The sequence below is a fragment of the Stieleria mannarensis genome, assembly GCF_014154935.1.
Lineage (GTDB): Bacteria > Planctomycetota > Planctomycetia > Pirellulales > Pirellulaceae > Stieleria > Stieleria mannarensis.
In genome coordinates, this window is the sequence record NZ_JACEHH010000021.1 from 1 (window position 1) to 115,343 (window position 115,343).

The window sequence follows — 115,343 nt, forward strand, 5'->3', positions numbered from 1 at the left end:
TCTGAAACGCATCACGTCGCACGCGTTTCGTCACAGTTTCGCGACTCACCTACTGAAAGACAACACGGACATTCGCGACGTGCAAGAATTGCTGGGGCACAAGGATATTTCAACGACGATGATCTATCTGCATTGCCTGAATGATGCGTAGAAGGAAGTTGTTAGCCCGCTCGATCGGCTGCAGGAGAGGCAAGAAACGAGCAGCGATACGGCGAAAATGGAAGCAATCGATCCTCCGAACGCTGAGCCGCCTCGGGCCGGCGATGTGGAGCCATCAAGACCGGACGATTCGGTGGGCTGCGAGACGCATGAGGGAGGCTCGGTGGGAAACGTTGCGTCATTGTTTCTACCTGAAAATGAGCCGCCCGGTGAGCGAACGGGGAATGTTTCAGGTGGGGCGCGAGCGATGATTGGAGCGATCCGGGCGTCCTTGCGCAGGATGCTTCACCGGCCCCGAGGTCACAGATTCTTCGCGCGGCTTGTCAAGCATTGACGTGATCGTCGGCGTGAGAGGCGTGGTGGGTGCGGCAGACGATGACGAGAAGGTGGGCAGAATGATTCGGGGCAGAATGATGGGTGGGCGACCGGGGGATGATGGGGTTGGTTGGCCGGCGGTGGGGAGTTTTGGCAGAGGACCGCGTGGCGGTCCGGGCGAACAGTTGGGACAACGGTTCTACATTGAACACAACAGTGTAGAACCATTGTCTCAATTGTTCCCCCCTCAGCCGACTCGGCTGAGGGGATCGCAGCGGGTGGCCGCGGTGCGGCCACGGGGAACAGTTGGGGACAACGGTTCTACATTGACCACAGTAGTGTAGAACCATTGTCTCAATGGTTCCCCCCTCAGCCGTCTCGGCGGAGAGGAACGCTGCGGGTGGCCGCGGTGCGGCCACGGCGAACAGTTGGGGACAACGGTTCTACACTGACCACAGTAGTGTAGAACCATTGTCTCAATTGTTCCCCCTCAGCCGACTCGGCTGAGGGGATCGCGGCGGGTGGCCGCGGTGCGGCCACGGCGAACAGTTGGGGACAACGGTTCTACATTGACCACAGTAGTGTAGAACCATTGTCTCAATTGTTCCCCCTCAGCCGACTCGGCTGAGGGGATCGCGGCGGGTGGCCGCGGTGCGGCCACGGGGAACAGTTGGGGACAACGGTTCTACATTGGACAACGGTTCTACGGTGATCGGCGGTGGGTCCAGAGGTACTTGGCGAGGGAACTGAGGCCGGCGAATTTGTAGCTCGGGTCGACGTAGTGCTCGATGACGTAGAACGCGAAGTAGTAGGCGCGGCAGAATGACCAGATGCAAATGCACAACAACGCCCACTCGGTCAAACTCGGCAGGCGCGCGACAAGTAAGGCGGTCGAGAGTACGCCGAGCACCAAAAACAGGATGCCTTTGGCCCAGATCAATCGGGGATTCTGCAAGTCGCCGAAGATCGTGCCGGTGTGAGACGCTGGGGACGGTTCGTTGTGCTGGGGATCGGGCATGGAGGGTAGCGACTGGCTGGTTAGCGACACTTCGTCCGCGGTTGAATGGAAGACGGACGGGTGTTGATACGTGAAGGGCCGCCGTTAGGGTCGCGCGAGTGTCGCCATCGCGGGGTCGCTTTGCCAGAGATACAGGAACGTCGGCATGGTGCTGCGGTCCAGCCCGGGGACGCGCAGCGGGATCAAGGACGACAACACGGGCTGATTGGGCGACACGTCCAGCGGCGTGTACGCGGGATCGTTCTCGCGGCGATACATCACCACGCGGTCGTCGGGTTTCAAACCGGCTTGCTGCCTGGCGATCTCGATTGCCGTGTCGAGGTACCCGACACCGTCAACCAACCCCATCGCATGGGCTTCGCCGCCCGTCATCACGCTGCCGTCGGACCACTGCTCCTGTGACGCGGTCACTTGGGGACGTTTCGAGTTGATTTGATCGATCAACCGCTGGTGAAACGAATCGGCGATCCGCTGCAGCATCGCCAATTCGTCTGCTTCGATCGGACGCTCGGGCGTCCCCGCGTCGATCTTTTCGCCACTTTTGATCGGCGAGGACAACACGTTGAACTGGCCCATCGTGTCTTGCAAGTTGTAGACGTTCAAGATCACGCCGATCCCGCCGACGATGCTGGTCGGGTGAGCGATGATCGTGTCACAGTGATTGGCCAAGTAATACGCGCCACCGGTCCCCACGGTCATGATGCTGGCGATGATCGGCAGCTGGCGGTCTTGCTTCAGCTTTGCGAGCTGGTGACACATCATGTCCGACGCGGTCACGCCGCCGCCGGGAGAATTGATCCGCAGCACGACGGCTTTGATGTTCTTGTCTTGCCGAACCGCTTCGATCTTTTCATGAAACAGCGCGACCGGGTTTTCTCCCATCGTTCCGATGCCGCCGACATTGCGATCGACCAGGAAGTCGTCGACGTCGATGACGGCGATTTTTTCGGTTCGGATCGGTCGGCCGGAGACGACGACGGGTGTGAGCGGTGTCGACCGGCTGTTGGGGTTCAAGCTGACGGTTGTTTTTAATTCCCCCATGTCCAGTTTTCCGTCAACGGTCATGTCACCGGTCATGTCGAACCCACCCGCCATGTTGACGGCGCCGTTGTGGCGAAAGACTTTGCTGCCGCAGCCGGTGCAGAACAGGAGGGCCAGCAGGAGGAGCAGGGTGAGTGAGTGAATCCGAGCCACGGGCAGCCCTCCCCGCGTCGTCGTCAACTCCTCCGCGACCCTCCCAGAGGGAGGGTGAAGTAGGGGGATCAAACTCTTGGGGGGCCATTGGTTCGGGGCCGGTGGCGTTGGCTTGAAAACCAGCGGGGCCCCTCGCTTACACGTCGGGCTGGCATTGCAGTGACTTTGGCGCATCGCGGTTGCCGAGGCCGGGCCGTTGGGTGCGTCCGCGTTGTCGATCGGGTGCGAGTTCATGGTGCGGGTGAATCGACAGGCGGGGTGAAATCGGCGAAACTGGCCTCCGCCGGCGACAATTTGGTTGTGGGAATCGTGCGGACGACGGCCCGGAAGGGCCATCGTGCAGTGATTCTGCTCGACGGCCCGGAAGGGCCATCGTACCCGGGCAGTCCCTTGTGCCGGTTTCGGGGTGCCGGCTGCAACACCAATCCGACTTTTTTGCGACGCACGATGCGATTCACCTCGCTGATTCTGAAAAACCTGACTCGCCGGCCCCTGCGGGCGGCGCTGACCCTGATCGCGCTGACCATGGCCGTCGCTTCGGTCGTCGCGCTGCGCGGGATCGCCAACGGGTTCACCGAGTCGTTCACGGAAATCTATCAGTCGCATTCGATCGACATCGTGGTCTCTCGCCAGGGGACCGCCGACCGGTTGAGCAGCAGTGTCGCCCAGGAAGCGGCCGGCCAGATCGAACAGATCGAGGGCGTGGCTAAGGCGGCGGGCGTGTTGCTGGAAACCCTGTCGCTGGAAGACCAGCAGATCTTCGGCGTTCCGACGCTGGGGATCGCCGCGGACAGCTGGCTGAGGGACGATTTCCGCTGGATCGAACGACGCCCCGCGGACGCTTCGCAATCGCCCCCGCCGAAACAACTTTCGCTGGGAATCCATCTGGCCGAACGATCGGGGCTTTCGGTCGGCCAGACCGCGCTGATCTTTGAAGAGCCATACGTCGTGGCCGGCATTTTCGAAAGCGACAGCGTTTGGGAAAACGGGTCGCTGGTCATGCCGCTGGACCAGTTGCAAGCAATTTCCGACCGCACCGGGCAGGTCACGTACATCAACGTGGTTTTGGAACCGACGGTCGATGGCGACCTTGCGCGGTCGATCGTCGACCAGATCCATGCGATCGATGGTCGACTTCACGCCATGACGACCGAGGAGTTCGTGGGCACGGACACCCGCATGCAACTCGCCTCGGCGATGGCCTGGATGACCTCGATCATCGCCTTGGCGATCGGGGCAATCGGCACGCTGAACACGATGATGACCAGCGTGTTGGAGCGGACGCGTGAGATCGGGGTGCTGCGTGCCGTCGGCTGGCCGCGCAGTCGTGTGATCCGAATGATCGTCGCCGAATCCGTCGTGTTGGCGCTTTCGGCCAGCGTTTTGGGCGGCGTCCTGGCGATCGTTGCCACCGATGCGATGAGCCGACACCCCGCGGTTCGCGGAGTACTGGTTCCCGCGATCGATGCCGGCACGTTGTCGGAGGGTGCCTTGTTGGCGGTCTTGATCGGGTTGCTCGGCGCGCTGTTGCCGGCCAAACGCGCCGCTTCGGTGATGCCGACCGAGGCGCTGCGGAGCCCGTGAGGGGCGATGACGTGGGGGAGAGAGCCGCGCTGACGTAGCTACGCTCGCCAGAGCGTGGAATACGCTGCGGGTCCACCTTCTGGCGAAGGTAGCTACGCCTAGCCGTTTTGGGTCCACCTTCTGGTGAAGGTAGCTACGTCTGGCCGATGTGGAACGGCAGTTGCGTGTGCATTTGGGCAGGATAGCACGGTTGGCCGGCCATCCGACCAAGTTTCTCCCGCCCAACGTCCGATGAAATAACTTGAGCACGTCTTAAGCGATGCGCCCCGATTGCACGCAGGGGTTCATGCGGCCGGACGCTCAAACACTGTGACTTTCAAACACTGTGACTTTCAAACACTGTGATTCGCTGTGATTCCGCCGAGGATCGTGGATCGGACGCACGGACGCCTACCATTTCCAGACTCTGCACCAGTGATCAAGCCCGTGATGACCGACTTTCAACCGATTGCTATCATCGGCATGGGATGCCGTTTCCCAGGAGGGTGCGATAGCCCCGAGAGCTATTGGAATCTGCTCGAATCGGGACGCGATGCTATCAAATTGACTCCACCCGACCGCTGGAGTCTGGAGAAGTTTTACGCACCCGGGCAGGCACGTCTGGGGAAAACGCAAAGTCGCTGGGGCGGGTACGTCGACGGAATCGATCAGTTTGACCCGCAACTGTTCGGGATCTCGCCACGAGAAGCGGCATCGATGGACCCTCAGCAGCGGCTGTTGTTGGAGACGGCCTACCGGGCAACCGAGGACGCCGGCATCCCGCTGGAGTCGATGGCGGGGCGACCGGTTTCGGTCCACGTCGGGATCTCCAGTTTCGATTACGCCGTCGCCGCGCTCAGCCCCCGTGACCGCGGCGTCATCGGCCCGTACAGCAACACCGGCGGCAGCAGCAGCATCGCGGCCAACCGGATTTCGTATTGTTTTGACTTGCGCGGCGAGAGCGTTGCGGTCGACACGGCGTGCTCGTCGTCTTTGATCGCGATGCATCTGGCGTGTCGAAGTCTGCAATCGAAGGCCAACCACATGGCGCTTGCCGGCGGCGTCAACGCGTTGATCTTGCCGGATTTTTTCGTCGCGTTCAGCCAGCTCGGGGTGCTTTCGCCCGACGGACGGTGCAAGACGTTTGACGCGGCGGCCAACGGTTACGTCCGCGGCGAAGGTGCCGGGATGGTGCTGATGAAGCGGCTGGACGACGCCGTGGCCGACGGCGACTCGATCTATGCGGTCATTCACGGCTCGGCGACCAACCAAGACGGTCGCACCGACGGGATGACGGTCCCGAGTCAATCGGCACAGCAAGCGTTGATCCGGTCCGCCCTTCAAACCGCCGGCCTGGACGGTCATGACATCAGCTATGTCGAAGCGCACGGAACCGGAACACCGATCGGAGACCCGATCGAGGCCCGCGCGATCGCGGATTGCTACGGCCGCAACGACGAAGACGCAGGCGTCTGTCGCATCGGAAGCGTGAAGACCAACATCGGTCACCTGGAGGCCGGTGCGGGGATCGCCAGTGTGATGAAGGTCGCATTGTCGCTAAAACATCAAACGATCCCGGCGCACTTGAACTTGGAAACACTCAACCCGGAGATCGAGTTCGACGCCAACGGATTGCGGGTTCCGCGGAACACCGAACGTTGGGATTGCGACGGACCACGGTTGGCCGGCATCAACGGCTTTGGATATGGCGGTGCCAACGCCCACTTGATCCTCGGGCAACCGCCGCAGCAGACGCCTGCCCAGTCGACGTCGAAGAGTGACGGTGCACCGATCTTGCTGCCGATCTCCGCGCACGACAAGCACGCGCTGGCGGAGACGGCATCACGTCTGGCCGACTGGATCGATCAAGGCAACGGCACGCTACCGGCGATCGCCGCGACCGCCGCACGGCGCCGAACGCATCACGACTGGCGCGGCACGGTGGTGGGAAGCGATCGCAAGCAGTGGGTCGGGCAGCTGCGTGACATCGCGGCCGATTGCGACGCCCATGCCGCGCGTGTGCATCATCCCTCGCGCGGACAGGCAACGTCCCCGCCGCCGATCGCGTTTGTCTGCAGCGGACAAGGCCCGCAGTGGTGGGCGATGGGACGCGGGTTACTGGAATCCGACCCGATCTTTCGCGCCTCCATCCAGCGCTGCGATCGGGAATTCGCCCAGCACGTCAGCTGGTCCTTGATGGACGAATTGACGCGAGGTGAAAACGAATCGCGGATGAACGAAACCGCGATCGCGCAGCCGAGTCTGTTTGCGTTGCAGATCGCGTTGGCGGCTGTGTGGGAATCCAAAGGGATACGCCCGTCGCTGGTCGTCGGACACAGCGTGGGCGAAATCGCAGCGGCGCACCTGTCTGGCGCCCTGGATTTTCACGACGCGTGTTTGGTCGCGATTCATCGGGGGCGCACGATGGACGCCGCGACCAGCAAGGGTGCGATGATCGCCGTGGGGCTTTCCCGGCAAGAGATCGAGCCCTGGATCGCCGATGTGACCGAGCACGTTTCGATCGCGGCGATCAACGGGCCGTCGTCACTGACCGTGTCGGGTCGTGACGTCGAGATCGAAGCACTGGCAGAGCGACTCGATCAAGCGGGGATCTTTTGCCGACGTTTGGAAGTCGAATATGCGTTCCACAGCCCCCAGATGGCTCCGGTCCGCGACGAGCTATTAATGTCACTGGCGGCGATCCGACCACAGCCGTCGCACACGCCGATGGTGTCCACCGTGACCGGCGGCGTCCTTTCGGGTCCGGAAGTCGATGGCGAGTACTGGTGGAAGAACGTTCGTCACAGCGTTCGTTTTGCCGATGCCATGGACGTGCTGGCCGACCGCGGCATCGAGCTGGCGATCGAAATCGGTCCCCATCCGGTGTTGCGATATGCGATCGCGGAGTGCTTTGCAGATCAGCAACGATCAATGTTGGCCGTCGCGTCACTCGATCGGAAAAAAGACGACGCCACCGTCATCGCGGATTCGATCGGCCAGCTGTACGCGTGGGGCTATCCGATCGATTGGACGATGAACTCGCCGGCCGATGACGCCTTCAGCAAATTGCCTGCGATGGCAATGAACCGACAATCACTGTGGAGTGAATCGTTTGATTCAAAGTCCGGTCGGATGGCCAATCCGGGTGAACCGATCCTGGGACAGGTCATCGATGGTCCGCAACCGGGCTGGCAGACCCGTGTGGATCTTCGGATGCAAGAGTCGTTGGCGGACCACCGAGTCAGAAACGCGTGCATGATGCCTGCGGCGGCAATGTTGGAACTTGCGATCAACGCCGAGAGCGTTGTCGCGGAATCCGATGCGGTTTCATTGAAACGATTCCGAATGCAGAATCCGTGCATGCTGAGCGAGGAATCGCCGGTGCGGGTTCAGATCGATTACGACACGCCGCGACGCCAAATTTCGCTTTCCAGCAGCGGCGTCGATCAAGCGAATTGGCAAACGCTGGCGACGGTCGACGCCAGCAGCATCGCCAGCGTGGAGCGAACGGGGCGCGAGGCACTGGAAAATGCACGGCGTCGGTGCACCGAATCGATCTCGCCGGATCGTCTGTATAACTATTGCGATCAACTGGGGCTGAACTACGGACCGCGGTTTCGCGGAGTCACGCAGGGTTGGCGGACACCCTACGAAGCGATCGTCACGGTCGAATTCCCCAATGCTGATTCAATCGCCAACGGTGCAGATCCGCTCGGCGATGCCGCAGCGCTGCTGGACAGTTGCTTTCATGGCATGATCCTGGCCAGTCCAGTGTTTGACGCCGAAATCGACCGACTGTACCTGCCCCAGCAGATCGCATCGCTGGATGTCTTTCACAAATCCACCGCGCCGCTGACCGCCCATGTGAGATTGTTATCCAAAGACGACTATCGCATGGTCGCCGACATCGACATCTATGACGTCGACCAAAACCACTGCGTCGCGATTCGCGGGTTCGAAAGCGTTTCGGTCTCGGGGGCAAAGGCGGAACGATCGATCAACGAATTGTTGTACCGTTACGTTTGGAAACCCTCCGCCCCGGCCGACGCTGCGACTCCCGACGCTGCAACTCCCGAGACAGCGGCCCCCGAGACCGCCACGCGGAAATGGTTGGTGTTTTGCGACCAGAGCGGATTGTCGAGCAATCTGTTGGCTCGACTGCCGATCAGCGACAAGATCATCACGGTGCAACACGGATCGAGTTTCAAACGCCTGCGTGACCATTCGTTGATCATCGATCCGGAGAACCGCGAACACTTCGACCGGTTGCTGACCGACATCGGTGATGGCGTGACCGATGTCGTCTACTTGTGGGGACTGGATTCGCCGGACAACGTGGAATTATCGGTCGACGTTTTGAACAAGTCGACGGTGCTGACCACGCTGGCGCCGATGCACTTGGCGGCGGCCTGGCAGGCGGAGGCTGATTCGGGGATTCAATCCAACACGGCACGGCTTTCGATCGTGACGCTTGACGCACAGCCGGCCGATGGAGGAGCCCCCGATGACGGGGCGGCGCCGATTTCGGTCGCCGCCGGCCCGCTGATCGGTTTCGGCCGGGTGATCGCCGCCGAATGTGGTCGGCTGAAAACCCGGCTGGTCGACCTTTCATCGGGCGAAACGATGATCGCAAAGGACCTGTCGGACGAATTGGTCAGCCGGATCGATGACGAAGACGAAGTGATGCTGCGTGATTCGATTCGCTGGGTCCGCCGCTTTGTTCCGGCCGACGAATTGCCGCTTCACCCGGAAAGTCGACGACGTGCTGCGAGTGTCTTGCGATGCGGCGAAGCGGCATCGATCGATCAATTGCGGTACGAGTCCGCGGCGTCACAGCCACCGGTCGGCGGCGAGGTCGAGATCGAAGTTCTGGCGACGGGTTTAAATTTCAGCGACGTGATGAAGTCGTTGGATTTGTATCCGGGGCTGCCCGACGGCCCCGTCGCACTGGGTGCGGAGTGCAGCGGACGGATTTCGCGCGTCGGCCCCGACGTGACAGAATTCAATGTCGGCGACGAAGTGTTCGCGGTCGCGCCCGGGTCGTTTGCCACCCACGTGATCGTCGACAAGCATTTGGTCGCCAAGAAGCCACCATCGGTTTCGCACCAACAAGCCGCAACCATTCCGATCGCGTTTCTAACAGCCGAATACGCGTTAAACGAGTGCGCGCGGATCCGCCGCGGCGAGAGCGTGCTGATTCATTCGGCCAGCGGTGGCGTCGGGATCGCGGCGATGCAACTGGCAAAACTCGCCGGCGCGACCGTATTGGCGACCGCGGGTACGGATGAAAAACGCGAGTACGTCAAACGGCTCGGTGCCGAACGGGTGATGAATTCGCGCGACCTGGAATTCGCCCGCCAAACGCTCCGGCAGACCGACGGGGTCGGGGTCGACGTGATCCTGAATTCGCTGCCCGGCGAAGCGATCCCGAAAGGATTGTCGATTTTGAAAACCGGCGGCCGATTTCTGGAGATCGGCAAACGCGACATCTATGCCGACGCGTCGTTGGGGCTGGAGACGTTCAAGAACAATTTGGCGTTGTTTGCCATCGATTTGGATCAACTGTTTCGAGAGCAGCCCCAGCGGATGGGGCGGATGCTTCGCCAGCTAGCCGCGCGTTTCGACAACGGTGAACTGACGCCGTTGCCGGTCACGTCGTACGTTGCCGATGAAACGCGTGATGCGTTTCGGTTCATGCAGCAGGGCAAACACATCGGCAAGGTCGTCGTCGATTACCGCAGCGGTCCATCGGACGTGTTTGCCGGAAGCTATGAACCGCTGTGTCTGTCCGACCGGCGGACGTACTGGGTTGCCGGCGGGTTGGGCGGATTCGGATTGCGCGTGGCGCGGTGGTTGATCGATTGCGGTGCCAAGCACTTGGTGCTGGGAGGCCGCAGCGCGGAGGTTCCCGCCGAAACACAGCGGACACTGGATCAGTGGACGGAGTCGGGGATCACGGTCACCGTTCTTCCAGTGGACCTGACATCGACCGCTTCGGTGCGATCGGCTGTCGATCAAATCGATCGTGATTGCCCGCCGTTGGCGGGCGTGTTCCACACGGCGATGGTTTTGGAAGACCGTCTGCTGGTCGATTTGGACCGCGACACACTCCAGCGCGTGCTCGGCCCCAAGGTGTTGGGTGGTTGGAATCTGCACGCGGCGACCGAGGAACACGACTTGGACCATTTCGTTTTGTTCTCGTCGCTGTCGAGTGTTTTCGGGCATGCCGGACAAGCCAACTATGCGGCGGCCAACGCGTTTTTGGATTCGCTGGCACACTACCGTCGATCGATCGGCATGCCGGGGCTGGCCGTCAACTGGGGACACGTCGGCCAGGTTGGTTATCTGGCCCGACGCGGCGAATTGAGCGAGCGGCTGGAGCGTCAGGGTGTGCTGACGTTTTCCGCCGACGAAGCGATGCAATGCTTGGAACAAGCGATGCAAACCGATGTCGTCCAACAAAGCGTGCTGCGCATGGATTGGACGCGGTGGCGGGGGCTGGGCATCACCGGCGACGTCTCGCCCCGTTTCGCTCATCTGTTACGTGGGATCAGCGAAGAAGCGACCGGCGGCGACCGACTGGCCAGCGCCGCAGAGGTACGCGCGGCGACCGCGGAGGCACGAGGCGCGATGATTGCTGGAATCATCGGATCCAAGGCCGCATCACTGCTGGGAATCGCCGCGGACAAGATGCCTTGGGATCGCCCCCTGTTGTCAATGGGTTTGGATTCGCTGATGGCCGTCGAGATGCGAAACTGGATCGAAAGTCGATTGGAAATCGATCTGCCGATCTCCGAATTGATGCGGAGCGAAAGTCTGCGCGAGGTCTTCCGAAGCGTATCGACAATCCTGGAGTCGGATTCCGAACAAGCGCCCCCCGACGTCGTCGACAGTGCCGAGACGAGTGGTGCGTCGGCGGCCGAGTTGTTGCATCAATTGCCCCAGATGTCCGATGCCAGCGTGGACGCATTGCTGACCGATTTATTGAACGGCCCACCCCCCGGCAGCCCAACCCCCGGACAGCCCAGTGAGTGATGTGTTGCAGGGCCTGTCACCGCAGGAAAAACGCGAACTGCTGGCCCGCTTGCTAAAGGAAAAAGCGGCTCGACAGGAGGCACGTCTTGGGCAGTCCTCGCCGGAGGAAATGAAACGTTCGGCGGAGTTTCCGCTGTCGGCTGGGCAGCAGGCGTTGTGGTACGACTTTCGCCGTGCGCCCGACGTCACCGCGTACAACGTCGCGTTGCCGTCGCGGTTTCGTTCGCACGTCGACCTGGATGCGATGCGGCGATCGGTTGAGGAACTGGTGCATCGGCACAGTGCGCTGCGGACGGTGTTCGCCGAGTCGGATTCGAACCATCAACCGGTCCAACGCATCCAGGCGACGTTGCCGCCGGAGTTTCGCGTCATGGAGACTCCGGGGGCGAGTCGGTCTGAACTGGTCGAGCGCGTGACCGAACAGATCAACCGTCCGTTTGATTTGACGCGTGGCCCGCTGCTCCGGCTGGCGGCCTTTCGCGTCGCCGCCGATGACGTCGTGGTCGTAGCGACGACGCACCACATCGTGGTCGATTTCTGGTCCTTGGTTTTGATCATGGACGAAGTCCGACAACTTTATCCAGCGTTTGCGAGCGGACGCAAACCGAACCTGCCGCCGGCGCCGTCCAACTACGAGCGGTTCGTGCGCGGGCAAGCCGAATTCGTCGCCAGCGATCGGGGCAGCGAGGTCGCATCGTACTGGCGGAATCAACTTGCCGGCGTAGCGCCGGTGCTCGAGTGGCCGACAGATTTCCGTCGCCCGGAACGATTCACGCACCGCGCGTCGATGGTGCCGCTGAAGTTTCCGCCCAAAACAGGTGCCAAGATCACGTCGCTGGCGCGTCGATGCGGCGTCACCGGCAACGTCGTCGTGATGGCGTTGCTGCAAGTGCTGATCGGACGCTTTGCCGACCAAGACTCGTTTTCGATCGGCACACCGTTCTCGGGTCGTCGCCAGCGTGAATTTGAAACGACGGTCGGCTTCTTCGTCAATCTGTTGCCGATCACGGTGGACCTTTCGGGGAACCCGACGCTGGAACAATTGATCGAATCGGTCGGTCGAAACATGATCGATGCCTTGGCCTGCGAATCGCTGCCGTTGTCGGAAATCGTACGCAACCGTGGCATCGGGCGTGACCCGAGTCGTCACCCCCTGTTTCAAGTCTCCTGCACCTTCGAGAAATCTCAACTCGCCAGCGAACAGGGCCGAGCGGGGTTCGTCATCGGCGACGACCACGTGTTCGACGACTTCGCCGGTCTGCGGCAAGAAAGTTTTCCGGTCCCACACACCAGCTGTCGCTTCGATGTCGAGTTCGTGTTTGAATTTGCCGGCGACGAGCTTCGGGGCATGATCTGTTACTGCCGCGATCTGTTCGAGGTCGACACGATCGATTCGATGGCCACTCAGCTGGTCGCTTTGTCCGGCCGTCTGATCGACACCCCCAGCCGGCCGGTGAAAGGTGTTCCGTGGTTGGAACGTCAGTCGATTGGGCATGACGATGCGAATGACGAACGCGAGTCACTGGTCGACCTGCTGGCCGAATCACAACACCCGATGGTTGCCGACGCGAGACGGTTTGCATCGCGGCTCACGCAAGCGGGTGTGCGGCCTGGCGGCTTCGTCCCTGTTTGTTTGCAGCGTGGACATGACGCATGGATCGGGATTCTGGGCGTGATGTATTGCGGTGCGACGCCGATTCCGATCGACGCGGATCAACCGGCGATTGCGCCGGACATGCTGCGACGCGACGCGACGATCGAACATGTCGTCGCATCGCCCAACGATCCCTGGGCCAGAGAGCTCGGTGCGACGATCGTCTCGATGGATTCCGCCCCAATTCAAACTCCATCGTCGTTGCCGGCCGTTCGCCCCAAAGACATCGCCTATGTGATTTATACCTCGGGTTCGACCGGACGTCCTAAAGGGGTCATGGTGTCGCACGCGGCGATCACCAACACGATGCGTTGGCAATCACGTGCGACACCATTTTCGGCGTCCGACCGTGCGCTCGTGCTGCTGTCCCATCAGTTCGATGCGACGTTGCCGTTGGTGGTGACGGCGCTCGATCAGGGCGCATCATTGGTCTGGCCCGACGACACGAAAAATCTAGACTTCGATCAATTGATCGACCAGATCATCCGCGATCGCATCACGATTCTGCAAGCCGTCCCCGGCATCCTTGGCCCCCTCGTGGCGCACCGTCGATTCGCCGAGTGCACCAGCGTTCGTCAGATTTGGACGGGCGGAGAATCGATGCCGACGGACCTGCCGGAGCTGATTCATTCGAAAATCGACTGCGAACTCTGGAATTATTACGGCCCGACCGAGGCGGCGTGCCAAGTCACGGCGCATCGTGTGACGGATGTCGAAACGCGGCGCCGCATTCCGATCGGACGCGAAATTGACGGCGTTCAAATCTATCTGGTCGATCGGCAACTCGCCCCGGTCCCGGTGGGCGTCGCCGGCCAGATCGTGATCCGCGGCAAAGGGTTGGCCGAGGGCTATTTGAATCAGCCGGAGTTGACGGAGCAGACGTTCGTCAGGGCGGAGCAGATTCGCGATTCACAAGGGAATCCGTGCCGCGTCTATTTGACGGGCGACCTGGGGCGACGACGTGGCGATGGGACGATCGAGTTTCTCGGACGTGTCGATCATCAGGTCAAGGTGCGCGGCTACCGCGTCGAACTGGAAGAGATCGAACGGGTGATCGAATGTTTTCCGCATGCCCGCCGCGCGGCCGTGAAAGTCGTCCAACCGGGAACCGCGGGCGCACGACTGGCCGCCTTCGTCGAAGGGATCGACGCCTCCGACCTCGACGCGCTCGACCGACACTTGGCAGCCAGTTTGCCGCCCTACAAGCGCCCGGCGTCGATCGATTTGGTCGACGCATTGCCGCTGAATCCCAATGGCAAGATCGACCGAAAACGGTTGCCGCAACCCGCCGGCGACGTGACATCGCCTGGGGCAACATCGCGGCCTCGTTGCGAGCTGGAACGGTTTTTGGAGCGCCGGTTTGCCATGACGCTCGGGCAAGATTCGCTCCCGATCGACGTCAACTTTTTCGAAGCCGGTGGAACGTCCTTGCAGGCCGCGGTGTTGACGTCGCAGTTGTCCGATGAATTCGGTTTCTCGATCCCCACGTCGCTGTTGTTCGATTTAGGCGACGTCCGTTCGGTGGCCACGCGATTGGTGCAACTGCATCCACGACCGATCGGCGAGCGTTTCGGTGATGAATCGATCCGTGTCTGCGCCGCCGCGGCGTCGACGAGCGAGACGGATTCGTTGTTGGTCGAATTGAAACCATCCGGGGATGCCGCACCGGTGTTTATGATTCACCCGCCCGGCGGCATCGTCGTCTGTTATCGCGAATTGGCGACAAATCTTCCGCCGTCGCAGCCGATGGTTGCGGTTCGATCACGGGGATTGCACGGGGAGGAGCGTTTGCCGAGCACGCTTGGTGAAATGGCCGGCGACTATGTCCGTGCGATCCGACATCGCCAACCGACCGGTCCGTACTTCATCGGCGGCTGGTCGCTGGGTGGGGTGATCGCGTTTGAAGTCGCCCGCCAGCTTGCCGCCGAGGGTGGCGACGTGGCGGGATTGATCCTGTTGGATTCGACGGTCCCCGAACGAAGTGATCCGGAATCGGCGTCGGCGGGACTGGAGTATGGGCTGGAATTGTCGCTGGACGAGCTGAGCGAGCTTTCGGAGGACCAGCAGTTGCCATTTTTGTACGAGCACGCACAACGGTTGGGGATTTTGGAAGAGGACACGCCCGCGGAAGTCGTGCAAAAAGCGATTGCCGATCTGCAACGATTGTTCGCCCACCACGTCGAACTCTGCCAGGCTTACGAGATCCGGCCGCTGGACGTGCCGGTGTTGTTGCTGCGGCCGGATGAGGTTCCGGGACAAGCCGACGCGCGTCCCGATCGCGGTTGGGGTCGTTGGACCGGGGAGGTCACCGTCCACACGGTCAGCGGACACCACCACAGCATGGTGAAGTCGCCCGGAGCGGGTGAGATTGCGCGATGGATCGCCAGGTTTGTCACGTCGCACAGGTGATGCTTTTTTCTCTTCCCGTGTCGTGTGGGGGGAGCAGGAGGGAAGGCAGAATGATACGGGGCAGAATGATGGGGCAAAACGAATGCAGTGCGACGTCGCGCCGAATTAGACAGTTTCAGGTTTCAGGTTTTCGAAGCCTCCCAACTCCCAACTCCCAACTCCCAACTCCCAACTCCCAACTCCCAACTCCCAACTCCCAACTCCCAACTCCCAACTCCCAACTCCCAACTCCCAACTCCCAACGTCACTCCATGCGGAACGTATCTTTGACTTCGGTGTATTCGCGTCGTCCGACGCGAGCGATGGTGTGGAGTGATTTTTGGTCGACGAAGTCGTCTTGGATGTGGATGTAAACGACGTTGCCGATCACCAAGTTGGCTCCGGCGGGGCCGGTTCCTAGCGCGATCGCTGAATGCAACGTGCATTCCATCGCGGCGATGGCGGATTGCACCCGCGGCGGTTTGACTTTGACCGAGCTTGCCGGCTGGACACCGACGTGCTGGAATTCATCGATTTCCGAGCCCACTTCGTCGCTGCTACGGTGCATCGCTTGGGCCACCGGCTCGGTCACGATGTTGACCACAAATTGGCCGGTGCGGCGGACGTTCTCCAGCGTGTCTTTGGGCAACCCCTGGGCGTTGTTGGCCGGGGCGAAGCAGACGGTCGGCGGATTGGCACCGACGCCGCTGAAGAACGAAAAGGGGGCGAGGTTGGCAATACCGTCGACCGACAGCGTCGAAACCCAGGCGATCGGCCGCGGCGTGATCAGTTGCACCATCCGCAAGTAGGTTTCTTGCAGCGTCAATTTGTCGACATCAAATTCCATTTCGTTCTCCCCCGACGTCCACGGCCATCAATTGCTGCTGAGCAAGCCGACCATGGTGTCGTGCATCGGCTTGGTCGCGGTGACACAGAACTTGGGCAGCCAATCGTCCAGTTCGGATCCGTCATAGGCGGTCAATTGGGCGCCCGCTTCACGTGCGATCACGGTTCCGGCGGCGGAGTCCCAGGCGCAGACGTTGGTCGCCCAGTAGCCGTCCAGGCGTCCGGCGGCGACGTAGCACATGTTGAGGGCACAGGATCCCAAGCGGCGCAGCGAGCGGCAGCGTTCCAGGACTTTGACAAACCGGGCGACTTCGGGCGAGTCGCCTTTGACGCCGGCGGGAAAACTGCACGCGACGAGCGCCTGGGACAGGTCTTCGCAGTCACTGGCCCGGATCGGCTGGCCGTTCAGTTGGGCACCGCCACCATCGACGGCGGAATAAAGTTCGTCGGAAACGGGGTCCAGGATCACCCCCAACCGCATTTTGCCGGCGTGGTACAGACCGATCGAAACGGCGAAGGATTGCAAGCGATGGACGTAGTTGACGGTGCCGTCGAGCGGATCGACGACCCAGCACGGCGGCGCGTCGGCGTCCCCGCTGCGGACCGCCGGCGGCGGATCATTCTCGCCCTCTTCTTCGCCGACAAAGGCGTAGCCGTCGAAGGCGTCCATCAGGATTTCGCGGATCGCTTTCTGCGATGCCAGATCCGCGTCGGTGACCAAATCTTTGGGGGCTTTTTCGGAGACCTTGCGGCTCTCCCATCGGCTCAGCAATTCCACGGCACCGGCCTTGGCTGCCTTGATCGCCACATCCAAGTGTTCTTGATTCACAATTCGATTTCGAGTCGTCGGAGTTCTTCCAGCCACAGCCGGATGTCGTTGTTGTACTCGGTCGACATGTCACCAATGACCAGTTGTCGGTGAAATGCCGCCGCACCGGTATCGACGTGCTCGGCGGCTTCGGCATTGGGGAAACGCAAGTTGGGGTCCGGCGAAATCAATCCGACCAAAAAGTTCATCAGCAAGTCGTTGCGACTGATGTCCGCGGGCAACACCTCTTCCAATCGCGACGGCAGGGCGAGTTTGGCCTGAACGAGATCACGCAGACTTTCATTTCCCGCAAAAATGTTTCGTCCGCTGAGCAGTTCGATCAACACGTAGCCGACACTGGCCAAATCACTGCGTGGGGTCGCCAGCTCGTTTTCCAAGATCTCCGGCGCCGCGTACATCGGCGTGCACTCGCGTTCGCGGGGCGGATTCTTGTATTCGATCGCCGAACCCAAGTCGATCAGCTTGGTGTGACCACTGCGTTTGAGCATGATGTTAGCGGGTTTGACGTCGCCGTGCACGATGCCTTCGCGGTGCAGTGCCGCCAGTGCCGCCAGGCATTCGCGCATGATCGCCACCGCGATCCCGGCCTTGAATCGCGAATGATCGGGGCCCTTGGTGATGATCACATCGTTGATGTATTTGAACCGCCGCGTGTCCAAATGTTGCCCCAGCAGTTTCAGACAACTGGGGGCCAGCAGCTGGCGGAGGTCATAACCGTCGACCCATTCCATCATCATGATGCGAATGCGGTGCCGCTCGAAGAAGTTTTGCACCGCCAGCAGGTTGTCGTGCTGGATCAACGCGACTTTGGAGGCGATCGTCGCGATCCGCCGCATCGCTTCGTCGTACGCGCGGGCGCTTTGGTAGTGTTCCGGTGAGAACACCTTCATCGCAACCGGAACGGTAAAGTCGTCGGTCCCGCGATACTCCGTCAGATAGACTTCGCCCTGGCCGCCACGGCCGAGCAAGCGAATCATGTGATGGTGCCCGGTCCAGCTGACCTTCTGACGTTCGATCAGATGGTCGTACCAGTGAACGAGCTTGGCGTCACCGCTGGTATTGACGGTCCCCCGGAAGGTGACCGTTGGATTGGGTTCGAAGCGTGTGGTCGATTCCATCGTCGCGACGGTCCGTCGTTTTACGAATAGCGAGAGGGCAAAATCAAATGCAGCACGCTGCAGGTCTCTCCGTGTTGGCTGGCCGGCTACATTTGGACACTACAGTCTACACCGCCCGGGCAAAAGCAAAAGGCGAGAGTTTCCCCCAAACCCCGCACTCGCGGGTAACCGCAATTCAGCTCGGTTTGCCGTGACGATTGGTGCGGGCGATCCGGTGCAGATCCTCGCGGCGGGTCAGAAACCCCCAGTTAAGTGCGCGATCTTGCTCATACTGCTTGCCTAAGGTCAGTGCCACCGACGCTTTGGCCATCTCGTACCCCAAATAGAACGCATGGCCACGATCCACATTGTCGGATATCGGGGCCTGCAACAGCCGCTCGAACAACCGAAACGGGTCCTCGTCGCTCAGATGCAACTGGCGCGAGACCAAATGAATCACCTCGTCTTGGGCGAATAATCGATAATTGTTGTCCTTTATCGCCCCAGACAGGCCCTCAAGGGTCTCCTCGGCAAACGCACTCAGCTTTCGGTCGCGGAGCAACACCAGTTGGTCCGACAGGTTCTTCGGCGGAATTCCGTGCTTGACGGCCGCATGCACCAATCGCCGGGCATGGTCACACTCGCGGACCGACGACCGCGCCCAATTGATCACCTGGGTGGTCAGGACACTTTGGATCCCCAGTTCCTGGCAGAGGCCCAACAGCACGGTGTTGATGCCGGCCGAATCGGCATCGGTCAGCTCGGTGACGTTGCCGATGCCCATCATCACCGGCAGCTGCGGGTAGCGTTTGCGCACCGTCGAGTAACGCACGATGCTGGCGGCCAATCCCGATCCGATCGGTTCCAAAATCGGATCCAACCGCATCGGCACGTTCCGCTGTTTGAGGTACGCGACCGTTTCATCCAAACTGGCCAAATCGGTCGGCGAGTCGGGAATCACGACGACTTCGGCGCCCCATCGCGGTGCGTGCTCGCGATTGTGGGAATTCACGCTCAACACCAACGACGCACCGGCACGGCAAGCCGCTTCGGCTTCCCAAGGGTCGAAGGTATCGATCGAGACCTGGATTCCGCGAGAAACCAACGCATCGACGTAGTCCGCAATGGATTCAAAGCGTGCGGCGGGATCACACCCGACATCAATCCGATCCGCACCGTCATCGACCAGTTTCAAAGCCGTCGCGATGAACTCATCACGCGCAAGCCGCGGGGCATGATTGATCTCCGCGAGGATTTCGATGTCGTACGCACTGAGATCGATCTCAGGACGTTTTTCACCGAACAATTCAGCCATCTCGCGGCAATCGTTGGGTCCCACGACAACCGTTGCGTTGACTTGGGAGCGAAGTGTTTCGATGCCGACCTCACAGAAACCGGGCACGATCAAATGGGTCGCTTGTGCGGGTAAGTCCAGCTTGCGCGCGATCCACTTGGGCGTCATCAACGCGGCAACGGTGATCGGCATCACGCCGATCGAATACTCAAACGCATGTCGCACCGCAAGCGCAGCGACGACCTCGCGCACGGCGTGCTGTGCGAGCGTTCCGGTCACGAAATGCAAGTGCGATGTTTCGGTGAGATCGATAGCCGATGGCATGTCGCAAAGACCGTCAGAGAAGGAAGTGTTCGAACGCTCATGCGTCGTCAAAACAGAGTCAGCATCATCAAGGTTAACCGCAAACGCGTCAGACGCGTGTTCAACCTGTCGTTCACGACATTGATTCAAGCCAAAGATCTGCTTTGAGAACAGCGTCAAAACGGTGCATTTTTTTTTATCCGATCGCACAGTCGCTCTTGACTGATGTGCGACAACGCGTACAACATCGTTAAGCGAGAGATTCGTGTACGAAGTCAGTGTTGCAATTTCGATTGAAACCTTGCTTTGTCGTGGCCGGGATCTCTCGTTTTTTTATGCGCGGTGGTTTGCGTGGTGGCTATTGAAGGCCATCTGTTCTTCAAACGTACTCCAGTGGCAAACGCATCGACCAATGCGTTGTGGTGTTGGCGTCACACCACAAGCCTTTCCCCATCGCTTGTTGCCAAACATGCCAATCACTCCCCATCGCAACAGTCCCGCTGGTCACTTTAACGTCGCCAACCGACGTCTTCGACACTCCAACACGCTTTCGCGTCTCTGACGGTTCGAACCGATGGCTGAATCAGACATAACGTTGCTTTGGGAAAGCGATCTGATGATGGCGGTCGACAAACCGGCGGGACTGGCGACGCAAGCCCCCGCGGGAATCGAGAGCTTGGAAAGCCGGCTTGAACAGCAACTCGGTCGCCGTGACGGCTACCTTGCGTTCCCGCATCGACTGGACCGTGCCGTCAGCGGTGTGATCTTGGTCGCATTGTCCAAGAAAGCCGCTCGGCTGCTATCGGCCCAGTTCGCAAGTCGCAAAACCCGCAAGCAGTATCTGGCGGTGGTCGAAGGTCAAATCGAGGTGAGCCGATCGAGCCCACAGCAGTGGGACGACTTCGTTCGCAAGTTGGAGGACCAGCCGCTGGCAGAGGTTTGTGAAGAAACCGCGCCGCATGCCAAGCCCGCCAGCACGATCGTCAAAACCCTGGCACTGGACGCGGTCGCCGACCGCAGCCTGCTGGAACTGAGCCCGATCACCGGACGCATGCACCAATTGCGCTTGCAAACGGCATCACGCGGCCATCCGATCGTGGGTGATGCAACCTACGGTGCCGCCAGCCGTGCCGCCGACAGTGCGGCGAAACGGCACACCGGGCGGATCCTGCTGCACGCCCACGCCTTGGAGTTTCACGATCCGTCCAACGGCCGATTGGTCCGGGTCGAATCGCCCTGCCCGTTTGGGTTTACGCCGGCGTGATTGGACTCGGTTTGCCAAAGCCGATCAACAACCTCGCCTGGGGTGAGACCGGATGAGCCTCCGCGAAACCGGGCGTAACCTCAGGTCCACGATCCACCGTAAAACCTCCCCCCTTCGATCGGCCGGCGGCAAAGCCGCCGGCCGATCGAAGGGGGGAGGGAGCGGGTTTGGCTTCCTTTCCCTGGGGTGGCGGTCACTCCGCTGCGCTCGTTCCCTGACCCCAGGCTATGTTGTTGATGCCCTTTGGGCAAACGCTACGTCTCGCTGGGCCGTTGATTTGAAACGGCGCGACCTCGGCGAACGGCCGATCATCGGCTAAGGTGTTGCGCTCGCAGCGTTTCCACGGTTCACCCCGCGTTTAGCGCGTCTTCACCTGCCAAACCCGATTCGTCCCATGACTCGCCTCGGCGCCGTTTCCTACTTGAACACCAAACCGTTGATCCACGGGCTGAAAGAGGCTCTGGGGCCTGGTGATTCATTGACGCTGAATCTGCCCAGCCGACTGGCCAGCCAGTTGCAATCGGGCGAATTGGATGTGGCACTGATCCCCTCGGTCGAGTACTTCCGCGGCGACGGCTACCAAATCGTTTCCGATGCGGCGATCGCCTGCCGCGGACCGGTTTGGAGCGTCCGGTTGGTCAGCCGCGTGCCGGTCCAGAGCATCCGGCGGCTGGCACTGGACGAAGGCAGCCGCACCAGCGCGGCGATGGTCCGCGTGCTGTTGTGGCAGATGTACGGGTTAAAACCCCAGACGACCGTGCTGTCGATGGAACAGTCCCCCGAATCGGTCGATGCCGACGCGGTGCTGATCATCGGCGACCGCGCGATGCATCCCGAGCGGGGGATCTACAATGAGATCTGGGATCTGGGCGACCGCTGGTGTCGCTACACCGAAACACCCTTTGTGTTCGCCATGTGGGTCGCCAGGCCGGGGATCAACACCGAGGGCTTGGTCGACATCCTGCAACGCTGTCGCGACCGCGGCGTGGAAGCGATGGAATCGATCGCACAAACGCACGCGGCCGCACACGGGCTGACCAACGAAGACCTGTATCGCTATTTTGCCGAAAACCTTCACTTCCAACTTGGTGGCGCCGAACTCGAGGGGCTGCGCCGCTTCCGCGACGGATGTGAATCACTCGGCTTGCTCGACACGAAAACGACTGGATCGACACAACAAACGCCTGGCTCGACACAACAAACAACTGAACGGATCGATTAACGATGATCACTGACATTTTGGACAAAGCGGTTGCCGGCGAGCGTCTATCGGCCGACGAAGGGCTGACGTTGCTTGAAAGCCACGACCTGGCGGCCATCGGCGCGGCGGCCGACAAGGTTTCGCGGCGGATGCACCCCGAACCCTACCGGACCTACAACGTCGACCGGAACATCAACTACACGAACATCTGCACCGCCGTGTGTCACTTTTGCGCGTTTTATCGCGGCCCTAAAAGCGACGAAGGCTATGTGTTGCCGCGGGAGGAACTGCTCCGCAAGGTCGAAGAGACCGTGGCGATGGGCGGCAACCAAATCTTGATGCAAGGCGGGCTGCACCCCAAGTTCAAACTCGATTGGTACGAAGAACTGCTGTCGGACATCAAGACCGCGTTCCCCTCGGTGAACATCCACGGTTTCAGCCCGCCGGAGCTGTACCATTTCACCAAGGTCAACAACCTTCCCATCGAAGAGGTTTTGACACGGCTGAAGGCGGCCGGCCTGGGCAGCATCCCCGGCGGCGGCGCTGAAATCCTGGTCGACCGTGTCCGCAACGAATTGACTCGGGGAAAAGTCGACACGGACAACTGGCTGAACGTGATGCGTGCCTGGCACAAACTGGGCGGCATCAGCACCGCGACGATGATGTTCGGACATGTGGAAACGTTGGCCGAACGCATCGAGCACCTCCAGCGGATCCGTGACCTGCAGGACGAAACCGGCGGATTCACCGCATTCATCTGCTGGACGTTCCAGCCCGACAACACAGACATGAGTCACATCCCGGCCAAGGGATCGTTTGAATACCTGAAGACCCAAGCCGTATCGCGGTTGTTCCTGGACAACGTGCCCAACATCCAAAGCAGCTGGGTCACCCAGGGGTTGAAGATGGGCCAGCTGGCGATGCTGTTCGGCGCCAACGACATGGGCAGCTTGATGATCGAGGAAAATGTTGTCGCCGAAGCCGGAACTGTCCACTTCATGTCGCTCCAGCAAATTCGCCAGGCGATCGAAGAACTGGGTTTCCAGCCGCGTCAACGAGACGTGTTTTACCAGCTGGTCGACGAGGAATTGGAGCAAAAAGCGGTCCAGGCTAACGGGCACACCGGGCCGAAAGATTTGGTTCAATTGGCAGTTTAGGATAAACTTGTTGCATGTCCTTCCGCGTCGAACTCGCTGTTTACAACGGTCCCATCGACTTGTTGCTCTACCTGGCCCGCCGCCAGGAGGTGAGTTTGATGGAGATCTCGCTGGCGAAAGTGATCGACCAGTACGGCGAGTATCTGGAGCTGCTTCAGGAACTGGACTTGGCAGACATCGGCGACTTTCTGGAGTTCGCCAGCATCCTGGTCGAACTGAAAAGCCAGGCCGTGCTGCCCCAAACGGTCGAGGAGGACGAGGAAGACGAGCAGATTGAAGATCCGCAATCGGAACTCGTCGAACGGCTGTTGCAATACAAAGAGATCCGTGACGCCGCGGCGGTCTTGGACGAGATGGCCGGCCGTTGGCAGCAGCGTTACCAACGGATGAGCGACGACCTGCCGCGGCGTCGGATCGACCCCGGCGACCAACCGATCGCGGACCTGGAGATCTGGGACTTGGTCAGCGCGTTCGGACGGATCATGCGCGAGTCGGCCGGACCACCGCAAACCGAAGTCATCTACGACGACACGCCGATCCACGTCTACATGCAGAAGATCCATAACCAGCTTGCCGATCACCCCCGGGTCGCGCTGATGGATCTGATCGAAGGCGGCATCCACAAGTCCGCTTTGATCGGATGGTTCCTGGCCACGCTGGAACTGACCCGCCACCACGGGGCGGCGGTCGAAGAAGACGAAGCCGGGGACATCGTGATCGTCAAGACCGGCCACTACAGCGAAGACTTGGCGGTCAACGAAGTCGACAACTACGGCAACGACGGTATCATCGCCACCAACCTGCCCAGCCAACCGCGGTAGCGGTAGCGGTTGTGGGATGGGGCGGTGGATTTCGCCAACGGCGATTCACAACATAGCCTGGGGTGAGCCCGGATGAGCCCCAGCGAATCCGGGCGTAACCCCAGGATTGCGCTGCCCTCCATGCATCGAAGATCCGCGGAGTTGCATACCGAAATGGGTCGCAGATGACGTTGAAGGATAGACGCACCTCGATGGATCGCATCGCAAGCTGGAAGCCCATCCAACCGCCCGGATCACTTCCTCCCAGTCGGGATGAACGGGTCCAAGCTGCTTAGCCCGTTGCCGTCACACTGGTCGGCAAATCGATAGCCGAGGCTCGCGATTTCGTCTGCAGCTGCCGTCAACTCGGCTTCGTTGTTGAGTTTCAGACGAACGCCCGCGACGACGTCCAAGATCTGATTCAGGATCGGCTGGTCGACCTTGGCCGCAACGCTTTGCAATCGTTTCTTGGCGCGATCGGCGCGCTGTGCAACGGTGATCGCAAAGGTGGCTTTTTGCGTCGCGATCGCCGTTGCCCGCAACGACGCTTCCAGCTCGGCGATCATCCCGGCGACGAACATCACCCGCAGCTGCTCGGGCGACCGCGTCGCGTTGGTCTTACCGTCGCTGTTGACAAAGTTGTGGCGGATCGTCCCTTGGCTCCACGAGACGAATTCAAAATCGAGTGACCCGGCGGGATGGCCGCCGACGTTGACCAATTCTTCGTCCGCGGTCGTGTGACAGCGCAAACAGCTCTGCGCGACCAGGTACAGATTGGTCGGATTGCGCATCCCGGCCTGGATGCTGCTTGCGATTCGCTCGGCGCGGTGGTCGGGCGTTTCGGTCAATCGCGTGACCGACTGGCCACCATAGTGATGATGCAGATCCAGCCAGTCCTTGGCGGCACCGTGACAGGATTCGCACGAGACGCCGGCGACCACATGGGGCGATGCGTCGGGGCCGGTCGCGGCGGGATCGGATTGCTGGGTGTAGTGGCAAGCAACGCAGCGACCGGAATGTTTGATCGAGCGGAGGCCCAGCTTGGAGGCGATCTGTTTGGCTTCGGGCGTGCGATGCAATTGATCAAAGGTCATCGCATGCGGCGTCCCCTGCCAGACCTTGACCTCCGACGCGTGGCATTTCACACAGGCATCATGACCGACCACCTTGGCCGGGTCGGCGGGGGTGGCCCGCCCCAACCCCTGGCCGGTTGCCGGAGGCGAATTGCGATCGGCCGAAACCCAACTGGTTTGCGCGTCAGCCGAAATCGTTGTGATGACAGTCAGAGAGACGAGTGTGGCAAGGGCGATGCAGTGGCGACGGGTCATGTTGCGTTGCGGAAGTCTTGGTGTCGATCGGATCGTCAGAATTCGAATAATCGGCTTTTGCGTCGACCGCGGGGATCGAAAAAGAGCCGGAATTGAAGCCTACGTTACGGAATCTCGCCAAACCCTCGTCGCCTGGATCGCACCATCCACTTTGTGCCCTCAGACGCTATGCTAGTGGTGCGCCGCTACTCAATTTGCCAACCTGACGACGCGTTCCGAGGGTCGCCGTGTTCTCCGAACTCGGCGCGCGAAAAAGCGAAGCTTTGCCCCTTGCCGACCTCGGAGAGGACGGCGACTGTCCCGTCCGCGTTTCTTCAGCCGATCAATTCCACGATGCCCCGAAGCCGCCTCGGCCCGCTCGCAATCGAATCCAAACTTGGCGACCATCCGTCGACCAGTTCGGTTTGGCGTGCGATCCACGTGCAGCTGAAAAAGGCGATCGCGGTCAAGGTATTCTCGGCCCCCTTTGGCAGCACACCGGAAGCACGCCGGTTGTTGGCCGACGAATGGGAACGACTGAAGACGATGTCGCACCCCGGCATTGCGAAGTGTTTCGGCGGAGGCTTCGAAGAAACCGACGCCTACCTGGCGTATGAATTGATCGAGGGCGAAACGCTGTCCAGCCAGATCGAACGCGCCGGCCGACTGTCCTGGGAAAACGTCCTGGAGATCGGCCAGGGGATCGCCGACGCGTTGGAGTACCTGCACGGCCAGGGCGTGGTGCACGGGGCGATTTGCCCCGACAAGGTGATCGTGACCGGATTCGCCCCCGTGTTATTGGACCTGCGCATCGATCGGTTCGGATCGCCGTTTCGCACCACCCGCCCGCCTTCGATCGATCAAGTCGCACGCCAACCGCCGGAGTCGATCGCGGAAGCGGGGGGAAACGGAAATCCGGCAGCACCGCCGCAGGCCTCGGCCGACTTGTACGCGCTGGGCGTGTTGCTGTACCAGGCGATCACGGGGCGATTACCGGTCAGCGGGGACACGATGCAGGCCGTCCGCGAGAACGTGCAAAGCGAACTGCCGCCGACACCGGCATCGATCGTACTGCAGTGCCCGATTTGGTTCGACAAATTAATCATGCGGTTGCTGGAGAAAGACCCGGCCAATCGACCGCCCAGCGCGACCGCGGTCAAGTTGGCCTTGGCCGAGGTCCGCAAACGCGCCCTGTCCCGCACCAGTGTCGCCGAACACACCAGCAGCGGATTCAGCCCGCTGCAGGTCACCAACCAGCAAGACAAGGACGAGGCGCGAACGTTGTTGGGGCGGGGGGTGATCGACCTGGACGCGATCGAACCCGAAGACGAGGTCCCGGACAACGTCGTGTGGCACGACCAACCTTGGTTCCTGTTGGGCGGATTGGTGCTGTTGCTGATGCTGTTGGGCTACGTCGCCTGGCCGGCCAGCGAAGCGTCGCTGCGAGCCGAGGCGGAAAAGCTGATCGCGATGGACACACGCAAGGCGTTGGCCGAAGCCGAGGACGAACCGCTACGGGAATTGTTGATACGATTCCCAGACGGCCCGCACGCCGAGTGGGCCCAACAACAAATCGACTTGATTAACGTCAAACAGTTCTTGCATCAGCTGTCGATCAAAATCAAAAACAACCTGCCGATCAAGAACCAGGGCGAACTGCTGCACAAGCAGGCGCAAGAGTTTTCCGCCAACGGCGATTTTGCCAAGGCGATCGACAAGTACCACAGCATGGTAACGGTGCTGGGCGACGACCCGGACTACGAAACCGCGGTCAACGCGGCACGCTATCAGATCGCGGTCCTGGAAGAGAAATCCGCCGACGAAAGCGACGCGGCTAAGATCGTTCGCGCCCGTTTGGAGGAAGCCGATCAATTGCTGGCCGACAATCAAGTCGTCGAAGCCCGCAAGATCTGGTCCAGCCTGGTCGAACTGTACGGCGACAACTCCGACCTGAAACCACTGATCGACATCGCCCAGCAGCGGCTCATGGAAAACCAATGACTTCTTCCGCGAAGCTGCGCCGGGCATTAACAGGATATCAACACTCTTCTGATACGCTCTGCCTCAGATTCAAGGGATCGGTAGTTCATCGACTCCGCAAGGAGCGGTTCCGCAAGGAGCAGAGGCGTTATTGGCATGAGTGGGATCTCACCGTTGTCGGTACGGACGTTACTCGTCAGTGACGTCCACTTGGGATGCAAGCACGCCCGTACGGAGGAATTCCTGGAGTTTCTTCAAGGCTACCGCCCGGAAAAACTGTTTCTGGTCGGCGACTTCTTTGACGCCTGGAAAATCAATTCCGGTTGGCATTGGACCGAACCCTGCGACCGCATCATTCGCCACTTGGTCGATCTGGTGCAGCAAGGGACGCAACTGCACTACACACCCGGCAATCACGATTCGTTCCTCCGCGAAGCCTCGTTTCGCAGCGTCATGCCGGCCGGGTTCCCCGATGTCAGCATCGCCGATGAGTTCATTTTTGAAACGCTGCATGGCTGGCGATTCCTGGTCACCCACGGCGACCTGTTCGATTTTTTTGAAACCAAGGCGCAGTGGATCTCCAAAGGCAGTTCCTCGTTCTACGACGCCTGCCTGAGTTTCAATCGCTGGATCAAGAACCGTTTTCTGGCCCACGACCGAAACCCCTACGGTGCCTGCGCGGTGATCAAGGGGCGGGTCAAACGCGGCGTCAAATTCATCAGCCGTTACGAAAACAAAATCATGCACCATGCCTCGCAAAAGGATTGCGATGGCGTGATCTGCGGCCACATCCATACGCCGGTGATGAAGCGGTCCGAATCGGTGCTGTACTGCAACACCGGGGACTGGGTCGAAAACTGCACCGGATTGGTCGAATGCCACAACGGCGATTTGCAACTGGTCAGCCGCTACGGCGATTCTCAAACGTTGCAGTTGGGACGGCGAGAATCCGCCCCGCCACCGATCGACGATTTCAATCCGGAGTCGATCGCCGATGCACCGCTGTTTGACGACGCGGCCCCGTGTCACGACCGCGAGTGCGTCGTGTCTTCGGTCGACTGAGACACCTTCAACAAGCCATCAAACCATCCCCCAGGGAAACCATCGGAATGATCAAGGAATGGATTAGCAAACGCTGCTTCGACGCGGTGCATCAACGCAATCTGGTCTACAACACGTGTTGGGAAGACCCGCGTCTGGATCGCCAAGCACTCGATCTGGGTCCGGGCGACAGCGTGCTGGTGATCACGTCGGCCGGTTGCAACGCACTCGACTACGCGTTGCAAGCTCCCAAGCGCGTGCATGCGGTCGACGTCAATGCGATGCAAAATGCCTTGCTGGAACTCAAGATCGCCGCCATCCGGACGCTCGGGTACGATGACTTCTTTGAGGTGTTTGGCAGGGGCGTTCACCCGAATTGGAAGACCCTGTATCGCGATCGGGTGCGTCCGGCGCTGCGGCGAGACGATCGCGCGATCTGGGACCGGCGGACCGACTTCTTCGACGGCACCGCGCGACGCAACAGTTTCTACTTCCGCGGCACGTCCGGCTTTTTTGCCTGGATGATCAACGGCTACCTCAATCGCCCCAAAGGCTTGCGCGAATCAGTGCTGGAAATTCTGTCGGCCGAAACGGTCCAACAGCAAGCCGAGATCTATGATTCGCGCGGCGTTTCCGAACAACTGTTTTCCAAGCCGATGCGGTGGGTGCTGCGTCGTGACACGACGCTGGCGATGCTGGGCGTCCCGCGAAGTCAGCGTCTGCAAATCGATCGTGGCTACCCCGGCGGGATCGGACGCTTCATTCAAGATCGCATTGAAACCGTCTTTAAAAAAATCCCGCTGAAAGACAATTACTTTTGGCGTGTGTATTTGACCGGCAGCTACACACCGACCTGTTGTCCGGAATATCTGACACGGCAAGGTTTCGACCGACTTCGCGCCGGATTGGTCGATCGCGTCAGCACACACCACAACACGGTCGAGTCGTTTCTACGCGTCCACGACGAACCGATTTCGCGATTCGTCCTGCTGGACCACATGGACTGGTTGTACGAACGACATCCTGATCTGTTGGCCTCCGAATGGCAGAGCATCGTCGACCGCTCGGCAGAAAACACTCGCATCTTGTGGCGCAGTGCAGCCCTGGACGTCGACTTTGTCGATCCGTTGACGGTCCGATCCAATGGCAAGCCCACCTGCCTGGGTGACTTGCTGCGATACCAAAAGGAGTTGGCCGCCGAGTTGCATTTGACCGATCGTGTTCACACCTATGGCAGTTTTTATATCGCCGACCTGAACGGTGTCGCAGCATGACCAGCACAAGTGTTTCAAAAACCAACGGGCTAGGTGGCACGATCGCGGCGGCGGATCAATGCACCGACCAGAACACGGCCGCCGGAAAACCTTCCTGGGCAAGCGATCTGCGTGTGATCTGGCACTTGTTGGCTCACCCGGTTCGTGGAAAAACACATGCCGAGCGGCTGGAGAGTTTTTATAGCGGCCAAGCCGGTGATTACGACTCATTCCGAGCACGTTTGTTGCACGGTCGCGATGAATTGATCGACTCGCTGGACTTTCCGACCGCCGGGGTTTGGGCCGATCTGGGTGCCGGGACCGGGAAGAACATCCTCCGGGCGGGCGGGCGTTGTTCGGCGTTGAGGCAGATTCAATTGGTCGATCTTTCGCCCTCGTTGCTGGACGTCGCCCGCGAACGACTCGGCGCCGCCGGCGTGACGAACGCTCAGTATTGGCTGGCCGATGTGACGCGGTGGGAGCAAGCCGAAGAAAGCGTCGATCTGGTGACGTTCTCCTACTCGTTGACGATGATCCCCGACTGGTTCAAGGCCATCGAACTAGCGCATCGGATTTTGAAACCGGGCGGGGTCATCGGCGTCGTGGACTTTTATGTGTCGCGAAAATACGCGGCCCAGGGGCAACGGCAGCACGGTTGGCTGCGACGTTCGTTTTGGACGCATTGGTTCGGTGCGGACAACGTTTTCCTAAGCCCCGACCACACCGCCATGCTGCACCAAAAGTTTGACGCAACACGGTTTAGCGAGCGGCTGGGGCGTGTGCCCTATCTGCCGCTGGTTCGAGCGCCCTACTATTTGTTCGTCGGGACAAAAAGAGCTACGGATGTCGGTTAAATCTCTTGCTCCGGCAACTCTGGAACATCCAGTCCGGAATCATTCTTGGGCCGACGTGTCACGTGTTGCTTCGTCCGGCGGTCCCACGCCCGACCGATCGTCGGTCGATTCCGACTGGACGCGACTGTGCCGTGGGTTCCTGCGTTGCCATCGAAGTCCGCTGAATGTGGCCTGTCATCTGGTGACGACTCCCTTGGGACTGTTCGGCGCGTATTCGCTGCTGGCGTGGACCAGTCCGATTGCAGCCGCCTTGGTCGCCATGTTACACATCGCCGTGGTCGTCGCGTCCACCCCCGCTGGCGTCGCATGTTTGCACGCGATCGCCGTCGGGTTGATCGCCGCAGCGGCGGCTTGGCTGTCGCTTAGTCTCTGGTGGTCCGTCGCTGCGATCACCGTGGGGTACATCGGACAAGACCTCGCGCATTGGTTGACCGCCGAGCCGACGTTCCAAAGCACCTACAAGGATTCACGGCGCTGGTGGCAGCGATTCATCGAACATTCGCTCTTGCTGCTACCGGTATTGATCGTGATCGCCGGACGTTGGCGACAATCGCCGTTTCGCTTGCTGGTCGCCCGCAAGGCGGTGCTGAAAACGAAACTGACCGACGGCCAGGACAAAGCCGACTTCGATGCCATTCTGAACTGGGTCTGCGGTCAACAGGTTGACGTTTCGCAAAGCACACACTGGTGGCAGAGCGACCTATCGGGTGCCGGTGGAGCTTCCTTCCGGCGACTGGCCGAGTCGCCCCAATTGATGTCGATGATCCGTTCCTTTCACGGCAGCGGCTATGACGTCCGCCCGGTCTTGGGGATGAATGAGTTGTACGTCACCGGCCCGCCGAAAACGACGTCCTCGGACACCGTGTTCTACATGGGTCACGTCGACGGCCCCTGGGCGATCTTTCCGGGGGCAAGGTTGTACCGATGCATGTTGGCACTGAACCAAAACCTGGAAGTCACCACGCACTATCCGATGTCAAACCCCGAGTACACCGTGCCGGAAAGTCATCGGCTTCAGCACGGTGATGCGGTTGTGTTTGATTTCAATCGCGAACTGCATTACATCACCCGCAGCGCCGACCCACGGCAATCCGAACCACGGGTCAACTTGAAGCTGCATTTCGTCGCCTCTCCGCATTCGTTGCGTTGGTACGGAAGCCTGTTGGCTCGGTTGACCACATGGTACGACATCCGCGCTCGAGATCTGTTTTTGAAAACGATTCGCCCCGAGGGGATGTGGCCGGCCATCAAAGCCCGCTGGGTGTTGGCATGGACGCGTCTGTTCGAACAAACCGTACGCTTTGTCGGCTGGACCAATCTGGCCTACGTGACGATCGCGTTGTTGATCAGTGCCGTCGTCGGCGAGGCGGCTGTTTTCTTGGCCGCGACCAGCTTCGTTCACTACGCGATCTACATCGGGACGTTGCAGGAAAGGACTCCGGTTTCCTTTGGCACGTTCCGTCGCGATGCGATGTTTTTCAAGACCGTGTCGATGTCCCTGTTGCTGGCACTCTATGCCATGCACTTCGACCGCGACTTCGGAGCATTGACGCTGGTCATCGGAGGATTCGCACTGGCCGGGTACGCCGCACAGGTGCTGGGGATGAGGCGGACGTTGTTTTCCGCGGAACTCGGATTCGATCCGCCCGAACGAATCAAGCGGTTTCCATTTGGTACGATCCCCCACCCGATGATCATCGGAGCGATGACGGGGATCGGAGGGATGGCCCTGTCGGAAGGCTTTCGCGACCACTATGGCTGGCTGATCGCCGGCCACCTGGTTTGCTATGCCATCGTTCTGGTTCACGAGATCTGGCACACACGCCGGCGGGTGATTGCCGTTGAAAACCTCCATTTGCAGGGCCGGAACGCAGGTGCCGAAGTGAGCAGCACAGACACCAAGTGACGCCCCCTTCCCCGGCGAGGTCGTGCGGTTTTTGGAAGAAACCCTCCTGGCAGGAGGGTCGAGCGCAGCGAGGGGAGGTCGAACGGTGAATTGCCGAACAAGCTTTGGTCCTTTGGTCACATCGAATCGTGGATCAACCCTCCCCGCTCCGAGCGCTCACTCCTCCGCGACCCTCCCTGTGTGACATGCAACTTAATGCAGGTGCATTTCACTTCGAGTGGCGTCGCGCGAAACAATGACAACACAACCGCGTCGCGGTAGCACGCCAGCGGCGTGTCACAACAAAGCTTGGGGTCGCGATAGCGCACCCCAAGATCAGACGCACCAAGCCCCGCAACCCCAACGGGGTTGAACAACATGCGCCGCCCAAGTCGCGCGAGCGTTTCGCGGTCCGTTCACATTGCGTCGTTTGTTGAACCCCGATGGGGTTCCGATTCTCATTTGTCCCAGGCCCCGGGGTGCGCTTCGCGACCCCGGGCTGTGTTGTGGCACCGCTCTGCGGTGGAAGTCGAGGGGGACGACGTCCGTCGAAACAGGCGAATGCCCTCTGTCTTGTTGGGCTACATCACTTCACTGAAAAAAAGTCGCTCAGAAACATATTTCACGTCCCGCAGGGAGGGTGACTTCACGTTTTCGGTGCATCCACCGCTCAACCCCGAAATCAACGTTCAATTCCCCATCGCGGCGGAAAGCTGTTCGGCCAACATGGCTTGGGGAATTTCGACGGTCACCGACACGGTCTTGCCGCTGCGGTTGATCGAGACCGATTGCAGGTAGTTGGCGGCCAACGCCATGCCGGGATCGGTTCCGTTTTGTGCCATGGAATTGATCATCGCGACGGATCCTTGGATCATCTGACGCAACTGTTCAGCTTGACCGTCCACTTGGGTGACGAAATTGACCGAAGCTCGCAGGCTGGCGCCTTGGTCGGACAGCGTCACGGCGGCGGTTTGGATCATTTCCGCGGCGGTCGAGAACGGCGGTTCCGAGAGGGCGGCTTGGGGCAGTGCAAACAGGTTGACGTCGACCAGATTGCCGGTCGCCAGCGGCAATCGACGCGACAACTCGGCTCCGGTTTGCCCATCGAAATGATCCAGCACCTGATGGACCGGTTTGGCGGCCAGGCCGGCGACGACTCGTTTGGTTCCATCGGCAGCGGTGTGAACCGAACCGTACAATCGGTCGCCGTCCAAAACGACGCTATGGATTTGATAGTCGCGATGAACGCTGCTTTGGTATTCGGGCATCGCCAGCAGCAAACCTTCCAGGTTGCCGGTTGTTTTTTGCAGTTCCAGGATCACGCAAACGCTTTGCGGAGCGTTTTCAAAGTTGCTGCATAAGACGGTGATGCGTTTGGCGTCGGCGATGGGATCAAATCCCAGTGCGTCGATCATTTCCCCCGCCGACGCCGATTCGGGGTCCTCAGCCAACGACGCGGTGATGCCACTTTGGAAACCGCCGACTAACTGTTGGCCGAGCGGGTTGGCCTTGACCCGATCCAAGTCAATGTTGGCGGCCATCTGGACGTCGGCGGGGACCAGGATTGACGGAGGGGTGGCGACCGTAACACCAGTGATAAGGGCGGCGATTGTGAAAACGACCGAGTTGAAAAAACGCATGAGGATGGTGCTCGTTCTGGTGGATCGGTAAGCGCGAAAGCCGCGCCCGGTTGGGGGGGAGCGGGGGACGTGTTTGGCAAGCTTTGCTCGCCGACAATCGGGGGATCGGAATCCGGGTCCGAATTTCAAAAAAATCACGGTTTTCGCCTGGGAAAAGCGGGCCGCGGGCCTGACCGTTGTCCGTCGACCCTTTCGAAATCCCCACAAACGCGGTACCTTTTGCGGCTGACCGAAACGAAATCTTCTTCCTCTAGCGACGAAATAGACCACGCAAAATGAGTGTTGCATCGACTGATCTTGAGACCCTCGCGGTCGACACCATTCGCTCCCTCAGCATGGACGCGGTCCAAACCGCCAACAGCGGTCACCCCGGGACACCGATGGCGCTCGCCCCGATCGCCTATCAGTTGTTCAATCACACGATGCAATACGATCCGGCCCAGCCCCACTGGCCCAACCGCGATCGCTTCGTCCTGTCCTGTGGCCACGCTTCGATGTTGCTTTACAGCACGCTGCATCTGGCCGGCGTTAAAGCGACCGACAAGGACGGCAAGGTCCTGGACGAACTGTCGATCAAATTGGAAGACATCAAGAACTTTCGCCAGATCGGCAGCGTTTGTGCCGGGCACCCCGAATACGCCGAAGCCGCCGGCATCGAAACCACGACCGGTCCGCTGGGTGCCGGAGTGAGCAACAGCGTCGGGATGGCGATCAGCGAAAAGTGGTTGGCCGAAAACTACAACACCGACGACCACAAACTGTTCGATTACAACGTCTTCGCCCTGTGCAGCGACGGTGACCTGATGGAAGGCGTCGCGTGCGAAGCCGCCTCGGTCGCCGGTCACCTGAAACTGGACAACCTGTGCTGGCTGTACGACGACAACAGCATCACGATCGAAGGCGACACGTCACTGGCGTTCTCCGAAGACGTCGGCAAGCGATTCGAAGGCCTGGGCTGGAACGTCGTGCATGTCGCCGACGTCAACGAACTGTCCAACTTAGCCGACGCGATCGAAAAGTTTCGCAGCTGCACCGACAAGCCGACCATCATCATCTGCAAGACGATCATCGGTTGGGGTGCCCCGAACAAACAGAACACGCACGGAGCCCACGGTGCACCGCTGGGCTGGGACGAAGTCGAACTGGCCAAAAAGGCGTACGGTTTCCCGCCCGAAGAAAAGTTCTACATCCCCGACGGCGTGGTCGAACATTTCGCCAACAACCTCGGTCAACGCGGCGCGGCCGGGTACGAGAAATGGAACGAAACCTGGTCGGCCTACAAGAGTGCCAACCCCGAAAAGGCGGCCGAGCTTCAGGCGATCTTTGACGGCAAACTGCCCGAGGGCTGGGACAAAGACATCCCGGAATTCGAAGCCAGCGAGAAAGGCGACGCGACACGCAACAGCAGCGGTAAAGTGCTCAACGCGATCGCCAAAAACGTCCCCTTCATGATCGGCGGTTCGGCAGACTTGGCGCCGAGTAACAAGAGCGATTTGAAGTTCGAAGGTGCCGGTGACTTCTTGCCCAATCAATTCGGCGGTCGCAACCTGCACTTCGGGATTCGCGAACACGCGATGGCCGGCATCGTCAACGGCATCTGCCTGTCGGGCCTCCGCGGCTATGCGGCGACGTTCTTTGTGTTCACCGACTACATGCGTGGTGCGATGCGATTGTCGTCGATCATGCACCAGCCGATCCTGTACATCCTGACGCACGATTCGATCGGCGTCGGCGAAGACGGACCGACGCACCAACCGGTCGAACACCTGTCGGCCTGCCGTGCCATCCCAGGCTTGAACGTGTTCCGCCCCGGCGATGCCAACGAAGTCGCCGAATGTTATCGCACGGCGATGCAGATCACCGACCATCCGGCCGCGATGGTGCTGTCACGCCAGAACATGGCCACGCTGTGCCGCACCAAGTACGCCGATGCTTCGGGCTGTTCCAAGGGCGGCTACGTGCTGGCTGATTGCGAAGGCACGCCGGACGTCATCTTGATGGGCAGTGGCAGCGAACTCGGCCTGTGCGTCACCGCCGCCGAAAAACTGACCGCCGCCGGCAAGAAGGTCCGCGTGGTCAGCATGCCCTGCATGGACCTGTTCGCCGAGCAAAGCCAAGCCTACCGGGACCAGGTCTTGCCGCCGGAAGTCACCAACCGCGTGGCCGTCGAAGCGGGCCTGAGAATGTCGTGGGACCGCTGGATCGGACTGCAAGGCAAGTTTGTCGGCATGTCCGGCTATGGGGCCAGCGGACCCTACGCCGAGGTCTACGAGCACTTCGGCATCAACGAAGACGCCGTGGTCGCGGCCGCCGGCGGCTGAGGCCGATGAAGATCCCGAATCAGCAGAACCGTCCCTTCACCGGTGCCAACATGACGCCGATGATCGACGTCGTGTTTCTGCTGATCATCTTCTTTCTGGTGTCCAGTCACCTGGCGCGTCAAGAATCGCGGTTGCCGGTCGAGTTGCCTGTCGCAGCGACTCATCAGCCGCTGAGTGTTGATCCGGTGTCGTTGACGATCACGGTCAATCGCGAGCGTCAGATCATGGTCGGTGGAAACGCCGTCGACCTCGCCGGGCTGAACGAGATCCTGGCCGATGTCGTCCGCCGCGACGGCGAATCGGCATCGCTCCGCATTCGCACCGACGGCGCGGTGCCCTACGGCACGGTCGAACCGATCTTGAAAGCGTCGTCCGAGCAGGGCCTGCTGGACATCAAATTGGCCGTCAAGGAAGAGGGCTAGGGCGATGCGATTGCCGCGTCACGATCGAACCGGTTCGCTGGAAGTCAAAATGACGCCGATGATTGACGTCGTTTTTTTGTTGTTGATCTTCTTTGTTTGGACCAGCAGTTTCGAAACGCCGGAGTACGATCTGCCGAGCGCGCTTGCGGAAGTCCCCGCCGGTGGCAGCGAGGCCAACACGGACCAGCCGCCGCCGGTCGAAGCGTTCGACGAAATCGTGGTGAAACTGTTGGTGCGTGGCGGATTGCCGGTCATCGAGTTCGGCGGCCAACCGGTCGAATCGACCGAGGTGCTGCAAGAGCGTTTGGCGGAAGTCATCGCCTTGGGCGTGCAGCCGCCGGTGATCATCGATCCAGAGTCCGAGGTCACGATGGAACGCACCGTGGCCGCCTACGACGCCGCCCGAGCCGCCGGCGCCGACCGCGTTCTGTACGCCACCGCGGCAGAGTAAGCGTGGCGAGCGGGGCGAAGTGTAGAACCATTGTCTCAATTGTTCCCCCTCAGCCGTTTCGGCTGAGAGGACCACGGCGGGTGACCGCGTTGCGGCCACCGGGAACAGTTGGGGACAACGGTTCTACAATGACCGCACCAGTGTAGAACCATTGTCTCAATTGTTCCCCCTCAGCCGTCTCGGCTGAGAGGACCACGGCGGGTGACCGCGTTGCGGTCACGGGGGAACAGTTGGGGACAACGGTTCTACAATGACCGCACCAGTGTAGAACCATTGTCTCAATTGTTCCCCCCTCAGCCGTTTCGGCTGAGAGGATCACAGCGGATGACCGCGGTGCGGCCACCGGGAACAGTTGGGGACAACGGTTCTACAATGACCGCACCAGTGTAGAACCATTGTCTCAATTGTTCCCCCTCAGCCGTTTCGGCTGAGAGGATCACAGCGGGTGACCGCGTTGCGGTCACGGGGAACAGTTGGGGACAACGGTTCTACAATGACCGCACCAGTGTAGAACCATTGTCTCAATTGTTCCCCCTCAGCCGTCTCGGCTGAGAGGAGCACGGCGGGTGACCGCAGTGCGGTCACGGGGGAACAGTTGGGGACAACGGTTCTACAATGCGATTTAGCGGCGATACTCGTTTAAGAACCCGCCTCGTGAGGCGGTTTCGGTGCGGGGGTTGAAGATCTTTCGCGTGCGATGCGGGGCGTAGGGTTTGACGGTGGGGTGGATCGCGGCCTGATCAGGCGACTCGATGATGACTTCGCCCGACGGCGGTCCGTAGCTCTCGGTCACCACGCCGCCGCAATTGCATCCGCCTTCGCAACCGCAGGCGGGTTCACAACTGCAGGGCCCTTCGCACCCACAGGCCGGCTCGAAGCCGCATCCGGGTTCAATGCCGCACGCCGGCTCGAAGCCACAACCGGGTTCGATGACGCCACAGTCACAGGCTCCTTCGCAGCCGCAGGCCGGTTCGACGATGCAGCTGTCGCATCCATCACAGCCGCTGGAACAACTCGGTGCGAAACCACGCCGGGTCGTCGACATCGGCCCCGGGTCGCAACCGCAGCGGTATCCCCAAAGGGTGCGAATGCCGGTGAACACGGATCGACACTGACCGCAGCTTTGCCCGTTGTAGTTGCCGCAGGAATCACAGGGATCGACACAATCGGCCGGATGGTTGATCCAGGGGTCGACGTACAGTTCGCCGCATCCGGTGCAGGCGTTGCATCCGCCGCAGGAAGCGTCGCCGCAACTGGAATCGCAACCGCCGCTGAACCCCGGTCCGCCCATGGGGCCGCAACATCCGGCTCCCATCGGCCCGACGCATCCCGTCAAGGAGACCGTGATCCATCCAACCAGTAACCATCCAAACACGCGTGACATCATCGTTATCCCATGAAACGAAATCGCTTGCGAATCCTTTGCCAAAAGCTCTCGCACGCCTTGTGATCCAAACCGACAACAGGCGACGGACGCGCCGTGTCTACGGTCGTCATCGTCAACGCAACCGTCAAAGTTGACTAAAACTGTTTAAACGGATCGCATCGTTTGCCATCAAACGACGCCCGGCGATCACGCACCGCCGGGCAAAATGCGTCTTCCGCTGCGATCGACGATTTGGGTAGTGTTCGCCGTCAGACGAGATGGGCCTGTGCGAACCGGATTGAAATCCGCCAAGCCTGTTTCACGAACCGATGTTTCACGGACACCGTTCCCTGCCTCAGAGTAGCTTTGCTGATGCGATCTGCAGCACCACTGGACGAGTCTTTTCGCGATGACGAACCGCCGCGATCGTCAGCGGAGCCGGGTTCGGATTCCCAGGCCCCCGCGGCACCGGAATCCCCGTCGGTCGGGCAAACCCCAGCGGTGCGTTTGGTCTACCCACAGACGGAAACATCCAAGGCCGCCTTTCGCGTCAACGCGCTGCTGTGGTTTGCCGGCATGCTGTTGCTGTCGGTGCCGATGGTCACGCTGATGGACATCTCCGTCGCACGATGGTTTGCCAGAGACCCGCTGCCCAGAGAGTTTCGCAGCGGGTTGGAATTGATGCAAATCTTCTCACACGGCAGCGGGATCTTCTTGGTCCTGATCGGGATCTTTTTGATGGCACCGCAGTGTCGTTGGCACCTGCCTCGACTGGCCACACTCGCACTCGGTGCCGGAGCGATCGCAACGTTGGCCAAGATGTTTGTGTTGCGACCGCGTCCGACGGGGTTGAACTTGGACGTCGCGTCGATCGATTCGGCCTGGCTGTGGGCGTTCGATTGGACGCTTTCGCAGGTCGCCACCTTTGACGCCAGCACCCGTGCCTTTCCCAGCGGAAACGTGGCGACGGCGACGGCGCTGACCGTAGGGTTATGGATGGTTCTGCCCCGTGGACGTTGGTTGTTCGCGGCGATCTGCTTGGGCACCGGTTTGCAACGGCTGGCCAGCATCGCCCACTTTCCCAGCGACATTCTCGGCGGCGCGGCGTTCGGACTGATATGGGCCTACGTGTGTTTGCATCCCCGACTGCTGGGCAACCTGTTTGACAAAATGCAACCCGAATCGGAACCGCGTCGACGACGACGTCAACGGATGAACGACGGCGCAGGCGCGAAGAGCACCGATCAGGGCAAGGTTGCCGCATAGAGCGTGAATCGAAAAAGCCCACCGATGGCAGCGTGAACCCACGGATGTGATCGGGTTGGGACAGTCCGGGAGGGGAAGCGATGTGTCGGATTCACCCTCCCTTCCAGGGAGGGTTAATTCTTCACTCGGTGTGATGTTCGGCCCTGGGCGCGGCGACTTCGCACTTTAGTCCACACGGCCCCGGCGACGATCAGCAGCGCCGGCGCTGCGGCCAATCTGCGGACGCGGGCACGGGTGTCAGTGGTTTCGGCAATGACGGCATCCTGGTCGTCTACGGCAAACGCCACGGTCTCGACCGGCACCGGAGATGATGTGTCCAACGGTTCAACCATCGGCGGGTCCAGGGCAACCGATCCCGCGACACCGGCCATGGCGTCATCGGGTGAACCGCCGAATTCGAACACCAAAGCAACTTCCGGCGACGTGACAGCCGCGAACAAGGGCGTTTCGCTGTGGGCGGCGTCCGCTGCATCGGCCCGAATCACTCCCGGACGCAGGCCTTCCGAGTCGACGATCGATTCTTTGTCCTGACCAGCCGCGGAGGCTTCGTCCCAACGCGCCTCGGTGTCCTCCCCTTGCGGCGCGAGACGCTGGATGTTGGTGACGATGAACTTTGATTCACTCGGCAATCGAATCGTCGACGGATCCAGCTCGGTTGCGACCAATTCAGATGTCGTCGACAATCGAATCACTTCGCCTTCACCTGGCAACTGATCCGTCAATCGGTCGACCGGCGTTTTAACCGATCCCGATTCGATGGAATGCGAGGTCAGTTTGCGAGGCAGCGTCTTGGGCGTGGAACGAATCGCTTGATCCCCACGTTCTCCACCGTCGGGTGCGAACGGTTCGATCGTCGGTACGTGTGCAAGGGAGGGCATCACGGGGCTGGGGATGATCTCCAACGGCGACAATCCGCTATCGGCCGGGTCGGTAAACGGGTAGGAATCCAGCACGCCGTCGCCACGATCGATTTCGATCGAGATCGAATCACGGCTGGACAAGTCATACTCGGAATCCAACGCAGCCGCGAAACGACCGTCGGACAAGATCGCATCGATCATCGCCGACCGGAGCAACCAATCGTCCTGGGCGGCCCAGACGTTTTCTGACGCGAAACGATCGCCTGGCGCGGCTACAATCGGTCCGACAATCAATCGCAGGGTGTCGTTGGATCGTCCGTTGACCGGTTCCAGTCGCACCACCATCGTCTGGTAGTTGGGAATCGACGGATGATTGGACGCCAGGCTGACCATGAAGTCGACCGTTTCGAAGTCGGGCCCGGCAAGCAGGTCACGCGTTTCAAGACGTTCCAACATCAGCGGTCGGCTACGGTGACGGCCGTTTCGCTTTCGACGTTGGTCGGACAGATGACGTGTTGGGGTCATTGGGATGGTTCGACAGATGTGAATTGATCGGCAAACCGCATGACCTTTTGTAAGGTCGGATCCTTTCGTTTTGACTCGAGATCCTTCAGTCCCGCAGCAACCGCCAGTTGCCACGTTTGAACCGTTTCGTCGATCCAACGCTGACGTGGCAACAAGGTTGATTCACCGTCGCCGACGGCAGCTTCGGCAAGCTCGAGAGTGACTCGATACAAATGATTCGGATCATCGCTCCAAAGTTCGCGCCGCTGCAGTGCGACTTCACCCGCCTGGTCGGATTGACCTTGGCGTTTCCAGAACCGTCCGTACTTCACATAGCTGGCGTTCAGCCAGACCCGGAAGTCATGAACTTGCGGCGAACGCTCCACGGCCCAACGTTGGTGCTCGATTGCATCATCGTAGTATTTTCGCGCCGACTGGGGATCAGAATTCTCTAAAAGTGGAGCCAGATTCGAAAGCACGCCGCCGAGTTGGGCTCGGTAATGCGGCGACAGGGGCGACGTGCTGACCAGCTCGTTCAATAAGGATTCGGCCTTTTTGAAATGCGAGATCGCGTCGGCGGGCGCCGCCTCGGACGACAACACGACTTGGCCCAGGTTGTTGTGGGCGACCGCCAACTGTTCTTTAAAGCGGCTGGACGTCGGTGCACGCATGACCAGCACCTGTTGGGCATCGATGGCTTCCTGATAGGCCTTGAGCGCCTCGTCGGTCCGCCCGCGGCGGTTGAAGATCGCGCCGCGGTGGTTGTAACAGGTGGCCAATTCGGACAGCGCCGCCAAGTCGTGCGGGCGCCGCTCGGCGAGCTTCTTGTGCAGGGCGATCGCCAGTTGGTTGTAGCGGTCGGCGGCGTCCAAATCATTGCTGGCAAATAGGAACGACAACTGCGCATAGGAAACGGCCAATTCGCGTTGGTATTCTGCGTTGTCGGGATCGATTTCGATCAGTTCCGATTGCATGTCGATGGCGTTTTCGTACGTCCGACGTGATTGCAGGGCGTTTCCGACGGCGCGTTCCAGGTTGCCGACGTTGACCAGGGCGGCGATCCGCAGATGCTTGATTTTCAAGTCGTCTTGGTCGGCGGTGTCGAGCGAGTCGATGATCTGGCGTGCCCGCTGGTACTCCCGTTCGGCTTTGGGAAAGTCGCCTTGCTGGAACGCGAGTTCGCCGAGGTTGTTGTGACAGACGGCAAGATCATGGCCGATCCGGGCGTGATTGGGGGCGCTTTTTTGTTCGTCACTTTGGAGCAATGCTTGGTAAAGCCCGATCGCGGTTTCGTAGCAGGTGACCGCTTCGGAAAACCGTCCCAGTTGACGATGCATCGACGCCATTTGGGTGTTGCACAGGGCCAGGGCGAATCGCATCGAGGCGTCGCCGTCCATCTGCTGGGCAAACGATTGATAGTCGGCCAAGGTTTCTTGCAGGATCGATTGGCGAACCGTCTCGGTCCCGGGGACGCCGGCCAGCTTGGTGGCCAGTCGCATTCCGAAGCGGTCGACGACATCGATCGCTTTTTGCAGGTTCAGCTGTGACTGTTGGAAATTCGATTCGGCGGTCTGAAGCGCCGCTTCGGTACGGCTTTTCTCGTTGGACAGCAGCATCGCGGCGCTGCCGGCGGTCAACGTGGTCAGGGCCAGCGCGGCGACGATCGACGCGACCAGCGTGCGGTGGCGGGTGGCCCACTGCGAGACGTAGTCGATGACGGTGGGGCGTTTGGCCAGCGGCGGTTTCCCGGCCAGGAATCGCGCCAAGTCCTCGGCCATCGCGGCAGCGCTTTGATAACGATCATCCCGCGGTTTTTGGATCGCCTTGAGCACGATGGTTTCCAAGTCGATCGGGATCGCCGGATTCAGTCGCCTGGGCCGTTCGGGGTGTTGACGTTGGATTTGATCGAGCATCGTCACGCGATCGGTGGCGTCGTGGGGCGGTTCCAAGGTCAAAAGTTCGTACAGGGTGACGCCGAGTGAATAGACGTCGCTGATATGGTCGACCAAGCTGCCGCGGCCGGCCGCCGCCTCGGGGCTCATGTAGCGGATCGTCCCCAACAGATCCCCCGTCATCGTGATGGTGATGCTGTTTTGGCAACGGGCGAGCCCGAAGTCAGTCACCCACAGTTTGCCTTGTTGGTCGATCAACAAATTGGACGGTTTGATGTCGCGGTGCACGACGCCGAATTCATGGGCATGTTCGATCGCCGTGGCGGCTTGGCGGATCAATTCGGCGGCGGCGGTCATGTGGCCGTGGGACCGAATGCTGCGGAGCGTGGAAAAGACACCGATCGGAACGGTGCTGCCCGATGCATCGGCGTCGTCGCGCCGCGCGTCACGTGACTGCCGCAGCTGGCTGATCGCTTTGTCCAATGGTTGGCCGTCGATGAACTGCATGCTGTAGTAGTGGACGCCGCGATCGCATCCGACCGAATGGACGGGAACGATGTGGGGGTGGTGCAGTTGGGCGGCAGCCTGCGCTTCGTTTTTAAACCGAATGATCTGGCGTCGGTCCAAAACGGCGGCAAAGGGCAACACTTTCAGCGCGACCCGCCGACCGAGCGACTTCTGCCGCGCTTCATAGACCACGCCCATGCCGCCGCGTCCGACTTCGCGAAGGATCTCGAAATCACCCAGTTCGTTTTCGCTGGCGTTGCCAGGATCCTCCGAGGGTTCTTTCGGCCCCAGTTCCGCGGTGGCGTGATGCACAAAGTCCAGCCCGCGCAAATACCAACGCAGCGGCTCGGCCAATTCGGGATGGTCTTGAATCAACGCGTCGGGATCGCTGGGGCGGCCTTGTTCCAGCCCATCCAGGTAGGCTTCGAGAATCTCCGAGAGCCGTTCTTGTTGCTCCGGCGTGAGGGCATCCAAAGGATTGGCGGCCAGCGTTGCGGCGACGCCGTGGTTCAAAACATCCGGCCCCTCGTCAGGTCGCACGGTCGGCTTGTGATTGGTCACGACGTGGTTCATAACACACCTCGCGATTCGAGCCGGACGCGGAGCTGGGCGATCGCCCGCATCCAAAGCATCCGCACGGCACCGGCGGATCGTTCCATCCGCGCCGCGACCTCGGGAAAGGCGAGCCCTTCGATGTGTCGCAACAGGATCACCTCGCGATAGTCGTCGGGCAGCTCTGCCAGTTCATTGGCCAACAGCAGACTCGCTTCGTGGTTTTGCGCGTCGGTGCTGGGGGTTTGTCCCGGATCGGCGATGATGGCGACCAGCCGCGCCGTCGACCGCTCCAAAGTGGCACCGACGTCATCGAGTGAGATTTCGCGGCGGACGTCTCGTTTCTCTGCCAACACATGTCGTTGGATGATGTGCCCGAGGTTGTTGATCAAGATCTTGCGCAGCCAGCCGAGAAATTCCTCGGGACAGCTGCCGCGGAACTTTGAAAAATCCCGATGGGCTTCCAGCAGCGTGTCCTGGACGACATCCGACGCACTGGTCCTGGCTTGCAGTTTTTGATCGAGCTGCGTCCGCGCGATCAGTTTCAGATAATTTAAATACAGTTGCAGCAAGCGGCCCAGGCAATCGCCTTGGCCGTTCTGTGCTCCGGCGAGCAGTTGATTCGCTTCACTGGTGATGAGATTGCTCATCGGGGTTGACCACGTTGGAAAAACTGGGCGAAACACCATTGATGATTTTGGCCCGACGGATCATCACCTGTCACGGGGATTTTTGTTTTTTTGGCGGCGTGTCGCAGCGGTCCTCCGGTGTTGCTTTACTCGGGCGAGTGCCAGAACTACCCTTTAGGAGCTGCCTGACGGAGCACGCTTCTCGAATCGTATGGTTGCAACCGATGTTTGGACAATGGCTTCGTATCCGAGATGTCGTCTCGATTTGCACGCTGGCGCTGACCGGCGTCTCCCACGCGGCCGTTGCGACGGTGATGTACCAGGGATCGGCGGGGGAATTTGTCACGCAAGGACAGACCGAAACGATCCGTTTTGACTCCAATGAAGGAGGCGTGATTACGATCGCTCAGCTGTTTCCGATCGACGGCCAATCGTCCGTGCTGGACTTTAATTTGAACCGCAGCGACGGAACACGTGTCGCGGTCCGGTTCTCTTCCACTCAGTTGGGCACACCGCTGGCGGTCGGCAACTACACCGATGCGGTCCGGAATCCGTTTCCCGAAGTCCTTCCCGGATTCGATTTTGCCGTCGCAAACCGAGGGTCCAATGAATACAGGGCCGACTTCACGATCACGCAGCTCAGCTACGACGCCGGCGGCATGCTCAGCACCCTGGAAGCCACGTTCGACGCCGACACCGGCCCGGTACCGGGCACGATCATCGGCTCGATCTCCTACGCATCGGTGACAGCAATCCCCGAGCCCTCAGGGTTGCTTCTGGTGGTCGGCCTGGGAGGCGTCTGTTTCGTCTGTAGGCGGAAGAGGTCGCGGCTTGCTTAGCCACTGCTTTGGCAGCGGCTCACGCCCTTAACCCTCCTTCTGGGAGGGTCGTGAAGAAGTTTGCGCTCGGGGCAGGAAGGGTTCGTTGTGGCTCGGATTAACTCAAACGCCACGAATCGAACCTCCCCTCGCCACGCGCGACGCTTCCTGCCGGGGAGGGAGAATTCCCAAAACCGCACGACCGCCGAGGGGCGGGTCGGCTTATTGGCGGAGATTCGCCACCTTCGACCGGCCGTCGATGTTTCGAGTATTTTCCGCAATCCTGATCCGATGTGCGTGATTTCCCGATCCGATGACGCGTCTAAGGGTAAGGTTGTGCCCGGAGACGGCCGGGGGATTTGCCCGCCTGCGTTTCGTCTTCATCCATTTGCCCCTTCTCCTGAGTTCCATTCGTGATCGCTGATTCCACTCTTGAAAACCTTTGCCGGCGCGTTCAGGCGTCGGTGGAGCGTGTCGTTGAGGTCAAAGGTTTTTCCTGTTCTGTCGAAGACGGAAAACTGACACTGCGTGGTCAAGTTGCCACCCGGGACGATGCGCTGCTGTGTGCCGTCGTCGCGCGGAGTGTTCCGGGAGGAGAATCAGTGGTCAATGAAATCACCGTGGTCGGGTAGTCGTCCGTCTCGGCTTACCCGAACGGACTCGTCGCCTCGTCCACGACCAGGAAACCAAGCTGACATGGACTGCTAGCGTGGCGGCAACACCGACAGAATTTGCTCGGGGGCGATCACGACGATGTAGTGATTGCGTCCGTCTTCGATGACAACGTTGCGGATCTGGGGATCGCTGAGCGGTTGGCCGGTAAAGGCCAGCGGGGACAACTGAATCTGCTGGGGGCCGACCGGCAGTTCGGCACGCAGCACCTGGATTTCGCGTGGCAGCAATCCCCAGCATCGGGTGTCGGCCTTTTCGGTCGCGCTCCAGGCGTTCATGGCAGCGAAGGTGAACGCGGCGGCGGCGTCACCGGACAGACCGAGTGAATGGGCGGTGGCGACGACACTGGTTTCCTTGAGCACGCGGCGGACGACCGCGCGGGCGATCGTCCATGGCATCTCGGCCTGGACCTTTTCCGTCGCCAACTGCCCAACGTCCGTGATCGTCTGCGTCGCCCCAAGCAGTTCGCCGCCGAACGAAACTCCGATCGCCGCAACGTCACTGGGCGGAACCTCGACTTGCGGGACTTTGACGCTGACCACATTGGGCAGCACCGGTTCGTCGTCCTCGTCTTGCTCGTGATTGTGCAACGTCCGCAGCAAGGTTGATGCGATTTGCAGCGACGTGGTGGTCGTCGGCGCGAGGGTTTCCACCAGCCTCGGCCCGTGTCCGACCAGAGCAAAGACGTACACGACGCCGTGCCCGGCGGCGCTGTGGGCGCCTCGGTTGGCCCGTGCGATGTCCTCGGCCGCCGGTGCGAATTCCGGTTGGATATTGCTGACCAGCCGAAACGCTCGCTCGGCGTCGTCGTAATTCTGGTGCGTGGCTTCTCGCAGTGCGCCGCTCAAGTAGGGGGCCAGCGCGACTTGTTGAACCGACGTCGCAGAGTCCTCCTCCGTGTCTTCCTCCGACGCGATGCGATCCAATTCCGCTTGGCGAGCTTGGGCTTGCAAGCAATACGCCTCCGCGTCGGTGGCATCACCGGCCAGGGAACAGAGTGCCAGCATCGAGCGCAACAGGACTTGTTCGTAGCCGGCCAATTGGAACGGCCGCACGCGATCGTCGACCGCCAGCGAGGCGGCGTCGCCGATCGAAACGCTCTGCGGCAGCGTGTCGAAGTGATCGCGGAGGGCCCGCATCCGCGACTCCGCAGCGGCAAGGTTGCCCTGGGCCAGTTCGACCATCGCCAAGTCGAGTTCGCTAGAACGCCGTGTCTGTTTCCGCCCTTCGGCAAGTTCACGAAGCGCCGTGTCGGCCGATCGGAGATCGCCCCACGCGTAGGCGTCGCGGGCCTGGACGATCGAAACCTTGTTGGACCGACAGCCGGAAACAACGGCAACGGCAATCATCAACACCGCCGCCAACCGGCGTGTCGATCGAATCAGATCCGTGCTGGAAGGAGCGGAGTCGCGATGCAACTTGCTCACCCGTCGGCCTGATCGAAAATGCCATAATTCCACCACTTGCCGGCACGCGACTTGGAGTACCCCTTGCGGATCTTGGCCGACTCCTTCAGGAAATCGCCTGTGTGCACGTTGACCATTTCCAGGGTCAGCGTGTAGTCGCGTTGGCTGGTCTTGTTGCGATCGGTCGTCCCGGTGGTGATGTTGGCAAACAGCAGGTAGTCGACGGGCGTACCGGCTTTGCCCAACACGGCCGCGAACGCCTCGCGGTTGGCCGGCAGGAACAAGGCGTCCGGACGCAGACGGGTTTCGCGAAGTGCGGTTTGGACCATCCGCCGGCTGATGCCTCGGAAATCGCCGTTGGAATTGATTTGCGAGTCGATCTGCTCGTAAAGCTGTTCTTTGAAATCCCCCAGCTCCTCGGCACTCTTATTTTCGATCCCGACGAAGCAGACGTTGGCCGGAGCGTCGGTGAGCGTTTGATGGACGACCGCCGGATCGACCGGCAATCCATCGGCAGTCGACAACTCCGGTCCGTTCAATCCCTGGACGGGCTGTCCCGAATGTGCGGCAAACGTGACCGGCTGGACGGTCGGGGGGCAGCGGGACAGCAGTTTTGCGACTGATTCTTCGACCAGCGGGTTCCACGTCGCGGCACCGGCGGCGTGGCTGCCGACCAGATCTTTGTCGTCGTTGGCGAGCAGATGGCCATATTGTCGGCCGGCACATCCCGAGGTTGCGGTCAGAATGGCGGCGATCACGACCGCGGAGGCCGCCGTTGCGGCCAGCCGCATTGGGGTTGTCTGTTGCATGCTGATTGGATTTCTGGGGTTGGATTCGGTCCCGACGAAGTTCGAAACCCCGCGCTGGGGGGCCAGAATTGCCGTTAGGGCGAAGAAAATTCGCCGGAGGCGACTTGCCCGATAGTGTGGACCTATCAAAATGTGCGTCCGTCCGGCCAGATAGATCCGCTGCCTGAAAACGCAGCTGCGATCGATCACGCCGGCGGCGTACCGTCACTATCGGCACCGCGCCGCCGGCCGGTTGACCTGTTGCGGTCGTTAATTTGCTGTCGGGAGAACCGTTTAACCGCCCAGCATCCCCAGATACCCACGCTTTCCGTCATTCGCGTGGCCTGTCGGACCGAGAATCCACCGACAGAAGTTTGCTCCCCCCTCCCCAATTCATCGCAATTCCGGTTTCATCTATGAGTGTCGCTCTCGCCGTTCCACCGGTCGCCAATCCCGAAATCGAGAACGCGAATTCCCCCACCGCGGATGAGCTTCGTCCCCTCGCCTCATCGGTGACCAAATGGACCGCCAGCCCGATCGCGTCGGACGACGATGACGACTTGGATGACGACGACGACGACGATGATGGCTTCGACGACGACGAAGATGCCGGCGGCGACGATGTGGACGATGGCTTCAATGACGGGCTGGACGAAGACGACGATCTGGATGACTTTGATGACATCGACGAAGACGACTTCGACGATGACTTCGATGACGATTTCGAAGAAGAACTCAACGACGACTACGAAATCGAAATCGACGACGAAATCAGCGACGAGTTCGGTTTGAGCACCGGTAAAGACGACGAAGACGATGAGGACGTCGACCTGGACGATTTCGACGACTTCGAAAACGTCTGATCGCCCTGAGGACGACGGCCCTTCCGGACGGTCGCGGCAACTTTCTTCAACGGCTAGCAGCCCGGCGTCTTTTTGACGTAGCTACGCTCGCCAGAGCGTGGAAAGCCACCGAGACTCCACCTTCTGGCGAAGGTAGCTACGACTGAACGGCGATTCATGATGCACCAAGCCGTGGCCGCTTACCGAGCCGACTCCTTTAAAAACGCCGAGCGCCCCAGCGGACGCAGCGCCTGGTTCATTTGCCGATACGTCGCTTCGTCTTTAAACAGCCACAAAATCCGCGTGCGGGTGTTTTTCGGCTTGCTCGGCACCGGCGCATAACCGTCGGTGAAAACGACCAACCCGTCGTAGTCGCGGTTCTGGTCGATAAACTCCATCACCGGCGCGAAATTCGTTCCGCCGCGACCGGTGACTTCAACGGAACTGCGGGCCCGACGTAGCGTGACCGGTTCACCGCGAATGTCCTCGTCGAACCAAATCACGTCGATCGATTCGACGCCGTAACGAAAGAAGTGGCTGATCACGGAAAAGCCCAGCCGTAGATCGCGGTGCCCCATCGATCCGGAGACGTCGACGGCAAACAACAACTTGGTCGTGAAGTCATAGCGGCTGCCCATTTGGGCGAAACCGTAGCGGCGACTCGGTTTCATCCGCGTCAGCCGGCGGCGGACCGACAGCACGCTTTGACGAAAGTTTCGCAGCACACCGCGATAGTCCAACTTGGGATGCAGCGTCGCAAGCAACTGCTCTTTGGCCGCCCCGCCGACCGTGCCCCAGCCATCGGTCTCGGCGGCTTCGCGCACCGCGGCGTTGATCTCGTCGCGTTGAAGGTCATCGTTGTCCCACTGTCCCGTGTTTTCCATGCCGACCTGATCGGGGTCGCTGTAAGATTCCAGCGTGCTTGCGGCGCTCTGTTGCGGGATCGGCTGGTCGACTTGTGAATCGTCGTCTCGCGATTCGTCTGGCGTTTGATCCTCGGGGGGCTGCGATTGCTGTTGGTCGTCACCGGACTCGGGGGCTGCATCGCAGGGAGATTGCTCAGGCTCGTCGTCGGGCGACTCTTCTTCCGCCGGTTCATCTTCGTTGGCCCGCTCGGCGAGTTCCCGGTAATAGAACTCGAAGTACTGGTCATCATAACGCTCGTCGCCAAACACCTCTCGGGCCCGCGGAATCGGCAGCTTGGTCCGCAGACACTCTTGGACGCTCAGATTGCTGGCCTGGTAGGACAACTCGGCCCTGGGCTGCTGCCTGCCGTAGGGATGTCCCAGCAGAATACGCATCGCTTCAAACCCCAACACCGACCGCAACTGGTCGCGGCGCAGGGAACGGATGAAGTCGGGATTGAATTCGATCCTGCCATGCCCCACACGAATCGTCGCGATACCAACATGCTCGACAACATCGTGCATCGTCCAGGCGGCGAACAGCAACGGTTCGGTCAAAAACCAGCCTTCGACCACCTGAGTGATCCGCTCGCGCGACGTCGACTTGGCAAACGATCGACTCATTCGATGCGGATCCCTTCCATGTAACCGGTCAACAACTCGGTCAATTCGATCGACTCGGAGATGAATTCCATCACGGATTCAAACTTGGGTTTGCCCAACATCGAAACCAGATGGGCGACCGCTTCATCCAGCTTTCGCTTGCGCAGCAGATTTAGATAGCCCAATAAGCCCTTGCGAGCCTTTTCCTCGCGGTCGGCCGGGCATTTCCCACTGCTGATCCAAACCAAGACCTGTTCGTTGAGTAACAACAGCTCGCCCAGCGGCATCTTGCCGAGCGTCTTGCGGTGTTTACTTAGCTCCAACAGAACGTCGGCGGGGGAAACGGGCAGCGGCGTGGCCAGGCTGCGACGAAACGCGTTGGCGGCGGCCGAACCGACGATGCCGGCGACCAGTTTGATGTGCATTCCCTCCAGACGCTCGATCGGTTCGATCAGTTTTGACACCCGCGCCCAGCCACGTCGATCGGGCGTCTTGGCCAGCCCCGAAAGCGGCTCGTCGGCTTCATTGCCGATCCCGTGTCCGTCTAAGAATGGAGGCTGTTTTTGAATGAAGCGGGTGATCCGCGAATCGACGTTCTCGCGTTCGGCCCACAACAACCAGTCTTCGACCGTCGGGGCAAACTCGTACAGGTTGAAGCGCGAAACCAACGCCGGGTCCAGGTCGGTCAGCTGGTACTCGTCGCCCTCGTTGACGGCCGAGACGATCACGCTGCCGGCGGGCAGCTTCTTGCCGGCGAGAGTTTTGTTGAGGGCCAATTCCATGACCGACTGCAAAATCTCGGGCCGCGCCCGATTGAGTTCATCCAGGAACAGCGCGATCGGCTGGCCATCGTGCGGCCACCAGAACGGCGGCAAAAACTCGCTGCGGCCGGTGTGTTCGTCCTTGTGAAGCAACCCGATCAGATCCCCCGGGTCGCTCATCTGGCCCAAAAAGAACGGCACGACGGTCATCCCACGGCCGCGAAAGTGATCGGCGATGATCTGCGATTTTCCGATCCCATGACGCCCCACCAGCATCACGTTCTGCTCGGCGGGCGTCAGTTCCAAAAGCTGAATCAATTCACGAGCGTCGACACGAACGGCCAAGGGGAGATCTCCATCGGGATGAACAAATGCGGGCTATCGGGCAAACCTAGCTACCCTCGCCAGAAGGTGGGTCGGGTACGTTTCCCACGCTCTGGCGAGCGTTGCCACGTCAAACTCCGTAACGTCTGGTTTAGTGGGCTATACTGTACGCTTCGGGGCAACGTTTGTCGCAGGCCCTTTGGCATTGTGCGACGATCAGCCGATCGCCGCATCAACCGGTAGGAAAAATCCCTTCCAACGAAGAACCATCCCGACTGGGCACGACGCAAGATGACCACGGCGCTGCATGTCACCGTTGATGAATTCGACACGATGGTCGATCGTGGTGCGTTCGATCATTTGAATCGGAAAATCGAACTCATCCGAGGCAAATTGTACGAAATGAACCCTGCGGGACCATTGCATGACGACCTGATTACATTTTTGACCCATTGGTCCAGCGGCGTCCTCGCAGAAAAGCCGATGCTGGTGACGTCTCAGACGGGCCTCGGTCTCAATGCGTTGGAAAGTCGCCCCGAGCCGGATTTGCTGTGGATCGACAAGAAACGTTACCGTGATCGCCATCCGTCGGCGTCCAACGTCCACCTCGCGATCGAGGTTTCTGACAGCAGTCTCCAATACGATCTGCAATTAAAAGCCCAACTGTACGCAGAAGCCGAGATATTGGAGTATTGGATTGTCGACGCGAAGTCGTCCTGCATTCATGTGTACCGACATCCCGTCGGTGGGCGTTACAGCGACCTGAACGTGGCCCATTGCGGCGATCAGATTTCTGCCCTCGCCGCTCCCGACGCGATGCTGGACGTCCGCGAACTGTTCGAAGGCGACTGAGCCTGGCCACTGCGCCTTCACAGCGTCTCGTGCTCGATCCAGGTCACATCCCAGGGCAACCGTCCGACCGGCATGATTTTGAAACGCAACCCTTCGGCGTACAGTTCGCGCAAGGATTGGATGGTCACCCGCAGCTTGGGCAACATCTTTTCGAACTGCTTGAAGGGCACGCTGATTTCCATCAAGTCTTGTTTCGACAATTTGACGAACAGTTTTAATTTGACGGTGTCGCCGCTGGTCGCAAAGTCAAACTTCTCCTCCTTGGCCAACTTCTTGACCTGGGCGATGATCGCCTTGGATTTGAACTCGCGGACCTTTTCGCGTTTCTTCGCACCGGCCTCGCGACGGGCATAGCGTTCCAGCACATGCCGGACGAAGGTCTTGATTTCGTCGATGTCGCTGACCGGCGCGCTGTGCTGGCTCTCGCGGAATCGATACGAATGGATCGTCAATCGACTCTCGCTGTCATATTCCAACCGCAGTTCGTCGCTGCGCCAGTATTGTCCGGCCATGTTCGGTTCCGGGATCGTGAACCGGCAAAGCGTCCGCGAGCGTGAATCCTTGTCACCGGGATGCTGGGTGACGTGCACCCCGTCGATCTGGCCGACCAGCGTCTGCCAGTGCTTCGACTCTTGCAACAACTTGGCGCGGTCGACGACAATCGGCGACTGACCGGAAAAGTCTTCGCGAAACAGTTTTCGAATTGAGGGCGGTGGCAATTTCATCCGCGGTATCCTACGAAATCCACTCGCTGTTGCACACGACGGCCGTCCGCCGACTTCCAAGCGGGGTCAAAAACGGCGACACTACGCCGATGAGCGAACTATCAGATCAATTTGATGCCCCGGTGAAGCGTTTCGAGGTCGGGGGGCATGCGATGGCCTACCGTGACGTCGGACCGACGGCGGCTGGCCAGTCGGACGTGACCGAGGCGCCGCGACCGACGATCCTGTGCGTGCACGGAAACCCGACCTGGAGCTACTATTACCGAGGCGTGGCCCAGCGATTCGGCGCGGACCATCGGGTGATCGCGGTCGACCATATCGGTTGCGGCCACAGCGACAAACCGAGCCAAAGTGAGTTCGCGTACACCCTGGCCAATCACCAATCCAATCTGGTCGCGTTGATCGAACACTTGGACCTGTCCGATGTCGTGCTGCTGGCGCACGACTGGGGCGGTGCGATCGGGTTGGGGGCCGTGGTCCGCTGCAAGCCGCGGTTTCGAGGCATCATGCTGCTCAACACCGCCGCCTTTCCGCCGCCGTATGTCCCCTGGCGGATCGCTGCGTGCCGGATTCCCGTCTTGGGCACGCTCGGCGTCCGCGGCGTGAACCTGTTCGCCCGAGCCGCGATCACGATGGCGATGAGCCGCAATCGGATGCGTCCGGCGGTCGCCGAGAATCTGCTGAAGCCCTACGACAGTTGGACCAACCGAGTGGCGATCGATGCCTTCGTTCGCGACATCCCGTTTTCCAAAGCGGCGCCGACCTATCAAACGTTGGTCGACCTGGAGAACGCCTTGCCGTCGTTGGCCGATCTGTCCTCGCTGTTGGTCTGGGGGATGAAAGACTGGTGTTTCCGCCCCGAATGCTTACGACGATTTCAATCCGTCTGGCCGTCGGCAACCAGCGTCGAAATCGACGACGCGGGACACTATGTCATCGAAGACGCACCCGCCGAAACGCTCGATGCGATCGGGCAATTCTTGAAGGACAGGATCCGATGACCGGCGGCTTGGAAGCCCTCCGCCGGGCCTGCACTTGCCCGGCCGACGCGATCCGCTGGGCATGCGTCCTGGAAGCGACCGCGCCCAAGGCCGGTAACGTGTCTCCGGGACGCGATTTTGAGGACCTGGCCTACCTGGACTTCATCACCGCGGCGGAATTGGCCGCGGCGGCGTTTGATCCCCGCCCGGCATCGTTCAGCCACGGCGTGCTGGAGGCGTGCAGCAAGACGGCCGAGCGACTCGGAACGAATGTCAACTTGGGGATCTTGCTGTTGCTGGGTCCGCTGGTTCAGACCGACGCCGCCGATGGTGAATTGCCGCTGAACCGTGCCCAGTGGCGCGAGCGTGTGGGCACGTGCCTGGACACGCTGACGGCCGAGGATTCGGATCGCTTGTACGCCGCGATCAATGTCGCCGCACCGGGTGGGATGGGGCAGTCTGATGAGATGGATTTGAGTGGCCCGCCGCCGGAAGATTTTTTGGCGGCGATGCGGCATGCCGCGTCACGCGATCGGATCGCAAAGAACTACGCGGACGCCTTCGCGGATTTCTTTCATCACGTCGTGCCGCTGGTCCACCAAAGTCTGCTCGATGAAGGCGACTGGATGAGCGGACTGGCGCTGGCCCACCTGCGGTTGCTTGCGGCGGACCCCGATACCTTGATCGCGCGAAAATTCGGCGGTGAGGTGGCCCGCGAGGTCCAGCGCCGGGCCCGGTTTGATCACCGCGACGGGGAGCAATGCGAGGCCTTCGATCGCTACTTGCGAACCGGTACACTTGATCTGCGGGGACAATCCTCTCGGATCAATCCCGGCACCACCGCCGACCTGATCGCCGCAGCGGTCTACGTGTTGTTGCGCGAAGCGGTGTAGCGGAAGTCGCTAGTGGTCCGCTGCAGCATCGTTTTCGATTTGGCTGGAAAGTCGCCGTCCTCTCCGAGGTCGGCGCATGGCAAAGCTTCGCTTTGTGGGCGCCGAGTTCGGAGAACACGGCGACACTCCCAACTCCCAACTCCCAACTCCCAACTCCCAACTCCCAACTCCCAACTCCCATGCCTCAGCCCACCTTCCGAGTCGACGTCAGCAAGGAGCAGTTCGTGTTTTCAGCGGCGCACTTCATCACCTTTGCCGGCGACATCTGCGAACGCATCCACGGCCACAACTACGGCGTCCGTGCCTCGGTGGAAGGCCCGTTGGACGAGAACCGCTACGTGGTGGACTTCATCGCGCTGCGTGACGCGGTGTTGGAGCAGACCCAGACGCTCGACCACCATGTGATTTTGCCGCGGGATCACGCCGAGATTAAAATCCGCAGCGATGACCACGAGACGACCGCCAAGTTCCGTGACCGCCGCTGGGTGTTCCCGAATGAGGACTGCGTGATCTTGCCGGTGGTCAACACCACGGCCGAAGAGATCGCGCGGGTGATCGCCGAGCGGGTGCGGGCGAAAACGAAACCACAATTTGGCGACGCGCTTGACTGGATCGAGGTCGCCGTGGATGAAAACCAAGGCCAATGGGGCGTGTGTCGGTTGCCGTGGGAGTAACACCGATTCGGGACGCAAGCCGCGAGAATCACAATGACAATCAAGATGCTGTTCTTGTTAACTGTCATGTTTGCCTTCGCGTTCTTCAGTATCGGATTCGTCAATCTGCGGGCCAGTGATCACCTTCTCATCCCTCCCAGACTTCAGATTTCCATCTTTCTGGCGTTTCAGTTTGTGTGGCTGGCAGCGAACACGTACTTCGTCACACTCTTGCAGGAGGCGTGGAAAACGCCACCCGGAGCGGCACGCCACCTGTTGCGGGCCGCTGCCGTCGTCTCCTGTGTGACACAGTTTTTTCTTGTTTGCTTGATCACCCCAACGCTCGCACAGTATTGACCGGTGATGTCCGAAACCGTGTTTGGCACCTGATTCTCTCTCATTGGTCGTGGGGTATTGGTGGTCCGACTGAATTGCGTTTCGTCCGGGCTACAGTGAGTGCTCGGTTCGCCAAAGGCGATACACACCCGTAGCCTGGGGAGAGCCCGGATGAGCCACAGCGAATCCGGGCGTATCCCCAGGTCCCCGATCCACGGAACAGACTCCCCCAGCGTCCGGGCGGCGGCAAAGCCGCCGCCCGGACGCTGGGGGAATGGGGGACGTTATTTTTTCCTGGGGTTGCGGGTGTGCATGCCCGTTGGGCAAGTCCAGCGTCACTATGGTTTAATGAAAGGGGACAGCGGACTTGTTGTACGACGTCCTTCCCTGGTCGTTGTACAAAGTCTTATGGACGAAGGCGTGGCAGGACAATGGCCCCCGTAAAACCGTAGTCCAAAGCACGCCGCCGACACACAGTTCAACTCGTCGGACTACAAATTCCATTTTCGTTGAACCAAGACGATTCCAAAGCCTTAGCGGAGCAATCTCCATGCGTCTTGTCCTCGCCTTTGTCTTTTGCCTAAGCTGTTCTTTCCCCGCTTACGCAAGGCTGGATCCGGCAGCCGATCCACTGGAATTGCGAGGGTTGCTTCCTTATGAGCTGTATTTTCCACTTCGAATTGAGAAGACAGATGTGGAGCGGTTGCTACGAATTCAACGACAACAGATTGAAGCAACCGAACGCCATAATCGGATACGACAGCTCAGGGAACGATTTGAGCGACTCAAGAAACGGTGCAGGAGAACTCCGGACGCTCTGTATTTCGAACCCCTTCGAAGTTGATACATAAGGCCGCCTGCCGAGTACAAGTGTTATTTCTCCGGACTCGTCTCCCGTTCGATACTCTACGGTGGACACAAGGCCGAGTGATTCAGTTGACCGGGTCCGACAGCAGGACGGTCATCTGTTTTCCGACGGCTTCGGCATAGCGTTCCAAGGTTGCCAAGGTGGGATTGGCGTCTTCGTAATTTCCCAACCGCGACCGTGCGGCGCGGTCGATTCCCGTCCGCTCGCCCATTCGATGGGGAAATTTTCCTACCTCCCCACACCTGCCGGCGAGAGTTGGCAGAATGATACGGGGCAGAATGATGGAATGCCCGATGACTGGTCTCACCCGAAGCCTGACGCCAAACGGCTGATCCCATCTGAGTGCGGGAGGCATTGAGAGAACTTGCGTGCGGCCCTGGCGGCGCGTTGTTCACCACGCTCGCCCTGACACGCATTTCATTGCCGCTCAGCGAGCAAGTCTCGCAGCTCTTCATCCAATCGTTCGATCGCACCCTCGGGGTCGTACCACCAGTCGCGTGACCAGACGCGGAGGATGTTCCAGCCCAGGTTCTCGAGCACCCATTGGCGTGTCTTGTCGCGGTCTCGCGCGGTGGCGGAATTGCGATAGTTTGCGCCGTCGCACTCGATCCCCGCCAAGTACGTGTTCGGATCGCTGGGGTCACGGACGGCCAACGCGATGCGAAACCCGGACACGCCGACTTGCCGCGTCACATCCCAGCCACGGCTGCGCAGCCGATCGGCGATCGCGGACTCCAGCGACGGAAGACTGCCGGCCGTGTCTTGCGACAAAGGACTCGATGGGACCGATGATGCCTCGATGCGTTCGAATTCTGTTGTCCCCTTTTCCGCGAAGGCCAAGAACGCTTTCAGATCCCGAACCCCGCGTGACTTGGAATTCTCCGCCGGCAATTGATCGGCGGTGAAGGACGAAAACACGATCAACTCTTCGCGGGCCCGGGTCACGGCGACATTCAACCGTCGCTCTCCGCCGTCACGATTGAGTGCTCCAAACGTCAACGGCACTTTTCCCGATTTGCCTGGGCCGAAGGTGATCGAAAACAGCATCAAGTCCCGCTCGTCGCCCTGCACGTTTTCCAGATTCTTGACCACCGTCGGTTCGATTCGATCGTCGCTGAAGAACCATTCCAGCGTCGGATCGTCGCGCTGTGCCTGGTCGAACAGATCCTGGATCAACGTTTGTTGCTGACTGTTGAACGTGACGACGCCCAGCGTCTTGCGATCCTGTTCGGGCAACTCAAGCCACTGTTTCATCCGCGCGACCGATTCGGCAACGATCGCTTCGGCTTCGATTTTGTTGGTCCGTGTCTTGCCGCGGTCGTATTGCGAATGCGGCAGGTGACGCATCGAAACGGCACTGTCGGTCGTTTCGGGCGAAGGAAACGTGACCAGTTGGTTGTCGTAGTAGTGATGATTGGAGAACGCGATCAACGATTCGTGGCGGCTGCGGTAGTGCCAATTCAATTGCAACGTCGGCAACCCGGACGCTTTCGCTTCATCCAGTATGCTTTCCAAGTCGCGTTCGTAATCCTCCAGCTGCTCGTCGTCTTCGTCGTCGTTGGATTTGCCGAAGAAGTTCGTCGGCGGCAACTGATTCGGGTCGCCGACGATGATCGTTTGCCGTCCGCGGGCGATCGCGCCGATGGCATCCCAGGTCGTGATCTGCGACGCTTCGTCAAAGATCACGACGTCAAAGGGCGGCTGATCGGCCGGCAAATACTGGGCGATCGAAAGCGGCGACATCAACAGACACGGCGCCAACGAGGCAAAGTGCTCGGGCATCATCGAAACGAGTTCACGAATCGACTTGCTGGGACGTTTCAATCCGATCTGGTGACGCAGCAGTCCCAGTTCTGACTTTCGTGGCACCTCGCTTTGTTCGGGTAATCGATGGGCCACCGATTTGCGCACCCGACTGGCCGCCGCCTGTCTGGCTTTGGCATCCAGATCGACAAAGCTGTCGATCGTGTTCTCGTGCTGGAACCGCTGAAAATCGCGGAGCACGTCGTCGGAGTCGATCACCCGCGGCAGCCACCAGCGGACATAGGCCAATCGAAAACGATCCGGTACGTCTTGGTAAGGAACTTCGCCCAATTCCGTCGCCATGATGATGGGGGTTAAACCGACGTCGCAAGCCCGGCTGCGGACCGATTGCCACGCCGTCCAACGTTGCAGCTTGGTGCGATTGGCTTCGATCCGCCGCGCCATGGCGACCGAGTCGGCTAAGCAAGTTGCCGATTTCGCAAGGCACGCCCGACTGCCGGCCAGGTGTTCGAAATGGCCCGCCGCCGTGTCGAGCGATTCGTAGCTGCGTGAAAACTGCTTGGCCGTCTCAAACAACGGATCATCCGACGATCGGTGTTGTAAGAATGGTTTCAGGACCTGACGAAGCGAATCGAATTGCGACGCTGAATTGCGATCAGGCCGAGCGACCCGGCGGACCAGCTTCATTAGATCGCGGCAACGTTCAAGGTGCTGGCCGACCGATGCAGTTGCGGTGTGCCGGTGCTGCCATAGGTGGTCGCGGCTGGCCAGTGGGTTCCGATCGATCTTGGCCAACTCGCGTTGCATCGTTCGAATCGGCTCGAAATCATTCGGCGGATCGGCGACGCCCAGCCGAGCATCGCGCTGCAGCGACTTTGTGACGGCACGTTTGCGCAGGTACGACAGCGGCCAATAGGATTCCAGTGCGGCGTTCCAGTCCCGCTGCAACTGATCGACGGGAATCCGTTTCAGGTCGTCATCATCAAAGGTCACCGCGCACTGTGCGGCGGCGGAATCGAACGCGTTGATCGCGTCGTCCAGATCCTTCAAGTGACCCGGCAGCTCGGCCAATTGGTCATCAAACACGGTTTGATAATCGTCGTCGGCGGTCGCTGCTAATTCGATGGCGAGCCGGTGCAGGTTCCGCAGCTGCGATGACGACGCATCAATACAATCGCCTGGCATCTGCAGCCCCAACGCGTCACAGAACCGGGCCAGTTCGGGCCGGAAGGCATCGATGGCGGTGCACAGTTTTTCGCAATGCTCGAGCAGCTCCTGTTCCCATTGCATCGACCACTGCGTCCTGGTGACCGCATTGAGCGGCTCCATGTCCGCGACGGCGCCAAAGTTCAACGCAATTTCATCGGCCAACCGCTCCATCAATTGATACGTGTGTCGGTCATGTTGGTCATGGTCGGGCCAAGACAGTCTCGGCGTTTCAATGGACTTGCCCGCCACCGAAACTCCGATCGCCTGATAGGCCGTCCAACCGTTGGACGCTTGTCGATGCAGCGAGCGGACGTAGGCGTTCAATTGATCGCGCGACAATTTCAGTTCTTCGCTGATCTTTTTCCAATGCGTGCGGCCTTTGCGCCCGCCGCTTTGCCACGCCTGGTCAAGCTGGCGCAGGAATCGTTTTCGTTCAGCTTTGTTGCTGTGCAGTTCCACGCAGAAATCGCCCAGCCCGTTTTGTTCCAGTCGCCGCTGGACAACGTCCAAAGCGGCCGTTTTTTCGGCAACGAACAGGACCGTTTTGCCGCCCGCCAAACACTGGGCGATCATGTTGGCGATCGTTTGACTTTTGCCCGTCCCCGGTGGACCGATCAACACAAAATCGTGGCCTTCGGCAGCGGCCATCACGGCAGCCAACTGTGACGAATCGGCATCGAGCGGGTGAATCAAATCGATCGGATCAAACCGCCGGTCCATTTCCGTTTGGTCGGGAATCGACGTCTCCACCGCGCTCTGGAACGCGGTTTCCGGATTGCGGACCAAGTGACGGACAACGCGGTTCTGTTCCAATTGGTCGCTACGGTCGACCAGATCCTTCCACATCAAGTATTTGGCGAAGGAAAACGATGCCAATGCCGATTCGTCGACCACTTCAAATCCCGGCAGCTCACGGATTTCACGACGCACCATGTCCAAGACGCGAGGGACATCGACACCGTTGTTGTCCATCGGCAACTGGGATTCGAATCGCGACAGGTCACAATCGAAATCGCGTTTCAGTTTCTGGATCAACGTCGCGTTGAACCGCACATCGTCTTCGTGATGCGCCAACCGGTAGGCCGAGTTGGCGTTCTTGCGCAACAGTTTGGCCGGGACGAGCAGCAAGGGAGCACGAAAGGACCGCGAGTCACTCGGCCGCTCCTTCCAGCGCAGAAAACCGACGGCCAGATACAACGTGTTCGAACCGCCTTCGACCAAGTCGTTGCGGGAACTGCGGTAAAGGGTAACCAAACGCTTGGCCAATTCCTCGCCGCCGATCGTCGCGCAGACTTCGTTGCGTTCCAAGGCGGCTTTGGCGTACTCGATTTCCAAATCTTCCAACTTGGTTTTCTGGTGGTGGGCGACGTCGCGTCCGGCGGCGACGTTGGCGTCGGGCAACGAGACCAGTTTCAACCGTTTGCCGCTTGAGAGTCGGTCTTCGAGCTTGGAGACTTCGGGGCACAGGAACGGGATCGTCTGTTTGGTCGCTTTAAAGTTCAACAACCGGTTTCGCAGCGTCAGGTCCAACAGCTTGCGATGCCAACGGTCGATGCGTCCTTCCGGTGTCGTCGGTTTGGGCTCCGCCGACTCCTCGATCGGTAATGGGCCGGAGGGTGGCAGCGAAAGTGGTGGGGCGGAAGGGGTGTCGGCTGAGTCAACGGCGTCCTCGGGCTGCTCGCCGACCGAGGGCAGCGGTTTGATTCTGACCATGCGTGCCCGCTGGACATCGATCGCGGCAACGAAGCGGTCTTCTTCGGCCTCGGCGATCTGTTGCGCCGCGGACTGAATCGCATCGTCAAAGGATCCGGCCGGTCGACGGGTGACGAGTGTGGATTCAAACACGATCAACTCCCCAGCAGCGACCGCCTTGCGAACTTCACAACAATCGCGTTCGATCAACTGGCCGAAGCAGGTTTCGACCAGCCAGACGCCGACGAAACAGTGTTCGTGTTTCATCACGATGACCGGGTGAAGCCCGACGGCCTCGAGCGCCGACGCGAACAGCAACGAACTGTCCAAGCAGGTTGCCAGTCCGTCACGCAAGATCGTCGACGGGGAACGCGTCTTTTGCCCGCGTGATTCAAAGCTTTTGGGCGGGTTGGCGTAGGTCAACTGTTTCGCCACCACGGCCGACCAGATCGCCGAGGCCAGCAGGTGGGCCCGTTTGGGGTCGCGACTTTGGTAGCCGTCCATCGAAGGCGAAAGCCCGTGCCCGGCCAGGATTTCACCGGCCTGCTTCAACACGTCCGCGATCGCCGGATCGTTGGGCATCACGAACGCCGACAGCAGTTCGCCCATCGACGACACGCCGCCCCACTCGTCGCGCGAGAGCACGCGCAGGTCCGCTTCACGCCGGCAGAGGATCGCGCCCGAATCGCGCAAGATGAATCGAACGTCGCCACGTTGGGCTTCGTTTAGCCGGTCCAGATAGCCGGCATCCAAATGAACGTCGTTGTCATCGATCGTGATCGTTGAATCGGGATCGATGCGGTCGATGACCCAAGTTTTCGGCGTGATGAAACCGGGCTCGGACGTTAATTCCAACCGCAGGTCGGTCAGTGGATCCTGGGAAGGGTTACGCACGCAAAGTCGACGCAGAACCGGGATCGAGTTTTGGTAGCTGGCAAAATTGACGCTACTGGACAGTTCGAATTCGATCGACGCAGCGCCGCCTGTGTGGGGTAAATCGTCATCACTGACATCCAGCGAAGACGCTGGGTCGGTCGAAGAAGGAGTCATCGAAAACGCCCGTGCGAGGGTCCAGAATCAATTGATTCGCGGTAGAAAGTCGATTTACCGCAGCCGAATTCTACGCTTTGGCATCGTGCGGACGAGGATCCGGCAACGAGGATCCGATGCGTTTTCTCCGCCGGGTCGGGTTTTGCGGATTAAGGAGACTACGCGGCGGGGCGGGGCGAACGGGAGGACTTGAGGGGAGGGTAAAAGGACCACAGGGTAGCGGAACTCGCCAAGAGTTTCGCACTGGCGCGGCGACGCCGCACGGGGCCGAAAGCCTTGGCGGCTTCCGCTACGACACGAACCCACATATCAAGCGATGCTCGGCGCTAGTCCAGCGGTTCCGGTTCGAAATCGCCTGGATTGACCCAGCCGGCGGGCAGCTTTTCACCGGACATGTAGCGTTCGTAGAATCCTGCGGTTGCCGGTGACGTGTACTCGTAGCGGTCAAAGATGTCCCCGTTGCCGAACATCCGCGGATCGCCTTGCGACTTGAGTTCGACTTCCATCTGTTGGCGCAGTTCGGCAAGTTGGCTTGCCAGCGCCGGGCTGGTCGCCAGGTTGTTGATGCAGTCGGGATCCTCGGCGACGTTGTAAAGCTCTTCGGCCGGCCGTTTGCCGAAACACAGTTTCCAAAACGTGGTCGCGACACCGCCGCGGCGCATTTGCAGCACTTCCGTTTTCGTGGCCCCGCCGTCGCAATTCAGATAGCCCGTTTCCGGGTTGCCGCCGGGCCATCGATCGGTGGCATAGTTGTGCAGATACAACAAGTCGCCTTTGCGGATGCCGCGGATCGGGTATCCGCCGCGGTTGGGGCGACCGATGTCGTGGCGTTCTTTGCCGACCAACACGTGATCGCGGTCGGTGATCGGACCGTCGGCTCCAAACACATCAAACAGGTCACGCCCGCTGGTCGGCTGCATGATCGGTCCGGGCTTTGTGATCCCCGCGGCCTTCAAGAACGTCGGCGCCAGTCCGGCGAAATCGACGAAGTCATCGACGACGCGTCCGGGCGATTTGATCCCGGCGGGCCAACGAATCGCCATCGGGATATGATTCGATTCGTCATAGGCTTGGCCCTTGGCACGGGGAAACGGCATGCCGTGATCGCTGGTGGCGACGATCAGGGTGTTGTCCGATTGGCCGGCGGCTTGCAAGGCATCGAGGATGCGACCGAGATGCTGGTCGTAGTGTTCCACTTCGACGGCATAGTCCAGCATGTCGTTGCGGACGGTTTCGTTGTCGGGCCAGTATCCGGGGACGTGGTCGATGTCGGACGTCTTTTTGCCCATCCGCACCCCCGAGCCATATTCGTACGCGCGGTGCGGTTCGGTGGTCCCGTACCAAAACACCCAAGGCGTCCCATCGGGGACGTCCTTCAGAAAGGCTTCGAAGTTCGCGGCGTAGTCATTGTTTGAGATCTTTGAGGTCGGCGGCTTGGCCTTCTTTTTCGAATACGCTTTTCCGGTGATCGCGCGTCGGTTTCCGTCGGCGTCATTGGCGATCCCCGGTCCCCAGCCTTTTCCGGTGAACCCGGCGAAATAACCGTCCGCGGCCAGACGTTCGACATAGCCACCGAATTTGGCCGGAAAGTAGCACATGTGGTTGCCGGCTTGTTCGAGTTGCCAGGAATAGCGGCCGGTCAGGATGATGGCCCGCGACGGGGCGCACTTGGCGTTGGGCGTGTAGGCGTTTTGAAACAACAGCCCTTCGCGGGCGACGCGATCAAAACTGGGCGTCTGGACCCAGGGGCATCCATAGGCACTGGCGTGTCCATACGACCAATCATCCGCGATCGCCAGCAGGATGTTCGGGCGGGCGGGGGAGTCGCATCGAGCGAGATTGAGCGAACCAAACCAGCAAGCTGAAAGGATGAGAACAACGAGACGCATGAAGAATCCAAATTCGATGGGAGTTAGAGAGGGAATTGTTTGTCTGTCATTGCCAGATCAACGAACGACAGAATCTCTTGGCCGCCATTTTCCCAGACCAGGTTTCCGAGCTGCTCAAGCAACTGACGATCAATTCCATCACCGCGATACTTGACCATTTTTCGAAAGTCAGCCGAGTCTTGGGTTTTGCGTTCGAACTGACGGTACGGCGACACCATCGCCGCATATTTGCACGCCAAGGCAGCTTCCAAGGTTGGAATCCGATGACCGGAACTAGGTTCGTCGAACAGGTGCTCCTTCAGAATCTGCTCGTGCAGTTTTCCCCAAGGCAGCATCAGGTCGATCACGGCTTTGGGTCGGCCGGCGTCGTCCAAGTCGCCGGGGTCTTTGAAGCGGACCACGAAGTCCATTTCGCTGACCACCAGGGTCGGCCAGCGTCCCAGCAGCGCTTTGACGGCTTTCTTTTTTTGGCTGTAGGGCACCAGCACGTCGACGTCCTGGGTCGCTCGCGGGTCGCTCATGTAGCCGACGTACCCGTGCAGCCCCATCAGCATCCAGTTCTTGACGCCGGACCGCTCGAGCGCCGCACAGACTTCGCTGGGTTTGACATCCATGGAATCGGGCCGATGAAGTTCGCGGTAATCGGACGTGATCTTCTCGCTGACCCGAAGCGCGTCGGCAAAGGACGGCGGACGCCAGGGCGGGGCGTCCGGCGGCGCCGGCGCAGCCCGCATCGCGGCCTCGCGGGCGGCCAGAAACGCCGGGTCGGTGAAGTCAGAGGGGGCCGGATCGGCCATGGATGCGACTCGTTTCGGGGCTTAAAAGGAACAAGAGAGAGTCTGAATGATGCCACCTCAAGGACGCAACGTCGTGATCACCGTACAAACGTAGCTACCTTTGCCAGAAGGTGGTTCTGCGGCGTTTTTCCACTACGTCAACGTGCGTCTGCCACGCTCTGGCGAGCGTCGCTACATCAACGTGACGCTGCGGTCCAACCATTCTACCCGACTGGCGGGGAATAAGCGTTGCTTTTGGGCAGTGACACGGTCCTTGGTTGACTCATTAGACCGCACCACTTTGCAGATCAAACTTCGTCTTTTTGCCGGACGAACGTAGCTATCCTCGCCAAAAGGCGGCTCTCCTGGGTTTTCCACGCTCTGGGTTTTCCACGCTCTGGCGAGCGTAGCTACGTCCAACTGGGGCTACTCCGCGCCGTGATTCCGCTCCGTGGTGAATCACTCGATCGTCGAATCCCCGTCGCCTTTGTTTTTTCGGTCGCGGCGTTTTTGCACGATCGTCTTGATTTTCGCTTCCCGCTCACGCAGTTTTTTGACGCGGGCTTCGTACTTTTCCTCGCGTTTTTTGAGCGCCCGATAGCGACGTTTGACACGGGCGGCGGCGGCACGGATCTTGTCCCGTTTTTCCCTTAGCCGTGCCCGTTCGCTGGCCGACAGGTCGGGGTTTTGCAGCTGCTCGTTCAGCTCCCGCTCGGCCTGTTCCTGCTCGGCCGCTTCGGCTTCGGCCGCGTCGACATCGACATCGGCGTCGTCGTGTTCGATCAGCGCCGCCGCTTCGTCGTCCAGCTGGCGTTGCTCTTTGCTTTGGAACAACCGCGGCGACAGAAAGATCCCGTTGGCGATGATCATCATCGTTCCGAACGTGATCATGCCCAGGAACGCGGCGATGGACGCATGAACGCCAAACGCGACCGCCAAGACGAACGGGCGTGTCACCCGCGGCCAGATCAACGCACAGTAAAAGACTTCCCAAAACAACGTCGCGTTGGAAAGCGCGGAGATGATCGCGGGGTAGCGCGCCATCCAGGTCATGTCCAACGACTGGTATTCATAGTTGGACACGGCGTACCAGACGGCCGTTCCGTTCCACCAGGTTTCCCCGCGGGCTTTGGACAACCCGCCGAACAGATAGATCACGCAGAGGTGCAATTGCAGCAAGCGTGTGCCCACGTTGGCTGCGACGCTGGGCGAATCATCGGGAAGCATGAATCGCCAGAACGCGGAGGTTTCGCATTTTTCGATCAACCGTGGTCGGATCCAGGCATCGATGGAAAACCGACTGCCACACGGGGTCAGCGCCAGGTACAGCGTCGTGTAGGTGACGATCTGGTCGAGCCCGAACAAGGCACCTGTCAATCGGTGCAAGTACATCAGTTGCAGGAACAACGCCAGCGGGATGGTGACCCGGGTCCCCAGCCCGATCATGTACATCGCGGTCACGGCGATCGTGAAACCGTGGTGCAGCCAGATCGCGGTGGGACTCTCCAGATACCACAGGTAGCTGCGCGCCCAATCGCTGACGCCGAATGCCCCGTCGTGTAATTGACGCGCCATGTCGTTGCTCATCCACGCGTCGGGGCCGACGAAGGCGAGCAGGTCGCTGGCGAGCACGAGGTGGCAATACAGCAACATCGCTCCGGTCAGGATGCGAATCACGCACAGCGTGTGGGGGCGCGTGGGCGTGAACCAAAACCGGTCCCACGCCTCGGCCCATCGGGACAGCGCTTCGCTGAATGATTCCCCACTTGAACTTGCCGGTGTCGAGGCGCCACTCATGACCCGGGCTCCGCGTTGTCGGCTTCGTCACTGACTTCCGGTGCCGGGATCACTTCGGTCTCCACCGGCGCGGGAGCGATTTCGTCGCTGAAGATCGGTTGGTCGAGCAACACGTTGTACAGCCGAGGGTCGTCCAGCGCGATCGGTTCTTCCGTAAATTCCTGCAGCCCCGGCAATCCGTGTTCGATGCGCCGGATCGCGACTTCACGGTGCTCATTGACATGTTTCAGGTGATCGACCATCGATTGGCGGATGTATTCGTAGCGTCCACGTCGCTGTTGCCAAAGCTCGGCGGCCGGGCGATCCGACTGGAACATCTCATCGGGCGGTCCGGGCGGCCAATAGGAATCGTTCAGGAACTCGGCCAGCATGAAATGTCGATGGTACAACAACCGCGGCCACTGATCGTTTCGATCCGGGTACATCCGCTCGCTCAGCGTGCCGTCGGCGTTGGTCGACGCGGCTTGAATCAGATGACTCGGACCGGGGTCGGGGGCAAAGAACGCATAGCCGCGATCCATATGAAAGAACTGGCCGTACCCGGCGAAGGGTCGGATCAGGGTGCCGACCAGCGGCGAGGGGCCATCCAAGCTGAAGGTCTGAAACGCCAGCGGCGGCAATGCGACGGCCGACAGATGGAACAACAGCAGCGCGCTGGCGATGAGCTTCCATCGCCGCGGGGAGCGTTGGATCGATGAAGGTTCGGTCGAGCCGTCTAGATCGCCGTCATCGTCAGGCATTTCAAATCCCGGTGAATCGTCTCGTTGGAGTGCGGCCGGTCGCGCTGCGTCGCGTGGACATTCGGACCACAAAAACTGGGGAAAGCAACTTACAGATTAACCACGCCGCGGTCGATGTGTAGGGAGGCTGGCGGTACCGTGGCGCGTAATCCAAACAAAAAACGCCTGACCGATCCAAACAAAAAACGCCTGACCGATCCAAATAAAAAACGCCTGACCGGAGCGATCCGATCAGGCGTCGTGAAAAACGTGGGGTCGGTTTTCACCGAAGCCGTCTAGCGGCTGGCCACCGTGGTGCTGTCGAAATCAAACGTCAGCTCGTTCGTGCTGCCGGCGACGACGTCGATGGTTCGCTCGCGGGCCAGCAATTGGCCGTTGACCTTGGCGGTGACACGCACGGTGTAGTTGTCCCAACGCTCACCCGATTTCAGCTGAGTCGTGCGGAACGTGCGGACCATGCCTTTGCCGTTGGTATCGTTGCCGGCCAAGTTGACTTGGGCGCCCGAGGGCACGTGCAACTTGACGACGGTGACCATGGTTGGTTCGACCGGAGCGGCGGCTGCGCTCAAATCCTCCGCGGCGGGTTGTTCACCGGCCGGGGGCTCAAACACGACGCGTTCGTTGTCACCGGGGCGAAGCTTCACTTCGCGGCTTTCCGTTTTCGTTTCGCCATCGTGGTCATAGGTGACCTGGACGACGTAGGTGTAGAGGTAGCCTTCTTTCAGACCACGCGACATGAATTGTCGCACCATGCCATCACTGGTCGTCTTGTGCCCGTTGACCAAGACGCTGGCCGCATCGTTGGGCACGGCGACGGTCAACAAGGCTGCGTCATCATCCAGCGCCGGTTTGGCGGATTCGTACTGATCGCTTTCGGCAGCCGCCGCGTTCTCGTTGCTGTCGGACTTGTTGCCGGCAACCGAGCGATTCAGCGGGGTGTATTGCCGATACGACGATTCGATCGATGACGATTCGTAACCGGCCCGGGCGACCGAGCTGGAACGAAAACGGGTCAGTGGGACAGAGTAGCCGACGGCGGGAGATGCATAGGCGACGCCACCGCTGCTGCCGCCCGAGGATCCACCGCTGCTGCCACCGGACGATCCACCGCTGCTGCCGCCGGACGATCCACCGCTGCTGCCACCGGAGGAGCCGTAGCTGCTGGCGGCGGCACGTCGCGCCTCATGTTTGGCGTGGATCCTGGCTGCCAATCGTCGCAGCGGTCCGACGTAACCGCCGGACGATCCGCCGCTGCTGGCATAGCCGCCGGACGAACCGTAGCTGCCTCCGGACGAAGCAGCACCGTACAGGGCCACCTGCCCGCCGCTGCTGCCACCGGAACTGGCGTAACCTCCCGAAGATCCTCCGGAAGATCCGCCCGCCGCGGCAAGTTCAGAAAAGCCCGCCGCAGCGATCAACACTGCCAAACAGACCGAAAATCGAAAACGCGTCATAGTTGTAAATACCCTCCGATCCCGCTGATATGAGTACGCCGGACACTCCGGACGACACGTCATAAAATAGCGGTACAAATGGGGCAATCAAGCAGCTAAGGCAAAATTTGACGTCTGCGGGGTTTTTGACGAAGCCGCACACCTGGGGTCCGGCGGTCTGCACGCCGGAGGTTGACGGAACACGCGTTCACATGGCGGGGCGGATTCCGAAAAATTACAGGCCCTTCTTCAAAGGATTCACGCAATCGAACACAATCCTGCCGGCGCAGTGCCCCCGTGCTTTGACAACACCCCGTATCTTTCTGGCGGATTTTTTCGATGACCGACGTTGCAACCACGAAACGCGTGCTTTCGGGCATTCAGCCCACCGGGCGTCCTCACTGGGGCAACTATTTCGGCGCCATTCGCCAATACATCGCGTTGCAGGAAGAGAACGACGGGTTCTATTTCATCGCCGATTTGCACGCCTTGACGTCGGTCCGCGATGCGGCCCAACTGCGGCAAAACGTGATCGACATCGCCTTGGATCTGTTGGCATTGGGATTGGATCCGAAAAAAGCGACGCTGTTCGTCCAGTCCCATGTCCCCGAAGTCAGCCAATTGTGCTGGATCCTGTTGAGCGGCACTCCGATGGGATTGCTGCAACGCTGTGTGGCCTACAAGGAGAAGGTCGACAAGGGGATCCCGGCCGATGCGGGTCTATTCACTTACCCGGTGCTGCAAGCGGCAGACATTTTGGCCTTTGACAGCCAGCTGGTGCCGGTTGGTGCCGACCAGGTGCAGCACATTGAGGTCTGCCGCGACATCGCCGGCCGCTTCAATCACCATTACGGCGAGACGTTCGTGATGCCCAAGGCCAACGTGTTGGACGACAGCGCCAAGGTGCCGGGAACCGACGGCGAAAAGATGAGCAAGAGCTACGACAACACGTTGCCGTTGTTCGGTGCGGTCAAACCGATTCGCAAGCAGATCATGCGGATCACGACCGACAGCCGTCCGATGGAAGAGCCCAAGGAACCGGTCGGCGACCACCTGTTTGAACTGTACAGCTTGTTCGCCGACCAGGGGCAACGCGACGAGATGGCGGCGATGTATCGTCGCGGCGGATTCGGCTACGGCGAGGTTAAAAAGGCGATTGCCGAGGCGAGCGAAGCTTATTTTGCCGACGCACGGGCGCGGCGGGCGGATTTGGAAAAGAATCTGGATTACGTCCACGAGGTGTTACAAGCCGGCGCCCAACGGGCTCGATCGGTGGCCGCGGAGGTCTTGTTGCGCGCCCAGCGGGCGTCCGGGCTGAAGTAAACTAAAGAGACGTCCACTCCCATCGGGAGTTTCGTCGGGACGTCCTTTTGTCGCCTGGATAACCATCACCATGTCGATCGTCGCCACGGGCACCGAAATCGTTGAAACGGTTCGGATCGCAAAGATGATTGAAACGCACGGGGAACAGTTTCTCGAACGCGTCTATACCGCCGACGAGATTGAATACTGTGTCCAAACCGCCGACGCACCCGGGCACTTCGCCACACGCTGGGCAGCCAAGGAGGCGGTCATGAAGGCGCTGCATTGCCGTCGTCGCGGTGTCCGCTGGAACGAGATCGAAGTCGTCGTGCGTCCCGGTGCCGGGCACGAGATCGTGTTGAGCGGAAACGCGTTGCAGTGCGCCAGCGAAAACGACATCGCGCTGTTGCACCTGAGCGTTTCCGCCTGCCGCACCCACGCCGTCGCCCACGTCATCGCCGAATCGTGATGTAGGATCACAGGACCGCGTCACGCCATGCGGAATTGAATCGAACTCAACCAGGCACCGCCGGCATGTGTGTCGGATGCTTGGTTTCCAGGCTCGGGACGTGAAATCTATTGCTGGTGCATTTCACGTCGGGAGGCGTTGCGCGAATCAATGACACCACAAATCGTGCTACGGTAGCACGCCAGCGGCGTGTCACAACAAAGCTTGGGGTCGCGATAGCGCACCCCAAGATCCGACGTACCAAGCCCGGCAACCCCAGCGGGGTTGAACAACACGCGCCGCCCAAGTCGCGCGAGCGTTTCGCGGTCCGTTCACAATGCGTTGTTTGTTGAACCCCGATGGGGTTCCGATTCTCACTGTTTCCAGGCCCCGGGGTGCGCTTCGCGACCCCGGGCTGTGTTGTGTCACCGCTCTGCGGTGGAAGTCGGGCGTCACTGCCGTAACAGTTGTTGATACTTTTCGATCTGTTGATGCAGATGCCACTGGTCGGGCTCGTCCAACAGGCAGGCTGATTCGATCGCCAACGCCTGGTCGGTTCGGCCCAGCAGGTGCAAGACCTCGGCCAACGTGTCGCGAAAGATCACGCTGTCGGGCTCCAGCATGACGGCCCGCTCGGACAGCCCGAGGGCTTCGTCGAGTCTTCGCTGGTTCATCGCCGCGGTCCAGGCCAGGTTGTTCAGCGCCGTGGCATCGCCTGGGAAACGGTTGACGTGCTCGAGCCCCCGATCGACCAGTCGATCGAAGGCCGAATCGGCCAGCGGTTGCAAACCGGCTTTTCGAAGTTCGGGCAACATCCGCTCGCCGTAATCGATGTTCAACGGATCGAAGGATTCGATTTCCGCGATCGCCTGGCGGGCCAGCGACTCGTCGCCGGTCTCGATGGCCTGTTGCAGGAACGTCTTTCGAACACTGAGCGGGACGCTGATAAACGCGGTGTCGTGGTACATCGTCGTCTTTAAGATGCCCAGCACGGCCAGATCACTCCATTTGACCGCGTCGTCGGCTGAAATCTGCAACGCATCCAGGGCATCGGGGTTGGTTTCTTTCAAGTCATCGATCACGCCAACGTAGGTGACCGCGACGCGAAAGAAGTCCGGCGAATCCTCGCCGCCGAAACTGGCCAGCACGATCAGATCGCGCAAGACTTCGGCGGCCAGTTCGTGCTGGCCCACCTCGCGCAAATGATCTGCCAGTTCTTTGCGAAAGCCCATCGACGGACTGGTCAGCATCAAACGCAATCGGCTTTCGAGCTGGTCGGCGATCTGGCGATGCCCGGCGCGTTTGGCCAGGATCCAGCTGCCGACGACGGACTTTGCATACGACAAACCATGATCGACGGTGATCAGCGCGTTGGCCGCGGTGTACTGTGCCGATCGATCGGCGACGCGTTGCCAAAGCCGCGTCGCCGCGCGGTGGTCCCCCTGCTGCGTTTTCGTTTCCGCCGCCGTGATCAACGCGTCCAGCTCGTCGGCGCGCGTCAACACTTCCAACCCTTGCTCGGCGAGATCGACTTGCCCCTGGCGGACCAGCATGTCGATGATGTCCAAGTCCAGTGAGACCTGTTCGACTTGATAGGTCCGGCCACCGCTGCGTTTGATTTGTTCATCATGCAGCAACGAATCCAACAGGGCTTGATAGTCCTCGGGATCGTCGAACGGCTCGGGTGGCTTGCCGCGGAACAATTGAAAGGTGATGCGAAATCGATCGCGGAAATCGGCAGCCGGGCGGACCAATTTGATCCGATCGAGCACCTTGCGGAACGCATCGAATTCGGTGTTCAGCGCCCGCGCGACGATCGCTTGGGTTCGCTGGGTCACCGCGTTTTCACCCGGCGCGGCGGCAACGTCCATCATCCAATCAAAGCGATTGATCAAATCCAATTCGACAAGCGTTTGCTCACGAAGTGACGCGCCGTAGGGAGACACGATGACTTGGCGTGGCGTCAGACGGCGATAAATCTGCCAGGCGTGTCGCGTGTCGCCGGTGTTGACCAGCAGCCTTGCCAGGGCGTACAGACGTTCCATCGACGGGGCGATCGATCCGGTCGGCAAATTCGCCTGATCGGTGTACGCGTCACTGATCCAGTCGTCCAGGTCGCTGTCGATCCGATCGAGTGGAAACCCGCAGAGCTGTTCGGCGCGTCGATAGCGGGAGGCGGCACAGGCCACCTTCGCCGCGGCCGCGCGGTCGACGGCGGCCATCACGTCGATGGCCTGATCGACGCTGCCGTGCATCGCCAACGCCCGCCAGCGGATGTTCCAGACCATCTCCGACTCGCCGGGCTCGGGCGCCGTTAGCCGCGACTTGGCCAAATCAAAGCGGGCTTGATCACCGGTGTGTGACGTTGCGGCCAAGCCCCAGGCATTCGCTTCGACGCGTTCTTCGTGCGTCGCCGCGGTGTCCGCCAACTCAAACGCCCGGTCGGCGATCTCTTGCCAGCGATCACCCAGCATCCGTGCGATTCGCAACAACACCGGATCGCCGGTTTGACGCGCGTGATCAATCGATGCTTCAACGTCGCCACGCAACATCGCAAACAACGCCAAACAAATCTCTCGCTCAGCAGGGCTCCAAAGCGACGCCGCCGAGGGCAGTGGATCGGCACCGCCAGACGACTCGTCGGGGGCGATGCCCAGGTAGCGTTTCAAGTCTCGACAGGCGGCCGCAACGTTGCGGTCGATGGCGACCGCGTCGAGCAACCTCAGCAAGTCCGCTTCGGTTCCCTGGGCATATGCCTTGTCACAGTAATACGGGTAGCGTTGCGAAAGTAGCGTGACAACACGTTGTTTGATCTGATCAAACTCGATCGTTCCCGCCGATTCTTCGACCGCGACCAACACGGCATCAAACGCGCCTTGTTCGAGCACCGAGGCCAGCGCCGACGGGCTGCCGCGGTCGAGCAGAAGTTCCGCCGGCCCCTTGGCGACACCGGGCAAGGACGCGCTGCGCCACTGTTTCAGGATCCAGGCGGCTCGCTCGGCGACTTCGGGGTCGGCGTCGCGGGCCGCATCCTGAACGGCCTGACGCGATTGCGTTCGCAACCGCCACATCTCCAGCGTCGCCCGTTGGCGATCGACGTAACGATCCCGCGCCAGGTTTTCCGGCTGATCGAGATTGGGGATCGGATCGGACGCCCCTGGTTGCACGTTGTCGGCGACGGTGGGAGGACCGGGCGGCGTTTTCGCCAGCGGCGTTTGCCCCCGGACAGTCGCGAGCGGCGGGACGGTCACGGAGAGAACGGCGGCCAACAGGGCCAGCGTGCCGGTGGCGACGCGTCCCGGCCGGAAACTCCGATTCGAATTCCGCAAACGCTGGTGTTCCATGTCAACCATTGTTCTCAGTTGGAAGTGAATGAGCCGCATGCTGCGGCACGTTTTGCCTGACTGCTCCGCTTCAAATTTGCCGCGGCCAATGCACGGCGTTTTCATCCACCGCGGGGGCGCGGTTGCTCTGGTATGATTTGACGGCATCCATCATAACAGATGGCCCCCCAATCTCTCAGGAGATCATTCTCTCAGGAGATCATTCCCACCCCGTTTCCGCTTTCTATCGCTGCTAGAGGAATCCCACCATGCGGTCGTTTCGAATCGCGTTTGTTTTTTTTGCCACCGCGACCGCGTCGCTGGCCGCCCCTTCCATCGCGACGGCCGACGATCCCGTTTCGTGGCCGCAATGGCGTGGCGGCATGCAAAACGGAGTCGCCGCGGGAGAATCGTATCCGACCAAGTGGGGTGAGAAATCCGGGATCGCCTGGAAGGCGGAATTGTCGGGGCTGGGCGGCAGCACCCCGGTCATCGCCGATTCCAAGGCCTTTTTGACGGCGGGGACCGACGGACAAAACACCCTGTTTGCGATCGATGTCCAAAGTGGCCAGACGCTCTGGAGCACGGCCCTGGGCAAAGATCGCGGCAACAAGCACCGCAAGGGCGGCGGCAGCAATCCCTCGGCGGTCACCGATGGCGATGCCGTGTACGCGTATTTTCGCAGCGGCGATTTGGCCAGTGTCGACATGGAAGGAAACGTCCGCTGGCAGGTCAATTTGCAAGAGAAATTCGGCGAGGACACCCTGTGGTGGGACCTTGGTTCCAGCCCCACGTTGATCAACAACCTGGTCGTCGTCGCGGTCATGCAAACCGGCCCCAGCTATCTGGTCGCCTACGACCGGTCGACCGGCGACTTGGTCTGGAAGGTGGATCGCCAGCTCGGCGCTCCCGAGGAGGCGGCGCAAAGTTACGCCACGCCGATCGCCTTGGAAGACCGCAATCTGATCGCGGTGATGGGCGCCGACCACTTGACGATTCACTCGGCCAGCGACGGTCGCGAACTCGGACGCGTCGGTGGATTCAACCCCGACCAGGAGAAATTCTTTCGATCGATCGCATCCCCCGCGGTCCAAGGGGATCTGGTCGTTTGCCCCTATTCACGCGGCGCGACCGTGACGACCTGCCGAATCAACGACGTGATTGACGGCAAGGGACGCGACAGCATCGTCTGGCACCGCGACGACCTCGGCAGCGACGTGCCGACGCCGGCAATCGACGGCGACCGTGTCTACTTTGCCGGCGACGGCAAGGCGTCCAAGGGCAAGGTGTCGGCGGTCGAGCTGGAAACCGGAAAAACCCTGTGGACCGTGCAACTGCCCAAATCCCGCATCGGATTCAGCAGTTCGCCGCTGGTCGCCGGAAATCACTTGTACGTCACCGGCGAAGACGCCACGACCTACGTGATCGGACCGCTGGATTCCGACACCCCCGACGTCGTCCAGACCAACCGGGTGGCCGACAACGAGCCCTACACCGTTGCCAGCCCCGTGCCGGTCGAAGGCGGCCTGCTACAACGCACCCGTCACGCGCTGTACCGGATCGGCGAGTGATCACCGGCGGAGGTCCGTGGGCAGGTTTTGGTGGGATAGGCTTCCAGCCTGTCGCGGTCGGAGTACGACGTCCTTTCGAGACGCGCAGTGTCCCATGAGCGACAGCCCGGAAGGACCATCATCGTACAAACAAAAGTCTACCCCGCGGTGGCCTCGCGTTGACGCGCGGCTTCGTAGAGAAACACGGCGGCGGAAACCGAAGCGTTCAGGCTGTCGACGGTTCCCGCCATCGGGATGCGAATCGCATCGACGGCCGACTGCGGGTCGCTCTGCCAGCGATCCCCCAACCCGTACGCTTCGCTGCCGATGACGATCGCCACAGGCCCGGTCAAATCCGCTTGCCACAACGGCCGTGAGGATTCGACCCGGGCGGCACACAAGCGGTAGCCGCGAGCAGACAACCATGACCTGGCGTCCGCTTCATCGGCCGTCGCCGAGGGTACCGAAAACACCGCGCCCAAACTGTTGCGAATCGCGTTGGGATTGAAGCGGTCCGCGGCGGCCGGGCACAGGATGACCGCGTCCGCACCGGCCGCATCGGCACAGCGAAACGCGGCCCCGATGTTGCCCGGTTTTTCAATCTGGTCGAGCACCAGGATCAACCCGGAGTCGGGCAGTCGCAATTCGGCCAGGCCCCAGCGGGGCGCCGCAAATTCGGCAACCACGCCACGCTCGGATTGGCCGTAGGCGATTTTTTGCATCACCGCGGTGCTGACGCCGACCAAGGCCCCGCCCGCGGCATCGATGACGAATCGTTCGGCGCCCGATTGCGGGCTGGCTGTTTGCGGGCTGGCCGATTGCCCAGCGTCCGCCGCGGCGCCGCGGTCGCCGGCAACATAGATCCCCAACGGATCCAGCCCCGCCTGGATCGCCTGCTGCGTCTCACGCCAACCGTCGACCAGGATGCGGCCGGATTTGCGACGGGCGCGGTTGTCGCGCATTTTGACCAGACGCTTGACGGTCGGATTATGAAGGCTGGTCAGCAAGGGTCGGGGTCAGGAAAGCAGAGGGCGAACGAAGAAGACGGCTGGAATCGGTCGAAACAGCCTGAATCGAGCGAATTGACGCGGGCATCCGGGTGTGCCAAGGTGCACCGCGAAGATACTATCACGGATTCCCCGCGACGACAGGGCAAGCCGCCGGCTGAACGAGCGCCGGGGCCAAGATCGGATACGAGCAACCGGATGGATGATGAACGATTCAACAACGACCACATCAACCGCGTCGACTTCGGCCGCGATCCAGTGCACGCCGGTGCAGGGCTGGTCGGACCGCCGAGCGTTTCTGAACCTTGAACGCGAGCTCTACAAGGGCGACCCCAACTGGGTCACGCCGCTGTGGAGTGAACGAAAGCAGTTGTGCGGATTCGGATCGCACCCGTTTTACAACGATGCGGACAGCCGTGCGTTCCTGGCCCGAAAAAACGGCCGTGTCGTCGGACGGGTCGTCGCGATCATCAACCACGCCCACAACCGGCACTACGACGAAAAACGGGGCTTCTTCGGATTCTTCGAATGCATCAACGACGCCGAAGTCAGTCGCTGTTTGTTCGACGCGGCGGCCGACTGGTTGCGCGACCAAGGGATGACCGACGTCCGCGGCCCGGTCAATCCGAGCCTGAATTACGAAGTCGGACTGCTGGTCGATGGCTTCGACACGCCGCCCACGTTTTTGATCCCCTACAACCACGCCTACTACGGCGACTTGATCGAGGCGTGCGGGTTTGAAAAGTGCCAGGACGTTTTTTGCTACGACGCCACGATCGACCAATTGGCCACGGTCGACCCCAAGTTGAAATTCGTGATCGATGAATCCACACGGCGATTCAACGTCACCTGTCGCCCCATCGATCGCTCTCGTTTTGACGAAGACGTCCAAGCTTTTTTACGGATCTACAACGAATCACTGCAGCGGACCTGGGGCTATGTCCCGATGAGCCATGAGGAGTTGGTGCATCAGTCCAAACAGTTGAAATTGTTGATCGTTCCCGAGTTGACCAGCATCGCGGAGATCGACGGCGAGCCGGTCGGGGCGGGATTCGGATTGCTGGACTTCAACCAATTGCTGATCAAAATGAACGGCCACTTGCTGCCCTTCGGATGGCTGAAACTGTGGCTGGGAAAACGCAAGATCGACCGTCTGAGGCTGGTCAGCACGAACGTCCTGCCCAAGTACCAAAGCTGGGGGCTGGGGCTGGTGACGCTGGCCCGGATCCTGCCCGATGCGCTCGAGTTTGGGATCCGCACCGGCGAGTTTTCCTGGGTGCTGGAAAGCAACCGGCTCTCGCGAGGGACGATCGAACGCGGCGGGGCGAAAAAGACGAAGACACAACGAATCTACGACCGCAAACTCTGACCCGCTGCGGCCTGCCCCGCTGGAGGTCGTGCGGTTTTTGGATATCACCCTCCCTGGCAGGGAGGGTCGAGCGCAGCGAGGGGAGGGTCGATCGGCGGTGTGCGAGTGCATCCGAGCCACAAGCAACCCTCCCCGCTCCAAGCGCTCACTCCTCCGCGACCCTCCCAATGGGAGGGTGAAGGCGCAAACGGCAGAGCAGAGAGGAGGTAAAAAACCGCACGACCTCTCTGCGCGGGGGCCAATGATCCAGCCCCACGTCTAGCCATCGAGTCGACGACAAATCATACTCGCGGCTCGATCGATCCCTTCCACCCACTTCTCCTTCGATGCCACACCCGTCGACTGCTATGCCACGCGAAACCGTCGTGATCACCGGGGTTGGAATCGTCAGTGCCATCGGCATCGGGCAACAGGATTACTTCGACGCCCTGCTGGAAGGCCGAAACGCGGTCCGGTCGCTGGCCGACCGCACCGACGGCGAGGCGACGCCGGCGCCCGACGAGGCGATCGACGGGGTTTGGATCGGTGCCCCGATCATCGATTTCCAAGCCAAGCAATACGTCAAGCCGCGCAAGGCACTCAAGGTGATGTGCCGCGAAATCCAAACCGCGTTCGCCTCGGCCCAATTGGCCATCGAGCACGCGGGGTTGGCCGATTCGATCCCGGCATCGGATTCCGGTGCCGTCCCCCCGGAAAGGCTCGGCGCGGTCTTCGGCAGCGAGATCTTCTTCAACCCGCCCGAGGAACTGGCCGACGCGATGCGCGGCTGCATCGATGAATCGGGGCAGTTTCACCCGGAACGCTTCGGACAATCTGCCCAACGCGAAGTGATGCCGCTGTGGATGCTGAAGTACCTGCCCAACATGCCGGCCTGCCAGGTCGGGATTTCGCTGAATTCCCAAGGGCCCAACAATTCGCTGGTCCTGGGGGACGTCTCCGGCCCGGCGGCACTGCTGGAGGCCGAGTCGTATTTGAATCGCGGCATCGCCGACGTCGTGCTGGTCGGTGCCACCGGGACGCGGATCGGGTCCACGCGGATGCTGTACCACCGCGATTTACCGGTTCCCAGGCGGGACGGCGGTCCGATCGAAGGCCTGTCGCGCCCCCACGATCCCGAAGCCCCCGGTGTGGTCGGGGGCGAAGGCGCGGGGTCGCTGGTCGTGGAAACCCGACAGCATGCCGAAAAACGCGGCGCCGACGTTTTGGCCACCGTCCTGGCGACGGCCTCGCGGTTCAGCCCCACCGACGCGATTCGCAGCGGCTATCGGGAACCGGAACCGGACGCGGCCCATTCGCGCCAAGCCTCCAACGCGATCGAATTGGCGATCCAAGCGGTGTTGCAGCAGTCCGGATTACCTCCCCAGCAGATCGGGCTGGTCGTCAGCCACGCGGTCGGAGACCGGCAAGTCGATTCCGGAGAGGCGAATGCGCTGGCCGAAACCGGCGTGAGCTGCCCGGTGGTCGCGATTTCCGCCGCATTGGGGCACACCGGCGCGGCATCGGGAGTGCTCGAGCTGGCGACCGGAGCGTTGGCGTTGGCCAAAAAGACGATTCCGCCCACGCGTCACGGCGGCTCGCACCCGGGGATTCATTTCGCAGCGAGCCCGGAGCCGCTGAAATCGCCTTTCGTGCTGTGCCTGTCGCACACCACCGACGGCAGCGCAATGGCGGTGCTGCTGGGCTGAATGGACTCGTCGCCTCGTCCACTACTCGATCGCCAACCTGCAGCAGAATGCTAGTGAGAGTGCTGGGACTTGAACCCAGGACCATTCGATTAAAAGTCGAATGCTCTACCAACTGAGCTACACTCTCATCGCGACGTGGGGGTGTAGCCCGCGTCTTTCTCGTTGACCGCACAACCGCCAATGGATCTAACGGCCAACGAAACATTTTTTTTGGGAGCCTCATGAAGCGAGACTCTCAAGCGGAGCGGACAGGATTTGAACCTGCGGAACGGTTTGACCCGTTCACCGATTTAGCAAACCGGCGCTTTCGACCACTCAGCCACCGCTCCGTACCCACCGTTCTTCGGTGACTCGGTGGGTCTTTCTTGAGGCGAGATTGTGTGGGATAGATCAAATCTTGGCAACCCATCGTTTTGCTTTCTCCGCCCGGAAATAATAGAGATTCAATCCGCAGCCGGGGTTCGGGTGTTTCACCCGGGGAATTCACCCGGGGGTTCTCCGATTCCGATCGTGTTGCGACGGCCATTTCATCCCACCACTCTAGCGGACCGACTCCGCCCCCAAAAAATCAACGGGACACAGATGCAACGATGCTGACGACAATCTCTCACAACGCGATGGCCGCAGAATTTTCGGTGATTCTGGCGAAATCCGACGCGCATCTGGTCGAACCGGCGCTGGAGGCGTTGGAATTGCTCGACCAAATCGAGGCGGATTTGACGGTCTACCAGGACGAAAGCGAAATCTCGCGGGTCAACGCCGCGGCGAGCGATCACCCGGTTTCGGTTTCGGAAAACACGTATCGCCTGCTGCGACGATCGATCGACTGGAGTGAAACGACGGCCGGTGCCTTTGACGTCACCGCCGGGCCCCTGGTCCGCGTTTGGGGGTTCACCCAGCGGCGTGGGCGAAAACCGACGACCGCGGAAGTCCGCGCCGCCGCCGCCAAGGTGGGCTACCGCCATGTGAAACTTGATGACGAGCACCGCTCGGTCGCCTTCGAGTTGCCGGGGATGGAGATCAACTTGGGGGCGATCGGCAAAGGGTTCGCGTTGGACCAGCTGGCCGAGACACTGACCGCGCGGGGGCTGAATAATTTTCTGATTCACGGCGGCGGCAGCAGTGTGATCGCACGGGGGGATCAAGTCTCCGGCAGTCAGGCCACCGGCAACCGGCAGGGCTGGGCCGTGGGAATCTCGCACCCGACCAAGCCCAAGCTGCGATTGGCCGGCATCCGATTGCACAACGAGGCGCTTTCGACCAGCGGTTCGGGAAAACAGTTCTTTCACCACCGCGGCCGACGCTACGGTCACGTGATCGATCCCCGCAGCGGTTTCCCGGCCGGAGACTTGCTGTCATTGACGGCGATTGCCAGCAATGCCACCGACGCCGAAGCGTGCAGCACCGCATTTTTTGTTTGCGGCATCGACGCGATCCGTGCGGCGGTGGCCGCCGACGAAACGCTGCCACGGATGATCGGCGTCCGCGCGAAAAACCGCCAGGACAGCGTGGAAGTCTTGCCCTTTGCGGATTTCGAGTGGGTCGACCCGCCGCTTGATCAAGCGTCGATCTAGAAATCAGTCTGGACGTCGAAAGTGCCGGAATCTTAGAAGGCAGACAAGAGAGTCAAGACGGGAGTGACGCGATGCCGATGTAGCGATCGTGTCGCCCCGGCAGCGTCCCCCCTTTTCCGATCAAGAACGGATTCGACAATATGAATATGAATTTCTTTCAGTGGCTTCGCGATGGAGTGCGTCAGTCGGTCGTGCTGGGCGTCAGCGACGCGGTCGAGCAAATCGGCCTGCCCGAAACGGACCAAGAAGTCCAGCCGACCCTGGCGGCGTTGCTGGGCAACGAATCGACCACCACGACCACGCCGCGCCGCAAATCGACCGCCGCCTCGCGGAAACGCTTGGGCAAGTCGCTCAAAGACATGAACCCGTCCAAATGATCCACTCGGCGGGGTGTCATTTCACCGGAACGTACACTTCTGTCACCAGCTCCTCTGGCGGAGTGTTCTCGGAGCTGCTGGTATAAATTTCCACGCCGGGCAAGGATCGATTGTCCTTGTGCTTGCCGGCGCGCAGATTCTGATACGCCGCCGCCCAGGCGTTGCCCAGGTGGTCGTAGCGGCCGATGTGGGTGACGTGCATCGCACGAAATCGCGGAATGGATCGGGCGACCAGACCGGGCGGCGCCGGCGTGCCTTCGGCAACGGCCAATCCGCTGAAGTACGAGAGCGATTGGGTTTTGAAGTTCATGTCGTCATAGACGGACATCCAGCGGCCATCGCACGCAACGCCGGCCTCGGAAAGGCTGGTCTGGACCTGCCGGATCGTTTCTTCCATCGCGGGCCCGATGTCCGCCAAGGTCGTGTCGGCCGAGCGTCCCAACAGCATGCAGGGCTGGAATTCATCGATTCCATTGACGACGGTCTTTGACGCGACGCTGCCTGTTTCGACCATCTCCTTGAACATCCGCAAGCCGCGGTCGAAATCCATGTTCATCAGCGACACCATCATCGACTTCATCCAGAACATGAAGAACGGCAACTTGCCGGTCATGTGCCAACGCACCCGCGTCACTTCCTGACCGTCTTCGTCGCGACTCTTCTTGACTTCGAATTCCACCTTGGACTGGGATTTCCAAGGACGGAAGAATCGCAAGTCGGCGTGCATCGTGCCGACCGATTGAACCGACGAGGGCGGGTGGAGTTCCCGATGCTCCATCTGGCCGGCTCCCACCACCGGACCGTCCCAGCTGTAGCCGCCGCCGACCGCCGTCGGGTCGCCGTTGATCGTGACCGTTGCGTCTTTGTCGGCCAGCAACCATGGAGACCATGTTTTCCAGGTCGCAAAATCGGTCAGCTTGGTGAACACGGTTTCGGGGTCGCTGTGGACCGGGATGGTTCGCGAGACGGTGAACGCGGGCATGGCGGGAACTCTTGGGGCGCGCTGGGCGAATGGTCACGACGGTCGTCAGTTTAACATGCCGGATTATGCGTGATTTGGACGTGGCCGGCGGGAGGACGAACGGCAAGGGGCAAAACAATGGGGGCAAAACAATGGGAGACAGACTGATGGGAGACAGACTGATGGGAGGCAGTCTGATGGGAGGCAGACTGATGGGAGGCAGACTGATACGGGGCAGAATGATGGGGGAGCGGCGGGGACGGCGGCACGGTGCAGTAGCTACGCTCGCCAGAGCGTGGACGACACGACAGCACCACCTTCTGGCGAAGGTAGCGACGGTTGACCGGTAACGCAGTGCAGTCAGGAGGCGGGGCGATTGCGGCGGTTCCTGAACCACTGGGCAAACCGCGTCCAAACCTTTTTTGGCATCCGTCCGGTGATCAGTTCTTCGGTCCAGGTTTCTCGGGTGGAGTCGAAGTTGTGCCAAGCGGCTTCCAGATAAGGTTCCGACGACACCGAGAGTGTTTCGTAGAATCCCTTTTCGCTGATCGCGGTCAGCGCGTCGCCGTAGTGGGAAAAGAAGTGCTCGTCGACCAAACTTCCGGCGACGCGAACGGTCGACAGGGCGCCGCGGGTGGAAAGCGAAAGCCGATCGATGGCGAACATCGTCATGGTGGTGCTGACGTCCCAGATGCCGACATGTGCTTTTCCCGCGGCGTCTTCCATCTCATTCCACATCCGCTTGATCTCGCTTTGTGGAATCAACTTCCGCGGGTCCACGTTCTGAATCTCGCGAGTGATTTGCGAGATCGTTTCGGTCATCGCATCCACACTCATCGGCGGTGCGTTGGCGGCCGTGGAGGCCCGCGCGCCAGTCTTTTCGAGCGCATCGACCAAGTCCGAGACATGGTCGATGCTGGAGGTTTCGTCGATGATTCCTTCGCGTTTGAGTTCTTCGCTCAACCGTTTCAGGTAATGGCTCGATCCGTAGGCGACGTCATTAAAAACGGCCAAGACGGTGATCGGAGACAGGTGCAGCGTCGCCGCACCGGCCAAGTCCAGCAGCCCACCGACCGCTTTCTGCGCCAACTGGGCTTCCTCGGCATCCGCGGCGACGGCATTGGGGTTTTCGACACCGCCGACGTCATGAATCATCATGTCAAGCGCCTGCTGGACGAACGCCGAATAGGTCTTGGAGGATCGGAAGGCGGCCGGGATCAACCAGCCGGCCGTCTCGTTGACCAAACCGCCGACCACCGCCGACGCACTCCGCGCCGTACGCTCAGGCAGCGACAACCCATACGTCAGCGTTCCCAACAGCGATCCGGAGTCGACGTCCGCCGGCTCGGATGTGGCGCCGCCGTGCTCGCAGGCAGGGTTCCCCGGGACAGGGTTTTCAGAAACTGAAGGAGACTCAGGGTTGGTCATCGGTCGCCGTGCGGTGAGGTGGACTAAGGTACCACGACACCTGCGACAAGCCGGATCAGCGGTACATCTTCGGTTGAAATGATTTTCCCGATCGCCGCACATCGTGATCCGACGGGCAGGTCAAGTTGGTTTGGCAAACGGACGTCGATTCGCGTCCCATCGCTGAGTTCAAAATACGTTTCCGTGTTCTCCGTTTTCAACTCTCCGATCAATAACATCCCGTCCGTTTGCCGTCGTCCCCAGTCGATCCACTCGCCGCACAGCGGTTCGAGTTGCTGGAGCGCCGGTGATGAGGCCAACGAATCCAGCAGCCGCGCCACGCAGGGACTCTCACCGGCGAGTTCCGAGCTGCCGACCTGGGCGACGGCTCGATAGGCCCGCAATCTTGCCAACACGTCTTCCCGTGCCGACGTTCCTTCCGACCGATCGGACTGCAATCGCCCGATCAACTCGCCTGCCCGTTCACATCCGTTGATCAAGTCGGGGCTGTCGACGCGCGAAGCCTCGCGTTCAGGACGGTCGGGTTCATCGACAGCCAGCTCGGCAGTCTCAGGCTCGGCAGTCTCAGGCTCGGCAGTTTCAGGCTCGGCAGTTTCAGGCTCGGCAGTTTCAGGCTCGGCAGTTTCAGGCTCGGCAGTTTCAGGCTCGGCAGTTTCAGGCTCGGGCGTATCTACTTCAGGAACGCTGACTTCAGGGGCCGAGACCGGCGGCGACTCGGGCGCATGATCTGGCGACCTTTCCGGAGATCTTTCCGGCGATGGAACGTTGATTTTGGGGAGCTCCGATTCGGGAGCACCGGAGTCATGCGACTGCGATGCCGACTCGGAGTGCAGCGACTCGGAGTGCAGCGGCTCGGAGTGCAGCGGCTCGATGGCAGATTCGGCGCTGGTCTGCAAAATCGCATCCGCCGATGGCGGCTGGTGGGGGAACGACAGCGTTGCACTGTTGAGCAGCGCCGCCTCACGCTCGGCCGCCTCTTGCGGCGGTTGACGATTTCGCTGCTCCCACTGCCGCTTCGCCCGCATCGCGATGGTCACCGCCGAGGACTGCTCCGATTCGGCGTCCGACTCTTTTGCCTCTTTTGCGATCGTTTCCCCGGTTTGCTTGAGTCCCTCGAGCATTTGATCGATGCTCGGCAATTCCGGCTGCGAATCGTCTTCCACATCGCGATCGGGCTGAAACAGACCGGCAACAATCTCTTCCGGCGTGTTCGTTCCGCTGTCTCCTTGGCCGGCTTCGCCAAGCTCCGGTTCGACCTCCGGCTCATCGATCGCCAGATTGTCCTCCGCCGCCGAACCGGCATCGACCAGAACGCGACCGGCCGGGGGACGCGCGGCAGCGGAAGCCTCATCGGAGGTTCGCGGACCGTGATCGGCCGTCGATGGTGACGCCGAGGCGACTTCCTCGTCAGATCGGCGAAAGAAATCCAGCCCGAAGCTGAACCCCGACACGTACAAGATCGCAGCGATGATCGGCAATGCGACCAGTGTCGGCGAAGCGATCTTCAACAAGCGGATGGAGTCGCGTTGCCGACGCCCCCACTGATGACGCTCGTAATACGACCGGTCGTCATCGACCAACGGCACCTTCCTCCGTTCGGGTTGGTCACCGAACTCATCAAGCTCGTCTGCCGCATTGAACTCCTCGTCGTCATGATCACCGAAGACATCGGCATCGGAGATCGGATCCTGGGGCTCCCAGGCTTCGGGCGACTCACAGGGAAGTTCGGTCGGATCCGACGAAGGTGACGTTTGCGCCTGGCCGACCGAAAACGCATCCTCGTCGATGCCGATTTGGGAGATCCCGGAATGCGAGGGCGATTCGTCGAATTCGATTTCGGCATCCAGATCAATCTCGTCGTCGGATTCCGCATCGCTGTCCAGACCGGCGTCAACGCCGACGCCCCGATCCACCGCCCCTTCTTTAATGCCAGCTTCGTCATCCACCGCCGGTGCCGCGGCAATGGCGGGCTCACTGGCTGTGGGCTGACTGGCTGCTGCATCTCCCAGCCCTGTCACATCGACGACCGTTCCGTCGGCGCGCAACACGGTTGCCAGCGGCGGAAGTTGCTCCAACCAGCGATCGGCAGCCAACGTCTGGCGACACGCCGGACACTGAACCAAACTTTCGGCGGGCAAATCAGCGGCCGGCAAACGAGCGAGCCGGCCACATTGGGGACAAGAAACGGAAGTCATTGAGAGCTCGGGATAAGATTGGCGACACCAAATTCTAACCCGATCGTCGGCAATTCCCAGCGCCGAGCGCCCCGAAGGAGTAGGCGCCCCCCCCAATGCGCACACGAGTGCACTGCGGCCGCACGGAGAGTCGCCGTGTTCTCCGAACTCGGCGACCGAAACCCAACAGAGCGTTGGCCCCCTAACCGCGGCCGATCCGTTTCACCAGGGACCGCGTCGAAAACACCACCGCGGCGGCCCCCACCAAAGCGAACATCCCCCAGACAGCACCACCGGACTGCGGCCGGTCCAGGTCCCCACCCTCTGAACTGCCCACTGGCCTGCCCGACGGTTCGTCCACTTGTTCGTGATCGGCGCGTCCCGGCGGAATGACCAGCGGTTCGGCGGCCTGGGACGTGGTCGCGTCAGACACCACGACCTGGGCACCGAGCACCTGTTGCCAATTGACATCGAGCAACAGATCGACGCCGGGATTGAGCGCTTTGACACTGCAGCTGCATTCACCGAACAGGTAGTTACATGCGGTGACGACGGAATGCTGGCCGAACGACGTCGCCGAAAGCGGTTCGATCATGCGCCCCCGTCCGAACACCGGAATCATGCAGGGCTTGGCGACCAAATCCGCGATCCCGTCAATCATCGCACGAAGGGCTAATTCGTCCTGATCGTCAACGGGCAAGACGGCGATGGTGAACTTGACTTGAAGCGGGATGTCACAGCGCAGCACGTCGTCCATCGATGCACTCGGGTCTTCCTTCAACACCGCGGCGGCATCCTTTCTTCGGATCACACCCTCGGGCAGCGAAACGGTTTTTTCCGCAAGTTCCAGGGCCGCCGAAAGCTGGGCGTGGAATTCGGCGTTCTGCTGGTCGTCCTCGCCTTCAACCAGAACCCATACGGCCGAGACGCCGCTGCGGAGATCGTCAACGATCTGTGTGCGCAGCGGTGACTGCCGCCAACGCAGCACGTTCTCGGTCGTCAACGGGCCTGACCAACATGATCGCCGAGTCCCCGAATCACGCTCCGGATAGAACACCTGCAACCGCGGAACCTCTTCGGTGCTGTCCAAGCCTTCGACCGACCAAAGCTCCGCTTCGGACAACGTTGACAAATCGACGACTTCGACATCCAGGTTGGCCGAGGATTCATCGAGGGACTTCAATTGGTTCAGCGCCGCTTCAGTTGCATCATCGGGCTTGCCATCGATGATCGCGACCATGGTGTAATGGTCGGCGGGCCAGCGTTCAAGCGCATAGCGGAACACGGGAACCTTGCAGGCACGCACACCGGTCGTGGAGACCAGGCATCCGAGCAAAAAACCGGCCGACAGGATCAACGTGCGTCTCATTCGGCCGATTCAAAAGCGTAGATGTGTCCCCGTCCCGTGCTGACGAACAAACGTCCCGCGGCAACGGCCAAGCCATGTGCGATTCCGTCCACGGCATGCTTCCAACGCAACTCGCCCGTTTGGGGTGAATAGGCGCGGACTTCGTTGTCCAGCCCGAGGATGACGGCGTCGGCGGTTTTGATCAATCCCTTGGGCGCGGGACAATCGACCTGCCATTGCCAAGCCTGGTCTTGCCGTTTCTGGGCCGCCTCATAAGCCGCCTTGGCTTTCTGCTTGACCGCTGCGTCGGTGATTTTGTCATCAGCGAGGATTGCTCGATGTTTTGCCGCATCGATCTGTGCCTGGACATAGCGGGATCGGACCAGCATGCGGAGCGTTCCTCCGCTGTGGATCCAGGCATGGTCGCCGTCGACCAGGATGCGATTGGTGCCGCTGAACGTTGCCAACCGCTGGCGGCTGCGGCCGTCGGCGATCCGCATCTGGTTGTCAGCTTCCTTTTGGTGTTGGGGTCCGGCCAACAGCATTTCGTCTTCGGTCAAGACACAGAACACGCCCCCGGCTTCACCGATCGCACCGAGACTTTCTCCGTCGCCGAGATCATACGACAGCGGTGCGGCGCGGCCTTGGGGGACATAAATCCTGTCACTTGACGCCAGCAACGCTCCTTGCAGTGTGACGCCTTCGGCCACCGTCTGGAAACAACCGTCACCCTCGACGCTGCCGTCGTCGCAATCGACTTTCCACAGGTACGATTCATTCCAGGGAACCAGTGACGCGCCAAAGATTGCTTTGCCGTCTTGAACGAGGACTCCCGTGCGTACAGGCCACATCGAAATGATCTTTCGGTTGCTGGTCACCATGCGGTTATTCGGCGACGCGCAACGCTTCCAAATCAGTTCACCGGTCTGCCGGTCACAGCAATACACGAACCCGTCGTCGGAGCCGAAGTACGCCCTGCCGCGATCGATCGTCGGCGGAAAACGCACCGCGGAATTGGTGAAGTGCAGCCAGCGTTCGGTTCCGCTGGATGCGTCCAGGGCGTGCACGGCGTCGTCGACCGACGAACCGAAATACACCAGATCCTCCGCCGCAGTGACAAAGAAGCAGGGATCAAAGTTGCGCATCGATTGCAAACCGCTGTTGCCGGAGTAGGCGTCCCATTTGGCGGGGCCGGTCCAAGCGGTCTGCGGAGCTTGCGGGGAGCGTCGGACCCACGCTTGCCGTAGCGGAAACCCCAGCGACTCGCTCGTGACGCCGCTGCGCCGGGCATCGTGTCGATAGGTCGGCCAATTTTCAGCCGACGCCTTTTCGGTGGACAACCAAACCGCGGGGATCACCAGTGCGATCAGACAAATTCGACGGCCGTTCATTTCACATCTCCTTGATCAACCACGGGTGCAAATCCGATCGAAGTTTCCATCCAGCCGCCGCACGAGCAACCGCCTCCGCCTTCGGGCGAAAACAGCATCCCTTGGGCCGGGATCGTACTCAGCCAACAACTCGGACGCAGCCGTGTGAACTCGCTGGTGCTGTCGTTTTCGAGAGACCAAAGCGTCAAGGGCCCCGTCCCGCCGCGGTAGATGACCGAGTTGCCGGCGCCGATCGGCGTGGCACACCCGCGTCGTTTGCCGAGTGTGCCCGACTTTAGAACGCTGCCGTCGGATGCGTCCAGGATGTGGGGCTGGACCATCAGTTTTCCGTTCATCAAGACGGCATGTTGGATGTGGGCGCTGTGGTGGTCTTCGGGCCAATCGACCGATTGATCCCAGCGTGTCCGACCGTCGTTGGCATCCAGTGACACAAAGTGGAACTGGCTTTTGCCGGAGGTCTGCAAAACAAACTGCTGGTCGTCGGCGATTCCGAAACTGATGATCGCCTCGTGGTCTTGGGGCGGAACCTTGGATTTCCACAACTGTTTTCCGCTGTGCAGATCCAGGCAGACGACCGACGCGGCGTGCCAGATCCTGGAATTAACCAGCTTTCCCGTCTCGGAATCTTGTAGCGACGGGTCGTCGACTTGGACGAAGTAAATCTGGTCTCCATGAATCGTGATCGTCGAATGAACGATCGCATCGGCGTGGTGCTCCCACTGGATGCTGCCGTAATCTTTGTCATAGGCGGCGATGGATTTTCCGCAGACCTTGGCGGTCGCGGCATCATCCTTTCCGTCGTACCAGGCGGCCTTGTCCCAAAACGTGGAATACGCGCTTCCTTGTTTTACGGCCGTTCCGACGACATGGTTGTCCGTGACCGCGACGTAGCCCCATTCGCAATCGTCTTGGCGTTCACTCGGAAGCAGCATCGTGCGTTTCATTTCGCCCGTTGCGGCATCGATCACCCACAGCCGATCTTTGACCGCGGCAAACACATGGGACTCATCGGCACACCAATTGGCCGAATCACGCGGGATGTTCACGCGACGCAGGTCCGGAATCTCCATCGACCACAGGACGGCGCCGTTGAACGCATCGACGGCGATCATGCGGTTCATCCCTTGATGAAACAGCCGGCCGCCGACGGCCAGGGGAGCCGGCATCCGTGGGTTGCGGTCGATGCCGAAATCCGCGCCGGGTTTGCCGATCCATTTCACTTCCAGGTCGGCGGTGTTGTCGACTCCGCCCAACATCTCGCCCGAATAAGACGCGTTGGCCGCCGATCCGTACTGGTGCCCCCAGGCGGCCAGATCGGGCTGCTCGGCTCGGCGGCCGATCATCACTTCGGCGCCGAGCCGCTGCCACGTGAATCCCTCCGGTTGAGCGGTCCCGCCGAGTTTGACGACTTGGCCGAGCGGTGCCAAACGTCCGATCGCAGCGTCGAAATCTTCGTCGCGGACGATCACCAAGTTGGCGACCGAGGGTGGCAGATCCGACGCCTGCTGGACGGTCAGCCGGGTTCCATACTTGCCCTCGGCATACCAGCGTCGGCGGAGCGATTCCTGCGTGTTCGGATTCCGAGTCGATAGCACGACGGTCATCGAAGTTTCGGCGGCGACCGATTCAGCCCATTCCGGATCGACGCCCTCGACGACCACCGCATAACCGCCCGGTTGCCGCAGTTGTTCGAGGACGCTTTGACAACCGTCAACCGATTCCGATGCCCGGATCGGCGCCGGCGTGTAATTCATGTGGCCTTCGAGCTGATAGATCTCGCTGAACAGCCGCTTGCCTTGCCGCCGAACGCCGATTCGATACCAGTAGTCTTGACCGAATTGAAGGTTGTCGATGACAACGCGATGGTACGTGCCGGCCGACTCGGACGCGATCACGCTGCCGAGTTTCCGGGTCGGTCCGTAGGCCAGCGCCGAAGCCCCCGCGATGTTCGATTGCCAACAAAACTCCGCGGACGTCGGCGTGAGAAAGCGGACGCTGGGGCTGACTTCCAACGAATCCGGCGAGGCTGTCGGTGCCTCAACCGTCGTTTCCGCGCCCATCGACGGTGCCCCCAGCACCACGCCGATTGCGAGGACAAAAACGAAATCAAAGAATCGTTGAGAGTCCCGATCAAAGAATGGTGTGCCCATCAAGTTCGCCCACAGTTTCGACTGACGAATGAAAAACAATATTGGTGACGATCACCACAACGCCTTGCCCATCGTATCCGATCGGCTTCTCGCCGGATGCGATTGCCACGCTATTGATCAACTTTCATTCCGGCAAGCCCATCGATTCCAAATCGCGTCTTGTTTACTTCGATGATGATATGACTTTCATCAATTCTTGATCTTCGCCGCCGCACAACCTTCGTGCGTGTCGAAACAATGTGTCGCACGGTGATTGCACCATCGTCACGTCGGCGATGCGGCGAAGCAAACAAACATCCAACGACGTCATCGGATTTGGGAATTTCCACCACGCGAACGCCACGCTCATCTGCCCGAAAAATGGACTCGGGGCTCGTCAAGATTGCCGTCTTGATCCAGGCTTCGAACAACTTTAGCCGCAGAATCATTCTCGGTGCTTCGGCCTACAGTCGGCTGCACGGCGGCTGGGATTTCCTGTACCCGGCGACGTCGACCAATGGGCTGCAATTCCCCAAGGGCGAGGTCGCGTTGCCCGAGGGCTGGGACGGGGACGGAATTCTGTTCCGCTGCACCAGCGACACGCTGTGGTCCAAGGTCCAAAATTCCGGCTGCCCTGCTGTCAATGTCTCTTGGCGAGGATTGAAATATGACCAGTCGGTCAGCGTCGTCGCGGACCCGGCAAAGTGTGGCGAAATGGTCGCCAGCTACATCGCCTCGAAACAATTTCAAGTGTTCGGTTACGTCGGGGTTCCTCATTGGCAAGGCTATCCGTCGCAGTTGTTCGATACGATCCAAAACATCCTGGGCCCCGACTTGATCGTGTTTGAGTTTCCTGACAAGAAGAAGTATCGCACGGTCTTGCGTCAAAAACTTTGCAGGTGGGTCAGGGAGTTGCCAAAGCCGATCGGAATCGTGACCTGGTCGACCGACCAAGCCAGGATCTTGATTTCGATTTGTTTAAGCCAGGGCATCTCCGTTCCCAACGACGTCTCGATCGTCACCTGCGAGTACGATGAACTGTCCGCCGCGCTCGCGCCGATTTCGATTTCCGGTGTCTTTCAAAACCCCAACCAGGTCGGCTTCGAGGCCGCTCAAACACTGCATGGGATGATGTCAGGCCAATCCTCAGCACCTCCGATCGGCCTGGTTCCACCGGTCGATGTGATCGAGCGTGAATCATCCAAAGTCGTTGCGTTTTATGATGATTTTACTCAGAACTGTTTGCGGTTGATCGACCACCATCTGGCCCACGGAATCAACGCGACGAAGCTGGCCAGCGAGATGGATGTTTCCCGGCGGACACTGGAAATCAAACTCTCGCGCACGTTGGACCGGTCTCCCTCCGCCGTCATCGACGAATTCAAGGTCCGGAAAGCCAAACGGTTGTTGTCCGACACCAATCTGTTCCTCGACGATATTGCACGACGCACAGGATTTTCTTCGCCGTCGGCGTTCACAAGGTTCTTCAAACGCCACTTGGGGTGTGCGCCGAGCGAGTATCGCAGCGTGCATGTGTCAGGAGACTTCGGAATCGCCTAAAGGCGCAACACCAGTGCTAGTACGCGGTCTCTTGTTTCCAAACCACCAACACGGTTTTGAACAGGATCTTCAAATCCAGCCACAGCGACCAGCGGCGGATGTATTGATGATCCCATTGGATCCGCTGTTCCATCTTTTCGATCGTTTCCGTCTCGCCGCGACATCCGTTGACTTGGGCCAATCCGGTGATGCCCGGTTTGACTTTGTGCCGCAACATGTAACCGCGGATCTGCCCGCGGTACTGTTCGTTGTGAGCGGTCGCGTGCGGCCGCGGTCCGACCAGCGACATCGAGCCTTCGATCACGTTGAACAATTGCGGCAACTCGTCCAAACTCGTCTTGCGCAAGATCGCGCCCAGCTTGGTAATCCTCGGGTCACCCTTGGTCGCTTGCTTGACGACCGGTCCGTTGTCGCAGGTTCGCATCGAACGGAACTTCCACACCAGGATTTCTTTGCCGTCCAATCCATAGCGTTTTTGGCGAAAGAAGATCGGGCCCTTGCTGGTCAGTTTGACGGCGATCGCGATCAATGTCATCGGGATCGCTGCGATCAGCAGTGCGGCCAAGGCGATCGTGACATCGGCGATCCGTTTCAGCACGCCGTCGACGCCGAACAGCGGGTTTTCGAACACGCTGACCGCCGGCAATCCACCCATGTTGGTCCAGCGAGAATGCAGCAATTCAAACACGAAAAAGTCCGGGACGATGTAAACCGAGACGGTCGAATCGCTCAGTTGGTCCAGCAGGTACCGGATCCGGTCTTCGGCGCGCATCGGCAAGGTCACCATCACGGTATCAATTTGACCGCCACGACATTGCTCGACCAGTTCCGACAGGTTGCCCGCCAGCGTCGCGCTGTCTTCCGCGTCCGCTTCGGGTCCGAGGTTGTCTTTCATGTCCGAGACGGACTGCGTCGGGCGGTCTTCGACACGGTCGTCAAAGAAGCCCACCAGGTTGAATCCCAATGCGGGTTCGGCGTCGATGTTCTTGGCGGTTTGTCGGCCGAGTGTGTTCAGTCCGGCGATCGCAACCCGACGTGTTCCGTATCCGCGGCGCTTGGCCGATTGCTGAATGATCCGCAGCAGCATCCTGGACAGTGCGACCATCATCGGTGCGATGACCGCCCAGATGAACATCAAGCTGCGGGCAAACACCTCGCCATAACGAGTGGCAAATCCGATCACGGTCAATGACATCACGGTCATCACCCAGGTGACCATGATCGCGGTGATTTCGTCATTGGCGTTGCCACGGTCACGCGTCCGTGACACACCGGTGATCTTCGACAGGATCAAAAAGATGATCACGGCCAGTAGCCCCAGGACCATCCCCGCATCGTCCATCCAGCCGCGGGCCACCTGTTTCACCACGTACAGCGATCCCAGGATGGAAATCGCGTCCAGGGTCGGCTGCAACAAATCCAGGGAGTGGCGTTCACCGGCGATCGGCGAACGTTTATCGAAAGAACTCTCAGGCATCGAGGTGTGGGGCGTCAAAGGAGCGGCGTGCAGGAACGAGACCCGGGCCCGAGTCTCCGCCGAATCCTAGGTCGCCGATGCGTCGTACCAATCCAGGCCCAGGTCCAACCACGTCGCTTGGTGCGTCAACGCGCCGCTGCTGATGCGTTCCACGCCGGTCGCGGCGATCGCAGCGATCGTGTCAATCGTGACGGTCCCGGAAACTTCCAATTCGACCGCGGGATTCAGTTCGTCGCGAAGCCGGACGGCCGCCCGGATGTCGTCGAGCGTGAAATTGTCGATCAACACGATGTCGGGACCGGCCGGCAGCACCTCGCGCAGTTGGTCCAACGTGTCGACTTCGATTTCGACGATTGGCGGTGCCGTCATCCGCTGGATCTGGCCGCCCCGCCATTGCAACGCTTTTTCCACCGCGACCCGCGGCGACATCGGCCGGCCGGCGGTGCCGCCGAGTTGCAAGTGGTTGTCCTTGATCAAGAATCCGTCATAGAGCCCACGGCGATGGTTACGCCCCCCGCCACACGTCACCGCGTACTTTTCCAATAGCCTCCAACCAGGTGTCGTCTTCCGCGTGTCGTAAATCGACGCCTTGGAACCGGAGATCGCGTCCACATAAGTTTTCGCTTGGGTTGCGACGCCGCACAGACGCGATAGCAGATTCAAAACCGTCCGTTCGCTGGTCAGCAGATCGCGGACGTTGCCACGCAATCGCGCGATCGCTTGCCCGGGGACCAACGCCTGGCCGTCCTCGGCGAGCACTTCCAATTCGAGATCGGCTTGGAATTCATCCACGATCCAGGGCAAGATGGCCATTCCGGCGGTGACGCCCGATTGGCGCGGGACGATTTCACAGCCGCCACGCCGCTCGTCGTCGACCATGCAGACGCTGGTCCAGTCCACCGAATCGCTCAGGTCCTCGGCGATCGCCAACCGGACCAGCAATCGGGTGTCGTTCTCCAGAGAGGAATCGGCGGTGACGGTGACGTAGTCGGGCATGATGAATCGGGCGGGTGGACGGCAAACGCTAGCAAAATCAATTTAAAGAAAGTCGCCCCAAGATCGCGTCGAACGTCTTGCGGCCGCCGATGCGATGCAAAAACATGACATCGGTGGCGGGAACTCTAACGCGACTCGGTGTAGGCGTGAATCACAGGCAGACGCGGATGAACGCGGAAACGGACCGGAGTTTACCATCGCTGTTGCATCCGGCGGTTCAAAACGCCACCGCTGCGCTGTCATTGGTTGCGATGGTGACGATCGCCGGGCTGGCGTTTTGGAGCGGTACGCCACGCCGGCTGGCCGATCCGGAGACGGCCCGGAGCGTCCAGCCGCCCTTTCAAATCAATCTCAACGAGGCCGGAAAACGCGAATTGATGCTGCTGCCCGGCGTCGGGGAGCGGACGGCGAATCGGATTTTGGAAGATCGCGAACGCAAGGGCCCGTTTCTTTCGCTGCATGATCTGCAGCGGGTGCCCGGAATCGGCCCGAAAACGATCCAAGAGATTTCGCCGCATTGCCGCCCGGTGAGCGACACGGGCGGTCCGTCGGACGATCGGTTGGTAGCCGAGCGGTAGGCTTGGAAGTCGCTACGCTCGATGCGAGCGTGGACAGCACAGGGAATCCACCAGTTTGTTCGACGATTCACCGTCCGACCTCCCTTCGCCGCGCTCGACCTTCCTGCCGGGAGGGTGATTTCCAACACCGCACGACCTCGGCAGGGAGGGTGGATTCCGCGCCCGGCGATCAAATCAGCTGCTTGGCCGCGTCGCACAGCGATTGGGCTTCGGTTTCGGATTCCGCTTCGGCGATCATCCGCACGATCGGTTCGGTGTTGCTGCCGCGGACCAGCAACCAGCGATCCGGCCAGGCCAGTCGCAGCCCGTCGCTCTGGTCGACGCTGGCGTCGGAGAATTTTTCGCGAAGTTGTTGAAAAAGTTCGGGCAAGCGATCGGTCGACACCGCCGCTTTGTCTTTGCAGATGGCCAGTTTGGGCAGCGCATCGGCAAGTTCGGCCAACGACTTTCCGGTCGAGGCCATCAGGTCCAACACTTGGGCCATAGCGACGAAGCTGTCGCGGACGTAACCGACCCGCGGGTCGATCGGCCCGCCGTTGCCTTCGCCGCCGTAGGTGGCTTGGTTGGCGATCATTTTGTCGGCCACGTTGGCTTCACCGACGGCGCTGCGATAGGCTTTCACGCCGGCCGCTTCGGCCAACCGTTCGCTCATCCCGCTGGTCGCCCCATTGATAACGATCGGACCGCGAGTCGCTTCGTCGGCCAGGGCGCGTTGAACACACAATGCCAACGTGTACTCTTCGCCGATATAGCGACCGGCGCCATCGATCAATGCCAACCGGTCGGCGTCGGGGTCTTGGCAAAATCCGACGGCACACCCGGACTTGGAAACCGTTTCGGCGACCCCGGCCAGGTTTTCGGCGGTCGGTTCGGGGACGTGTTCGAATTGGCCGTCGGGAGTATCGCCGAGCGCGGTCACGTCGCAACCGAGTGCTTCCAGCAATCGCACGCCCAGCAAGCCGCCGGCACCATGGTTGCTGTCGATCAGCACTCGGTAGCCAGCCGTCCGAATCGCATCGACATCGACCGTCTTGAGGACGGCGTCCAGGTGCGGTTGGTGTGGATCGGACTCGGTTTGCACGTCGCCGATTTGGTCGAACGGGCACCAGGCGGCGGTTTCGGCCAAATAGGCGTCACGGATTTTTGCACCGGTGTCTGCGTCGAGCACGCGTCCGTCGCCGCCGAACAGCTTGATCCCGTTGTAGGGCGGCGGGTTGTGGCTGGCGGAGATTTGCACGGCACCGGCGGCGCCGGTGTGTTTGACCAGCACGCCGATCGTGGGTGTGGAGGCCACGTCGGCGTCAATCACGTTGCGACCGCAGGCCCGCAGGGCGGCGACGATCGCATCCCGCAGCATCGGGCCGCTGCTGCGTCCGTCTCGGCCGACGATGATCGTGCCGGCCGGCAATTCCGCGGCGAATGCCGCCACGTAGCCGCCGGCGACGACGGGGGTCAACGTTTCGCCGACGATTCCGCGGAGTCCGCTGACGCTGATGATTAACTTGCTCATCCAATGGTTCCGATTGCGCTAAAGATTCGAGACAAGGCGCCGTTGCCCTCCATGACTCTGGTTCGTTCGGCCGCCGAGTCAACCGGTCGTTGCAAAGCACACCGATAAATAAATAGAATCGCCCGCGACCGAATCGGCAAGAACATCTGATCGCCTTTCCGCTGAACCACAGGCCCCCCTCTCGATGAACGCTACCGACGCCCTGGCCGCCGCACGACAAGCGGTTTCCGACGGAAAATTGAGCGAAACGGCTGTTGAAAACATCCAACGCTGGCTGACCGAAGATCGTTATGCACAGTACCGTGATCAGGTCGCCGCCGAAATCGCCCAGCAGAAGTGGCAAGCACTCGACGACGCGTTTTGGACCATCATCCCGTTCGGAACCGGCGGCCGCCGCGGACGCATGCACCCGATCGGTTCCAACGCCATCAACGATCGCACGATCGGCGAAAGTGCCCAGGGGCTGGCCGATTATGTCGTCGACTACCACAAGGGGCAAAAGGATCTGTCGTGCGTGATCGCGTATGACACGCGGCACCAATCGCGTCATTTCGCCGAACTGTGTGCCGGAATCATGGTCGCGGCCGGGTTCAAGGTCTATTTCTTGGACGACTATCGCGCCACGCCCCAGTTGTCGTTTGCCGTCCGGTACAAGAATTGTGATTGCGGCATCATGGTCACCGCCAGCCACAATCCACCCAGCGACAACGCCGTCAAAGTCTATTGGTCCAGTGGTGCGCAAGTTCTGCCGCCGCACGACAAAGCCATCATCGACCGCGTGATGAGCTGCGAAGAGATCCGCGTCACGCCCTTCGCAGAGGCTCAAGCCGAAGGCAAGGTTGAGATCATTACCAAAGAAATCGACGAAGCTTTCGTGAAGGTCGCTTCCGAGCAGGCGTTCGAGGGATCGCGGGACGTCCGGATTTTGTACACGCCGCTGCACGGGGTGGGCGCCGAAGCCGTGATGCCGTTGTTAGCCGCCGACGGTTTTACCGACGTCGAAGTGTACGGTCCGCATGCCGAAAAGAGCGGCGATTTTCCCAACGTCCCGGGTCATGTTTCCAACCCCGAGAACAAAGCCGTTTTTGATGCTCCCGTCGAATACGCCCAAGCGGGCGGTTTCGACTTGGTTCTGGCCACCGACCCCGATTGTGATCGCTTGGGTGTCGCCGCACCGTTGACGTTGGATCCGTCCGGCCCGTGGGGGACGTTCAACGGGAATCAAATCGGCGCGTTGTTGGCCGATTACATCTTGGGAAAACGCAAACAAGCGGGCACGCTGTCAGCCGACCATTACGTGATCAAGACCTTGGTGACGACCGAATTGGTCCGCAGTCTGTGTGACAGCTATGGCGTCCGCTGTGTCGGAGATTTGCTGGTCGGGTTCAAGTACATCGCCCAGGCCATGGATGCCAACGGCCCGGACAAGTTCGTGTTCGGCACCGAAGAATCACACGGCTATCTGGTCGGTCAGTACTGCCGCGACAAAGACGGCGCGGTCGCCTGCATGTTGTTGAGCGAATTGGCGGCCGATATGAAACAACGCGGGGTGTCGATGCACGAACATCTGGCCGCACTCTATCGCACCCACGGGCTGCACCGCGAACAGCTGATCAATCTGTTCATGGAAGGCAGCGAAGGGATGGCCGCGATGCAGCGTTTGATGAAGGCATTCCGTGAATCGCCGCCGGAGTCGATGGCCGGCATCCCGGTCACACGCGTCCGCGATTACTTGAACAGCGTCGCCACGGACACCGCGACCGGTGAATCCTCGCCGCTGGGCGATCCGGTCGGCAATCTGATCCTCATGGATCTGGCCGAAGAAGGGAATTACGTCGCCGCCCGCCCCAGCGGCACCGAGCCCAAAATCAAACTCTACGTGTTCACCAAGCTGAGCGCCGACGAGTCCCAAGACCTGGATGTCGCCGCGGAAAAACTCGGCCAGCGACTCGAGGCCCTGGAATCCGACATGCGAGCCTTCGCCAAAGCCAACAGCTGAGGGATCGGTGGGATTGGCTCCGGCCTGTCGCCCGCGGGGCCGAGCGAGACGACGTAAAAAAGGACGTCGTACACCCCTCACCCCACCACTTCTTGCACCCATCGGTCCGATCATGAGGATCTGTCGCGGTTTGCCTCAGCTCCAAGCTGGCCGGTCCCGCAAAGCGCGACGCTAGTGTGCCGCGCCGACCGGTTGGATCTGCAATAGCGTCCCGGTCGCTCGTTTCAGTCGCGAGGTGCTGAGCGTGTAGTCGATTTGCGCGCGGGCGAATCCGACTTCTTCCAACAGCAATCGATCCTGGGCGTCCAGCAAGTCCTCCAACAGCGAGTTGGCCGAGTACCCGTCGCCGGGCAATTCACGCCAGCGATTAGAAATCAGATCGACGTACTCTTGGGCAGAAACCATCGCGACGTAGCGTGCGCCGAGTTCGCGGTGACTGGTTTCGACTTCGCGCACCGCCGCGGCGACTTCAGCGTGCAGTTTGGCGATCGTTTCGCCCAAACGGCCGGCCAGCTTACGCAGTTCGGCTTGACGACGCATCACGTTGGCCTTGGCCGCGCGGCGTTGCAACGGAACTTCAAAGAGCAGCCCGGCGCTATAGCTGGGCTCACCGACACTGAACTGGTCGATCCAGGAACCGCCGATGTCTTGGCTTCCCCGCAGACCGCTGACATAAGTTTCCAGCACCAGATCCAACATCGGCAACAATTCATTGCAGGCGACGTTCAATCGGACGCGTGCGGTGTCCAATTCGCGGGCGACCTCATTCATTTCACTCCGCTGCTGCAGTGCCGTGACGACGGCGTCTTCCATCGACACCGGGACCAGCGTCAACGAGGGCGGTCGAGCCGGAATGATCTCCACCGTCTTGTCATCACTCAAGCGAGGAGAATTGACAAGCATCCGCAGTTGGTCTTCCGCGTTGCGAATCGCAGTCACGGCTCGAGCGAGTTCGGAACTCCGCGTCGCAACTGCCGCTTCGGCGCGTTTCAGCTGGCTCTCAAGCGCGTCCAAGTCCTGTCGGTTCTCCAACCAGTCATGAATCGATTTGGCTTGATTCAAGTGGCGAATCCGCAGCAACAGCGACGCCCGCTGGTAGTACAGGTTCCACATCGATTCCTGGACGCGAAGCAGATGATCTTGGATCGTGGTCGTCGCCGCTTCGTTGGCGATCTGGGTGTCCAGCTTGGCCAACACGATCAGGCTTCGGTTGTAGGCCTGTCCCGCGCCGTTGAGCAGCGGTTGGTTGAAACTGAGCGTCAACCGGGAATTGCCCTGGTTGTCTGGGGTAAAGAATTGCGAGCTGCTGTCCCGCAGCCCGATCTGCTGTCCGATCTCAAATTCCGCCCCGCTCTGGGTCTTCCGTCGCACGCCGCCGGAGAACGAGAAGTCTTCTTCACGCAGCCGATCGACGTTGGTGCCCGCGTCCAGATCGCTTCCCGTGGGCACGCTGGTGCGAACAAATTTTGATTCGACAAACGCGGTCGGGTCAAAATCCGCCGCCGCGCGTGTGATGCCTGTCCGTGCGATGCAGATGTTTTCGTTGACCGCCGCGATCCGAAAGCTGTGCCGAAGCGCTTCTAAAATCAAACTGTCCCCGTCGACGACAACCGATGATGCGGAGAGTTCAAACGGAGCCGTCGCGGTGGCTTCCCACCAGGGCCGGTAGGTATCAGAGATGGGAGACCGCTGCGCCATCGACTTCAGGAATTGCTTGACCGAAGCGGACGTCACTTGCGTCGGAGCGGCGGACGTGGAAATCGTCGTTTCGTTCAACCATTCCTTCGGCACCTCACCGACGACCAACGGGTCCGGATTCATCGCCACGTAGGAGGGTGGCGGTCCAGGCGGAAGAGCGTTGTGGCTGGGAGTGTCCGAGCGATTTTCGAGGTCCATCGCCGCCACCAGAGGAAACTGTGTGGCCGGTTCCGCGTAGACTTCCGTCAATTCCACTCCCGTGTTGTTCACTCGCGACGGTGGGGCCGTGGTTTCCGCCAGCCAGGAGGGCAGGTCCTGCGTTTGCGCACCCACCGATCCCGCGACCGAAAAACAGGTCGCCAGCGCGATGAAGCAGTTGCAAACGGTCCGTCCCATGAGGCACTCCATCCGTGGAGTTTGTTGATGCGGGGGCACACTCCCGCCAATCTTCTATCCGCATGTCGTTCATCGGTTCCCAACCCGCTTTCGGACTCCCGCCAGCGGAGACAACTGCCATGCAAATCGACCACCGCGTCGAATCCTCGGAATGCTCGGCAGGCTCGACGGGAACGGTCCAATAGTGATAACCGCTAAAGACCGCCTTGGCGTTGCGAGTGTTGAGGTGACGCGGACAAGCCGCCGGCGGATTCTGACCTACTTTTAAGAGACGAATTCTCACTTTCCAATCCGAACCACCCGAGACTCCGACATGCCGTGGCGCCGACGCAAACGCGAACGCAAGCATGATTCATCGTCAATCCTGCGTGGCGGCCACCTGATCGATGCGGCCGTTCTGGAGAAGCGGTTGCTCTTTAGTGCGACGCCGATCGCACCACCGGTCGATCACATCGACGCGGAACCGGAGACGCAGCAGCCCTTTCCTGACGGCGTCAACGCTGCTGACGCAACGACTCATGCGGGGCAGGGGGATCCGTCGCAGGACGATCAACAGCGTCAACGGCGTCTGGAGGTCGCCTTCGTCGACGCCAGCATCGGCGATTATCAACCGTTGGTCGAGGCGCTGCGATCCGAGAGCGGCAACGCGGACTTGGAGATCTACCTGCTGGAAGGATCGCGCGACGGGATCGAACAAATCGGTGAAATCCTGTCGGCCTACAACCACTCGGCCTACAACGACGTCGACGCCGTGCACCTGCTGACCGATGGTGCCGACGGACAACTCCGTTTAGGGTCTTCCCTCGTGAATGCCGGCAATTTGGACGGATCGGCGGGAGACTTCGCGGCGTGGGGTTCTTCTTTGTCGCAAGACGCTGAGCTGATCCTGCACGGATTTCAAGCGACCCAAACGCCGGAAAGCCACACGATGCTGGAGGCGATTTCGGAGCTGACCGGGGCGACCGTCGCGGTCCCGACCTCAGATGCTGCACGAGCGGAGAGTGTTGCGGCCGACAGCAGCGCGGACGTCACTTCGGCGGACGAACAGCACACCGCGCGTGAAATCGTGGTCGTGGATCAAACCGCAGAGGACTATCAGCAGTTGCTGGCCGATCTACAGAGTGAACGTGGCGACGGACGGTCGTTCGAGGTGATCCTGCTGGATGGTCACAGTGACGGGATCGATCAGATCAGCCGGGCGCTGGCGCAGTATGACGACGTCGATGCGATTCACTTGGTCACGCACGGAACCGCCGGCCGATTGAAACTGGGCAACGCGTGGCTTTCGCTCGACAACCTGAACGACCATGCCGACACGATCGCTCTGTGGGGCGATTCGCTTCGCGTCGGCGCAGACGTGTTGATCTATGGCTGTGATCTGGCAGCCAATGAAGACGGACGAACACTGTCGACTTCCCTGGCAAGCCTGACCGGGGCTGACGTTGCGGCCAGCGATGACGACACGGGACACGCGATTTTTGGCGGCGACTGGGATCTGGAATACTCGACCGGAGCGATCGAAACCAGTTTGGCCTTCAGCCTGGACGTGCAACAGAACTGGGCCCATTTGTTGAACGTAACGATCGACAACACCACCACGGGTACCGCCGGAACGGGAGCGACAAGCACGTCATTCGCTCACGCGACGGCTGGAACGGACCGTTTGATGTTGGTTGGCATCTCTTTTGGTCAGGACATGGGCGATAGTGTCAGTTCGGTGACCTACAACGGTGTCGGTCTAACGTTGGTTGGGACTCAAGAGCACGCGGATCCGTCGAAGTCACGCGTGGAAATCTGGTCGCTGGTCGCACCGGACTTGGGCCCCCACAACATCGTGGTCAACTTTTCGGGCACGAGTCACCAGGGAGCGACCGTCGGTGTGATGACCTTCACCGATGTCGATCAAACGACTCCTGTGGGAACGTTTACCGGCGATCAAGGAACATCGGGAACGCCGTCGGTGACCGTTTCTTCGACCAGCAACGATCTGGTATTCGGCGTCGTCGGCGTGGACGACAACAGCGATTGGGACTTCACGCCCGGATCGGGTCAGACCGAGCATTGGGACCTGTTTTCTTCTCAAGCCAACGGTTCCGGAACCACCGAAGACGGTGCGGCATCGGTGGTGACATCGTGGACCTATGGAGCTTCCACCCCATGGGCCGCCGGTGCTGTGTCGATCAAGGCGGCGCCCCCGGCCAATGCGATCACCGTCGATACGACCAGTGACACCGTTGACGGTGACACGTCATCGATCACCGCCTTGCTGAGCAACAAAGGGACCGACGGATTCATCTCGCTGCGGGAAGCGATCCTTGCGGCCAACAACACGTCGGGGACCGATGACATTTATCTCGGTGCGGGCACACATACCCTGTCCATTTTGGGAGCCGGCGAAAACCTGGCAGCGACCGGTGACCTGGACATTACTGAAAGCGTCAACATCCATGGTGATTCGGCTTCTACAACGATCATCGATGGCAGCGGAATGGGGGCATCGCCCGACCGTGTCTTTGACGTGCTGGCCGGAACCGTCGTCAACGTCACGGACCTGACCATCACGGGTGGACAGGGTGGTGGCAGCGGTGGCGGCGGCGTCTACATTGCAACCGGCGCGGATTTGACGGTCACCAACGTGGTGTTGGAAAACAACAACAGCAACAATGGTGGCGCCATCCAAAACGACGGCATGTTCACTGCCCATACCACCGTCATCAGAAACAATACCGGCAACAGCGGTAGCGGCATCGACAACAGTGGAACGCTGGTTCTGGCCGATGTGGCCATCACCGGAAACAACGCCGGAAATGCAGGCGGCGGTGTTCGAAACAATGGAACGGCGACCCTGACCAACGTCACGCTCAGCGGTAACTCCGCGACGGCCGGAGCAGGCATTCACAATGGCGGCGGTTCGGCCGTGATGACCCTGACCAACGTGACCATCAGTACCAATACGGCGACCAACTCGGGCGGTGGAATCTGGACAAACCAGAACATCGACGCGACCAACGTCACGATCACGAATAACCAGGCCACGACGCCTTCGACGGGAACCGGCGGCGGCGTTCACATTGCCGGTGGCGGCGGTGACGTCACACTGAAAAACAGCATCTTGTACGGCAACACTGCGGCGATCGGCCCAGATGCGGATGCGGAATTGACATCGTCTGGATACAACATCGCCAGTGCCGCGGCGATTGTCGAGGTCGGATCCGACGATACGGTCAGCGATCCGATGCTGGGTGCGCTGACCGACAACGGGGGATTCACCGAAACACATGCATTGCTCGTCGGAAGCGTCGCGATCGACCCTGCGGGACTGACCGGCGCTCCCACAACAGATCAACGCGGCACCACGCGCGATGCGACGCCCGACATCGGAGCCTTTGAATACGTTGCAGCCGGCAACGCTTCCCCAACGATTTACAACTTGGCCGGGGACACATTGAACTACAGCGAAGGCGATGTGGCGACGGTCATCGAGCAAGGTGGAAACGTCACCGTCGGCGACGTCGATTCGTCTGACTTTGACACCGGCAACCTGACCGTGGCCATCACAACCGGCGGTGACTCGGGCGAAGACGTGCTCGCCATCCGTGATCAAGGTGTCGGTGTGGGCAACATCAGCGTCTCCGGCAGCGACGTTCGCTACGACTTCGGCGCCGGACCGGTTGTGATCGGGACCGTCACCGGAGGCACCGCGGGAGCGGATCTGGTGGTGACCTTCAACGCCAACGCCACCACCGCTGCGGCCGACGCGCTGGTCGAAAACATCACCTACCGCAATACCGATACCGACAACCCGACGACCTCCGCACGAACGATTCGATTCACGCTCAACGACGGCGACGGCGGAACCAGCGCCGCACACGACACCACCGTCAATGTCGCCGCACATAACGATACCCCGACGATCAGCAATCTGACCGGGGACACGTTGAACTACAGCGAAGGCGATGCGGCGACGGTCATCGAGCAAGGCGGAAACGTCACCGTCGGCGACGTCGATTCGGCCGACTTCGACACCGGCAACCTGACCGTGGCCATCACAACCGGCGGCGATTCCGGCGAAGACGTGCTCGCCATCCGTGATCAAGGCGCCGGCGTGGGCAACATCAGCGTCTCCGGCAGCGACGTTCGCTACGACTTCGGCGCAGGACCGGTCGTGATCGGGACCTTCACCGGAGGGACCGCGGGAGCGGATCTGGTGGTGACCTTCAACGCCAACGCCACCACCGCTGCGGCCGACGCGCTGGTCGAAAACATCACCTACCGCAATACCGATACCGACAACCCGACGACCTCCGCCCGAACGATTCGATTCACGCTCAACGACGGCGACGGCGGAACCAGCACCGCCCACGACGCCACCGTCAATGTCGCCGCACAAAACGATGCCCCGACGATCAGCAATCTGACCGGGGATACTTTGGCCTATCTCCCCGCATCCGGCCCGCTTGTAATCGAATTTGGCGGTGATGCGACGGTCTCTGACGTCGACTCAGCCGACTTCGATTCGGGAAGCCTGACCGTTTCGGTCGCCTCAGGGAACGATGCCAGCGAAGACGTTCTGGCGATCCGCAATCAGGGGACCAACCCCGGTGAAATCAGCGTCTCGGGCTCGAACGTCTATTACAACTTCGGCGCCGGAGCGGTGTTGATCGGGACCTGGTCGGGTGGCTCAGGCGGGGCCGACTTGGTCGTGTCACTGAACGCGGCGGCCGATGCGACAGCGACCACGGCACTGGTGCGAAACATCACCTACGAAAACACCGACACCGTGGCGCCGACCACGGGGACGCGCACGATTCGCTTCACCGTCAACGATGGTGACGGCGCCATCAGTTTGAACCACGATGCCACCGTCACCGTGGTGAAAGGCGCTCCGGGCGGAGTCGCGAACGGTCTGAAGTTGTGGTTGAAGGCCGATGCCGGTGTCACGATCGGATTGGGAGGGGTCAGCCAATGGGAAAATCAAGTCACCAACGCGACGCTGTCTGATCTCCAACAAGTCCTGTCGACCCAGCGCCCCGATCTGATCGCATCCGGATTGAATTTCAACCCGATCATTTCGTTCGACGGCATTGATGATCACTTGTCGGACCTCTCGGTTTGGGGAGCCGACCTGTTCGGGGCCGATTCCGCCTCCCTTTTCCTGGCTGGAAGTACGAACGGGTCCAATGGAGTGATGCTGCAGTGGATCGACACGCTCAGCAACCGGGTCAACCTAGAGGACGACCTTCGATTCGACTTCGGCGATCTGACCAATGATCAGCTGACCGCGCCAGCACCGAGCACGGGCTACCACATCATCAACGCGCAAGCGACGCCCGGTGCGCCGGCCGGCCTGAGCATCGACATCGATGGTCAGCAAACCGCTTCGGGTAGCGCGAGCGTCGGCAGCCCCCTGGACAACAACCAGTTCGGACAGTTCTTCTTGGGTGAATACCCCGGCGGTGGATTCAACGATGACTTGGACCTCGGCGAAGTCGTTATCTATTCGACAGACCTCAGTACCATCGACCGTTTGAAGGTGGACTCTTACCTAGCGATTAAGTATGGCATCACACTCGGTCAAGTGAGCCCCGCAACCTATCGCGACTCCACCGGTACGGCGATCTGGAATGCGGCAGCGAACTCCGGGTTCGAGCATGACGTCGCGGGAATCGGCCAAGACAACGCCTCCTTACTTGCCCAGAATCAATCTCGATCGATCAACGCCGATGCCATCGTGACCATGTCCGGGGCTTCGAACCAAAACGACCGTGAATTCATGTTCTGGAGCAATGATGACGGGGCATTGACTGAGGTTGCCGCTGAACCGGCGGGCATCGCCAACCGACTCGATCGAATTTGGCGGGTCAGCGAAACAGGTGAGATCGGCACGACGACGATCTCATTTGATCTAAGCGGATTAACCTATAGCGGGGCGACGGCCGCCGATTTCAATCTGATCGTTGATAACAATACAGACTTTAATCTTGGAGCGACCTTGGTTTCCGCAGCGAGCTATGACGCCGGGACGGGAATCGTCACCTTCACGGGCGTGGATCTCGCTGACGGAAACTATTTCTCACTGGGGACATCGGTTCCGACCAATGACGCGCCAACGATCAACAATCTTTCCGGCGATACACTCAGCTACACCGAAGGGGACGCAGCGGCGGTAATTGAACAGGGGGGCAACGTCACCGTCACCGACGGTGACTCGGCTGACTTTGACACCGGCAATCTGACCGTGTCGGTCTTCGCCGGCGGTGACAACACCGAAGACGTCTTGGCCATCCGCGACCAAGGCCCTGGCGTCGGCAACATCACCGTCTCGGGCAGCAACGTCTTGTACGACTTCGGCGGCGGCCCCGTCGTGATCGGAACCTTTGCCGGTGGCAGCGGAGGTGCAAATCTGGTCGTCACCTTCAACGCCGGCGCCACGGCAACCGCGGCCGACGCGTTGATCGAAAACATCACCTATCAGAACACCGACACCACCGATCCCACGACTTCCGCACGCACGATCCGGTTCACGATCAATGATGGGGACGGCGGAACCAGCGTCGCCCACGACGCCACCGTCAACGTGGCGGCACAAAACGATGTGCCGGCAATCGATAATCTGGCCGGCGACACACTCAGCTACACCGAAGGTGACGCTGCGACGGTGATCGAACAGGGCGGCAACGTCACGCTGAGCGACGGTGACTCGGCAAACTTCGACACCGGCAACCTGACTGTGTCGGTCTTCGCCGGCGGCGACAACACCGAAGACGTTTTGGCGATCCGCGATCAGGGTCCCGGCGTCGGCAACATCACCGTCTCAGGCAGTAACGTCTTGTACGACTTCGGCGGCGGCCCCGTCGTGATCGGGACGTTTACCGGCGGCAGCGGTGGTGCGAATCTGGTCGTCACCTTCAACGCTGGCGCCACGGCAACCGCCGCCGACGCATTGATCGAAAACATCACCTATCAGAACACCGACACCACCAACCCCACGACCTCCGCGCGCACAATCCGATTCACGATCAACGACGGAGACGGCGGAACCAGCGTCGCCCATGACGCCACCGTCAACGTGGCGGCGAGCAATGCGGCGCCCGCGATCGACCTGGACACGAACGATTCCAGCGGCGCGAGCGGAGCAGACTTTGCCGGGACGTTTACCGAAGGCGGCCCGGCGGTGTTGATCGCCGACGCGGCCGACGCAATCCTGACCGACGTCGACTCGTCCAACTTGACCCAGTTGACCGTCACGATCACGAACCTGATTGACGGTGCCAGCGAGACGCTTGCGGCCAACACCAGCGGAACGTCCATCACCGCGGCCTATGCTGCGGGAACGCTGACGCTATCGGGAACGGACACGGTCGCCAACTACCAGCAAGTCCTTCGCACCATCACCTACCACAACGCCTCGTCCAATCCCGATGGGACCACTCGAGTCATCCAGGTGGTCGCCAGCGACGGTGGTTTGCCCAGCAACGTTGCGACGGCGCGAATCGCGATCACCACGGTCAACGACCCGCCGACGGCCACCGATGACAGTTTTTCCATGCAGGCGGGAAATACCCTGACGATCGGGGTCGGCGGACTGCTCGCCAACGACGTCGACTTGGACGGAAACTCCCTGACCGTGATTCCCGTCTCGGGGCCGATTTCAGGAACGTTGACGCTGGCCGCCGACGGCTCCTTTCAATTCACTCCAGCAGCAAACTTCAGCGGACCGGTGACGTTCACGTACGCCGTGACCGACGGCATCGCCACAAGCGCGCCGACGACCGTCACGATCCTGGTGGCCAAACCCAACAATCTGAGCGAGGTCACACTCGGAGACCTTGCCAGCATCGCCGCTGACCCGGCCCCGGAAGTAGAAACCGTGCCGGAGGTGCCGGCCGAAGAAGAGAATACAGAGGAAGACGTCGAAACGGAATCGGCCACGGAGATTACGTCGGTTATCGAAGCGGACGTCGACGTTCCGCCGGTGTTCACGCGAGCCTCGGTCATCCAGACCACCGATGACGAACTCCTGACGCTCAGCATGGTCCCCTTGAGCATGCTGGATCTGAGCGACGGCGACCAAGATTCCGAGCGGATCGCCAGGGTCGACGACGGTCAAAACGGCTACACGAATCGACAATCACGTTCCCAATCGAATCGCCCAAACGTTTCGACCCTCGGGATCGTCAAATTTGACAGCAAGCTGCTTTGGGGCGACATGGAAGGCATGCAGGACGATATCAAACAATCGGACGCCGCGCCGTACTACTTTGCCGGGACCTTCGCGGGATTCTCCGGCGCCCTCTCGGTCGGCTATGTGATGTGGACGGTTCGTGGCGGGTTGTTGGCAACCAGTTTACTGGCCCACCTGCCGGCATGGAGTCTGGTCGATCCGCTGCTGGTTCTGAATGAACTGGACGATGACGACGACAGCGACGACGATTCGTTGGAAGAACTGTTGGACAAGACCGAAAAAGAACGCGAGCAAAGCTCACCGACCGAGACTGCTTCCCAGTCATCGGCTTCAGGGGAAACCCTCACATGAATTTTTTGAGACTGGACGCCAAAACTCGGATCTCGCTGGGGCTGGTCTGCATGCTCCTGTCGGTCTTGTCGGCAGCGATGATGCTGGGGATGGTGCCGGAGCGAGAATCGGCGATCCGCGAAGGTCGCGGCAATCTGTGTGAAACGATCGCGCTTGCCAGTTCGGAATACATCTCCTATGGCGAGACCCGTCGATTGGACCAGCTGCTCGAAGCGGTGGTCGACCGCAACGACGATGTCGTCTCGGCAGGCGTCCGACGCGCCAACGGTGATCTGGTTTCCGTGTTCGGCGACCATGAATCGGTCTGGCCGGCGGAGGAGTCGCGTCGATCGACCGATACTCACGTCCGCGTTCCGATTCGCAGCGGCAGGGACCGCTGGGGCGTGGTCGAGTTGTGTTTTCGGTCGTTGCACGATGACAGCTGGTGGGCGACGATCAACGACCCGTGGATGCTGATGTCCGGATTTGTCTGCCTGGCCAGCTTTCTGCTATTCCAGCTCTACCTGAAAAAGATGCTGGCCCATTTGGACCCTTCTAAAACGGTCCCCAAACGGGTGCGCACGGCACTCGACAACTTGGCCGAAGGCTTGCTCGTTTTGGATCGACAAGGACGCGTCGTGTTGGCCAACCAGTCCTTCGCCGACTGGGTCGGCAGCGACCCCGACAAACTGTTGGGCAAGAAGGCCGACGAGCTGCCCTGGAACTTGGATCACCTGGAAGGTTCACCCTGGCACGAGGCGGTGGTCTCCGAAACCGTGGTCTCCGGCGGCATGATCGAATTGGCACAGCCCGGCCAGCCGTCACGCACGCTGATCGCCAACGCGTCGCCCGTGCAGGGCGCCGAAGGCAAGTGTCGCGGCGTGCTGGTCAGTTTCGACGACGTGACACAGTTGGAGGAAACCAAACGTGACCTGACGGTCGCCAAACGCGCCGCCGACGACGCCAACCAGGCCAAGAGTGAGTTTTTGGCGCGGATGAGTCACGAGATTCGCACCCCGATGAACGCCATCCTGGGATACACCGACGTGCTGCGTCGCGGTTTCGACACCTCCGTGGCCGACCGACAAGAGTACTTGGACACGATCCACGGCAGCGGCGAACACCTGCTGGCGTTGATCAACGACATCTTGGATTTGTCAAAGGTCGAATCCGGACAGATGGAATTGGAACTCGGCCCCTGCTCGCCCTACAAACTGATCAAAGAAGTCGTCTCGCTGCTCCGCAGTAAAGCGGACGAAAAAGGCATCGCACTCAAATTTCGCAACGATGGCCTGTTGCCCAAGACCATCCAAGGCGATTCGGTACGGATGCGCCAGGCGATCATGAACCTGGCCGGCAACGCGATCAAATTCACCGACGAAGGAAGCGTCGAAATCATCGCCAGGATCGATCAGCAAGCCACCAAGCAACGCACCGACAAGAACCTCGTGCTGGCCATCGATGTCGCCGACACCGGGATCGGGATCTCCCCCGAAGCCCAAGCGAAAGTCTTTGAACCGTTCGCCCAAGCCGACACCTCGATCACCCGACGGTTCGGCGGCACCGGCCTGGGGCTGGCCATCAGCAAGCAACTGGCCGAAGCGATGGGTGGCGACATCTCGCTGGTCAGCACGCCCGGCCAAGGCACCACGTTCACGATCCGAATCTCGATCGGCAGCCCCGACGAATTGGAACTGATCGATCCGGCCGACCTGGCCGAATCGGAAACGCAATCGACCGCCCAGAAAGCCAAGGTGCGGCAATTGCCGCCGTGCAAGATTTTGGTCGCCGACGACGGATCGCCCAACCGAAAACTGCTGCAACTGGTCCTCGGCCAAGCCGGCGCCCAAGTCGTCGCGGTGGAAAACGGCCAATTGGCGATCGATGCGACGGACCAGCAAGAGTTTGACATCATCCTGATGGACATGCAGATGCCGGTGATGGACGGCTACACCGCAACACGCACGCTGCGCGCCGACGGCTACACCAAACCGATCTACGCATTGACGGCGAACGCGATGCAGGGCGATCAAGAAAAATGCTTTGATGCCGGCTGCAGCGGATTCCTGTCCAAGCCGATCAAGATCGATCACTTGCTGGAAACCCTTGCGGAAGAACTCGGTGGGGAAGTCGGTGAAGAACGCGATGGGGAACCCTGTGACGATTCCAGTTCAAAGTCCGGTGATGCACCAGCAAGTGATCCACCGGTCACCCCGTCGGAGATGACAGCGGAGATCGAGACGCCCGAGATCGAGACGCCGACCACCGCGATCGAATCGTCCGCGCCGGACGTCGAGAAAGTCACCTGCAGTTATCCGTTGGATGACCCCGACTTTTTGGAGATCGCCCAGGACTTCGTCGATGCCTTGCGATCACGATTGCCAGGCTTGGGGCAACTGTTGCAGCAACAACAGTTCAGCGAGCTGGCGTCCGAAGCTCACTGGTTGAAAGGTGTCAGCGGCAGCGCGGGTTTCGAACAGTTTGTCGATCCGGCGTATACGCTTCAGCGGCAAGCCGAGGCCCACGATACCGATGCCTGTCAGGCCCCCCTGCAACGGATCTACAGCCTGGCCTCGCGGATCGATCTGCCCGGTGAGGTGGCCGCTTCACCGATCCCGTTGGCCGCCCCGGTCAGCAACGCCCAACCGCCCGACCGATCGTCGGCACCGGAACTCGATCAACAACCGATCCATTCGACGCTGCCGATGGACGACCCGGAATTCCGCGAGATCGTGGTCGACTTCTTGCAACGCCTGGATGACAAATTGTCGGAAATGGATCAGGCGATCGATCAGCATCGCTGGGACGACGTTGCCTCACTGGCGCATTGGTTGCGCGGCACCAGCGGCTCGCTGGGGCTGCCGCAATTCAACACGCCGACGTTGGCGATGGAACGCTTTGCGGAATTGGGGGACGAAGGCACCACGCGACTGGTGATGGAAGACATCCACTTGATTGCCGGTCGGATCGTCGTCCCCGTCGCCTGATGTGCGTCATAATCGCTCAGTGCAGGCGTCGCAGATTGGGCTGTCCCGCACAGACTGTGACGCCGACGCACGTATCTGTGCGATGAACATCGAACTTTAATCTTTGCCGCCTGCTGGCACGCAATGTGCAGACATCGATCGCTTATAACGGCTTGTTGATTGAGCCGATCACAAGTTCTGCTCACGTCGATGATTTTTCTCTCAAGGGACGCAATGATGGTTGCCCAACAAGATGTTTATTCCCGACCCATCAAAGACATCATGAATCGCGATGTGGTCACGATTAACGCGGCCGGAACGATTCACGAAGCGTTGATTCTGATGGAAGAGAATCGTGTCTCCACGCTGCCGGTGGTCGACAACGACGACCACTGTGTCGGAATCCTGTCGACGTCGGACTTGGTGGACATGACCCGCGATGTGGACGACGACGTCTACGAACTGGACCATGCCGATCCAGCCAGCCAACGCTTTTTGGTCGAGAAGTTGATCCACAGCATGGGCAGCGAATCGATTCAATCCTTCATGAGCGAATCGGTTTGCACGGTCGACGCCAAGGCCACCATCCTGAAAGCCGTCCGCACGATGCTGAAGGACCAAATCCATCACCTGCCGGTGCTGGATGACAACGGCCGCTTGGTCGGGATCATTTCGACCATGGATATCCTGGGGGAATTTGCAGACGCATTCCCGGAATAGTCTAATAGGGTTCAGGCCCCTCATGCTTTGTCAGCGTTAAATTTCCGGGTTGCGTTTGTCGAGCGGAAAAGGGGTCAGGTACCAAAAACCAAATGGCCCGAAGGGTGCTTCGCATTTTTGGTACCTGACCCCTTTTCCCCGGCCGCGCCCCTCGGGGCCAGCAGTGATGAGCAATTCGGCGAGAAAGAAAACCAGCGATGCGAAACGAACTCGAAGAAGCCCTCCGACAACTCCACACGGCCTTGGAGTCGATCGAGACCCTGGAGCCAGACGAGGCGGAGCGGCTGCGGCGGGCCGCCGAAGAGATCTCCAGCACGTTGGACGAACAAGAGGTGGATTCGGCCTCACTGGCTAAACGATTGCAAGAGCAAACCGAAGCGTTCCAGGAGTCTCATCCGGTGCTCACCCGGACCGTCGGCCGGATCGCCGACATGCTGGCCCAGATGGGGATTTAGATCGTCCAACACTCGCCGGCGGGAAGCGTCAGCGAGCGGCCACGTCGAAACCACACCTCCGCCGGCCACTCGCTCACTCGACGCTGCGGATTCGACTAGAATATCGAGCCTTCGGTTTCCCCCTTTCGCACCCGCCCACGCCAACCTCCGATGCTCGCCCGAATCTCGCTTTGCCTCCTCACCGTCCTCACTTCGTCACTCTTGCTGACAACGGCCGGTTTCGCCGCCGAGCGGAACGTCATCTTCATCATCACCGACGATGAGAGCCCGACGTTGGGGTGTTACGGCGACCCGGCCGCGAAGACTCCGGCGATCGACGCCGTGGCCGCCGACGGCATGGTGTTTCGCAACGCGTTTGCCACAACCGCCTCCTGCAGTGCCAGTCGCAGCGTGGTGATGAGCGGCTTGCACAATCACCGCAACGGACAGTTCGGGCACCAACATCATTATCACAAATTCGCCTCCTTTCACGACGTCGTCTCGCTGGCCCTGCCGCGGGTGATGCAGCGAGCCGGTTACCGCACCGCCCAGATCGGCAAGTACCACGTCGCCCCGGAGACGGTCTATCAATTCGAAACCTACCTGAACGCCAACTCGCGAAACGCGGTCGAGATGGCGGAAACGTCGAAAGCGTTCCTGACCGACAGCGAAGATGATCGCCCGTTCTTCCTGTACTTCGCGACCTCCGACCCCCACCGCGGCGGCGGGGTCGATCGAAGCAGCGAATCGGAATTGAAACCCAACCTGTTCGGCAATAAACCGAATCGGGGCTCCTTTCCCGGTG

General features: G+C 60.5%; 77 protein-coding genes and 2 tRNA genes (1 of these 79 running past the window's edge). 41 read left to right on the plus strand and 38 right to left on the minus strand.

Features of this window, described 5'->3' with window-relative positions:
- Positions 1 to 10: 10 nt before the first annotated feature.
- Positions 11 to 151: a tyrosine-type recombinase/integrase gene (locus tag H1B37_RS15310; RefSeq protein ID WP_353620851.1), complete on the plus strand. Its 141-nt coding sequence runs from the start codon at positions 11 to 13 to the stop codon at positions 149 to 151.
- A 1,026-nt stretch (positions 152 to 1,177) separates the two neighbouring features.
- Here H1B37_RS15310 and H1B37_RS15315 read toward each other — a convergent pair.
- Both H1B37_RS15315 and H1B37_RS34420 read right to left on the minus strand, forming a co-directional pair.
- Positions 1,178 to 1,492 (minus strand): hypothetical protein, encoded by a 315-nt coding sequence (locus tag H1B37_RS15315; RefSeq protein ID WP_182867540.1) that lies wholly within the window; start codon positions 1,490 to 1,492, stop codon positions 1,178 to 1,180.
- An 84-nt stretch (positions 1,493 to 1,576) separates the two neighbouring features.
- Positions 1,577 to 2,686 (minus strand): S49 family peptidase, encoded by a 1,110-nt coding sequence (locus H1B37_RS34420; RefSeq protein ID WP_182867541.1) that lies wholly within the window; start codon positions 2,684 to 2,686, stop codon positions 1,577 to 1,579.
- A 447-nt stretch (positions 2,687 to 3,133) separates the two neighbouring features.
- Between H1B37_RS34420 and H1B37_RS15325 the strand changes: the two genes are divergently transcribed.
- From H1B37_RS15325 to H1B37_RS15335, 3 genes are all read left to right on the plus strand, one after another.
- A complete protein-coding gene (locus H1B37_RS15325) occupies positions 3,134 to 4,270 on the plus strand; it encodes an ABC transporter permease (RefSeq protein ID WP_182867542.1) in 1,137 nt (378 codons plus the stop codon).
- A gap of 429 nt (positions 4,271 to 4,699) precedes the next feature.
- Positions 4,700 to 11,284 carry a type I polyketide synthase gene (locus H1B37_RS15330; RefSeq protein ID WP_182867543.1) on the plus strand — a complete coding sequence of 2,195 codons (6,585 nt, stop codon included), beginning with the start codon at positions 4,700 to 4,702 and terminating at the stop codon, positions 11,282 to 11,284.
- Positions 11,277 to 15,347 (plus strand): non-ribosomal peptide synthetase, encoded by a 4,071-nt coding sequence (locus H1B37_RS15335; protein WP_182867544.1) that lies wholly within the window; start codon positions 11,277 to 11,279, stop codon positions 15,345 to 15,347. The genes H1B37_RS15330 and H1B37_RS15335 overlap by 8 nt, the downstream gene beginning before the upstream one ends.
- A 244-nt stretch (positions 15,348 to 15,591) precedes the next feature.
- On the opposite strand, the gene H1B37_RS15340 is transcribed toward H1B37_RS15335, so the two are convergent.
- The 4 genes from H1B37_RS15340 to H1B37_RS15355 form a co-directional block, all read right to left on the minus strand.
- Entirely contained in the window at positions 15,592 to 16,173 is a 582-nt protein-coding gene (locus tag H1B37_RS15340; protein ID WP_182867545.1) for a flavin reductase family protein, read from the minus strand.
- Between the two features lie 27 nt (positions 16,174 to 16,200).
- Positions 16,201 to 17,001, minus strand: coding sequence for an inositol monophosphatase family protein (locus tag H1B37_RS15345; RefSeq protein WP_182867546.1), 801 nt, complete (start codon positions 16,999 to 17,001; stop codon positions 16,201 to 16,203).
- On the minus strand, positions 16,998 to 18,119 hold the full coding sequence (locus tag H1B37_RS15350; protein WP_147866882.1) for a serine/threonine protein kinase: 1,122 nt from the start codon (positions 18,117 to 18,119) through the stop codon (positions 16,998 to 17,000). The genes H1B37_RS15345 and H1B37_RS15350 overlap by 4 nt, the downstream gene beginning before the upstream one ends.
- A gap of 175 nt (positions 18,120 to 18,294) precedes the next feature.
- Positions 18,295 to 19,716: a DUF6513 domain-containing protein gene (locus tag H1B37_RS15355; RefSeq protein WP_182867547.1), complete on the minus strand. Its 1,422-nt coding sequence runs from the start codon at positions 19,714 to 19,716 to the stop codon at positions 18,295 to 18,297.
- A gap of 553 nt (positions 19,717 to 20,269) precedes the next feature.
- Here H1B37_RS15355 and H1B37_RS15360 point away from each other — a divergent pair.
- The 4 genes from H1B37_RS15360 to H1B37_RS15375 all read left to right on the plus strand — a co-directional run bounded on the left by H1B37_RS15360 (position 20,270) and on the right by H1B37_RS15375 (position 24,138).
- Entirely contained in the window at positions 20,270 to 20,959 is a 690-nt protein-coding gene (locus tag H1B37_RS15360) for an RluA family pseudouridine synthase (protein WP_182867548.1), read from the plus strand.
- 394 nt (positions 20,960 to 21,353) lie between these two features.
- Complete coding sequence (locus H1B37_RS15365; protein WP_182867549.1) at positions 21,354 to 22,181, plus strand: menaquinone biosynthetic enzyme MqnA/MqnD family protein; 828 nt, start codon at positions 21,354 to 21,356, stop codon at positions 22,179 to 22,181.
- Positions 22,182 to 22,183: 2 nt separating this feature from the next.
- Positions 22,184 to 23,317 carry a cyclic dehypoxanthinyl futalosine synthase gene (gene mqnC, locus H1B37_RS15370; RefSeq protein WP_182867550.1) on the plus strand — a complete coding sequence of 378 codons (1,134 nt, stop codon included), beginning with the start codon at positions 22,184 to 22,186 and terminating at the stop codon, positions 23,315 to 23,317.
- Between the two features lie 14 nt (positions 23,318 to 23,331).
- Positions 23,332 to 24,138 carry a segregation and condensation protein A gene (locus H1B37_RS15375; RefSeq protein ID WP_182867551.1) on the plus strand — a complete coding sequence of 269 codons (807 nt, stop codon included), beginning with the start codon at positions 23,332 to 23,334 and terminating at the stop codon, positions 24,136 to 24,138.
- A 233-nt stretch (positions 24,139 to 24,371) separates the two neighbouring features.
- Here the strand turns inward: H1B37_RS15375 and H1B37_RS15380 are convergent, their stop codons facing one another.
- On the minus strand, positions 24,372 to 25,445 hold the full coding sequence (locus tag H1B37_RS15380) for a cytochrome c family protein (RefSeq protein WP_182867552.1): 1,074 nt from the start codon (positions 25,443 to 25,445) through the stop codon (positions 24,372 to 24,374).
- Between the two features lie 333 nt (positions 25,446 to 25,778).
- On the opposite strand from H1B37_RS15380, the gene H1B37_RS15385 reads away from it, so the two are divergent.
- The 5 genes from H1B37_RS15385 (at position 25,779) to H1B37_RS34425 (ending at position 32,458) form a co-directional block, all read left to right on the plus strand.
- Positions 25,779 to 27,425 (plus strand): serine/threonine protein kinase, encoded by a 1,647-nt coding sequence (locus tag H1B37_RS15385; protein ID WP_182867553.1) that lies wholly within the window; start codon positions 25,779 to 25,781, stop codon positions 27,423 to 27,425.
- Positions 27,426 to 27,560: 135 nt separating this feature from the next.
- Positions 27,561 to 28,466: a UDP-2,3-diacylglucosamine diphosphatase gene (locus H1B37_RS15390; RefSeq protein ID WP_182867554.1), complete on the plus strand. Its 906-nt coding sequence runs from the start codon at positions 27,561 to 27,563 to the stop codon at positions 28,464 to 28,466.
- A 47-nt stretch (positions 28,467 to 28,513) separates the two neighbouring features.
- Entirely contained in the window at positions 28,514 to 29,719 is a 1,206-nt protein-coding gene (locus H1B37_RS15395; RefSeq protein WP_182867555.1) for a BtaA family protein, read from the plus strand.
- Positions 29,716 to 30,552, plus strand: coding sequence for a class I SAM-dependent methyltransferase (locus tag H1B37_RS15400; protein WP_182867556.1), 837 nt, complete (start codon positions 29,716 to 29,718; stop codon positions 30,550 to 30,552). The genes H1B37_RS15395 and H1B37_RS15400 overlap by 4 nt, the downstream gene beginning before the upstream one ends.
- A 55-nt stretch (positions 30,553 to 30,607) precedes the next feature.
- The gene (locus tag H1B37_RS34425) at positions 30,608 to 32,458 is read left to right on the plus strand and encodes a methyltransferase (RefSeq protein WP_182867557.1); all 1,851 of its coding nucleotides are present in this window, start codon (positions 30,608 to 30,610) and stop codon (positions 32,456 to 32,458) included.
- A 668-nt stretch (positions 32,459 to 33,126) separates the two neighbouring features.
- Here the strand turns inward: H1B37_RS34425 and H1B37_RS15410 are convergent.
- Positions 33,127 to 34,077: a hypothetical protein gene (locus tag H1B37_RS15410; RefSeq protein ID WP_182867558.1), complete on the minus strand. Its 951-nt coding sequence runs from the start codon at positions 34,075 to 34,077 to the stop codon at positions 33,127 to 33,129.
- A 275-nt stretch (positions 34,078 to 34,352) separates the two neighbouring features.
- Here H1B37_RS15410 and tkt point away from each other — a divergent pair, with 275 nt between their 5' ends.
- The 3 genes from tkt to H1B37_RS15425 are packed head-to-tail and all read left to right on the plus strand — an operon-like array spanning position 34,353 to position 37,271.
- Positions 34,353 to 36,398 (plus strand): transketolase, encoded by a 2,046-nt coding sequence (gene tkt / locus H1B37_RS15415; protein ID WP_182867559.1) that lies wholly within the window; start codon positions 34,353 to 34,355, stop codon positions 36,396 to 36,398.
- Positions 36,399 to 36,403: 5 nt separating this feature from the next.
- Positions 36,404 to 36,820, plus strand: a complete 417-nt coding sequence (locus H1B37_RS15420; protein WP_182867560.1) for an ExbD/TolR family protein — start codon at positions 36,404 to 36,406, stop codon at positions 36,818 to 36,820.
- Positions 36,821 to 36,824: 4 nt separating this feature from the next.
- On the plus strand, positions 36,825 to 37,271 hold the full coding sequence (locus H1B37_RS15425; RefSeq protein ID WP_182867561.1) for an ExbD/TolR family protein: 447 nt from the start codon (positions 36,825 to 36,827) through the stop codon (positions 37,269 to 37,271).
- 622 nt (positions 37,272 to 37,893) lie between these two features.
- On the opposite strand, the gene H1B37_RS33865 is transcribed toward H1B37_RS15425, so the two are convergent.
- Positions 37,894 to 38,658, minus strand: a complete 765-nt coding sequence (locus tag H1B37_RS33865) for a hypothetical protein (protein ID WP_286177790.1) — start codon at positions 38,656 to 38,658, stop codon at positions 37,894 to 37,896.
- 351 nt (positions 38,659 to 39,009) lie between these two features.
- On the opposite strand from H1B37_RS33865, the gene H1B37_RS15435 reads away from it, so the two are divergent.
- Positions 39,010 to 39,903, plus strand: coding sequence for a phosphatase PAP2 family protein (locus tag H1B37_RS15435; protein ID WP_182867562.1), 894 nt, complete (start codon positions 39,010 to 39,012; stop codon positions 39,901 to 39,903).
- Between the two features lie 113 nt (positions 39,904 to 40,016).
- On the opposite strand, the gene H1B37_RS15440 is transcribed toward H1B37_RS15435, so the two are convergent.
- Genes H1B37_RS15440 through H1B37_RS15450 form a run of 3 tightly spaced genes read right to left on the minus strand, consistent with a single transcriptional unit; the run spans position 40,017 to position 44,868 of the window.
- Complete coding sequence (locus tag H1B37_RS15440) at positions 40,017 to 41,288, minus strand: hypothetical protein (RefSeq protein WP_182867563.1); 1,272 nt, start codon at positions 41,286 to 41,288, stop codon at positions 40,017 to 40,019.
- A complete protein-coding gene (locus H1B37_RS15445) occupies positions 41,285 to 44,239 on the minus strand; it encodes a serine/threonine-protein kinase (RefSeq protein ID WP_182867564.1) in 2,955 nt (984 codons plus the stop codon). Before H1B37_RS15445 ends, H1B37_RS15440 begins: the two co-directional genes overlap by 4 nt.
- Positions 44,236 to 44,868, minus strand: coding sequence for a sigma-70 family RNA polymerase sigma factor (locus tag H1B37_RS15450; RefSeq protein ID WP_182867565.1), 633 nt, complete (start codon positions 44,866 to 44,868; stop codon positions 44,236 to 44,238). The genes H1B37_RS15445 and H1B37_RS15450 overlap by 4 nt, the downstream gene beginning before the upstream one ends.
- 203 nt (positions 44,869 to 45,071) lie before the next feature.
- On the opposite strand from H1B37_RS15450, the gene H1B37_RS15455 reads away from it, so the two are divergent.
- Together H1B37_RS15455 and H1B37_RS15460 are read left to right on the plus strand one after the other, a co-directional pair.
- Positions 45,072 to 45,686, plus strand: coding sequence for a PEP-CTERM sorting domain-containing protein (locus tag H1B37_RS15455; RefSeq protein WP_182867566.1), 615 nt, complete (start codon positions 45,072 to 45,074; stop codon positions 45,684 to 45,686).
- Positions 45,687 to 46,078: 392 nt separating this feature from the next.
- Positions 46,079 to 46,297: a BON domain-containing protein gene (locus H1B37_RS15460; protein ID WP_182867567.1), complete on the plus strand. Its 219-nt coding sequence runs from the start codon at positions 46,079 to 46,081 to the stop codon at positions 46,295 to 46,297.
- Between the two features lie 72 nt (positions 46,298 to 46,369).
- On the opposite strand, the gene H1B37_RS15465 is transcribed toward H1B37_RS15460, so the two are convergent.
- Together H1B37_RS15465 and H1B37_RS15470 are read right to left on the minus strand one after the other, a co-directional pair.
- Entirely contained in the window at positions 46,370 to 47,764 is a 1,395-nt protein-coding gene (locus H1B37_RS15465; protein ID WP_353620850.1) for a COG3014 family protein, read from the minus strand.
- Positions 47,761 to 48,552: an LpoB-related protein gene (locus tag H1B37_RS15470; protein ID WP_182867568.1), complete on the minus strand. Its 792-nt coding sequence runs from the start codon at positions 48,550 to 48,552 to the stop codon at positions 47,761 to 47,763. The genes H1B37_RS15465 and H1B37_RS15470 overlap by 4 nt, the downstream gene beginning before the upstream one ends.
- A gap of 395 nt (positions 48,553 to 48,947) precedes the next feature.
- Between H1B37_RS15470 and H1B37_RS15475 the strand changes: the two genes are divergently transcribed.
- Entirely contained in the window at positions 48,948 to 49,394 is a 447-nt protein-coding gene (locus H1B37_RS15475) for a hypothetical protein (protein WP_286177792.1), read from the plus strand.
- Between the two features lie 179 nt (positions 49,395 to 49,573).
- On the opposite strand, the gene H1B37_RS15480 is transcribed toward H1B37_RS15475, so the two are convergent.
- A complete protein-coding gene (locus H1B37_RS15480) occupies positions 49,574 to 50,902 on the minus strand; it encodes a DUF2201 family putative metallopeptidase (protein WP_182867569.1) in 1,329 nt (442 codons plus the stop codon).
- Complete coding sequence (locus H1B37_RS15485; RefSeq protein WP_182867570.1) at positions 50,899 to 51,987, minus strand: AAA family ATPase; 1,089 nt, start codon at positions 51,985 to 51,987, stop codon at positions 50,899 to 50,901. The genes H1B37_RS15480 and H1B37_RS15485 overlap by 4 nt, the downstream gene beginning before the upstream one ends.
- Positions 51,988 to 52,257: 270 nt before the next feature.
- Between H1B37_RS15485 and H1B37_RS15490 the strand changes: the two genes are divergently transcribed.
- Complete coding sequence (locus H1B37_RS15490; protein ID WP_182867571.1) at positions 52,258 to 52,818, plus strand: Uma2 family endonuclease; 561 nt, start codon at positions 52,258 to 52,260, stop codon at positions 52,816 to 52,818.
- A gap of 17 nt (positions 52,819 to 52,835) precedes the next feature.
- On the opposite strand, the gene H1B37_RS15495 is transcribed toward H1B37_RS15490, so the two are convergent.
- Positions 52,836 to 53,543, minus strand: a complete 708-nt coding sequence (locus H1B37_RS15495; protein ID WP_182867572.1) for a hypothetical protein — start codon at positions 53,541 to 53,543, stop codon at positions 52,836 to 52,838.
- A gap of 89 nt (positions 53,544 to 53,632) precedes the next feature.
- On the opposite strand from H1B37_RS15495, the gene H1B37_RS15500 reads away from it, so the two are divergent.
- The 4 genes from H1B37_RS15500 to H1B37_RS15515 all read left to right on the plus strand — a co-directional run bounded on the left by H1B37_RS15500 (position 53,633) and on the right by H1B37_RS15515 (position 56,426).
- Entirely contained in the window at positions 53,633 to 54,544 is a 912-nt protein-coding gene (locus H1B37_RS15500; RefSeq protein WP_182867573.1) for an alpha/beta fold hydrolase, read from the plus strand.
- The gene (locus H1B37_RS15505; protein WP_182867574.1) at positions 54,541 to 55,416 is read left to right on the plus strand and encodes a triphosphoribosyl-dephospho-CoA synthase; all 876 of its coding nucleotides are present in this window, start codon (positions 54,541 to 54,543) and stop codon (positions 55,414 to 55,416) included. Before H1B37_RS15500 ends, H1B37_RS15505 begins: the two co-directional genes overlap by 4 nt.
- Before the next feature lie 179 nt (positions 55,417 to 55,595).
- Positions 55,596 to 56,090: a 6-pyruvoyl trahydropterin synthase family protein gene (locus H1B37_RS15510; protein WP_182867575.1), complete on the plus strand. Its 495-nt coding sequence runs from the start codon at positions 55,596 to 55,598 to the stop codon at positions 56,088 to 56,090.
- A gap of 33 nt (positions 56,091 to 56,123) precedes the next feature.
- Positions 56,124 to 56,426 carry a hypothetical protein gene (locus tag H1B37_RS15515; protein WP_182867576.1) on the plus strand — a complete coding sequence of 101 codons (303 nt, stop codon included), beginning with the start codon at positions 56,124 to 56,126 and terminating at the stop codon, positions 56,424 to 56,426.
- A 911-nt stretch (positions 56,427 to 57,337) separates the two neighbouring features.
- Here H1B37_RS15515 and H1B37_RS15520 read toward each other — a convergent pair.
- The 6 genes from H1B37_RS15520 to H1B37_RS15545 all read right to left on the minus strand — a co-directional run bounded on the left by H1B37_RS15520 (position 57,338) and on the right by H1B37_RS15545 (position 68,190).
- The gene (locus tag H1B37_RS15520) at positions 57,338 to 57,484 is read right to left on the minus strand and encodes a hypothetical protein (RefSeq protein WP_182867577.1); all 147 of its coding nucleotides are present in this window, start codon (positions 57,482 to 57,484) and stop codon (positions 57,338 to 57,340) included.
- A gap of 206 nt (positions 57,485 to 57,690) precedes the next feature.
- A complete protein-coding gene (gene proA, locus H1B37_RS15525; protein ID WP_182867578.1) occupies positions 57,691 to 62,988 on the minus strand; it encodes an anti-phage protein ProA in 5,298 nt (1,765 codons plus the stop codon).
- A 326-nt stretch (positions 62,989 to 63,314) separates the two neighbouring features.
- The gene (locus tag H1B37_RS15530; protein ID WP_182867579.1) at positions 63,315 to 64,877 is read right to left on the minus strand and encodes a sulfatase family protein; all 1,563 of its coding nucleotides are present in this window, start codon (positions 64,875 to 64,877) and stop codon (positions 63,315 to 63,317) included.
- Positions 64,878 to 64,900: 23 nt separating this feature from the next.
- Positions 64,901 to 65,674: a hypothetical protein gene (locus tag H1B37_RS15535; RefSeq protein ID WP_182867580.1), complete on the minus strand. Its 774-nt coding sequence runs from the start codon at positions 65,672 to 65,674 to the stop codon at positions 64,901 to 64,903.
- A gap of 438 nt (positions 65,675 to 66,112) precedes the next feature.
- The gene (locus tag H1B37_RS15540; protein WP_182867581.1) at positions 66,113 to 67,450 is read right to left on the minus strand and encodes an HTTM domain-containing protein; all 1,338 of its coding nucleotides are present in this window, start codon (positions 67,448 to 67,450) and stop codon (positions 66,113 to 66,115) included.
- Positions 67,447 to 68,190 carry a hypothetical protein gene (locus tag H1B37_RS15545; protein WP_182867582.1) on the minus strand — a complete coding sequence of 248 codons (744 nt, stop codon included), beginning with the start codon at positions 68,188 to 68,190 and terminating at the stop codon, positions 67,447 to 67,449. Before H1B37_RS15545 ends, H1B37_RS15540 begins: the two co-directional genes overlap by 4 nt.
- 138 nt (positions 68,191 to 68,328) lie before the next feature.
- Between H1B37_RS15545 and H1B37_RS15550 the strand changes: the two genes are divergently transcribed.
- On the plus strand, positions 68,329 to 68,469 hold the full coding sequence (locus H1B37_RS15550; protein ID WP_182867583.1) for a hypothetical protein: 141 nt from the start codon (positions 68,329 to 68,331) through the stop codon (positions 68,467 to 68,469).
- On the opposite strand, the gene H1B37_RS15555 is transcribed toward H1B37_RS15550, so the two are convergent.
- Positions 68,466 to 69,644: a TIGR03000 domain-containing protein gene (locus tag H1B37_RS15555; protein ID WP_182867584.1), complete on the minus strand. Its 1,179-nt coding sequence runs from the start codon at positions 69,642 to 69,644 to the stop codon at positions 68,466 to 68,468. The genes H1B37_RS15550 and H1B37_RS15555 overlap by 4 nt on opposite strands.
- 318 nt (positions 69,645 to 69,962) lie before the next feature.
- Here H1B37_RS15555 and trpS point away from each other — a divergent pair, with 318 nt between their 5' ends.
- Together trpS and acpS are read left to right on the plus strand one after the other, a co-directional pair.
- Complete coding sequence (gene trpS / locus H1B37_RS15560) at positions 69,963 to 70,946, plus strand: tryptophan--tRNA ligase (RefSeq protein WP_182867585.1); 984 nt, start codon at positions 69,963 to 69,965, stop codon at positions 70,944 to 70,946.
- 70 nt (positions 70,947 to 71,016) lie between these two features.
- Positions 71,017 to 71,394, plus strand: coding sequence for a holo-ACP synthase (acpS, locus tag H1B37_RS15565; protein WP_145389560.1), 378 nt, complete (start codon positions 71,017 to 71,019; stop codon positions 71,392 to 71,394).
- 431 nt (positions 71,395 to 71,825) lie between these two features.
- Here acpS and H1B37_RS15570 read toward each other — a convergent pair whose 3' ends face one another.
- Positions 71,826 to 74,717, minus strand: a complete 2,892-nt coding sequence (locus H1B37_RS15570; protein WP_182867586.1) for a hypothetical protein — start codon at positions 74,715 to 74,717, stop codon at positions 71,826 to 71,828.
- A gap of 248 nt (positions 74,718 to 74,965) precedes the next feature.
- On the opposite strand from H1B37_RS15570, the gene H1B37_RS15575 reads away from it, so the two are divergent.
- The gene (locus H1B37_RS15575; RefSeq protein WP_182867587.1) at positions 74,966 to 76,267 is read left to right on the plus strand and encodes an outer membrane protein assembly factor BamB family protein; all 1,302 of its coding nucleotides are present in this window, start codon (positions 74,966 to 74,968) and stop codon (positions 76,265 to 76,267) included.
- A 137-nt stretch (positions 76,268 to 76,404) separates the two neighbouring features.
- On the opposite strand, the gene H1B37_RS15580 is transcribed toward H1B37_RS15575, so the two are convergent.
- The gene (locus H1B37_RS15580; protein WP_286177795.1) at positions 76,405 to 77,253 is read right to left on the minus strand and encodes a TrmH family RNA methyltransferase; all 849 of its coding nucleotides are present in this window, start codon (positions 77,251 to 77,253) and stop codon (positions 76,405 to 76,407) included.
- 202 nt (positions 77,254 to 77,455) lie between these two features.
- On the opposite strand from H1B37_RS15580, the gene H1B37_RS15585 reads away from it, so the two are divergent.
- Together H1B37_RS15585 and H1B37_RS15590 are read left to right on the plus strand one after the other, a co-directional pair.
- Positions 77,456 to 78,622 carry a GNAT family N-acetyltransferase gene (locus H1B37_RS15585; protein WP_286177797.1) on the plus strand — a complete coding sequence of 389 codons (1,167 nt, stop codon included), beginning with the start codon at positions 77,456 to 77,458 and terminating at the stop codon, positions 78,620 to 78,622.
- Positions 78,623 to 78,969: 347 nt separating this feature from the next.
- Positions 78,970 to 80,307 carry a beta-ketoacyl-[acyl-carrier-protein] synthase family protein gene (locus H1B37_RS15590; RefSeq protein ID WP_182867588.1) on the plus strand — a complete coding sequence of 446 codons (1,338 nt, stop codon included), beginning with the start codon at positions 78,970 to 78,972 and terminating at the stop codon, positions 80,305 to 80,307.
- Positions 80,308 to 80,361: 54 nt separating this feature from the next.
- On the opposite strand, the gene H1B37_RS15595 is transcribed toward H1B37_RS15590, so the two are convergent.
- Both H1B37_RS15595 and H1B37_RS15600 read right to left on the minus strand, forming a co-directional pair.
- Positions 80,362 to 80,434: transfer RNA gene (locus H1B37_RS15595), tRNA-Lys, on the minus strand.
- A gap of 113 nt (positions 80,435 to 80,547) precedes the next feature.
- A tRNA-Ser gene (locus tag H1B37_RS15600) sits at positions 80,548 to 80,636 on the minus strand.
- Positions 80,637 to 80,897: 261 nt separating this feature from the next.
- Between H1B37_RS15600 and H1B37_RS15605 the strand changes: the two genes are divergently transcribed.
- Both H1B37_RS15605 and H1B37_RS15610 read left to right on the plus strand, forming a co-directional pair.
- The gene (locus H1B37_RS15605; RefSeq protein ID WP_182867589.1) at positions 80,898 to 81,881 is read left to right on the plus strand and encodes an FAD:protein FMN transferase; all 984 of its coding nucleotides are present in this window, start codon (positions 80,898 to 80,900) and stop codon (positions 81,879 to 81,881) included.
- A 140-nt stretch (positions 81,882 to 82,021) separates the two neighbouring features.
- Entirely contained in the window at positions 82,022 to 82,258 is a 237-nt protein-coding gene (locus H1B37_RS15610) for a hypothetical protein (protein ID WP_182867590.1), read from the plus strand.
- 16 nt (positions 82,259 to 82,274) lie between these two features.
- Here the strand turns inward: H1B37_RS15610 and H1B37_RS15615 are convergent, their stop codons facing one another.
- The 6 genes from H1B37_RS15615 to H1B37_RS15640 form a co-directional block, all read right to left on the minus strand.
- The gene (locus tag H1B37_RS15615; protein WP_182867591.1) at positions 82,275 to 83,240 is read right to left on the minus strand and encodes an SRPBCC family protein; all 966 of its coding nucleotides are present in this window, start codon (positions 83,238 to 83,240) and stop codon (positions 82,275 to 82,277) included.
- A gap of 339 nt (positions 83,241 to 83,579) precedes the next feature.
- Positions 83,580 to 84,647, minus strand: coding sequence for a hypothetical protein (locus tag H1B37_RS15620; protein ID WP_182867592.1), 1,068 nt, complete (start codon positions 84,645 to 84,647; stop codon positions 83,580 to 83,582).
- A 23-nt stretch (positions 84,648 to 84,670) separates the two neighbouring features.
- Positions 84,671 to 86,842: a hypothetical protein gene (locus H1B37_RS15625; protein WP_182867593.1), complete on the minus strand. Its 2,172-nt coding sequence runs from the start codon at positions 86,840 to 86,842 to the stop codon at positions 84,671 to 84,673.
- Positions 86,843 to 87,023: 181 nt separating this feature from the next.
- Positions 87,024 to 88,190, minus strand: a complete 1,167-nt coding sequence (locus H1B37_RS15630; RefSeq protein WP_182867594.1) for a hypothetical protein — start codon at positions 88,188 to 88,190, stop codon at positions 87,024 to 87,026.
- Positions 88,187 to 89,560, minus strand: a complete 1,374-nt coding sequence (locus H1B37_RS15635; protein WP_182867595.1) for an outer membrane protein assembly factor BamB family protein — start codon at positions 89,558 to 89,560, stop codon at positions 88,187 to 88,189. The genes H1B37_RS15630 and H1B37_RS15635 overlap by 4 nt, the downstream gene beginning before the upstream one ends.
- The gene (locus H1B37_RS15640; RefSeq protein ID WP_182867596.1) at positions 89,557 to 91,710 is read right to left on the minus strand and encodes an outer membrane protein assembly factor BamB family protein; all 2,154 of its coding nucleotides are present in this window, start codon (positions 91,708 to 91,710) and stop codon (positions 89,557 to 89,559) included. The genes H1B37_RS15635 and H1B37_RS15640 overlap by 4 nt, the downstream gene beginning before the upstream one ends.
- A 390-nt stretch (positions 91,711 to 92,100) precedes the next feature.
- On the opposite strand from H1B37_RS15640, the gene H1B37_RS15650 reads away from it, so the two are divergent.
- Positions 92,101 to 93,249, plus strand: a complete 1,149-nt coding sequence (locus tag H1B37_RS15650) for a helix-turn-helix domain-containing protein (protein ID WP_182867598.1) — start codon at positions 92,101 to 92,103, stop codon at positions 93,247 to 93,249.
- Between the two features lie 16 nt (positions 93,250 to 93,265).
- Here the strand turns inward: H1B37_RS15650 and H1B37_RS15655 are convergent, their stop codons facing one another.
- Entirely contained in the window at positions 93,266 to 94,726 is a 1,461-nt protein-coding gene (locus H1B37_RS15655; protein ID WP_182867599.1) for an undecaprenyl-phosphate glucose phosphotransferase, read from the minus strand.
- Positions 94,727 to 94,792: 66 nt separating this feature from the next.
- Positions 94,793 to 95,722, minus strand: coding sequence for a carboxylating nicotinate-nucleotide diphosphorylase (gene nadC / locus H1B37_RS15660; RefSeq protein ID WP_182867600.1), 930 nt, complete (start codon positions 95,720 to 95,722; stop codon positions 94,793 to 94,795).
- Positions 95,723 to 95,868: 146 nt separating this feature from the next.
- On the opposite strand from nadC, the gene H1B37_RS15665 reads away from it, so the two are divergent.
- Positions 95,869 to 96,300 (plus strand): ComEA family DNA-binding protein, encoded by a 432-nt coding sequence (locus tag H1B37_RS15665; protein ID WP_220498220.1) that lies wholly within the window; start codon positions 95,869 to 95,871, stop codon positions 96,298 to 96,300.
- A 169-nt stretch (positions 96,301 to 96,469) separates the two neighbouring features.
- Here H1B37_RS15665 and glmM read toward each other — a convergent pair whose 3' ends face one another.
- Positions 96,470 to 97,810 carry a phosphoglucosamine mutase gene (gene glmM / locus H1B37_RS15670; RefSeq protein WP_182867601.1) on the minus strand — a complete coding sequence of 447 codons (1,341 nt, stop codon included), beginning with the start codon at positions 97,808 to 97,810 and terminating at the stop codon, positions 96,470 to 96,472.
- Between the two features lie 184 nt (positions 97,811 to 97,994).
- Here glmM and H1B37_RS15675 point away from each other — a divergent pair, with 184 nt between their 5' ends.
- Positions 97,995 to 99,809 (plus strand): phospho-sugar mutase, encoded by a 1,815-nt coding sequence (locus H1B37_RS15675; RefSeq protein ID WP_182867602.1) that lies wholly within the window; start codon positions 97,995 to 97,997, stop codon positions 99,807 to 99,809.
- 171 nt (positions 99,810 to 99,980) lie between these two features.
- On the opposite strand, the gene H1B37_RS15680 is transcribed toward H1B37_RS15675, so the two are convergent.
- Positions 99,981 to 101,903: a TolC family protein gene (locus H1B37_RS15680; RefSeq protein WP_182867603.1), complete on the minus strand. Its 1,923-nt coding sequence runs from the start codon at positions 101,901 to 101,903 to the stop codon at positions 99,981 to 99,983.
- A gap of 313 nt (positions 101,904 to 102,216) precedes the next feature.
- Here H1B37_RS15680 and H1B37_RS15685 point away from each other — a divergent pair, with 313 nt between their 5' ends.
- The 5 genes from H1B37_RS15685 to H1B37_RS15705 all read left to right on the plus strand — a co-directional run.
- The gene (locus H1B37_RS15685) at positions 102,217 to 110,439 is read left to right on the plus strand and encodes a DUF4347 domain-containing protein (RefSeq protein WP_182867604.1); all 8,223 of its coding nucleotides are present in this window, start codon (positions 102,217 to 102,219) and stop codon (positions 110,437 to 110,439) included.
- Positions 110,436 to 113,405 carry an ATP-binding protein gene (locus H1B37_RS15690; protein WP_182867605.1) on the plus strand — a complete coding sequence of 990 codons (2,970 nt, stop codon included), beginning with the start codon at positions 110,436 to 110,438 and terminating at the stop codon, positions 113,403 to 113,405. The genes H1B37_RS15685 and H1B37_RS15690 overlap by 4 nt, the downstream gene beginning before the upstream one ends.
- 261 nt (positions 113,406 to 113,666) lie before the next feature.
- A complete protein-coding gene (locus tag H1B37_RS15695; protein ID WP_182867606.1) occupies positions 113,667 to 114,104 on the plus strand; it encodes a CBS domain-containing protein in 438 nt (145 codons plus the stop codon).
- A gap of 197 nt (positions 114,105 to 114,301) precedes the next feature.
- A complete protein-coding gene (locus H1B37_RS15700) occupies positions 114,302 to 114,559 on the plus strand; it encodes a DUF4404 family protein (RefSeq protein ID WP_147866753.1) in 258 nt (85 codons plus the stop codon).
- 150 nt (positions 114,560 to 114,709) lie between these two features.
- Positions 114,710 to 115,343: the 5' portion of a sulfatase family protein gene (locus H1B37_RS15705; protein ID WP_182867607.1), read on the plus strand. It continues 899 nt past the right edge of the window; the window shows 634 of its 1,533 coding nt (coding positions 1-634); the start codon lies at positions 114,710 to 114,712; the stop codon falls past the right edge of the window.

Bases quoted from the DNA above. Each gene is read 5' to 3' on its own strand.
- H1B37_RS15535 (WP_182867580.1), bottom strand. From the start codon at position 65,674: ATGGCCGATCCGGCCCCCTCTGACTTCACCGACCCGGCGTTTCTGGCC.
- H1B37_RS15615 (WP_182867591.1), bottom strand. From the start codon at position 83,240: ATGCCCGCGTTCACCGTCTCGCGAACCATCCCGGTCCACAGCGACCCC.
- tkt (WP_182867559.1), top strand. From the start codon at position 34,353: ATGAGTGTTGCATCGACTGATCTTGAGACCCTCGCGGTCGACACCATT.
- H1B37_RS15680 (WP_182867603.1), bottom strand. From the start codon at position 101,903: ATGGGACGGACCGTTTGCAACTGCTTCATCGCGCTGGCGACCTGTTTT.
- H1B37_RS15500 (WP_182867573.1), top strand. From the start codon at position 53,633: ATGAGCGAACTATCAGATCAATTTGATGCCCCGGTGAAGCGTTTCGAG.
- H1B37_RS15385 (WP_182867553.1), top strand. From the start codon at position 25,779: ATGCCCCGAAGCCGCCTCGGCCCGCTCGCAATCGAATCCAAACTTGGC.
- H1B37_RS15395 (WP_182867555.1), top strand. From the start codon at position 28,514: ATGATCAAGGAATGGATTAGCAAACGCTGCTTCGACGCGGTGCATCAA.
- glmM (WP_182867601.1), bottom strand. From the start codon at position 97,810: ATGAGCAAGTTAATCATCAGCGTCAGCGGACTCCGCGGAATCGTCGGC.
- H1B37_RS15375 (WP_182867551.1), top strand. From the start codon at position 23,332: ATGTCCTTCCGCGTCGAACTCGCTGTTTACAACGGTCCCATCGACTTG.
- H1B37_RS15410 (WP_182867558.1), bottom strand. From the start codon at position 34,077: ATGCGTTTTTTCAACTCGGTCGTTTTCACAATCGCCGCCCTTATCACT.
- H1B37_RS15640 (WP_182867596.1), bottom strand. From the start codon at position 91,710: ATGGGCACACCATTCTTTGATCGGGACTCTCAACGATTCTTTGATTTC.
- H1B37_RS15570 (WP_182867586.1), bottom strand. From the start codon at position 74,717: ATGGAACACCAGCGTTTGCGGAATTCGAATCGGAGTTTCCGGCCGGGA.
- H1B37_RS15675 (WP_182867602.1), top strand. From the start codon at position 97,995: ATGAACGCTACCGACGCCCTGGCCGCCGCACGACAAGCGGTTTCCGAC.
- H1B37_RS15380 (WP_182867552.1), bottom strand. From the start codon at position 25,445: ATGACCCGTCGCCACTGCATCGCCCTTGCCACACTCGTCTCTCTGACT.
- H1B37_RS15515 (WP_182867576.1), top strand. From the start codon at position 56,124: ATGACAATCAAGATGCTGTTCTTGTTAACTGTCATGTTTGCCTTCGCG.
- H1B37_RS15495 (WP_182867572.1), bottom strand. From the start codon at position 53,543: ATGAAATTGCCACCGCCCTCAATTCGAAAACTGTTTCGCGAAGACTTT.
- H1B37_RS15590 (WP_182867588.1), top strand. From the start codon at position 78,970: ATGCCACGCGAAACCGTCGTGATCACCGGGGTTGGAATCGTCAGTGCC.
- nadC (WP_182867600.1), bottom strand. From the start codon at position 95,722: ATGCCCGACTACGTCACCGTCACCGCCGATTCCTCTCTGGAGAACGAC.
- H1B37_RS15390 (WP_182867554.1), top strand. From the start codon at position 27,561: ATGAGTGGGATCTCACCGTTGTCGGTACGGACGTTACTCGTCAGTGAC.
- proA (WP_182867578.1), bottom strand. From the start codon at position 62,988: ATGACTCCTTCTTCGACCGACCCAGCGTCTTCGCTGGATGTCAGTGAT.
- H1B37_RS15540 (WP_182867581.1), bottom strand. From the start codon at position 67,450: ATGAGTGGCGCCTCGACACCGGCAAGTTCAAGTGGGGAATCATTCAGC.
- H1B37_RS15545 (WP_182867582.1), bottom strand. From the start codon at position 68,190: ATGCCTGACGATGACGGCGATCTAGACGGCTCGACCGAACCTTCATCG.
- H1B37_RS15480 (WP_182867569.1), bottom strand. From the start codon at position 50,902: ATGAGTCGATCGTTTGCCAAGTCGACGTCGCGCGAGCGGATCACTCAG.
- H1B37_RS15445 (WP_182867564.1), bottom strand. From the start codon at position 44,239: ATGAACCACGTCGTGACCAATCACAAGCCGACCGTGCGACCTGACGAG.
- H1B37_RS15440 (WP_182867563.1), bottom strand. From the start codon at position 41,288: ATGACCCCAACACGTCATCTGTCCGACCAACGTCGAAAGCGAAACGGC.
- H1B37_RS15455 (WP_182867566.1), top strand. From the start codon at position 45,072: ATGTTTGGACAATGGCTTCGTATCCGAGATGTCGTCTCGATTTGCACG.
- H1B37_RS15490 (WP_182867571.1), top strand. From the start codon at position 52,258: ATGACCACGGCGCTGCATGTCACCGTTGATGAATTCGACACGATGGTC.
- H1B37_RS15330 (WP_182867543.1), top strand. From the start codon at position 4,700: ATGACCGACTTTCAACCGATTGCTATCATCGGCATGGGATGCCGTTTC.
- H1B37_RS15585 (WP_286177797.1), top strand. From the start codon at position 77,456: ATGATGAACGATTCAACAACGACCACATCAACCGCGTCGACTTCGGCC.
- H1B37_RS15340 (WP_182867545.1), bottom strand. From the start codon at position 16,173: ATGGAATTTGATGTCGACAAATTGACGCTGCAAGAAACCTACTTGCGG.
- H1B37_RS15315 (WP_182867540.1), bottom strand. From the start codon at position 1,492: ATGCCCGATCCCCAGCACAACGAACCGTCCCCAGCGTCTCACACCGGC.
- H1B37_RS15365 (WP_182867549.1), top strand. From the start codon at position 21,354: ATGACTCGCCTCGGCGCCGTTTCCTACTTGAACACCAAACCGTTGATC.
- H1B37_RS15625 (WP_182867593.1), bottom strand. From the start codon at position 86,842: ATGACTTCCGTTTCTTGTCCCCAATGTGGCCGGCTCGCTCGTTTGCCG.
- H1B37_RS15400 (WP_182867556.1), top strand. From the start codon at position 29,716: ATGACCAGCACAAGTGTTTCAAAAACCAACGGGCTAGGTGGCACGATC.
- H1B37_RS15325 (WP_182867542.1), top strand. From the start codon at position 3,134: ATGCGATTCACCTCGCTGATTCTGAAAAACCTGACTCGCCGGCCCCTG.
- H1B37_RS33865 (WP_286177790.1), bottom strand. From the start codon at position 38,658: ATGATGTCACGCGTGTTTGGATGGTTACTGGTTGGATGGATCACGGTC.
- H1B37_RS15360 (WP_182867548.1), top strand. From the start codon at position 20,270: ATGGCTGAATCAGACATAACGTTGCTTTGGGAAAGCGATCTGATGATG.
- H1B37_RS15690 (WP_182867605.1), top strand. From the start codon at position 110,436: ATGAATTTTTTGAGACTGGACGCCAAAACTCGGATCTCGCTGGGGCTG.
- H1B37_RS15555 (WP_182867584.1), bottom strand. From the start codon at position 69,644: ATGACGCGTTTTCGATTTTCGGTCTGTTTGGCAGTGTTGATCGCTGCG.
- H1B37_RS15630 (WP_182867594.1), bottom strand. From the start codon at position 88,190: ATGAGACGCACGTTGATCCTGTCGGCCGGTTTTTTGCTCGGATGCCTG.
- H1B37_RS15530 (WP_182867579.1), bottom strand. From the start codon at position 64,877: ATGCGTCTCGTTGTTCTCATCCTTTCAGCTTGCTGGTTTGGTTCGCTC.
- H1B37_RS15685 (WP_182867604.1), top strand. From the start codon at position 102,217: ATGCCGTGGCGCCGACGCAAACGCGAACGCAAGCATGATTCATCGTCA.
- H1B37_RS15425 (WP_182867561.1), top strand. From the start codon at position 36,825: ATGCGATTGCCGCGTCACGATCGAACCGGTTCGCTGGAAGTCAAAATG.
- H1B37_RS15635 (WP_182867595.1), bottom strand. From the start codon at position 89,560: ATGAACGGCCGTCGAATTTGTCTGATCGCACTGGTGATCCCCGCGGTT.
- H1B37_RS15420 (WP_182867560.1), top strand. From the start codon at position 36,404: ATGAAGATCCCGAATCAGCAGAACCGTCCCTTCACCGGTGCCAACATG.
- H1B37_RS15505 (WP_182867574.1), top strand. From the start codon at position 54,541: ATGACCGGCGGCTTGGAAGCCCTCCGCCGGGCCTGCACTTGCCCGGCC.
- H1B37_RS15695 (WP_182867606.1), top strand. From the start codon at position 113,667: ATGAATCGCGATGTGGTCACGATTAACGCGGCCGGAACGATTCACGAA.
- H1B37_RS15510 (WP_182867575.1), top strand. From the start codon at position 55,596: ATGCCTCAGCCCACCTTCCGAGTCGACGTCAGCAAGGAGCAGTTCGTG.
- H1B37_RS15605 (WP_182867589.1), top strand. From the start codon at position 80,898: ATGCTGACGACAATCTCTCACAACGCGATGGCCGCAGAATTTTCGGTG.
- H1B37_RS15435 (WP_182867562.1), top strand. From the start codon at position 39,010: ATGCGATCTGCAGCACCACTGGACGAGTCTTTTCGCGATGACGAACCG.
- H1B37_RS15450 (WP_182867565.1), bottom strand. From the start codon at position 44,868: ATGAGCAATCTCATCACCAGTGAAGCGAATCAACTGCTCGCCGGAGCA.
- H1B37_RS15700 (WP_147866753.1), top strand. From the start codon at position 114,302: ATGCGAAACGAACTCGAAGAAGCCCTCCGACAACTCCACACGGCCTTG.
- H1B37_RS15475 (WP_286177792.1), top strand. From the start codon at position 48,948: ATGAGTGTCGCTCTCGCCGTTCCACCGGTCGCCAATCCCGAAATCGAG.
- trpS (WP_182867585.1), top strand. From the start codon at position 69,963: ATGACCGACGTTGCAACCACGAAACGCGTGCTTTCGGGCATTCAGCCC.
- H1B37_RS15350 (WP_147866882.1), bottom strand. From the start codon at position 18,119: ATGGAATCGACCACACGCTTCGAACCCAATCCAACGGTCACCTTCCGG.
- H1B37_RS15620 (WP_182867592.1), bottom strand. From the start codon at position 84,647: ATGACCAACCCTGAGTCTCCTTCAGTTTCTGAAAACCCTGTCCCGGGG.
- H1B37_RS15575 (WP_182867587.1), top strand. From the start codon at position 74,966: ATGCGGTCGTTTCGAATCGCGTTTGTTTTTTTTGCCACCGCGACCGCG.
- mqnC (WP_182867550.1), top strand. From the start codon at position 22,184: ATGATCACTGACATTTTGGACAAAGCGGTTGCCGGCGAGCGTCTATCG.
- H1B37_RS15470 (WP_182867568.1), bottom strand. From the start codon at position 48,552: ATGCAACAGACAACCCCAATGCGGCTGGCCGCAACGGCGGCCTCCGCG.
- H1B37_RS15520 (WP_182867577.1), bottom strand. From the start codon at position 57,484: ATGGGCGAGCGGACGGGAATCGACCGCGCCGCACGGTCGCGGTTGGGA.
- H1B37_RS15655 (WP_182867599.1), bottom strand. From the start codon at position 94,726: ATGCCTGAGAGTTCTTTCGATAAACGTTCGCCGATCGCCGGTGAACGC.
- H1B37_RS15355 (WP_182867547.1), bottom strand. From the start codon at position 19,716: ATGCCATCGGCTATCGATCTCACCGAAACATCGCACTTGCATTTCGTG.
- acpS (WP_145389560.1), top strand. From the start codon at position 71,017: ATGTCGATCGTCGCCACGGGCACCGAAATCGTTGAAACGGTTCGGATC.
- H1B37_RS15610 (WP_182867590.1), top strand. From the start codon at position 82,022: ATGAATATGAATTTCTTTCAGTGGCTTCGCGATGGAGTGCGTCAGTCG.